Annotated in this window: 104 protein-coding genes and 3 pseudogenes (2 of these 107 running past the window's edge); 47 read left to right on the top strand and 60 right to left on the bottom strand. The window is 67.6% G+C overall.

The window, feature by feature from the left end; genetic code table 11:
• Positions 1–1,409 carry the 3' portion of a sensor histidine kinase gene (locus tag WG922_RS10110; protein ID WP_340282634.1) on the top strand. 40 nt of this gene lie to the left of the window's left edge, so 1,409 of the gene's 1,449 nt are visible here — the last part of the coding sequence; its start codon lies beyond the left edge, outside the window; its stop codon occupies positions 1,407–1,409.
• An 87-nt stretch (positions 1,410–1,496) separates the two neighbouring features.
• On the opposite strand, the gene WG922_RS10105 is transcribed toward WG922_RS10110, so the two are convergent.
• From WG922_RS10105 to WG922_RS10090, 4 genes are read right to left on the bottom strand one after another with little or no spacing between them, the layout of a single operon-like run.
• On the bottom strand, positions 1,497–2,159 hold the full coding sequence (locus WG922_RS10105) for a glutathione S-transferase family protein (RefSeq protein ID WP_340282440.1): 663 nt from the start codon (positions 2,157–2,159) through the stop codon (positions 1,497–1,499).
• A 25-nt stretch (positions 2,160–2,184) separates the two neighbouring features.
• Positions 2,185–2,862: an SPOR domain-containing protein gene (locus WG922_RS10100; protein ID WP_340282439.1), complete on the bottom strand. Its 678-nt coding sequence runs from the start codon at positions 2,860–2,862 to the stop codon at positions 2,185–2,187.
• Between the two features lie 15 nt (positions 2,863–2,877).
• The gene (locus WG922_RS10095) at positions 2,878–3,657 is read right to left on the bottom strand and encodes a biotin--[acetyl-CoA-carboxylase] ligase (protein WP_340282438.1); all 780 of its coding nucleotides are present in this window, start codon (positions 3,655–3,657) and stop codon (positions 2,878–2,880) included.
• Positions 3,654–4,127 carry an SET domain-containing protein gene (locus WG922_RS10090; RefSeq protein WP_340282437.1) on the bottom strand — a complete coding sequence of 158 codons (474 nt, stop codon included), beginning with the start codon at positions 4,125–4,127 and terminating at the stop codon, positions 3,654–3,656. The genes WG922_RS10095 and WG922_RS10090 overlap by 4 nt, the downstream gene beginning before the upstream one ends.
• A 129-nt stretch (positions 4,128–4,256) precedes the next feature.
• Between WG922_RS10090 and WG922_RS10085 the strand changes: the two genes are divergently transcribed.
• Complete coding sequence (locus WG922_RS10085) at positions 4,257–7,241, top strand: DNA topoisomerase III (RefSeq protein ID WP_340282436.1); 2,985 nt, start codon at positions 4,257–4,259, stop codon at positions 7,239–7,241.
• 60 nt (positions 7,242–7,301) lie between these two features.
• On the opposite strand, the pseudogene WG922_RS10080 reads toward WG922_RS10085, so the two are convergent.
• From WG922_RS10080 to WG922_RS10070, 3 genes and pseudogenes are all read right to left on the bottom strand, one after another.
• Positions 7,302–8,155 (bottom strand): annotated as a pseudogene (locus tag WG922_RS10080) (gamma-glutamyl-gamma-aminobutyrate hydrolase family protein); the annotation flags it as partial.
• 237 nt (positions 8,156–8,392) lie between these two features.
• Positions 8,393–9,037, bottom strand: a complete 645-nt coding sequence (locus WG922_RS10075; protein WP_340282435.1) for a hemerythrin domain-containing protein — start codon at positions 9,035–9,037, stop codon at positions 8,393–8,395.
• Between the two features lie 188 nt (positions 9,038–9,225).
• A complete protein-coding gene (locus WG922_RS10070; RefSeq protein ID WP_340282433.1) occupies positions 9,226–9,867 on the bottom strand; it encodes a ProQ/FinO family protein in 642 nt (213 codons plus the stop codon).
• Between the two features lie 41 nt (positions 9,868–9,908).
• On the opposite strand from WG922_RS10070, the gene WG922_RS10065 reads away from it, so the two are divergent.
• Complete coding sequence (locus tag WG922_RS10065; RefSeq protein WP_340282432.1) at positions 9,909–10,385, top strand: FKBP-type peptidyl-prolyl cis-trans isomerase; 477 nt, start codon at positions 9,909–9,911, stop codon at positions 10,383–10,385.
• Between the two features lie 161 nt (positions 10,386–10,546).
• Here the strand turns inward: WG922_RS10065 and gap are convergent, their stop codons facing one another.
• Together gap and tkt are read right to left on the bottom strand one after the other, a co-directional pair.
• Entirely contained in the window at positions 10,547–11,548 is a 1,002-nt protein-coding gene (gap, locus tag WG922_RS10060; protein ID WP_340282431.1) for a type I glyceraldehyde-3-phosphate dehydrogenase, read from the bottom strand.
• 32 nt (positions 11,549–11,580) lie between these two features.
• On the bottom strand, positions 11,581–13,611 hold the full coding sequence (tkt, locus tag WG922_RS10055) for a transketolase (RefSeq protein ID WP_340282430.1): 2,031 nt from the start codon (positions 13,609–13,611) through the stop codon (positions 11,581–11,583).
• A 129-nt stretch (positions 13,612–13,740) separates the two neighbouring features.
• On the opposite strand from tkt, the gene WG922_RS10050 reads away from it, so the two are divergent.
• The 7 genes from WG922_RS10050 (at position 13,741) to WG922_RS10020 (ending at position 20,165) form a co-directional block, all read left to right on the top strand.
• A complete protein-coding gene (locus WG922_RS10050) occupies positions 13,741–14,103 on the top strand; it encodes an S-adenosylmethionine decarboxylase family protein (RefSeq protein ID WP_340282429.1) in 363 nt (120 codons plus the stop codon).
• A gap of 35 nt (positions 14,104–14,138) precedes the next feature.
• Positions 14,139–14,891, top strand: coding sequence for a nucleotidyltransferase family protein (locus tag WG922_RS10045; protein WP_340282632.1), 753 nt, complete (start codon positions 14,139–14,141; stop codon positions 14,889–14,891).
• Complete coding sequence (locus WG922_RS10040; protein WP_340282428.1) at positions 14,888–16,273, top strand: aminopeptidase P N-terminal domain-containing protein; 1,386 nt, start codon at positions 14,888–14,890, stop codon at positions 16,271–16,273. The genes WG922_RS10045 and WG922_RS10040 overlap by 4 nt, the downstream gene beginning before the upstream one ends.
• A gap of 134 nt (positions 16,274–16,407) precedes the next feature.
• The gene (locus WG922_RS10035; RefSeq protein WP_340282427.1) at positions 16,408–16,638 is read left to right on the top strand and encodes a DUF2061 domain-containing protein; all 231 of its coding nucleotides are present in this window, start codon (positions 16,408–16,410) and stop codon (positions 16,636–16,638) included.
• Between the two features lie 172 nt (positions 16,639–16,810).
• The gene (locus tag WG922_RS10030) at positions 16,811–19,123 is read left to right on the top strand and encodes an NADP-dependent malic enzyme (RefSeq protein ID WP_340282425.1); all 2,313 of its coding nucleotides are present in this window, start codon (positions 16,811–16,813) and stop codon (positions 19,121–19,123) included.
• Positions 19,124–19,298: 175 nt separating this feature from the next.
• Positions 19,299–19,688: a ribonuclease gene (locus WG922_RS10025; protein ID WP_340282424.1), complete on the top strand. Its 390-nt coding sequence runs from the start codon at positions 19,299–19,301 to the stop codon at positions 19,686–19,688.
• 48 nt (positions 19,689–19,736) lie between these two features.
• Entirely contained in the window at positions 19,737–20,165 is a 429-nt protein-coding gene (locus WG922_RS10020; protein ID WP_340282423.1) for a barstar family protein, read from the top strand.
• A 412-nt stretch (positions 20,166–20,577) separates the two neighbouring features.
• Here WG922_RS10020 and rsmA read toward each other — a convergent pair whose 3' ends face one another.
• Genes rsmA through WG922_RS10005 form a run of 3 tightly spaced genes read right to left on the bottom strand, consistent with a single transcriptional unit; the run spans position 20,578 to position 25,140 of the window.
• Complete coding sequence (rsmA, locus tag WG922_RS10015) at positions 20,578–21,372, bottom strand: 16S rRNA (adenine(1518)-N(6)/adenine(1519)-N(6))-dimethyltransferase RsmA (RefSeq protein ID WP_340282422.1); 795 nt, start codon at positions 21,370–21,372, stop codon at positions 20,578–20,580.
• Between the two features lie 10 nt (positions 21,373–21,382).
• Positions 21,383–22,804, bottom strand: coding sequence for a peptidylprolyl isomerase (locus WG922_RS10010; RefSeq protein WP_340282421.1), 1,422 nt, complete (start codon positions 22,802–22,804; stop codon positions 21,383–21,385).
• A 2-nt stretch (positions 22,805–22,806) separates the two neighbouring features.
• Positions 22,807–25,140 carry an LPS-assembly protein LptD gene (locus WG922_RS10005; protein ID WP_340282420.1) on the bottom strand — a complete coding sequence of 778 codons (2,334 nt, stop codon included), beginning with the start codon at positions 25,138–25,140 and terminating at the stop codon, positions 22,807–22,809.
• Positions 25,141–25,202: 62 nt separating this feature from the next.
• Between WG922_RS10005 and WG922_RS10000 the strand changes: the two genes are divergently transcribed.
• Genes WG922_RS10000 through WG922_RS09990 form a run of 3 tightly spaced genes read left to right on the top strand, consistent with a single transcriptional unit; the run spans position 25,203 to position 28,249 of the window.
• The gene (locus tag WG922_RS10000; protein ID WP_340282419.1) at positions 25,203–26,339 is read left to right on the top strand and encodes an aminoglycoside phosphotransferase family protein; all 1,137 of its coding nucleotides are present in this window, start codon (positions 25,203–25,205) and stop codon (positions 26,337–26,339) included.
• Positions 26,326–27,057 (top strand): 16S rRNA (uracil(1498)-N(3))-methyltransferase, encoded by a 732-nt coding sequence (locus WG922_RS09995; RefSeq protein ID WP_340282418.1) that lies wholly within the window; start codon positions 26,326–26,328, stop codon positions 27,055–27,057. Before WG922_RS10000 ends, WG922_RS09995 begins: the two co-directional genes overlap by 14 nt.
• Before the next feature lie 10 nt (positions 27,058–27,067).
• Positions 27,068–28,249: an MFS transporter gene (locus WG922_RS09990; RefSeq protein ID WP_340282417.1), complete on the top strand. Its 1,182-nt coding sequence runs from the start codon at positions 27,068–27,070 to the stop codon at positions 28,247–28,249.
• 1 nt (position 28,250) lies between these two features.
• Here the strand turns inward: WG922_RS09990 and WG922_RS09985 are convergent.
• Both WG922_RS09985 and WG922_RS09980 read right to left on the bottom strand, forming a co-directional pair.
• Positions 28,251–29,096, bottom strand: a pseudogene (locus tag WG922_RS09985) (lysophospholipase); the annotation flags it as partial.
• A 14-nt stretch (positions 29,097–29,110) separates the two neighbouring features.
• On the bottom strand, positions 29,111–30,592 hold the full coding sequence (locus WG922_RS09980; RefSeq protein ID WP_340282415.1) for a M20 family metallopeptidase: 1,482 nt from the start codon (positions 30,590–30,592) through the stop codon (positions 29,111–29,113).
• A gap of 174 nt (positions 30,593–30,766) precedes the next feature.
• Here WG922_RS09980 and WG922_RS09975 point away from each other — a divergent pair, with 174 nt between their 5' ends.
• Entirely contained in the window at positions 30,767–30,961 is a 195-nt protein-coding gene (locus WG922_RS09975) for a DUF3606 domain-containing protein (protein ID WP_340282414.1), read from the top strand.
• A gap of 40 nt (positions 30,962–31,001) precedes the next feature.
• Here WG922_RS09975 and WG922_RS09970 read toward each other — a convergent pair whose 3' ends face one another.
• The 6 genes from WG922_RS09970 to WG922_RS09945 all read right to left on the bottom strand — a co-directional run bounded on the left by WG922_RS09970 (position 31,002) and on the right by WG922_RS09945 (position 36,609).
• Positions 31,002–31,508, bottom strand: coding sequence for a hypothetical protein (locus WG922_RS09970; protein WP_340282413.1), 507 nt, complete (start codon positions 31,506–31,508; stop codon positions 31,002–31,004).
• A 467-nt stretch (positions 31,509–31,975) separates the two neighbouring features.
• Complete coding sequence (gene denD, locus WG922_RS09965) at positions 31,976–32,989, bottom strand: D-erythronate dehydrogenase (RefSeq protein WP_340282412.1); 1,014 nt, start codon at positions 32,987–32,989, stop codon at positions 31,976–31,978.
• Positions 32,990–33,034: 45 nt separating this feature from the next.
• Positions 33,035–33,619 carry a methionine biosynthesis protein MetW gene (gene metW, locus WG922_RS09960; RefSeq protein WP_340282410.1) on the bottom strand — a complete coding sequence of 195 codons (585 nt, stop codon included), beginning with the start codon at positions 33,617–33,619 and terminating at the stop codon, positions 33,035–33,037.
• A gap of 163 nt (positions 33,620–33,782) precedes the next feature.
• Positions 33,783–34,931, bottom strand: a complete 1,149-nt coding sequence (metX, locus tag WG922_RS09955; RefSeq protein ID WP_340282409.1) for a homoserine O-succinyltransferase MetX — start codon at positions 34,929–34,931, stop codon at positions 33,783–33,785.
• A gap of 149 nt (positions 34,932–35,080) precedes the next feature.
• Positions 35,081–35,581: a hypothetical protein gene (locus WG922_RS09950; protein ID WP_340282407.1), complete on the bottom strand. Its 501-nt coding sequence runs from the start codon at positions 35,579–35,581 to the stop codon at positions 35,081–35,083.
• The gene (locus WG922_RS09945; RefSeq protein ID WP_340282406.1) at positions 35,578–36,609 is read right to left on the bottom strand and encodes a hypothetical protein; all 1,032 of its coding nucleotides are present in this window, start codon (positions 36,607–36,609) and stop codon (positions 35,578–35,580) included. The genes WG922_RS09950 and WG922_RS09945 overlap by 4 nt, the downstream gene beginning before the upstream one ends.
• Positions 36,610–37,720: 1,111 nt before the next feature.
• Between WG922_RS09945 and WG922_RS09940 the strand changes: the two genes are divergently transcribed.
• Positions 37,721–38,221: an RNA recognition motif domain-containing protein gene (locus tag WG922_RS09940; RefSeq protein WP_340282405.1), complete on the top strand. Its 501-nt coding sequence runs from the start codon at positions 37,721–37,723 to the stop codon at positions 38,219–38,221.
• 118 nt (positions 38,222–38,339) lie between these two features.
• Here the strand turns inward: WG922_RS09940 and WG922_RS09935 are convergent, their stop codons facing one another.
• The 9 genes from WG922_RS09935 to rpmH all read right to left on the bottom strand — a co-directional run bounded on the left by WG922_RS09935 (position 38,340) and on the right by rpmH (position 45,625).
• Positions 38,340–39,116 carry an SDR family oxidoreductase gene (locus tag WG922_RS09935; protein ID WP_340282403.1) on the bottom strand — a complete coding sequence of 259 codons (777 nt, stop codon included), beginning with the start codon at positions 39,114–39,116 and terminating at the stop codon, positions 38,340–38,342.
• Positions 39,113–39,757 (bottom strand): LPS export ABC transporter periplasmic protein LptC, encoded by a 645-nt coding sequence (gene lptC / locus WG922_RS09930; protein ID WP_340282401.1) that lies wholly within the window; start codon positions 39,755–39,757, stop codon positions 39,113–39,115. The genes WG922_RS09935 and lptC overlap by 4 nt, the downstream gene beginning before the upstream one ends.
• Entirely contained in the window at positions 39,754–40,296 is a 543-nt protein-coding gene (locus tag WG922_RS09925; RefSeq protein WP_340282399.1) for a KdsC family phosphatase, read from the bottom strand. Before WG922_RS09925 ends, lptC begins: the two co-directional genes overlap by 4 nt.
• A 3-nt stretch (positions 40,297–40,299) precedes the next feature.
• Positions 40,300–41,316, bottom strand: a complete 1,017-nt coding sequence (locus WG922_RS09920; RefSeq protein ID WP_340282397.1) for a KpsF/GutQ family sugar-phosphate isomerase — start codon at positions 41,314–41,316, stop codon at positions 40,300–40,302.
• A gap of 288 nt (positions 41,317–41,604) precedes the next feature.
• Positions 41,605–42,996: a tRNA uridine-5-carboxymethylaminomethyl(34) synthesis GTPase MnmE gene (mnmE, locus tag WG922_RS09915; RefSeq protein WP_340282396.1), complete on the bottom strand. Its 1,392-nt coding sequence runs from the start codon at positions 42,994–42,996 to the stop codon at positions 41,605–41,607.
• Between the two features lie 89 nt (positions 42,997–43,085).
• Positions 43,086–44,780, bottom strand: a complete 1,695-nt coding sequence (gene yidC / locus WG922_RS09910) for a membrane protein insertase YidC (RefSeq protein ID WP_340282395.1) — start codon at positions 44,778–44,780, stop codon at positions 43,086–43,088.
• Between the two features lie 5 nt (positions 44,781–44,785).
• Positions 44,786–45,040 carry a membrane protein insertion efficiency factor YidD gene (gene yidD / locus WG922_RS09905; protein ID WP_340282394.1) on the bottom strand — a complete coding sequence of 85 codons (255 nt, stop codon included), beginning with the start codon at positions 45,038–45,040 and terminating at the stop codon, positions 44,786–44,788.
• A 2-nt stretch (positions 45,041–45,042) separates the two neighbouring features.
• Positions 45,043–45,477 (bottom strand): ribonuclease P protein component, encoded by a 435-nt coding sequence (locus WG922_RS09900; protein WP_340282393.1) that lies wholly within the window; start codon positions 45,475–45,477, stop codon positions 45,043–45,045.
• A 13-nt stretch (positions 45,478–45,490) separates the two neighbouring features.
• Positions 45,491–45,625: a 50S ribosomal protein L34 gene (gene rpmH / locus WG922_RS09895; protein ID WP_027101598.1), complete on the bottom strand. Its 135-nt coding sequence runs from the start codon at positions 45,623–45,625 to the stop codon at positions 45,491–45,493.
• A 181-nt stretch (positions 45,626–45,806) separates the two neighbouring features.
• On the opposite strand from rpmH, the gene dnaA reads away from it, so the two are divergent.
• The 4 genes from dnaA to WG922_RS09875 all read left to right on the top strand — a co-directional run bounded on the left by dnaA (position 45,807) and on the right by WG922_RS09875 (position 52,850).
• A complete protein-coding gene (dnaA, locus tag WG922_RS09890) occupies positions 45,807–47,207 on the top strand; it encodes a chromosomal replication initiator protein DnaA (protein ID WP_340282388.1) in 1,401 nt (466 codons plus the stop codon).
• A 633-nt stretch (positions 47,208–47,840) separates the two neighbouring features.
• Entirely contained in the window at positions 47,841–48,947 is a 1,107-nt protein-coding gene (gene dnaN, locus WG922_RS09885; protein ID WP_340282387.1) for a DNA polymerase III subunit beta, read from the top strand.
• Between the two features lie 112 nt (positions 48,948–49,059).
• Entirely contained in the window at positions 49,060–51,672 is a 2,613-nt protein-coding gene (gene gyrB, locus WG922_RS09880; protein ID WP_340282386.1) for a DNA topoisomerase (ATP-hydrolyzing) subunit B, read from the top strand.
• 671 nt (positions 51,673–52,343) lie between these two features.
• Positions 52,344–52,850: a YbhB/YbcL family Raf kinase inhibitor-like protein gene (locus tag WG922_RS09875; RefSeq protein WP_340282385.1), complete on the top strand. Its 507-nt coding sequence runs from the start codon at positions 52,344–52,346 to the stop codon at positions 52,848–52,850.
• A 166-nt stretch (positions 52,851–53,016) separates the two neighbouring features.
• Here the strand turns inward: WG922_RS09875 and WG922_RS09870 are convergent, their stop codons facing one another.
• On the bottom strand, positions 53,017–53,919 hold the full coding sequence (locus tag WG922_RS09870) for a DUF4407 domain-containing protein (protein WP_340282384.1): 903 nt from the start codon (positions 53,917–53,919) through the stop codon (positions 53,017–53,019).
• A gap of 31 nt (positions 53,920–53,950) precedes the next feature.
• Positions 53,951–54,673 (bottom strand): hypothetical protein, encoded by a 723-nt coding sequence (locus WG922_RS09865; protein WP_340282383.1) that lies wholly within the window; start codon positions 54,671–54,673, stop codon positions 53,951–53,953.
• A 244-nt stretch (positions 54,674–54,917) separates the two neighbouring features.
• On the opposite strand from WG922_RS09865, the gene WG922_RS09860 reads away from it, so the two are divergent.
• Positions 54,918–57,077, top strand: a complete 2,160-nt coding sequence (locus tag WG922_RS09860; RefSeq protein WP_340282382.1) for an ATP-binding protein — start codon at positions 54,918–54,920, stop codon at positions 57,075–57,077.
• Positions 57,078–57,110: 33 nt separating this feature from the next.
• Here WG922_RS09860 and WG922_RS09855 read toward each other — a convergent pair whose 3' ends face one another.
• The 3 genes from WG922_RS09855 to hisC all read right to left on the bottom strand — a co-directional run bounded on the left by WG922_RS09855 (position 57,111) and on the right by hisC (position 61,149).
• On the bottom strand, positions 57,111–58,661 hold the full coding sequence (locus tag WG922_RS09855; RefSeq protein ID WP_340282381.1) for a potassium/proton antiporter: 1,551 nt from the start codon (positions 58,659–58,661) through the stop codon (positions 57,111–57,113).
• Between the two features lie 333 nt (positions 58,662–58,994).
• Entirely contained in the window at positions 58,995–59,948 is a 954-nt protein-coding gene (locus tag WG922_RS09850; RefSeq protein WP_340282380.1) for a Bug family tripartite tricarboxylate transporter substrate binding protein, read from the bottom strand.
• Positions 59,949–60,063: 115 nt separating this feature from the next.
• Entirely contained in the window at positions 60,064–61,149 is a 1,086-nt protein-coding gene (gene hisC, locus WG922_RS09845) for a histidinol-phosphate transaminase (RefSeq protein WP_340282379.1), read from the bottom strand.
• Between the two features lie 325 nt (positions 61,150–61,474).
• On the opposite strand from hisC, the gene WG922_RS09840 reads away from it, so the two are divergent.
• Entirely contained in the window at positions 61,475–62,056 is a 582-nt protein-coding gene (locus WG922_RS09840; RefSeq protein WP_340282378.1) for an NnrU family protein, read from the top strand.
• A gap of 85 nt (positions 62,057–62,141) precedes the next feature.
• Here WG922_RS09840 and WG922_RS09835 read toward each other — a convergent pair whose 3' ends face one another.
• Positions 62,142–62,525, bottom strand: a complete 384-nt coding sequence (locus WG922_RS09835) for a DUF3072 domain-containing protein (RefSeq protein WP_340282376.1) — start codon at positions 62,523–62,525, stop codon at positions 62,142–62,144.
• Between the two features lie 179 nt (positions 62,526–62,704).
• Here WG922_RS09835 and WG922_RS09830 point away from each other — a divergent pair, with 179 nt between their 5' ends.
• Complete coding sequence (locus tag WG922_RS09830; protein WP_340282375.1) at positions 62,705–63,052, top strand: hypothetical protein; 348 nt, start codon at positions 62,705–62,707, stop codon at positions 63,050–63,052.
• 64 nt (positions 63,053–63,116) lie between these two features.
• Here the strand turns inward: WG922_RS09830 and minE are convergent, their stop codons facing one another.
• The 6 genes from minE to WG922_RS09800 all read right to left on the bottom strand — a co-directional run bounded on the left by minE (position 63,117) and on the right by WG922_RS09800 (position 68,317).
• Complete coding sequence (gene minE / locus WG922_RS09825) at positions 63,117–63,380, bottom strand: cell division topological specificity factor MinE (RefSeq protein WP_340282374.1); 264 nt, start codon at positions 63,378–63,380, stop codon at positions 63,117–63,119.
• 3 nt (positions 63,381–63,383) lie between these two features.
• Positions 63,384–64,199 carry a septum site-determining protein MinD gene (minD, locus tag WG922_RS09820; RefSeq protein ID WP_340282373.1) on the bottom strand — a complete coding sequence of 272 codons (816 nt, stop codon included), beginning with the start codon at positions 64,197–64,199 and terminating at the stop codon, positions 63,384–63,386.
• Between the two features lie 40 nt (positions 64,200–64,239).
• Positions 64,240–64,992: a septum site-determining protein MinC gene (minC, locus tag WG922_RS09815; protein ID WP_340282372.1), complete on the bottom strand. Its 753-nt coding sequence runs from the start codon at positions 64,990–64,992 to the stop codon at positions 64,240–64,242.
• Positions 64,993–65,248: 256 nt separating this feature from the next.
• Positions 65,249–66,241 (bottom strand): lysylphosphatidylglycerol synthase transmembrane domain-containing protein, encoded by a 993-nt coding sequence (locus WG922_RS09810; RefSeq protein ID WP_340282371.1) that lies wholly within the window; start codon positions 66,239–66,241, stop codon positions 65,249–65,251.
• Between the two features lie 58 nt (positions 66,242–66,299).
• On the bottom strand, positions 66,300–67,553 hold the full coding sequence (clsB, locus tag WG922_RS09805; RefSeq protein WP_340282369.1) for a cardiolipin synthase ClsB: 1,254 nt from the start codon (positions 67,551–67,553) through the stop codon (positions 66,300–66,302).
• A complete protein-coding gene (locus WG922_RS09800) occupies positions 67,550–68,317 on the bottom strand; it encodes an endonuclease/exonuclease/phosphatase family protein (RefSeq protein WP_340282367.1) in 768 nt (255 codons plus the stop codon). Before WG922_RS09800 ends, clsB begins: the two co-directional genes overlap by 4 nt.
• Positions 68,318–68,570: 253 nt before the next feature.
• Here WG922_RS09800 and WG922_RS09795 point away from each other — a divergent pair, with 253 nt between their 5' ends.
• A complete protein-coding gene (locus WG922_RS09795; protein ID WP_340282366.1) occupies positions 68,571–69,188 on the top strand; it encodes an acyloxyacyl hydrolase in 618 nt (205 codons plus the stop codon).
• 37 nt (positions 69,189–69,225) lie between these two features.
• On the opposite strand, the gene WG922_RS09790 is transcribed toward WG922_RS09795, so the two are convergent.
• The 4 genes from WG922_RS09790 to WG922_RS09775 all read right to left on the bottom strand — a co-directional run bounded on the left by WG922_RS09790 (position 69,226) and on the right by WG922_RS09775 (position 71,420).
• Positions 69,226–69,759, bottom strand: a complete 534-nt coding sequence (locus WG922_RS09790) for a Spy/CpxP family protein refolding chaperone (RefSeq protein WP_340282365.1) — start codon at positions 69,757–69,759, stop codon at positions 69,226–69,228.
• Positions 69,760–69,870: 111 nt separating this feature from the next.
• A complete protein-coding gene (locus WG922_RS09785) occupies positions 69,871–70,740 on the bottom strand; it encodes a pirin family protein (protein ID WP_340282364.1) in 870 nt (289 codons plus the stop codon).
• An 84-nt stretch (positions 70,741–70,824) separates the two neighbouring features.
• On the bottom strand, positions 70,825–71,229 hold the full coding sequence (gene cueR / locus WG922_RS09780; protein WP_340282363.1) for a Cu(I)-responsive transcriptional regulator: 405 nt from the start codon (positions 71,227–71,229) through the stop codon (positions 70,825–70,827).
• Positions 71,226–71,420, bottom strand: coding sequence for a heavy-metal-associated domain-containing protein (locus WG922_RS09775; protein ID WP_340282361.1), 195 nt, complete (start codon positions 71,418–71,420; stop codon positions 71,226–71,228). Before WG922_RS09775 ends, cueR begins: the two co-directional genes overlap by 4 nt.
• A gap of 276 nt (positions 71,421–71,696) precedes the next feature.
• Between WG922_RS09775 and WG922_RS09770 the strand changes: the two genes are divergently transcribed.
• On the top strand, positions 71,697–73,895 hold the full coding sequence (locus tag WG922_RS09770; RefSeq protein WP_340282631.1) for a heavy metal translocating P-type ATPase: 2,199 nt from the start codon (positions 71,697–71,699) through the stop codon (positions 73,893–73,895).
• 126 nt (positions 73,896–74,021) lie between these two features.
• Positions 74,022–74,612: a hemerythrin domain-containing protein gene (locus WG922_RS09765; protein ID WP_340282360.1), complete on the top strand. Its 591-nt coding sequence runs from the start codon at positions 74,022–74,024 to the stop codon at positions 74,610–74,612.
• Positions 74,613–74,867: 255 nt separating this feature from the next.
• Here the strand turns inward: WG922_RS09765 and WG922_RS09760 are convergent, their stop codons facing one another.
• Positions 74,868–75,842 carry a DUF4382 domain-containing protein gene (locus WG922_RS09760; protein WP_340282358.1) on the bottom strand — a complete coding sequence of 325 codons (975 nt, stop codon included), beginning with the start codon at positions 75,840–75,842 and terminating at the stop codon, positions 74,868–74,870.
• Between the two features lie 89 nt (positions 75,843–75,931).
• A complete protein-coding gene (locus tag WG922_RS09755) occupies positions 75,932–76,198 on the bottom strand; it encodes a YkgJ family cysteine cluster protein (RefSeq protein WP_340282356.1) in 267 nt (88 codons plus the stop codon).
• A gap of 744 nt (positions 76,199–76,942) precedes the next feature.
• Between WG922_RS09755 and WG922_RS09750 the strand changes: the two genes are divergently transcribed.
• The 8 genes from WG922_RS09750 to WG922_RS09715 are packed head-to-tail and all read left to right on the top strand — an operon-like array spanning position 76,943 to position 83,262.
• Positions 76,943–77,191: a type II toxin-antitoxin system Phd/YefM family antitoxin gene (locus WG922_RS09750; RefSeq protein ID WP_340282354.1), complete on the top strand. Its 249-nt coding sequence runs from the start codon at positions 76,943–76,945 to the stop codon at positions 77,189–77,191.
• Entirely contained in the window at positions 77,188–77,604 is a 417-nt protein-coding gene (locus WG922_RS09745) for a type II toxin-antitoxin system VapC family toxin (protein ID WP_340282353.1), read from the top strand. Before WG922_RS09750 ends, WG922_RS09745 begins: the two co-directional genes overlap by 4 nt.
• Positions 77,601–79,553, top strand: a complete 1,953-nt coding sequence (gene mnmG, locus WG922_RS09740; RefSeq protein ID WP_340282352.1) for a tRNA uridine-5-carboxymethylaminomethyl(34) synthesis enzyme MnmG — start codon at positions 77,601–77,603, stop codon at positions 79,551–79,553. Before WG922_RS09745 ends, mnmG begins: the two co-directional genes overlap by 4 nt.
• Positions 79,550–80,242, top strand: coding sequence for a 16S rRNA (guanine(527)-N(7))-methyltransferase RsmG (rsmG, locus tag WG922_RS09735; RefSeq protein ID WP_340282351.1), 693 nt, complete (start codon positions 79,550–79,552; stop codon positions 80,240–80,242). The genes mnmG and rsmG overlap by 4 nt, the downstream gene beginning before the upstream one ends.
• 54 nt (positions 80,243–80,296) lie before the next feature.
• The gene (locus WG922_RS09730; protein ID WP_340282350.1) at positions 80,297–80,911 is read left to right on the top strand and encodes a LysE family translocator; all 615 of its coding nucleotides are present in this window, start codon (positions 80,297–80,299) and stop codon (positions 80,909–80,911) included.
• Positions 80,912–80,964: 53 nt separating this feature from the next.
• The gene (locus WG922_RS09725; protein ID WP_340282349.1) at positions 80,965–81,741 is read left to right on the top strand and encodes a ParA family protein; all 777 of its coding nucleotides are present in this window, start codon (positions 80,965–80,967) and stop codon (positions 81,739–81,741) included.
• Positions 81,742–81,772: 31 nt separating this feature from the next.
• Positions 81,773–82,312, top strand: a complete 540-nt coding sequence (locus WG922_RS09720) for an RBBP9/YdeN family alpha/beta hydrolase (RefSeq protein WP_340282348.1) — start codon at positions 81,773–81,775, stop codon at positions 82,310–82,312.
• Between the two features lie 29 nt (positions 82,313–82,341).
• Positions 82,342–83,262 (top strand): ParB/RepB/Spo0J family partition protein, encoded by a 921-nt coding sequence (locus WG922_RS09715; protein ID WP_340282347.1) that lies wholly within the window; start codon positions 82,342–82,344, stop codon positions 83,260–83,262.
• Between the two features lie 55 nt (positions 83,263–83,317).
• Here the strand turns inward: WG922_RS09715 and alr are convergent, their stop codons facing one another.
• On the bottom strand, positions 83,318–84,433 hold the full coding sequence (gene alr / locus WG922_RS09710) for an alanine racemase (protein ID WP_340282345.1): 1,116 nt from the start codon (positions 84,431–84,433) through the stop codon (positions 83,318–83,320).
• Between the two features lie 140 nt (positions 84,434–84,573).
• Between alr and lplT the strand changes: the two genes are divergently transcribed.
• From lplT to WG922_RS09695, 3 genes are all read left to right on the top strand, one after another.
• Positions 84,574–85,857: a lysophospholipid transporter LplT gene (lplT, locus tag WG922_RS09705; protein ID WP_340282343.1), complete on the top strand. Its 1,284-nt coding sequence runs from the start codon at positions 84,574–84,576 to the stop codon at positions 85,855–85,857.
• A complete protein-coding gene (locus WG922_RS09700) occupies positions 85,850–86,827 on the top strand; it encodes a DMT family transporter (protein WP_340282342.1) in 978 nt (325 codons plus the stop codon). The genes lplT and WG922_RS09700 overlap by 8 nt, the downstream gene beginning before the upstream one ends.
• A gap of 82 nt (positions 86,828–86,909) precedes the next feature.
• Positions 86,910–87,713 carry a CPBP family intramembrane glutamic endopeptidase gene (locus tag WG922_RS09695; RefSeq protein ID WP_340282341.1) on the top strand — a complete coding sequence of 268 codons (804 nt, stop codon included), beginning with the start codon at positions 86,910–86,912 and terminating at the stop codon, positions 87,711–87,713.
• Here the strand turns inward: WG922_RS09695 and glcF are convergent.
• From glcF to WG922_RS09680, 3 genes are all read right to left on the bottom strand, one after another.
• Positions 87,710–88,957 (bottom strand): glycolate oxidase subunit GlcF, encoded by a 1,248-nt coding sequence (gene glcF, locus WG922_RS09690; protein ID WP_340282340.1) that lies wholly within the window; start codon positions 88,955–88,957, stop codon positions 87,710–87,712. The two genes, WG922_RS09695 and glcF, sit on opposite strands and share 4 nt — an antisense overlap.
• Positions 88,958–88,962: 5 nt before the next feature.
• The gene (gene glcE, locus WG922_RS09685) at positions 88,963–90,057 is read right to left on the bottom strand and encodes a glycolate oxidase subunit GlcE (protein ID WP_340282338.1); all 1,095 of its coding nucleotides are present in this window, start codon (positions 90,055–90,057) and stop codon (positions 88,963–88,965) included.
• A gap of 65 nt (positions 90,058–90,122) precedes the next feature.
• Positions 90,123–91,049 (bottom strand): SMP-30/gluconolactonase/LRE family protein, encoded by a 927-nt coding sequence (locus WG922_RS09680; RefSeq protein WP_340282337.1) that lies wholly within the window; start codon positions 91,047–91,049, stop codon positions 90,123–90,125.
• Positions 91,050–91,122: 73 nt separating this feature from the next.
• On the opposite strand from WG922_RS09680, the gene WG922_RS09675 reads away from it, so the two are divergent.
• Entirely contained in the window at positions 91,123–91,821 is a 699-nt protein-coding gene (locus tag WG922_RS09675; protein WP_340282336.1) for a hypothetical protein, read from the top strand.
• A 46-nt stretch (positions 91,822–91,867) separates the two neighbouring features.
• On the opposite strand, the gene WG922_RS09670 is transcribed toward WG922_RS09675, so the two are convergent.
• The gene (locus tag WG922_RS09670; RefSeq protein ID WP_340282335.1) at positions 91,868–92,176 is read right to left on the bottom strand and encodes a hypothetical protein; all 309 of its coding nucleotides are present in this window, start codon (positions 92,174–92,176) and stop codon (positions 91,868–91,870) included.
• A gap of 243 nt (positions 92,177–92,419) precedes the next feature.
• Here WG922_RS09670 and WG922_RS09665 point away from each other — a divergent pair, with 243 nt between their 5' ends.
• Complete coding sequence (locus tag WG922_RS09665; protein ID WP_340282334.1) at positions 92,420–92,830, top strand: Ohr family peroxiredoxin; 411 nt, start codon at positions 92,420–92,422, stop codon at positions 92,828–92,830.
• A 110-nt stretch (positions 92,831–92,940) separates the two neighbouring features.
• Here WG922_RS09665 and WG922_RS09660 read toward each other — a convergent pair whose 3' ends face one another.
• Genes WG922_RS09660 through WG922_RS09650 form a run of 3 tightly spaced genes read right to left on the bottom strand, consistent with a single transcriptional unit; the run spans position 92,941 to position 95,606 of the window.
• Positions 92,941–94,443 (bottom strand): ammonium transporter, encoded by a 1,503-nt coding sequence (locus tag WG922_RS09660; RefSeq protein WP_340282333.1) that lies wholly within the window; start codon positions 94,441–94,443, stop codon positions 92,941–92,943.
• A 24-nt stretch (positions 94,444–94,467) separates the two neighbouring features.
• Positions 94,468–94,806: a P-II family nitrogen regulator gene (gene glnK, locus WG922_RS09655; protein WP_340282332.1), complete on the bottom strand. Its 339-nt coding sequence runs from the start codon at positions 94,804–94,806 to the stop codon at positions 94,468–94,470.
• Between the two features lie 35 nt (positions 94,807–94,841).
• Complete coding sequence (locus WG922_RS09650) at positions 94,842–95,606, bottom strand: TorF family putative porin (RefSeq protein ID WP_340282331.1); 765 nt, start codon at positions 95,604–95,606, stop codon at positions 94,842–94,844.
• Positions 95,607–95,847: 241 nt separating this feature from the next.
• On the opposite strand from WG922_RS09650, the pseudogene WG922_RS09645 reads away from it, so the two are divergent.
• Positions 95,848–95,985 (top strand): annotated as a pseudogene (locus WG922_RS09645) (ATP-binding protein); the annotation flags it as partial.
• A gap of 646 nt (positions 95,986–96,631) precedes the next feature.
• Here WG922_RS09645 and WG922_RS09640 read toward each other — a convergent pair.
• Entirely contained in the window at positions 96,632–97,789 is a 1,158-nt protein-coding gene (locus WG922_RS09640; protein WP_340282330.1) for a TniQ family protein, read from the bottom strand.
• Here WG922_RS09640 and WG922_RS21980 point away from each other — a divergent pair.
• On the top strand, positions 97,684–99,003 hold the full coding sequence (locus WG922_RS21980; RefSeq protein WP_445322812.1) for a TniQ family protein: 1,320 nt from the start codon (positions 97,684–97,686) through the stop codon (positions 99,001–99,003). The genes WG922_RS09640 and WG922_RS21980 overlap by 106 nt on opposite strands.
• A 14-nt stretch (positions 99,004–99,017) precedes the next feature.
• Here the strand turns inward: WG922_RS21980 and WG922_RS09635 are convergent, their stop codons facing one another.
• The 4 genes from WG922_RS09635 to WG922_RS09620 all read right to left on the bottom strand — a co-directional run bounded on the left by WG922_RS09635 (position 99,018) and on the right by WG922_RS09620 (position 104,959).
• Entirely contained in the window at positions 99,018–100,175 is a 1,158-nt protein-coding gene (locus WG922_RS09635) for an ATP-binding protein (protein ID WP_340282329.1), read from the bottom strand.
• Between the two features lie 68 nt (positions 100,176–100,243).
• On the bottom strand, positions 100,244–102,433 hold the full coding sequence (locus tag WG922_RS09630; protein WP_340282327.1) for a hypothetical protein: 2,190 nt from the start codon (positions 102,431–102,433) through the stop codon (positions 100,244–100,246).
• The gene (locus WG922_RS09625) at positions 102,430–103,326 is read right to left on the bottom strand and encodes a TnsA endonuclease N-terminal domain-containing protein (protein ID WP_340282325.1); all 897 of its coding nucleotides are present in this window, start codon (positions 103,324–103,326) and stop codon (positions 102,430–102,432) included. Before WG922_RS09625 ends, WG922_RS09630 begins: the two co-directional genes overlap by 4 nt.
• A gap of 1,387 nt (positions 103,327–104,713) precedes the next feature.
• The gene (locus tag WG922_RS09620) at positions 104,714–104,959 is read right to left on the bottom strand and encodes a hypothetical protein (protein ID WP_340282324.1); all 246 of its coding nucleotides are present in this window, start codon (positions 104,957–104,959) and stop codon (positions 104,714–104,716) included.
• Positions 104,960–105,221: 262 nt separating this feature from the next.
• On the opposite strand from WG922_RS09620, the gene WG922_RS09615 reads away from it, so the two are divergent.
• From WG922_RS09615 to WG922_RS09585, 7 genes are all read left to right on the top strand, one after another.
• Positions 105,222–107,576, top strand: a complete 2,355-nt coding sequence (locus WG922_RS09615; protein ID WP_340282323.1) for a heavy metal translocating P-type ATPase — start codon at positions 105,222–105,224, stop codon at positions 107,574–107,576.
• 19 nt (positions 107,577–107,595) lie between these two features.
• Positions 107,596–107,826: a hypothetical protein gene (locus WG922_RS09610; RefSeq protein WP_340282322.1), complete on the top strand. Its 231-nt coding sequence runs from the start codon at positions 107,596–107,598 to the stop codon at positions 107,824–107,826.
• Positions 107,823–108,104 carry a DUF2933 domain-containing protein gene (locus tag WG922_RS09605; protein WP_340282321.1) on the top strand — a complete coding sequence of 94 codons (282 nt, stop codon included), beginning with the start codon at positions 107,823–107,825 and terminating at the stop codon, positions 108,102–108,104. The genes WG922_RS09610 and WG922_RS09605 overlap by 4 nt, the downstream gene beginning before the upstream one ends.
• A 1-nt stretch (position 108,105) precedes the next feature.
• Positions 108,106–108,750, top strand: coding sequence for a methyltransferase family protein (locus WG922_RS09600; protein ID WP_340282320.1), 645 nt, complete (start codon positions 108,106–108,108; stop codon positions 108,748–108,750).
• Between the two features lie 11 nt (positions 108,751–108,761).
• Positions 108,762–110,663, top strand: a complete 1,902-nt coding sequence (gene ftsH / locus WG922_RS09595) for an ATP-dependent zinc metalloprotease FtsH (protein WP_340282319.1) — start codon at positions 108,762–108,764, stop codon at positions 110,661–110,663.
• A gap of 119 nt (positions 110,664–110,782) precedes the next feature.
• Positions 110,783–111,436, top strand: coding sequence for an outer membrane lipoprotein-sorting protein (locus WG922_RS09590; protein ID WP_340282318.1), 654 nt, complete (start codon positions 110,783–110,785; stop codon positions 111,434–111,436).
• Positions 111,437–111,457: 21 nt separating this feature from the next.
• Positions 111,458–111,675, top strand: partial view of a xylulose 5-phosphate 3-epimerase gene (locus tag WG922_RS09585; RefSeq protein ID WP_340282317.1) — the start only. It continues 2,215 nt past the right edge of the window; only the first 218 of its 2,433 coding nucleotides appear in the window; the start codon lies at positions 111,458–111,460; its stop codon lies beyond the right edge, outside the window.

Below are 111,675 nucleotides of genomic sequence, written 5' to 3'. Positions count from 1 at the left end.
AGATCCTCGACTGGATGCTCACGCCGCTGCTGCTGCTGTGGCCGATCAGCCTGGCCCTGACCTGGGTGGTCGCCCAGAGCATCGCGGGCAAGCCCTTCGATCGAGCTCTGGAACACAGCGTGCAGGTGCTCGCGCAGCGGGTGCGCACCCACGACCGGCAATCGACCACGCCTCTGGCTACCGCAGGCGACGTCCTGCTGCGCACGGACGACAGCGACCAGGTCTGGCACCAGGTGCTCGGTCCGGGCCGCACGCTCCTGAGCGGAGACCGCGACCTGCCTGCCCCGCAGCGCGAGCAGCCGGCCGTGTTCGGCGAGGTGCTGCTGCGCGACGACCACATGCGCGATGAGTCGGTGCGCGTGGCCTACACCTGGCTGCTGCTGCAAAGCGGGGAGTCCGTTCTGGTGCAGGTCGCAGAAACGCGCGGCAAGCGCTCGGTGCTGGCCACCGAGATCATCAAGGGCGTCATGCTGCCGCAGTTCATCATCCTGCCGCTGGCCGTGCTGCTGGTCTGGCTGGCGCTGGTGCGGGGCATCAAGCCGCTGTCGCAGCTCGAGGAGCGCATCCGCGCCCGCAGTCCTGACGACCTGTCGCCGCTGGACGAGAAGGCGGTGCCGCAGGAGGTGGCACCCCTGGTGTCCTCGGTCAACGACCTGCTGACGCGCCTGAAGGACTCCATCGCCACCCAGAAGCGCTTTCTGGCGGGCGCCGCCCACCAGCTCAAGACGCCCTTGGCGGGGCTGCGCATGCAGGCCGACCTGGCGCAGCGCGAGGACACCAACGCCGAGGCCCTGAAGCAGTCCCTCAAGCAGATCGGCCGCGCCAGCATGCGGGCCACCCACACGGTCAACCAGCTGCTGGCGCTGGCGCGCGCGGAAGCGAGCGGCCAGTCGATGGCCGTGCAAACCTGCGACCTGGCCGAGCTCACGCGCAACGCGGTGCAGGAGTGCCTGCCCCGTGCGCTGGAGCGGCGCATCGATCTCGGCTACGACGGGCCAGGTCCGGGCGCAACCGGCGTGCGGCTGCAGGGGAACCCGACCCTGATCAAGGAAATCATCGCCAACCTGCTGGACAACGCCCTCAACTACACGCCGTCGAGCGCAGCCCAACCCGGGGTGATCACCGCGCGGGTGGTCCCCTACCCTGCGGCCGGGATGGTGCTGCTGCAGGTCGAGGACAGCGGCCCCGGCATTGCCGAGGCCGATCGGGAGCTGGTGTTCCAGCCGTTCTACCGCGTGCTCGGCTCCAATGTCGATGGCTCGGGCCTGGGCCTGTCCATCGTGCGCGAGATCGCGCGCCAGCACGGCGCCGAGATCCGCATCGATGAAGCGCGTCCGGGCGCCTCACCACCGGGCACGCGCATCAGCGTGCGCTTCCCTTTGCGAGAAGCCGCTCTGCTGCCCGCCTGAGCGCCGCCGAAGACCACAGCCAAAGACGGGCTTCGGCGCGAGGCAGGTGGCGACCGCCCGCCACGCCGAGCTGCGCGTCGGCCCGCCTCAGGCCGCCGCGCGGTACAGGTTCAGCTGGAGCCGCTCGCGCTCGATCACGCGCGCCACCGCCGGCAGCTGCGCGAGCTTCTGTGCCTGTGCCCAGAGCGTCGGCAGGCTGGTCGGATCGATGCCGGCGATGCCGCCCCAGCGCAGCACCGTGAGGGCATAGGCGTCGAGCGGCCCGACGCGCTCGCCTGCCAGCCACGGTTGCCCCTGCACGACCGCGGTCGAAGCGAAAGCCTCCAGCTCCTGCAGCAGCGTGCGATAGCTTGCGACCGCGAACTGCTTCACGGCCGCCTGCGCCTGCGGGTCCGAGGTGAACTTCTCGGGCATGAAGACATGCGTGAAGGTCGGGTGAACGGTGTTGTTCACCCACGCGAGCCGCTCCATCACCCGCGCGCGGGCCAGGGCGTCGGTCGGCAGGAAGCCTTGCTCGGGAAAGCGGTCGTGCAGGTAGCCCACGATCGCAACGATCTGCGTGATCACCGCGTCGCCATCGACCAGCACCGGAACCTGTCCGCGCGGGTTGATCGCGCGGTAGGCCTCGCCGTGCTGCTCGCCCTTGTGCAGCTTCACCATCACCGGCTCGAAGCTCGCGCCGGCGAGTTCGAGCAGCACGTGCGGCACGAAGGAACAGGCGCCCGGGGCGAAATACAACTTCATCGTCATCTTCTGGTCTCCAAGGAAGTAAACATCAACCGCAGGGCCGCAGCGCGTGGCCCGCCAACGCCGCGCGCAGCGGCTCGATGCGGCCCTGCAGCGCAGCGTCGGCCGCCAGCAGACGCAAGGCCGGCCCGCTGCGTCCCGCGCGCTCCTGCACGACGGTAGCGGTGCGCACCCCCCGCAGCGCCAGCGCTTCCAGCCGCTCGCGCGCCTCGGCTTCGCTCGCAAAGCCGCCGAGCGAGAGCCCCGGCTCGAGTGCCGCACTTGCCAGCGCCTCGAACGGAACGCCGCGCTGGCGCAACTCGGCGCGTTTGCGTTGCAGGTGTTCGACGCTCGCATAGCGCCCCATGTAGACGATCCAGCGCGGCGGCTCCGTCGCGTCCTCCAGCTGCCAGCTGCCGGCGGGCCAGTGCACCAGCAGCTCGCCCAAACGGACGGCGGTGTCCGCATCGAGGACGTCCGATGCGAGGCAGCTCACCGTGGCCGCGGGGGCTGCGGAGTGGGCGACGCGCAAGGGCCCCGCCGCCGTGGCGCTGCCGACGCCTTCGCGGCGCGGCACGACCTGCAGCAGCTCGGGCCGGAGCTGGCGCTCCAGGCGTTGCGGCTCGGATTGCGGCGTCGGTCCGGCGCCCCAGGCGCGCAAGAGGCCCTGAGCCCAGGCGAACCAGGCCACATTGGCCAGAAGCAGCAAGAGGACCACGACGCGCATGTGAGAAGGCCGGAATCAGGCCGCCGGCGCGGGGCGCACGCTCACTTCGGAACTGGTGACGGAGATCATGCCCGCCGCAGTATGCACCAGCAGGGCGCCCTGTCCGGTCACCCCGCAGGCCGTGCCCACCGTGCCGTCGCTGAGCACCACCGGGCGGCCGCGCAGCAGGTCGCGCGTTGCGAAACGCGCGGCAAACGCGTCGAATCCTGCCCTCTCGAACTCCAGCAGCGCCTGCAGCAGCGCCGGGCCGACGCGCGCGAGGACGGCTCCAGCGTCTGCATCGGGCCAGAGCTCGCGCAGTGCCGCCGCTGCGGTGGACAGTCCCTGCGCGGAGCGCGCAGCGATGTTGATGCCGACGCCGATCACGGCATGGCGGCGCAGGGCGCCGCCGCCGGAGGCCGTGGCCGTCTCGACCAGGATGCCGCCCAGCTTGCGCCCACCGATCCACAAATCGTTCGGCCACTTCAATTCGACGGCCGCGTGCAGCGCCTCGGCCACCGCCACGCCTGCCGCCAGGGACAGGCCCGACCAGTCCTGCGGCGCAAGCGGCAACCCGAGCGAGCAGGTGAGCGAGTCGCCCACCGCGCTTTGCCAGCTGCGCCCCAGACGGCCGCGGCCGGCCGTCTGCTGCTCGGCCACCAGCAGGACGGCGTCGCAGTGCCCGGCACGGGCGCGGCGCATCAGCTCGGAATTGGTGGAGTCGATGGTCGGCGCGATCTCCAGGCGCGCTCCGGGCAGCAGCGCCGCGAGCCGCTCGCCCACGACCTGCGCTGGCCAGTCGATGGCGCCGTTCACCGCCGGCGCTTGGGCGCCAGCAGGGTGCCCCGGCAGTTCGGCGCGCCGCACCAGCAGGGGTACTCCGCCTTCAGTTTCTTCGTGTACGGCTCGTCGATGATCAGGCCGTAGTCGTAGTTCAACTCCTCACCGGCGCGGATGTTGCGCAGCGCCTTGATGAAGATGCGGCCTTCTTCTTCGTCGGCTTCGCAGTTGGGGTCGCAGGAGTGGTTGATCCAGCGCGAGGTGTTGCCGCCGCGCAGCGCGTCGATGACGCGATCTTCGTCCACGTGGAAATAGAAGGTGTGGTTCGGGTCTTCGGGGTCGTGCGGGTGGCGGCGCTGCGCCTCTTTCCAGCTGATGATCTCGCCGACGTACTCGATGATGGTCTCGCCTTCGGCGATGTCCTGCACCGCGAACACCCCGCGCCCGTGAATGCCTGACCGGCGCGCCTGGATCTTGCGGCCCCGCCCACCCTGTGCTGCTGCCATCTGCGGAAACTCTGGTAAGTTGAATGTGTGCACATGCGCGTGTACGCGTACGCGCGAGAGCCGAGATTGTAGGAACAACCCGTTGCCCGGACGTCTCTGACCCCGGGGACCAACCCATCCAGCCGAAACATGAGCAAGACACTCGTCATTGCCGAGAAACCATCCGTCGCGCAGGACATCGTGCGCGCGCTCACGCCGGTCGCGGGCAAGTTCGACAAGCACGACGACCACTTCGAGAACGACCGGTACGTGGTCACCAGCGCCGTCGGCCACCTGGTGGAGATCCAGGCGCCCGAGGAGTTCGACGTCAAGCGCGGCAAGTGGAGCTTCGCGCACCTGCCGGTGATTCCGCCGTACTTCGACCTCAAGCCCGTCGATAAGACCAAGAGCCGGCTCAATGCGGTGGTCCGGCTGGCCAAGCGCAAGGACATCACCGAGCTGGTGAACGCTTGCGACGCGGGACGCGAGGGCGAGTTGATCTTCCGCCTGATCGAGCAGTACGCCGGCGGCGCCAAGCCGCTGGGCAAGCCGGTGCGGCGCCTGTGGCTGCAGTCGATGACGCCGCAGGCGATCCGCGACGGCTTCGACAAGCTGCGCACCGACCGGCAGATGGAGGGCCTGGCCCACGCGGCGCGCTCGCGCTCCGAGGCCGACTGGCTGGTCGGCATCAACGGCACGCGCGCGATGACGGCTTTCAACTCGCGCGACGGCGGCTTCTTCCTCACGACCGTGGGCCGGGTGCAGACACCCACGCTGGCCGTGGTGGTCGAGCGCGAAGAGCAGATCCGCAAGTTCGTCAGCCGCGACTACTGGGAAGTGCACGCCAGTTTCGCCGCCGAAGCGGGCGAGTACGCGGGCAAGTGGTTCGACCCCAGGTGGCGCAAGCATCCCGAGGATGCCGAGCTCAAGGCCGACCGGGTGTGGACGCAGCGCGAGGCGCAGGCCATCGCAGATGCCGTGCGCGGCAAGCGCGCCACGGTCACCGAAGAGTCCAAGCCGACCACGCAGGCCTCGCCCCTGCTGTTCGACCTCACCTCCTTGCAGCGCGAGGCGAACGGCCGCTTCGGCTTCTCGGCCAAGACGACGCTGGCGCTGGCCCAGAGCCTGTACGAGCGCCACAAGGCGCTGACCTACCCGCGAACCGATTCACGCGCGCTTCCCGAGGACTACCTGGCGACGGTCAAGCAGACCATGCAGGTGCTGGCCGAGAGCGGCATGGGGCACCTGGCCCCGTTCGCGCGCCAGGCCCTGGACCAGGGCTACGTCAAGCCGACCAAGCGCGTGTTCGACAACACCAAGGTCAGCGACCACTTCGCCATCATCCCAACGCTGCAGGCACCCAGCGGCCTGTCCGACGCCGAGCAGAAGCTCTACGACCTGGTGGTGCGGCGCTTCCTGTCGGTGTTCTTCCCGAGCGCCGAGTACCTGGTGACCACCCGCATCAGCCAGGTCGAGCAGCACAGCTTCCGCACCGACGGCAAGGTGCTCGTGCGCCCGGGCTGGCTCGCCATCTGGGGCAAGGAGGCCGACGTCGAGGGCGACGAGAACAGCAAGGTGCTGGTCGCCGTCCAACCCGGCGAGAAGGTGCTGGCGCAGTCGGTGGAGGCCAAAGGCCTGAAGACCCGGCCGCCGGCACGCTACAGCGAGGCGACGCTGCTGGGCGCGATGGAGACCGCAGGCAAGAACATCGAAGATGAAGAGCTGCGCGAAGCGATGCAGGAGAAGGGGCTGGGCACGCCAGCCACCCGCGCCGCCATCATCGAAGGCCTGATCAACGAGAAGTACATGCTGCGCGAGGGCCGCGAGCTCATTCCCACGGCCAAGGCCTTCCAGCTGATGACGCTGCTGCGCGGCCTCGGCGTGGAGGAATTGTCTCGGCCCGAGCTCACCGGCGAATGGGAGTACAAGCTCGCGCAGATGGAGCGCGGCCAGCTCAGTCGGGATGCATTCATGCAGCAGATCGCCGAGATGACGCAGCGCATCGTGCAGAAGGCCAAGGAGTACGACCGCGACACCGTGCCCGGCGACTACGCCACCCTGCAGACGCCCTGCCCCAACTGCGGCGGCCAGGTGAAGGAAAACTACCGGCGCTACAGCTGCGTCGGCCGCAGCGGCACGGGCGAGGACGCCTGCGGCTTCTCGTTCACCAAGATGCCGGCGGGGCGGGCCTTCGAACTGGGCGAGGTGGAGCAGTTCCTGCGCGACAAGCGCATCGGTCCGCTCGAGGGCTTCCGCTCCAAGGCCGGTTGGCCGTTCACCGCCGAGATCGCGCTGCGCTACGACGAAGAAGAACGCAACTGGAAGCTCGAGTTCGACTTCGGCGACGAGACCGACCCGTCGGAGACCGGCGAGCTGATCGACTTCAGCGGACAGGAAGCGCTGGGGCCCTGTCCCAAGTGCGGCGCGCAGGTGTTCGAATTCGGCAAGAACTACGTGTGCGAGCGCAGCGTGCCGACACCGCAACAGGCGGTTCCCAGCTGCGATTTCAAGAGCGGCCAGATCATTCTGCAGCAGCCCATCGAGCGCGCGCAGATGCACAAGCTGCTCACGCAGGGCAAGACCGATCTGCTGGACAAGTTCGTCTCCACGCGCACCCGACGCGCCTTCAAGGCGTTCCTGGCCTGGGACGCGGAGGCCGGCAAGGTGAACTTCGAGTTCGAACCGCGGGCCAGCAAGTTCCCTCCGCGCAAGACCGCGGGGCGCACGGGCGCTTCGGCGCCGGCAGCGAAGGTCGCGCCGGTCGCCAAGGCCGCGCGGGCCGCAGCCACGGGCGGCGCCGCCAAGCCGGCGAGCCGGAAAGCCGCGGCACCCGCGAAGTCCGCGGCAGGCAAGAGCGCGGCTGCGAAGAAGTCCGCTCCGAAAGCCCCGCGCAAGACCGCCGGAACGCTGATGCCGAGCCCTGCACTCGCAGCCGTAGTGGGCAGCGAGCCGGTGGCGCGCACCGAGGTCATCAAGAAGCTGTGGGACTACATCAAGGCGAACGGCCTGCAGGACGCGACCAACAAGCGCGCGATCAACGCAGACGACAAGCTTCGGGCGGTGTTCGGCAAACCCCAGGTCACGATGTTCGAACTCGCCGGATTGGTCGGCAAGCACCTGCAGGCGCAGGGCTGAGTGAGCGCTGCGGGCCGCAGGCGTCCTGCCATCGGCGCCGCCGGCCTCGGCCCAGGACCTGCGGCGCGCAAGAGCCGCCCTTAGCGCCCCCGTACGGCGCGGCGCCGCGCAGGGTGCGCGTCCCACTCGGGCAGTCCGGCCGACTCGCCCGCTTCCTTCACATCGGCCACCGCATCGAGGAAGTCCTGCAGCAGGGCGCTGTCGTCGATGGTTCCACTGGCGCCCGGCTGGTGCCACTCGGGGTGCCACTGCACGGCGGCGATGTAGCTGCCGCGCGGGTCCTTGCGCCGGATCGCTTCCACCACGCCGTCGCTGTGGCTCACGGCCTCCACGACGAACTCGTCGGCCAGTCGCTTGACGCCCTGATGGTGGATGCTGTTCACGCGCACCCGCTCGACACCCGGGTACAGCGAGGCGAGCCGGGTGTCCGGGACGATGTCGATGCTGTGGAAGTTGTGGTCGTAGATGCTGGCGTCGCGGTGCACCAGCGCGTCGGGGACCTGCGTGTCGATGTCCTGCCAGAGCGTGCCGCCGAACGCGACGTTCAGCAGCTGCAAGCCGCGGCAGATGCCGAATACCGGCTTGCCGTGCGCCACGAACGCCTCGACCAGCGCCTTGTCGTACTCGTCGCGGATGCGGTCCCCCGACCAGCGCTCCTCGAGTGGCGCCTCGCCGTAGCTGCCGGGCCAGACATCGGCGCCGCCATGCAGCACCAGCCCGTCGAGCCACTGCGCGTAATGCTCGTAGGTGACGCCGCCGCGCGCCGTGCTGCCGGTGGGACACGGCACCATGACCACCATCGCGCCGGTGGACATCAGCCAGTGCGCCACGGTCTGCTCGACGTACTGCAGCGTCTTGCCGGTGAAGAGCGAGCGCGCGGGGTCGGCATGGGAGAAGCACGCCGACAGCGCGATCTTGAGCCGGCTGTGGACGCGCTGGGGGCGCGTCGATCGCGCGGCACCGCTTGTGCTGCGCGGTGCCTGGGCCGACGCCGCGCCGCCGCCCGCCTGTGCATCCGCTACCTCCGAACGCACGCCATCCGATGGGTCAGCCCGATCCCTGTCCATACGCGCCACCTTACGTCGGCAGCACCCACTGCGGCGTAGGACGAACGGCAGCGCAGGGCCGCAGCCTCGCCCGTCGTGCTGCGCCTACAACAAGCCTGTGCGCCGGCCGGCCCGCCGCCCGGCATCGGCCAAGCTTTGCGAGACGCGCTGATGCCGCTGCGACCCCAGCAGGCGGTTGCCGAGCAAGACGCCGCCGGCCATGAGCCCGGCTGCCAGGGCAATCGACGAAGCCGGCATGGCACGCACCATGTTGGTCGTCATCGCGCCCGTGCGCGGCGCCATGAGCGCCAGGCGCCGTCGGGCCATCTTGGCGCCCAACTCCGCCAGCCGTTCGGGCATGACGCGCTCGGCTTCGGGCAGTGCGATGGTTTCCTCGTCCGCGACGTGGTGCATGACGTCTCGCATGAGCTCCATGACGCACTCGTCGTACCGCGTATCGGTCGGCTCCATCGAGCGCAGCTGGGTAATGAGGCGGCGCATCTCGTTGTGCTCGGGCACGGCCTTGTGCAGGAATTCGCTGTCGCTGACCGAACGCAGGGCGGGATAGAAGATCTCCTCCTCGAGCTGCGCGTGTACTTCGAGGGAGAGGCAGATGGTGTTGACCAGACCCTGCTTCACGCGCGCCGGGCTCGAGATCTGGTACTGGTGAAAGGTGGTCAGCACGTGGGCATGGTCGGTGCGGATCATGCTGGTCGCGAAGGGCGACACGCGCTCGAGGAGGGCATTCATGGCGTCGGGACTCCTGTCATTCGGAGCCCCGGTTGTAGATGCCCGAAGGCAGGGCCGGTGTAGGTCGGCTGCGCATGCGACACCACGGCGGGGACGACGCCGCGCACGTGTTACGAACGACATCCGTCGCGCCACGTGGGCACGCGCACGGCTGCCCCGTCACCCCAGGGGGTGTGGCACCTGCCAGCTCAGGTGGAAGCCGCCTCGGCGCGGGCCAGCACCTCGCGCACCACCGCCGGGTCGAGCCCGTACATGTCGGCGAAGGCATCGACCTCCTGGCCGCTGGCGCGAAATGCGCGCACCAGGGCTTCGTGCCGCGCCGTGGCCTCGGCCCGCTGCGCGAAAGCTTCGTCGAGCAGCGCGAGCGCCGCAGGATCCTGGGTGCGCACGCGCTCGAGATAGCCTTCTCGGTCGAGGCCCGAGGCCTCGACGGCGCCGACCAGCCGCGCCACTGCCCAGGCTCGCGCCTTGTCGGCGTCGCGGACCTGCCGGCGCCGCCAGATTTCCATGATGGCGTGGTGCACATGCTCGGGGGCGACGGGCTCGACCGGATTTCCGTCGAGGTCGTGGCGGGCTTCGCCCTGCGCCACGGCCTCGAGGTAGCGCGACGATCGCACATGCTGGCCGAGCGCCTGCTTCAGATCCTCTTTCGCGAAGGCATCCGGGTGGCGGGCCATCAGGTCTTCGAAGATGCCGAGCTTCAGCGGCAGGAAGCGGGCACCGAACAGCCGCGGGTGCAGCTCCCACAGGCGCTGCAGCAGCGGGTGCGTCTGGCGCTGCGGGCGCGCCGTCTGCCGGGCCACCTTGTTCTTTGGCTTGGTTTCACTCATGAGGGTGCGACTGTAGCCGCCCCGGCGGCACAATCGCCCGCATGAAAATCGAAAAAGACACGGTCGTCACGATGCGTTGCCGCATCGCGGACGAGAAGGGCCAGCTGATCCAGGACGGCAAGCAGCCGATGACCTATCTGCACGGTGGCTACGACAACACCTTCCCGAAAATCGAGCAGGCGCTCGCGGGGCGCGGCGCCGGCGAGCAGGTGTCGCTCACGCTGGCGCCCACGGACGGCTTCGGCGAGCGCGACGAATCGCTGCTGCGCACGCTGCCCAGGAGCGAGTTCCCGCCGGGGGTGAAGGTGGGCGGCCAGCTCGAACTGCCCGGGCCGCAGGGCGAGCCCCACCCGTTCACGGTGACCAAGATCAAGGGTGACACGGTGCTGCTGGACGGCAACCATCCGCTCGCCGGGCGCACGCTCAAGCTGTCCATCACGGTGGGGTCGGTGCGTGCCGCGAGCGCCGAGGAAATCGCCCATCGCCACGTGCATGGAGAGGGCGGGCACCACCACTGAGCAGGGCACACGGCGGCATGCGTGCCGGCGCATCCTTCAGCCCGCCGGGACCCGCGCCCCGAGCGCTTCGGCCCCGGCCTTGCGATGCCCTGCACCAAGCGAAGGAACAATGAAAAAGCGCCCTGCCGGGCGCTTTTTCGTGGTCGGGTCGGTCTGCCGGTTCAGCGGCCTGCCACCACCCGCACCATCTCGAGCACCTTGTTGGAGTAGCCCCACTCGTTGTCGTACCAGCTCACCAGCTTGACGAAGGTGCCGTCCAGGGCGATGCCGGCGTCGGCGTCGAAGATCGAGGTGCGCGGATCGCCGCGGAAGTCGGTCGCCACCACCTTGTCTTCGGTGTAGCCCAGGACACCCTTGAGCGGCCCTTCGGACTGCGCCTTGAACTCCGCGCAGATCTCCTTGTAGCTGGCCTCCTTGTTCAGCTCGACCGTCAGATCGACGACCGACACATCGGAGGTCGGCACGCGGAAGGCCATGCCGGTGAGCTTCTTGTTCAGCTCGGGGATCACCACGCCCACGGCCTTCGCCGCTCCGGTGCTGGAGGGAATGATGTTCTCCAGGATGCCGCGGCCGCCGCGCCAGTCCTTGTTGCTCGGGCCGTCCACCGTCTTCTGCGTGGCCGTGGCCGCGTGCACGGTGGTCATGAGGCCACGCTTGATGCCCCACTTGTCGTTGAGCACCTTGGCCAGCGGTGCCAGGCAGTTGGTAGTGCACGAGGCATTGGAGATGATGGCTTCGCCGCGGTAGGTCTTGTCGTTCACGCCGAAGACGAACATGGGCGTGTCGTCCTTGGAGGGCGCCGACATGATTACCTTCTTGGCGCCCGCGTCGATGTGCTTCTGGCCGCCTTCCTTGGTCAGGAAGATGCCGGTCGATTCGACCACCACCTCGGCGCCGATCTCGTTCCACTTCAGCTCCGCCGGGTCCTTGACGGCGGTCAGCCGGATGCGCTTGCCGTTGACCACGAGCGTGTTGCCATCGACGCTCACCTCGCCGTCGAAGCGGCCGTGCACGCTGTCGTAGCGCAGCATGTAGGCAAGGTAGTCGGGCTCGAGCAGGTCGTTGATGCCGACCACTTCGATGTCCTCGAAGTTCTGGACCGCGGCGCGAAACACCATGCGGCCGATCCGGCCGAAACCGTTGATACCGATCTTGAGCGTCATGAACTTGTCCCGTTCTGGAGTGGATAAACCGTTCAGTGTCCGAGCACCGCGCGGACGGTCTCGGCCACGTTCTCGGGCGTGAAGCCGAAATGTTTGAAGAGTACGCTGGCGGGCGCCGATTCGCCGTAGGTGTCGATGCCAACAACCGCTGAGCAACCGTACTTCCACCAGAAGTCGGTCACGCCGGCCTCGACCGCGACACGCGGCACGCCCTGCGGCAGCACGCTTTCCTTGTACGCACGATCCTGCCGGTCGAAGGCGGTGGTGCTGGGCATGGACACCACACGCACGGCGACGCCCTGCGCCGCCAGCTGCTCCTGGGCCTTGAGCGCCAGCTGCACCTCGGAGCCGGTGGCGATCAGCACCGCCTGCGGCTTGCGCGACAGCCCCACCTCGGCCGCCTCGGCCAGCACGTAGCCGCCGCGGCGGATGTCCTCGAGCGTGGCCTTGGGGGCATAGGGCAGGTTCTGGCGCGACAGCAGCAGCGCGGTGGGACGCTGCGCGTTCTGCAGTGCCACCGCCCAGGCCACTGCGGTCTCGGCGGTGTCGCACGGACGCCAGACGTCCAGCCCCGGAATCAGGCGCAGGCTCGCGGCATGCTCGATCGACTGGTGGGTGGGCCCGTCCTCACCCAGGCCGATGGAATCGTGCGTGAAGACGTGCACCACCCGCTGCTTCATCAGCGCCGCCATGCGGATGGCGTTGCGGCTGTAGTCGCTGAAGGTGAGGAAGGTGCCGGCATAGGGGATGAAGCCGCCGTGCAGCGCGATGCCGTTCATCACCGAGGCCATGCCGAACTCGCGCACGCCGTAGTTGATGTGGCGCCCGATGCGGCCCTGCTCGTCGCGCTGTGGCGCGCCAGTCGCGTCGAAGCGCAGCGGCGGCGTGCTCTTGGTGTTGGTGAGGTTGGAGCCGGTCAGGTCGGCGCTGCCCCCCAGCAGCTCGGGCAGGGCAGCGGTGAGGGCCTCGAGCGCCAGCTGCGAAGCCTTGCGCGAGGCGACCGTTTCGCTCTTGGCGTCGGCCGCGATGGCGATTTCGTGCGCGATGCGGGCGAAATCCTGCGGCAGTTCGCCGCGCACACGCCGCTGGAATTCGGCGGCGAGTTCGGGGAAGGCCTGCTGGTAGGCCGCGAAGCGCCCGCTCCAGTCGTTCTGCAGCGCCTGGCCCTGCTCGCGCGCGTCCCAGTCGGCATAGACCTCCTGCGGCACCGTAAAGGCTTCGTGGGGCCATCCGAGGTGCTCGCGCGTCAGGCGGATCTCGTCGTGGCCGAGCGGCTCGCCGTGGCATTTGGCGGTGTTGGCGCGGTTGGGGGAGCCCTTGCCGATGTGCGTCTTGGCGACGATCAGCGTCGGCGCATCCTGCTGGTCGCGCGCAGCGGCGATCGCCCGATCGACCGCATCGACGTCGTGGCCGTCGATGGGCCCGACCACGTTCCAGCCGTAGGCGCGAAAACGCGCCGGCGTGTCGTCGCCGAACCAGGGCGTGACCTGGCCATCGATGGAGATGCCGTTGTCGTCGTAGACCACGATCAGCTTGTTGAGCTTCCACACGGCCGCGAGCGCGCACACCTCGTGGCTGATGCCCTCCATCAGGCAGCCGTCGCCCGCGAAGACATAGGTGTGGTGATCGACGATGGTGTGGCCTTGGCGGTTGAATTCCGCCGCCATCAGCTTCTCGGCAAGCGCGAAGCCGACGGCGTTGCCCAGACCCTGGCCGAGCGGCCCGGTGGTGGTCTCGACGCCAGGCGTGATGCCGACTTCCGGATGTCCCGGCGTCTTGCTGTGCATCTGGCGGAAGTTCTTCAGCTCCTCGATCGGGAGCGCGTAACCGGTCAGGTGCAGCAGCGAATACACCAGCATCGAGCCATGGCCGTTGGACAGCACGAAGCGATCGCGGTCGCACCACGCAGGATCGGCCGGGTTGTGGCGCAGATGGCGGCCCCACAAGGCGACCGCGATGTCGGCCATGCCCATGGGCGCACCCGGGTGTCCCGAATTGGCGTGTTGAACAGCATCCATGGACAGGGCGCGGATCGCGCTCGCCATCTGAAGGGGGTTGGCCATCGGGGGCAGCTCCGGAAAAGGCGGAAAAGAGGCGGGGATGAGATCGGGGGAAACCCGGCATTTTAGCGGTGAGGCCCGGCGGGCCCGGCCGACGCCGCCGCTGCCTGGCCATGGTCTAAAGTCGCCGCGATGCGCGCTCTCCACCTCACTGCCGACCTGTACCGCTGCCGCTGCGACCCCCGCTTGCTTCGCGAGCCCGAGCGGCTGCGGGCGGTCTGCCTGCAGCTGCTGGAGGCGGCGGCCGCCCGCCCGGAAGGCGATTTGTTCCACGCCGCGGCGGGCGGCGGACTCGCCGGCTGCGTGCTCCTCGCGCAGGGACAGATCGGTGTGCGCACCGATCCCGCGAGCCGCACCGCGGCGCTGGACGTGGTGCACGCGCTCGGCACCGACGGTGACGCGGGCCCGGCGCGCGCGCTCATGGACGCCTTGATCGCCTCGCTGGCACCGGAGTGGAGCGAGCAGCGTTCGCTGGACCGGGGAGAGGACACGTGAGCGCCGCCGTCCTGACCGCGGCACCTGCCCAGGCGATGGTGCTGGCCGCCGGCCGCGGCGAGCGCATGCGTCCCCTGACCGACACCTGCCCCAAGCCGCTGCTTCCGGTGCGCGGCAAGCCGCTCCTGCGGTGGCACCTGGAGGCGCTGGCCGCGGGCGGCGTGCAGCAGGTGGTCGTGAACACGGCCTGGCTGGGCGAGCAGATCGAAGCGGCTTTCGGCTCCATGCTGGCGCCACCTCCCGACACCGCGGCGCCGGAACACGCCTGTCACGGCACGCCGCCGGACATCGCCCGCCCCGGCGCGGCGCTGCGCATCGCCTACTCGCACGAGGGCCGCGATTTCGGCTGCGCCCTGGAGACGGCCGGTGGCATCGTCCGTGCCCTGCACTTGCTCGACGAGGTGTTCTGGGTGGCTGCCGGCGACGTGTTCATGCCGGGGTTCGGCTTCGCGCGCGCCGACCGTGAACGCTTCGCAGCGGGCACGGCTTTGGCCCACCTCTGGCTGGTGCCGAACCCGCCGCAGCATCCCCGCGGCGATTTCGGCCTCTCCGACGACGGCCGCGCCCTCAACGAAGCCACGCAGCGCTATACCTTTTCGACCGTCGCCCTGTATCGCAAGGCCTTCTTCGCGCAGCTTGCGCCCGGCAACCCGCAGGGGTTGAAGTTGCCGCTCGCCCCGATGCTGCGCGCCGCCATGGACAATGGCCAGGTGACGGCCGAACTCTGGAACGGCCCCTGGACCGATGTCGGAACGCCCGAACGATGGGCCCAACTGAACGCATCATGAGCACCACCCTGTACGCAGAACGTCGCGCCCGCGTGGCCCGCGCCCTCGGGCCCGACGGCATCGCGCTCATCCCCACCGCCCCGGAGCGTCCGCGCAACCGCGACAGCGACTTCCTCTACCGGCACGACAGCTACTTCTACTACCTGAGCGGCTTCACCGAACCCAACGCCTGGCTGGTGATCACCGGCGACGGCCGGAGCACGCTGTTCTGCGCACCCAAGGACCTCGAGCGCGAGATCTGGGACGGCTATCGGCTCGGTCCGCAGGCCGCGCCCGCGGCTCTCGGCGTGGATGCGGCGCACGCGATCGGCGAGCTCGACGATCGCATGCCGCGGCTGCTGGAAAACCGCGATGCCGTGTGGTTTCCGTTCGCCATCCACGACGGACTGGAGGCGCAGGTGGCCGGCTGGCTGGCGCGGGTGCGTGCGCGCGTGCGCTTCGGTGCGCTGTGCCCGCAGCAGCAGCGCGACCTGTGCGGCGTGCTCGACGAGATGCGGCTGGTCAAGGATGCCCACGAGCAGGACCTCATGCGGCGAGCCGCCGCCATCAGCGCGCGCGCCCATGTGCGGGCCATGCGCACCAGCGCGCGCATGCTGCGCGATGGGCTCGACGTGCGCGAGTACCACCTCGACGCCGAACTGCTGCACGAGTTCCGCCTCGGCGGCTCGCAATACCCGGCCTACGGCTCGATCGTGGCTGCCGGTGCGAACGCCTGCGTGCTGCACTACCGCGCCGATGCCGCACCCGTGCGCCCGGGCGAACTGGTGCTCATCGACGCCGGCTGCGAGCTCGACGGCTATGCCAGCGACATCACGCGCACCTTCCCCGCCGACGGGCGCTTCACGGGAGCGCAGCGCGCCCTCTATGAACTCGTGCTGGCGTCGCAGGACGCCGCCGTAGCCGCCACGCGTTCCGGGGCGCGCTTCACCGATCCGCACGACGCCACCGTGGCGGTGCTCGCCCAGGGGCTGCTCGACCTCGGCCTGCTCGATCCGGACAAGGTGGGCAGCGCGCAGGACGTCATCGAGCGCCGCGCGTACTTCCAGTTCTACATGCACCGCACCGGCCACTGGCTGGGGATGGACGTGCACGACTGCGGCAGCTACGTCGAACCGGGCGAGGCGGCAGAGGCGAGCGAGCGCAAGGACCCGCTGTCGGGCGAAACGATCCGCAACCGGCCGAGCCGCATCCTGCGCCCGGGCATGGTGCTGACCATCGAGCCCGGCCTGTACGTGCGGCCCGGCGAGGGCGTGCCCGAAGCGTTCCACAACCTGGGCATCCGCATTGAGGACGATGCGATCGTGACCGAGGGGGGGTGCGAGCTCATCACGCGAGACGTGCCGGTGCGCCCGGACGAGATCGAAGCGCTGATGCGCGGCTAGCGCCACATGTGAGCTGCGCCAGAGCCGCGGCCTGGAGGCATGAACGCTATCGATAGCCAAGGGAAATTCAATTCGCGTTGGCCATTGCGAATGCCTATCATTTGCGCAGTCTCCAACGCTGCACGAACGACACCATGGCCCGCATCGCCCTCGCCCAACTGCCTACGCTCCGCAAGACGGCCAGCTACCTGCTCCTGCACATGATGGTCGCGATCCTCGTGGCCTATGCGGTAACCGGCAACCTCATGGTCTCGCTGACCTTGAGCCTGATCGAGCCTGCGGTGCAGGCCGTCGCGTTCTTCTTTCACGAGAAGGCGTGGGAACGGCGTGCAGACCGAGGTGCCGCGCCGCCGGTGCCCGCCTGAAGCTGGAGTGCTCCTGAGCTCCTGAGCTCTTGATGTCCTCAGCCGCCGCAGCAGCCCCGAAGGCCAGCCCCGGGGCCGCGAAGAGGCCGCGCAAGGCGGGGTCTACAATCCGCGACCACAGAACAGCACGGCCGCAGCCGCGTGGCGCCCGTGCCTGCCGGAGACGTCTCACATGACCGCCACCCCGCCGGCTCCGCCGGAAGACAAACGCGCACTGCTGCGCCAGGCCGCCCTCGAATACCACGAGTTTCCGACGCCCGGCAAGGTCGCCATCCAGGCCACCAAGCAGCTGATCAACCAGCACGACCTTGCGCTCGCCTATTCACCCGGAGTCGCTGCGCCCTGCGAGGAGATCGTCAAGGATCCGGCCAACGCCTTCCGCTACACCAGCCGCGGCAATCTGGTGGCGGTGATCACCAACGGCACGGCCGTCCTGGGTCTGGGCGATATCGGGCCGCTCGCCGCCAAGCCGGTGATGGAAGGCAAGGGCGTCCTCTTCAAGAAGTTCGCCGGCATCGATGTCTTCGACATCGAGATCAACGAGAAGCACGACCTGGACAAGCTGGTCGATGTCATCGCCGCACTCGAGCCGACTTTCGGCGGCATCAACCTCGAGGACATCAAGGCGCCGGACTGCTTCTATGTCGAGCGCAAGCTGCGCGAGCGCATGAAGATCCCGGTTTTCCACGACGACCAGCACGGCACCGCGATCGTGGTCGGCGCGGCCATCATCAATGGCCTGAAGGTGGTGGGCAAGAAGATCGGGGAGGTGAAGCTGGTCACCTCGGGCGCCGGCGCCGCGGCGCTTGCCTGCCTGCAGCTGCTGGTGAAGCTCGGCCTGCCGCGCGAGAACATCTTCGCCACCGACCTCGCCGGTGTGGTTTACGAAGGTCGTACCGAGCTGATGGACGAGGACAAGATCCAGTTCGCGCAGAAGACCTCGGCACGTACGCTGGCCGAGGTCATCGAAGGCGCCGACATCTTTCTCGGCCTGTCGGCGGGCGGCGTGCTCAAGCCCGACATGGTGCGTTCGATGGGGCCGAAGCCGCTGATCCTGGCCCTGGCCAACCCGAACCCGGAGATCGCCCCTGACGAAGCGGTCGCCGTGCGCCCCGACGCCATCCTCGCGACCGGCCGCACCGATTACCCGAATCAGGTCAACAACGTCCTGTGCTTCCCCTACATCTTCCGCGGCGCGCTCGATTCGGGCGCCACCACGATCACCGTGGAGATGGAAATCGCAGCCGTGCACGCGATTGCCGAGCTGGCTCAGGCCGAGCAGAGCGAGGTGGTCGCTGCTGCCTATTCCGGCCAGCAGCTCGCCTTCGGGCCCGAGTACCTGATCCCCAAGCCCTTCGATCCGCGGCTGATGATCAAGATCGCGCCGGCCGTCGCCCGCGCCGCCGCCGAGAGCGGCGTGGCGCTGCGCCCGATCGCGGACATGGACGCCTACCGCGAACGCCTGCAGAGCTTTGTCTACGCCTCCGGCACCACGATGAAACCCATCATCGCGGCCGCCCGGACGGCCGCGAAGAAGCGCGTCGCCTACTGCGAAGGCGAGGAAGAGCGTGTGCTGCGCGCCGCGCAGATCGTGGTGGACGAGCGCATTGCCCGGCCCACGCTCATCGGCCGGCCCGCGGTCATTGCCGCCCGCGTGGAGAAGTTCGGGCTGCGCCTGCGCGAGCAGATCGACTACGACGTCGTCAACGTCGAGCAGGACGCACGCTACCGGGACTTCTGGCAGACCTACCACCGCATGACCGAGCGCAAGGGCGTGACGGTGCAGATGGCCAAGATCGAGATGCGTCGCAGGCTCACGCTGATCGGCGCGATGCTGCTGCACAAGGGCGAGGTCGATGGAATGATCTGCGGCACCTGGGGCGTGACCCAGCTGCACCTGAGCTACATCGACCAGGTGATCGGCCGCCGCGCCGGCTGCCACACCTACGCCTGCATGAACGGGCTGATGCTGCCGGGGCGGCAGATCTTCCTGGTGGACACCCACGTCAATTACGACCCGAGCGCCGAGCAGTTGGCCGAAATCACCGTCATGGCGGCCGAGGAGATGATGCGTTTCGGCATCAAGCCGAAGGCGGCCCTGCTGTCCCACTCCAACTTCGGCAGCAGCAACCAGCCCAGCGCCGCCAAGATGCGGCAGGTGCTGGACCTGCTGCGCCTGCAGGCGCCCTGGCTCGAAGCCGATGGCGAGATGCATGGCGACGTGGCGCTCGATGGCGCGGCCCGCATGCGCCTGATGCCCAACAGCAGCCTCGCCGGGGATGCTAACCTGCTGGTGCTGCCCAACATCGACGCCGCCAACATCTCCTACAACCTGCTCAAGACGGCTGCCGGCGGCAACATCGCCATCGGCCCGGTGCTGCTCGGAGCAGCTCAGCCTGTGCATATCCTCACGGCCAGCACCACGGTGCGCCGGATCGTCAACATGACAGCCCTGACAGTGGCGGATGCGAACGCGAGCAGGTAACGCATCGAGCGATAGCTGGCGCTAACTCAGAGCGCCGTGCAAAGGCCATGCTGCCTGCCCAAATTTTGGGCATCGGCTTGCGTTTTGCCACCGGATCGTTCACACTCGCGCACTTGATTTTTCGGGTTTTCCCGGAGAGTTTTGCGTCCCAAGGTCACCCCAGAAGGTCCTGTTCATGCGCGGTGTCGCAGCCAAGTTTGCACTTACTAGCATCTTGTTTGTGGCGGCCCTCACCGGCCCGACGAACGCCAGGACCCCGGTGGAGCCGGCAGGCACCCCGGACAGCATCTCGCTGATCGAGTTGCCGCGCCAGGGGCGTGAAACCTACGAGTTGATTCGACAGGGCGGGCCGTTCCCGTATTCCAAGGACGGCACGGTGTTCGGAAACCGCGAAAGGCTGCTGCCGCGAGGCACGCGTGGCTACTACCGGGAGTACACCGTGAAGACGCCAGGATCACGCGACCGGGGAGCCCGGCGCATCGTATGTGGAGGCCCGGTGCGCACGCCCCATGCCTGCTACTACACCGCCGACCATTACGCCAGTTTTCGCAAAATTGTGGAGTGAACCCGAATGAAGCGGGACTTGTTCTTGAACATGGAAAGAAACGCGGAGATGGATAAATCCCTTCGCCCCGACGTCAGCGAAACCCCCCTCAAGGGCGTTCGCAGCAACATCGTGCAGTCCATTCGCGCCTACCGCGTGCAGGATCTGCAGGATGCGGCCAGCGCCCTGGGGCACCACTTCCTGTATGCCAACCTGGCAGCGGCCCAGAGCAAGCAGGACGTGCTGGACCTCATCGCGCAGCAGTTCATGCTGCCCACCCATTTCGGCAAGAATTTCGACGCGCTGTACGACTGCATGACCGACCCGGTGCACAAGTCGGGCCCGCAGCCAGGCTTCGTCGTCGTGCTGGAGCAGATTCCCGCGAACGCGAAGTTCGACAAGGAAGCCCGCGAGCAGCTGCTCGACATCTTCCGCGACACGGCCGACTACTGGTCCGACCGGAAGATACCGTTCAGGTGCTTCTATTCTTTTCTGTAGCCCGTTCTGCACACACCAGCCAAGCAGAACGGGCGAATGAGGCTCAGAGCGAAACCGGCCCGGCCCCCGCGGCCGTCGCCGACAACGGCGAGAAGATGCCGACCGACAAACTGGTCGATGTCTCGCCCCTGGCGCTGCGAATGAGCAGCCCCTTCAACGCCGGCTACTGGCTGGCGGCGGCCTGATCGGCGAGAGCCGACAGCGCATTGAACGAAAGCCCGGGCTCCCCGGGCTTTTTTTCATGCCGCCTCATATCGCTGGCCCGCGCGCGAACGGGCGCTGCACACGAGGGGGTCGATCTCGATTCGTCGAGCTGCGGTCGCTGGGCTGCCATTCAGGGACGGGGCAGTTTTTCGACCAGGAGTGCGGGCCCGACAGGCGGGCTCTGCCGGCTCTACGCCCACCCTGCCGTTCACCCCGGTGGCGGCTGCCCGGTACCGCCAGCCGCACCGGCCGCGGCCGCGAGGGCGACATATTCCTGCCACGGCACCTCCTCGGCCCGCCGCTGGGTATCGAACGCACCGGCCATCCCGCGCTGCGCGAGCCAGTGCCCGAGTGTGTGCCGCAGCAGCTTGCGACGCTGGCTGAACGCCACCTGGACCATCTCGGACAGGAGCGCCGCATCGACGGCCGCCGGCTGCGGGCGCGGCACCATGCGCACGACCGCGCTGTCCACCCGCGGCGGAGGATCGAAGGCCGACGGCGGCACGAACAGCACGTCTTCCATGTCATAGCGCCACTGCAGCATCACCGACAGGCGCCCGTAGGCCGCGGTCGAAGGCCGGGCCACCATGCGATCGATCACTTCCTTCTGCAGCATGAAGTGCTGGTCCTGGATGCGGTCGGCCCAGGGCAGCAGGTGAAAGAGGATGGGCGACGAGATGTTGTAGGGCAAGTTGCCTACCACCCGCAGCAGCTGTCCGTCCGCGCCGGCGTGCAGCGCGCCGAAATCGACCCGCAGCACGTCGGACTCGACCACCTCGAGCTGCGGATGCCGGCGCAGGCGCTGCGCCAGGTCGCGGTCCAGCTCGATCACCGTCAGACGGCCCGCGCGCTCGACCAGGGGTTGGGTGAGCGCCGCCAGCCCCGGCCCGATCTCGACCAGGCTTTGTCCCGGCTGCGGATCGATTGCCCGGACGATGGCGTCGATGACGCCGGCATCCGACAGGAAATGCTGGCCGAAGCGCTTGCGGGCAATGTGCTTCACGCGCGCCCGGTCACTGCAGCGGCTCGCGCATCTCGACGTAGGCGCGGCCCCGCACGTCCTGGACCCAACGCGCGTACTCCTCGCGCAGCCGCTTCTCGCGCAGGAGGTTGCGCGCCAGATCGCGTTGCTCGCGCTCGCTGAGGGTCTTCTGCCGGCGCTCGGTGAGCTGGATCAGGTGCAGCCCGAAGCGCGACTCGATCGGCTCGGCGATCTGCCCTGGCGACAAGGCCTCGAGCGCCTCCTCGAACTCGGGCACGAACGCACCGGGTCCAGCCCATCCGAGATCGCCGCCCTGGCGTGCGCTGCCGTCCTGCGAATGCTCACGCGCGAGCTGCGCGAAGTCGGCCTGGCCGGACTCGATGCGCCGCTTGTAGTCTTCGAGGCGGCGGCGCGCCTCTTCGGCGCTGAGCTGTGGCCCCGGGCGCAGCAGGATGTGGCGGGCGCGGTGCTCGGTCACGGTAGCGCCTGCCAGCGCACCCTGGCGTTTGTCCAGCACCTTCACCACGTGAAAGCCGGCACCTGAGCGCACCACGTCGCTGATCTGGCCGGGCTGCAGCGCACGCGTCGCCTCGACGAACAGCGGCGGATAGCGGTCGGCCGTGCGCGCGCCGATGACGCCGCCGTTGGTGGAGGCACCCGGCGCGTCGGAGACCTCGCGCGCCAGCGCGGTGAAATCTTCGCCCGCGCGCGCCCGGTCCCGCACCTGCAGCGCCTTTTCGCGCAGCTCCTGCACCAGCGCCGGGGGCGCGTTCTCCGGAACGGCGACCAGCACGTGCGCCAGATTCAGCTCGAGGGCGCTCAGGTCGGTAGAACTGCGCTGTTCGCGCATGAACTGCTCGACCTCGACGTCGCTTACCTTCACGCGCGGCTCGATCTCGCGCTGGCGCAGCCGCGACAGCAGAACCTGGTTGCGAAGGTCCTGGCGAAACGCCTCGGGGGAAATGCCATCGGCCGCCAGACGCCGGCGCAGTTCCGCCACGTCCATCGCGTTTTGCCGCGCGATGTTCTGCTCGGCCTGATCGACCGTGGCGTCGTCCGCCCGAATGCCCATCTCTCGCGCGAGCTGCAACTGCGCCCGCTCGGTGATCAGTTGCTCCAGCACCTGGCGCGCGAGCACGTCGCGCGGCGGCAGGGCCCCGCCCTGCTGCGCAAGCTCCTGCTCGGTCTGGGCGAGCCGGGTTCGGACCTCGTTGAACGTGATCGGTTCGGAGTTGACCACCGCCACGATGAAGTCGGCCGGGCGCGGCGCACCGGCAGGGCCGGTGTTGGCGGTCAGCCCGCCACCAGGGGCCGGCGCCGGGGCACTGCCCCCGGTGAGCGGCCCCAGGCGCAGCTGCGCGTGGGCCGGCAGCGTCGCGGCGCCAAAGGCGGCTCCCGCTGCCAGGCACAAGGCCACCAGCGAACGCGGGCGAAGAAGAGGGCTTGCGGTCATGGCTAGTCGTATCGGGTGAAGCGGCTCGGTTCGGTGGTCTGCTGGCGCAGCATCTGGTAGCGCGGGATGTTGTTCCTGAGCGCGCCGACGGCATCGGAGCCGAGGCGGCCCAGCCCCAGCAATTCGATCTGGAACAGGATCCGCTTGTTGGACTCTCCGGTGCCCGCCTGTAGTCGTTCGAAGACGACGCGGCCGATCCAGCAGCAGCCGTTGTACTCCAGACCGACGATGGTATCGACCACCCGATTGTCCTTCAGGCTGACATTGACCCGCCCGACGCTGAACAAGCGGCCTTCGCCCGGAGCGCGGCCGCCCCAGAGGTCCTGCACCGGCCATTGCCAGCCGATATCGACCTGCTCGCTCAAGACGCGCTGCGTACGGTACGCGGCGTTGACCACCCGGTACGGGCCGGGGTTGTAGCGCACGCCCAGCGTGGCGCGTTCGGAGCGGCTGGTCTTGGGGTTGAACTGCACCGTGGTGTCGACCGCCCAGCGCGGCGTCCAGTTCAGGGAGGCGCCGAGCAGCACGTCGGACAGGCGGTCCGCGACCGGGGTGCCGCCGGGCAGCGTCACGCGCTGATCGGCAAAGCGCAGGCGCTGCGCAATGCCGACCCTCGCCAGCTCGGCGCCCGTGTCCTGGTCTTGCAGACGGCTGGTCAGGCCCAGCGTGAGCAGGCGGCTGTCGGCGATGCGGTCGTGCCCGACATAGGGGTTCTCCGTGAAGATCGTCGCGAAGTTGAAGTCGAGCAGGCCCGAGTCGTAGTTGGGCAGGAAATTCTGTTCGCGAAACGGTGTGTAGACGTAGAACGCCCGCGGCTCGAGCGTCTGCACGATGCTGCGACCCCAGAACGTGGTGGCGCGCTCGAACACGAGGCCGCCGTCCAGGCTGAACGTAGGCAGCGCCCGGTCGGCCTGCGTGCGACCGTCGGCGAGCGGCCGGTCGAACTCGTACTGGGTGGCGTGCAGCTGCAGCCGCGGCGTGAAGAACCAGCCAGGCGCCTGCCAGGGCCGCGCCAGCTGGGCCAGGACATAGGCGCGCTGGGCATCGGGCTGTCCGGTGCGCCGGTCGTCGGCCTGGAAGTAGGTGTAGTCGGCCTCGACGTAGCTGGTGAGGCCCAGCGGCAGCAGCGGCCGGGTGTAGCGACCCTGCAGCTGCGGCAGCCGGTCGTAGGGCGGCACGATCGGCGCGTTCACGTCCTGCAGCGTCTGCCAGCGCAGCGCCCGCGCCTGCGCCCAGTAGTCGCCGCGGGCCCAGGTCAGATAGCCTTCGCTGGCGAGCAGGCGCTGCGTGAGCGAGGTCAGCGCGCTCGAGCGCGTGAAATCGCGCCAGTAGTCGTCGTCGCTGACGCGGTTCAGGTTGAGGTTGAGGCCGAGGTAGCTGGTGCCGGGTGCGAACTGCTGGCTGTGCTGGACGCTGTAGGCCCAGCGGTCGCGGTCGCGCAGGCGGTCCTGCGGCATGTAGCTCAGGTCGGTCACGCCGGAGTAGCTCGGCTCGAGATAGCGGAACTCGCCACCCAGCTGCACGCCGCGGCGCGACATCACCGTGGGCAGCAGCGTGGCATCGCGGTTGGGAGCGATGTCCCAGTAGTAGGGCAGCGTGAGTTCCAGGCCGCTGCGGTTGTTCAGACCCACGGTGGGCGCCAGCACGCCCGACTTGCGCTTGTCCGACAGCGGAAAGCTCAGCACCGGGATCGGAAGCAGCGGCACGCCGAACAGGCGCACCGTCGCGCCCAAGGCGACGCCGGTGTCGTCCTCGTTGTCGATATAGATCCGATCGGCCGTGAGCAGCCAATCGGGCCACCCCTGCCCGGGCTCGCGTCCGCAGGTGGTGTAGGTGGCGCGGCGTATCACCGTACGCTGCTCGTCGATGAACTCGATGCGGTCGGCCTCGCCATACGCGCCGGTGTCGAGGAAGCGGTAGCTCGGCTCCAGGAAGAAGCCCTCGAAGGCATCGACGTTCATCTCCAGCAGCGGCCCCTCGAACACGTCGCCGGCGCGGTTCACGCGCACGTCGCCACGCGCGCGCGCAAGGTCGTCGGGCTGGTCGTACTCGATACGGTCGGCGCGAATGAACGTATCGCCACGCCGCAGCGTCGCGTCGCCCTCGATCACCGTCTCCAGCTCGGTACGGCCGCTGATGCGGCTTCCTTCCACGAAGGTGGGCAGCGCCGGGCGCGCGGCATCGGGGATGCGCTCGCCGAGCTGCGGACTGGCGCGCAGCGACACAGGGGGCTCGTCCTGTGCGCGAGCCGCCGCCACGGCCATGGCCGCACCGAGCGCCGCCAGCGTCGCCAGGGCGGCGCGGCGAAGTCGCAGAGGGGGGCGGGAGGAGGACATCGGGGCAAGGGGCCGACCGGCGGCGAGTGCCAGGCTGGTCGCGTTTGTAGAATCGATTATCCATGAGCGATCACGCGCCCTCCCCCTCTGTCGCAGCCGCGCCGACCACCCCGCCTGAGGCTGCGCCAGCCGAACAGGAGGGCACCCAGGTGCACTGGCCCGATCCGCAACGCAAGGCCGCCTTCGACGCCTGGTTGGGCGGGCTCGCCGCGGTGCACGCGCTGCGTCCGGAGACGGTGCGCCCGGCATCGGCCGACGCGAGTTTCCGCCGCTACCTGCGGGTGGACGATCAACACGGCGGCAGCCTGGTGGTGATGGACGCGCCGCCCGAGCGAGAGGACTGCCGTCCCTTTGTGCAGGTGGCGCAGCTCATGGCCGAGGCCGGGCTGCACGTGCCGCGGGTGCTCGCCTGGGACCCGCCGCACGGCTTCATGCTGCTGGACGACCTGGGCAGCCACACCATGATCGAGCGTGTCGATGCCGCCGATCCGGCAGCCAGCCATGCGCTGTACCTGCGGGCCGTCGATGCGCTGGTCGCGTGGCAGCTCGCCTCGCGGCCAGGCGTGCTTCCGGCGTACGACCAGGCGCTGCTCACGCGCGAGCTGCAGCTCTTCCCCGACTGGTACCTGGCGCGCCACCGAGGCGTCGCCATCGAGGGCACGCTGCGCGAGACGCTGGAGCAGCAGTTCCAGCTGATCGTCGCGCGCAACCTCGCCTCGCCGTCGGTGTACGTGCACCGCGACTTCATGCCGCGCAATCTGATGATTCCGCGCGCGCCCGGTGAGACGCGCCTGGGTGTGCTCGATTTCCAGGACGCGGTGTACGGCCCGATCACCTACGACATCGCCAGCCTGATGCGCGATGCCTTCCTGAGCTGGGACGAGGAGTTCGTGCTCGACATCACGATCCGCTACTGGCAGAAGGCGCAAAAGGCCGGGCTGCCGGTCGAGGCCGACTTCGGCGAGTTCTGGCGTGCGGTCGAGTGGATGGGACTGCAGCGCCACCTCAAGGTCGCCGGCATCTTTGCGCGCCTGACCCTGCGCGACGGCAAGCCCCGCTACCTGGCCGACGCACCCCGCTTCATCGGCTACATACGCGCCACGGCCTCGCGCTATCGCGAACTCGCGCCGCTGCTCGCCCTGATCGATCGGGTCGAGGGCACGCAAGCCGCCACCGGCTACGCCTTTGGCCGCGTCTAGCCCGCGCTTCTTCTGTCCAACGCCGCTGGTCGCAGGCCAGAGTCTGGAGCTGCCGCCCGGCGCCGCACGCCACGCGCAGGTGCTGCGACTGCAGCCCGGCGCGCCGCTCACGCTCTTCGACGGCCATGGCGGTGAATGGTCGGCTGCCGTCGAGCGCATGGGCCGCAGCGCGGTCGCCGTGCGGGTGGTGGCGCACAGCCCGATCGAGCGCGAAAGCGCGCGCAGCGTGCACCTCGCCCTGGGCATGCCGGCCAACGAGCGCATGGACTGGCTGGTCGAGAAGGCGACCGAGCTCGGCGCGACCGGGTTCCAGCCCCTGCTCACCGAGCGCAGCGTGCTGCGCCTGTCCGGCGAACGGGCCGACAGGAAACGGGCCCACTGGCAGGGCATCGCCGCCGCCGCCGCGGAGCAATGCGGCCGCAACCGCGTGCCGACGGTCGCACCGGTGCAGGAGTTGCAGGCCTGGTGCGCCACGCTCGCGCACAGCCCGGCGCGCCGCCTGGTGCTCTCGCTCGAGCCGGACGCGACTGCGCTTGCAAGCCGGCTCGGCGAGGGCGCGCCGGTGCTGCTGCTTTCCGGGCCCGAAGGCGGACTGGCTCCGGCCGAACTGCGCCGCGCCCGTGAGCACGGCTTCGAGCCCGTCTCCCTCGGCCCGCGCGTGCTGCGCGCCGATACCGCGCCCCTGGCGGCGCTCGCCCTGCTGACGCTCACCGCATGAAGGAAAGGCCATGAACCGCAATCTGTGGCTGCTGTCCGCCTGCCAGGGCCTTTTTCTCACCAACAACGTCGCCTTCATCGCCATGAACGGTCTGGTGGGCCTGGCGCTGGCGCCTTTCGGGTGGATGGCCACGCTGCCCGTGATGGCCTATGTGGTGGGCGGCGCGCTTTCCACTCCCCTCGTCGCACGCACGCAGCGCCTCCTGGGCCGGCAGGGCGCGTTCCAGGTGGGCCTGGCCGTGGCGGTGCTGGCTGCCCTCGCGTGCGCCTGGGCCGTCGTCGCGCGCGAGTTCTGGTTGCTCTGCGCGGCGACGCTGGTGGCCGGCTACTACAACGCCAACGCGGGGCTGTACCGCTTCGCTGCCGCGGAGCTGACCGGCTCCGAGAGCCGCGAGAAGGCCGTATCGCTGGTGATGGCCGGTGGCCTGATCGGCGCGGTGGTGGGTCCCAACCTGGCCGCAGGCACCCGCGAGGTGCTGTCGGTGCCGTTCGCCGGCGCCTACCTGGCGCTCGCCGGTGTGGCGCTGCTGGGCATGGCGCTGATGGCCCTGGTGCGCTTCCCGCCAGTCGCCGCGCGCGAGAGCGAATCGGCCGGGCGGCCGCTGCGCGACATCATGCGGCAGCCGGTATTCGTCGTGGCCGCCGCCACTGGCGCGCTGAGCTACGGCGTGATGAACCTGCTGATGGCGGCGACGCCGCTGGCCATGCAGCAGTGCGGGCTGCCTTTCTCCGACGCGGCGTGGGTGCTCGAATGGCACGTCATCGGCATGTTCGCGCCGGGCTTCTTCACCGGGCACCTGATTCGCCGCTTCGGGCCGGTGCCGGTGATGGCGGTGGGCGTGCTGCTGATGCTGGCGTGCATCGCAGTGGCGCTCTCCGGCATCGAACTGCGGCAGTTCCTGGTGGCGCTGTTCCTGCTGGGAGTCGGCTGGAACTTCCTCTTCACCGGCAGCACGACGCTGTCGCTGTCGGCCTATGCCCCGCAGGAAAAGGATCGGGCGCAGGGCGCCCTCAATTTCTTCGTGTTCGCCACTTTGGCCGTGAGCTCGTTCGCGTCGGGGGTGCTGGTCACGACCCAGGGCTGGTCGCTGCTGAACTGGGGCTCGCTGGCGCCGGTGACGGCGTGTGGCCTGGCGCTGGCCTGGCTCGCGCGGCACCAGCGCCGGACAACCCCTGCGGCCCTGGCGGGCTGAACGGAAACCGGCGGTCCAGCCAGGCGTCGAGAGCTGCGAACACGGGCTCGTTGTCCAGCTCGTTGAAGACCTCGTGGAACAGGTGCTCGAAGCCGTGCGCCGTGACCAGCCCGGACGGCGCGGCCGCGGCAAACGCACGGCAGGCAGCGGGATCGACCACGCAGTCGCTGGTGCCGTACAGCAGCAGGGTGGGCAGCTTCCAGCGCCCTGCGCGCGCCAGCACACGCGGGGCTGATTGCGCGATGAAGTTCGCCAGCCGCGCCGACACGCGGTCGTGCACCAGCGGATCGGCACGGTAGGCCGCCACCACGTCCTCGTCGTGCGACAAGGCCTCTGGCGGGATGCGGTTGCGCACCGTGAGGTTGGGAGCGAGCCGGGGCAGCACGGCCAGCAGCAGTTTCTGCAGCGCTCCCAGCCTGGGGCGGAACGCGGGCGACGACAGCACGAGGCCATCGACCGGCACCTCGCGCAGCAGCACCAGGCAGGACACCACCAGCGCCCCCATGCTGTGGCCGAGCAGGATGAGCGGCTTGCCTGGGGGGACGCGCCGCCGCACGCTGGCGACGATGTCGTTCAGGTCCTCGATCAGGCGCATGGTGTTGGGCAGGCAGCCACGCGCGCCATCCGATTCGCCGTGCCCGCACTGGTCGTAGCCGTGGACCGCGAAGCCGGCCGCCGTGAGGTGCCGTGCCAGCGCCTCGTAGCGCCCCGCATGCTCGCCCAGCCCGTGCACCAGCACCACCGCGCCGCGAAACGGCGTCTCGGCCGGCAGCGGCCAGTGCTGCACGGCGAGGTTGTCGCCGTCGCCGGCGGTGAAGGTGGACAGGGTGGAGTCGCTGCGCGCCATGCAGATGGTCGTGCTCAGGGCATGCGCGCGATGACCTCGGCCACCGCGGCGGTAAGGCGCTTGGCGTAGGGCACGTGCAGGAACTCGTTGGGGCCGTGGGCGTTGCTGCGCGGCCCCAGCACTCCGCAGACCATCATCTGCGCCTTCGGAAAGCCCGCACTCAGCATGTTCATCAGGGGAATGGTGCCGCCCTGGCCGATGTGGCCGCAGGGCGCGCCGAAGTGGGCCTGCGAAGCCTGCTGAAGGGCCTGCTCGAACCACGCCTCGGCCGCGGGAGCGTTCCAGCCGGTCGCGGCTCCCGAGGGCTCGAAGGTGACGCGGGCCTGGTAGGGCGCGTTGTCCTCGAGCAGCGTCTTGAGTTCATCGACGGCGCGCGCCGCATCGACCAGCGGCGGCAGGCGCAGCGACAGCTTGAAGGCCGTGTAGGGGCGCAGCACGTTCCCCGCGTCCTGCAGCGAGGGGAAGCCCTCGGCGCCGGTGACCGAGAGCGTCGGCGTCCAGGTGCGATTGACCAGCGCCTGCACCGGGTCGGTTGTGGTGGGTAGCGCGAAGGCGGTCGATCCGCCACAGTCGTAGTGAGCCCAGGGGAAGCGCCGATATACCTCGTCCCCGAGGATGGTTGCCGTGGCGCGGGCCTGCGCGAGGCGGTCGGGGGGCACCTCGCAGTGGAAGCTCTGGGGCAGCAGCCGCCCGGTGGTGCTGTCCTCGAGGCGGTCGAGCACCTGGCGCATGATCCGGAAGCTCGAGGGCACCAGGCCGGAGGCGTCGCCGGAGTGCACGCCCTCGGTGAGGATCTGCACCTTGAGCGTGCCGCTGGCCATGCCGCGCAGCGAGGTGGTGAGCCAGAGCTGGTCGTAGTTGCCGGCTCCCGAGTCCAGGCAGATCACCAGGCCGACATCGCCCAGGCGCGGGCGCAGGGCTTCCACGTAGGGCAGCAGGTCGTGCGAGCCCGATTCCTCGCAAGTCTCGATGAGCCCGACGATGCGCGGGTGGGCGACGTTCTGCGCCTTGAGCGCCTGCACCGCCGCGATGCTGGCGTAGACCGCATAGCCGTCGTCGGCGCCGCCCCGGCCGTAAAGCTTGCCGTCCTCGTACTTGGGGGTCCAGGGGCCCAGGTCGGCGCGCCAGCCGGAGAATTCCGGCTGTTTGTCCAGGTGGCCGTACATCAGCACGGTCTGCTGCGCGTGGGCGTCGGCCGCGCGCGTTGCTGCGATCTCGAAGAACAGCACGGGGGTGCGGCCGGGCAGGCGCACCACTTCCAGGGACAGCCCGGCAACCTTCTGGTCCTCGACCCAGCGCGCGGCGTTGCGCAGCACCGTGTCGATGTGGCCGTGCTCCGCCCATTGCGGATCGAAGCCGGGAGACTTGGCGGGAATGGCAATGTAGTCGGTCAGCTGGCGCAGGATGTCGCCGTCCCATTGGCGACTGACCTGGTCCAGGGCACGGGCCGCGTCAAGGTGCGCGGGGGGCATTTCACGGTGCAGCGGGGCGTTCATGGGCTGGCACTGTACGCCCCGCACGCGCGCCGCGCCAGCATCTCGGCCGGGCCACCGAAGGCGTAAAGCCTTCGGGTTAGGAGCGGGCCCACGAACGGTTGCGCCACCGGTCGACACAGCGCTGCAAGCGGCCGCGCTTCAATCGGCGAAAACAGATTCCGGGAGTACAACCAAATGGCTTTTGTCTTCGAAACGATTCCCGCGCAACGCAACATCATAGAACTCGACAATCCGAGGGAGGTCAGCTGGTGGACCAAGCGCTTCGGCTGCAGTGAGCAGCAGTTGCGCGCCGCGGTGGCGGAGGTCGGCCCGTCCGCGGCCAAGGTCGAACAGCTGCTCGATGGCAGCGACGTCATCGTGACGGTCTAGCCCATCGGCGCTCCGGGGCTCCGCTTTCTGGGCGGCGCCTTCAGTCCTCGACGATGAAGGTACGGTTGGCCCGCAACTCGCGCGAGATGCGGGTGAGCATGCCGATCGCGTTCAGGCAGGCCTCGTCATCGGCGACCAGCAGCATGTGCATGGCGGTGGTGGCTACCAGACGGCTCGATTCGGGGTGCACGCCGAAGGTCACCCCAGGATGGCTGCGGCAGAGGTTCATCTCCAAGGCGGCGCGGTAGGCATCGTCGCGGGTGTGCGGCAGCGGCATGCCGATGTCGCAGAAGAACTCCAGGTGGTCGGTGTCCGGGTTCAGACGCATCACCACGGTGGTGTCGTCGAGCACGAAACCACCCGATTCCAGCGCTTCCTTTTCCGCCGCGGGATCGGGGCCGACGATCCGGGCGGCAACCCGTGGAAGCAGCCGTGCGTAGCGTTCCGCGCAGTCGCCGGCCAGGCGCTCGACCTCGTCGTGGAGGTCGTCTCCATCGTGCATCGACACCCGGTGCCGCGGCTCCTCGAACGATTGAACGATGTTCATTCGGCGCCTCCAGGTCGGCCGGCGGCCGAGGGTGCGACGCGCTGGGTGGCGGCGCTGCTGGCTGCCGTGCCGCGGATCGCGGAGGACTCCTCCCCGGACTGGGCGCGCTGGCCCCAGGCAGCCAGCCCGGGTTCGCTTCCATGTACCCCGGGCGCCTGCCCGCTCAGGCACCTCTCGGCCACCCGCAGGCGCATGGCGGCGGCGCGAGGGGAGTAGGTCGAAGGCAGGGCGAGAAACTGGGGCGCCACGGCTGAAGGGGACCGGGCAGCGACGCGTGCGACCGGGGGCGTGGCACTTGGCGGCAAGCCACCCCCGGGGGGAGGAAGGTAGGCCGCGGGTGTTCTGATCGGACCGGGCATTGAGAGCTTTCCATTAACGGATGGGCTGTCAGTATAGATTTCGCATCAACTCATCCACAAGCCCCATCGGCGACTGGGGGAACGCCGTTGCGCGACGCCCCGCCAGGCTCAGCGAACCGGAAGCCGCACCGCCTGCGGGTTCTCGCGGATGTACGCGCGGATGGCGGTGTCGAAATCGTCATCGGCGCGCAGCCCCATCTCGCGCGCGCGCCTCCACTCGAACCGGCCGGGCCAGGTGCGCACCAGCGCTTCGACCTTCGGGTCGATGACCCAATCCAGCAAGGCAGTGGCCTCGCGACCCGCCACGCGCTCGAGCGCCTCGGCCATGCCGCCCACGGTCGTGTGCAGCGACGGCAGGTTCAGCGCGATGGCAGGCCCCCACGACGCGTCGCTCGCCGCCGCCGCGTGCATCAGTCCCTCGATGGTGCGCGCCGGCGACGACACGGCCACCGGGGTCTCCGGATGGACCGGCACCTGCGCGCGCAGGCCCGCCAGCGGCTCGCGAACCATGCCAGAGAAGAAGCCGGAGGCGGCGCCGTTGGGTCGCCCCGGCCGCACGCTCACGGTCATCAGGCGCGCGCTGCGCCCGGCGACGAAGCCCTTGCGGCTGCAGTCGGCCACCAGCTGCTCGCACATGAACTTCTGGACGCCGTAGCTGCCCTGCGGCGTCGGCAGGGTCAGGTCCTCGACCGGATCGGGCACGCACTGGCCGGGAAGGCTGCCGAACACCGCCAGCGAGCTGGCGAAGACGAACACCGGTTGCGCCCCCGTTGCGCGGCAGGCCTGCAGCAGCGCCTGCGTGGCGTGCAGGTTGCTGCGCAGGCCCAGATCGAAATCGGTCTCGCACTCGGCACTCACCGCCGCTGCCAGGTGAAAGACGGCATCGACCCCACGCAGGCTGAAGGCCTCGCCGCCTTCGAGCAACGACAGCAGGTCGCCCGCCACGTGGTGCACGCGCGCGTCCCGCGACAGATCGAGGGGCAGCGGCACGCGGTCGGTGAGGGTGAGGCGCTCGACGCGGCGCGGCGCCGCACCACGCAAGGCGAATTGCTCTTGTGCGAGCAAGGTACGGGCGAGGCGCGCGCCCAGGAATCCGCTGCCGCCGGTGATGAGGATGTGCATGGGCGGCGAGCATAGCGGCCGCCCCGTCTCCGGCAGGCAGCGCTCTCAGCCGCGCTCGAAACGGAACACGGCCGTGGACGCGAGCGCGTTGGGCAGCAAGCGGACCTCGCGGCCGTCCTGCAGGCCGAAGGCGTCGAGGATGGCGAGGCGGTTGCGCGTGGCGAGCACCTCGAAATCCTTGAAGGTGCCGACCCGGATGTTGGGCGTGTCGTACCACTGGTACGGCAGGCGGCGCGTGACGGGCATGCGCCCGCGCAGGACCGCGAGCCGGTTGGGCCAGTGCGCGAAGTTGGGGAAAGCGACTATTCCCACCCGGCCGACCCGCGCCGTCTCCACCAGCATCGTCTCGGTGTTGCGCAGGTGCTGCAGCGTATCGATCTGCAGCACCACGTCGAAGCTGTCGTCGCCGAACATCGCGAGGCCTTCGTCGAGGTTCAGCTGGATCACATCGACGCCACGCCTGACGCAGGCCAGCACGTTGGCGTCGGCGATTTCCACCCCGTAGCCGCTGCATCCGCGCTCGCGCTGCAGCAGCTCCAGCAGCGCGCCGTCGCCGCACCCGAGGTCGAGCACGCGCGAGCCCGGCGGCACCAGACGCGCGATCGACTGCATCAGCGTGCGATCGCTCATCGTGCAAGCTCCGTGCATGGCAGCGACGCGAGCCCGTTCGCCCGCAATGCCTGCGTGCTGCGCACTGCGGCGCCATTCGCCTCGGGAGCGGCCCAGCGGCAAATACAGATGGCCTGCGTGCTGCGCACTGCGGCGCCATTCGCCTCGGGAGCGGCCCAGCGGCTCATGCCCCGAACTCCGCTGCGATGCGGTCGAACCAGGCCCGCACGAGCGACAGGTAGCGCGGATCCTCGAGCAGGAAGGCGTCGTGCCCGTGCGGCGCATCGATCTCGGCATAGCTCACCTGGCGGCGGTTTTCCAGCAGGGCCTTGACCATCTCGCGGCTGCGCGCGGGGGAAAAGCGCCAGTCGGTGCTGAAGCTCACCACCAGGAAGCGCGCGGCGGCGGCGGCCAGCGCGCGGGTGAGGTTGCCATCGACGCGCCGGGCCGGGTCGAAGTAGTCCAGCGCCCGCGTGATCAGCAGGTAGGTGTTGGCGTCGAAATACTCGCTGAACTTGTCGCCCTGGTAGCGCAGATAGCTCTCGATCTGGAACTCGATGTCCTGCGTGGTGTAGCGGTAGGCGCCGCCCGCGACCGTGCCGACGGCATTGCGCAACTCGCGGCCGAATTTGTCGTTCATCACGTTGTCCGAGAGGTACGTGATGTGGCCGATCATGCGGGCGATGCGCAGGCCGCGGCGGGGCACCACGCCATGGGCATAGAAATGGCCGCCATGGAAGTCGGGGTCGGTGACGATGGCGCGGCGCGCCACTTCGTTGAAGGCGATGTTCTCGGCGTTGAGGTTGGGCGCACTGGCGATCACCGCGGCGTGGCGCACGCGCTGCGGGTACTGCAGCGTCCATGAGAGCGCCTGCATGCCGCCGAGGCTGCCGCCCATCACCGCGGCCAGCGTGTCGATGCCCAGGGCATCGACCAGCCGCGCCTGCGCATCGACCCAGTCTTCCACCGTCACCACCGGAAAGTCGGCTCCGTAGGTGCGCCCGGTGTCGGGATTGCGGTGCATCGGCCCGGTGGAGCCGAAGCAGGAGCCGAGATTGTTGACACCGATCACGAAGAAGCGGTCCGTATCGACCGGCTTGCCGGGGCCGATCATGCTGTCCCACCAGCCTTCGGACCTGGCCTGGCCTTCGTACACGCCCGCGACGTGGTGCGAGGCGTTGAGCGCGTGGCACACCAGCACCGCATTGCTGCGCTCAGCGTTGAGCGTGCCGTAGGTCTCGTAGGCCAGGTCGTAGTCGCGGATCGATGCGCCGCTTTGCAGGGCAAGCGGCGCATCGAAGTGCATGGACTGCGGCTGGGCGACCAGGGTCATGAGGGCAAGAAAAAACCGGCGTCGCCAAGAGCGAGGCCGGTGTGCGCGGGCTTCGTCTTTAGCGGTACTTGGTAGAGCGCCCGCAAGCGAAAGCAAATCGGCGCTGGTGGCGGGCAGTATAGCGGCGGTGTGGGCCGCCTCCCGCGCGCTCAAGGTTCCAGGTCGAAGGTGCGTGCCGCCCGAAGGTCACCCACGAGGCGGGTGAGCGATCGAAGCACCGTGAGGCACGCCTCCTCGTCCGCGATCGCCAGCGCCGGCAGCGCGGTCGTGGCCACCAGCCGGCCGGACTCGGGATGGACGCCAAACACCACACCCTGGTGCGTGCGGCACAGGTTCATCTCCATGCCCGTGCGCAGGACAGCTTCGAGCGCGTGCGGATTCGGCTTGCCGATATCGACGAAGAACTCGATCAGGCTGGTCAGAGGATCCAGGCGCAGCACCACCGTGCAGTCGTCCACCACCAGTGCACCGGTGGAGCGGACTTCTTCCGCTGCAGCGCCGGTGCCGACCAGGCGATCGACGACCTTTGCCCAGATGGTGTCGAAGGCGGCGGCGGCATGCTTTCGCAAAGCGTCCGCGGTGTCGATCATGTCCTGCGAGCCGAACTCGAAAGCGCCATCCGGTTTGAGCTTGAACGTGGTTTCGGTCATGCCCAGTTCTCTTCCACGATATCTGGCTCCTGCACCGGCGCTACGGCCCTCGCCTGCGCCCTGTCGGCGGGTGCCGCCTGCAGCGGCGGCGGTGTCGCCGCTGCAACCCAGGCCTGGCCGCGTTGCAGCAAGCCCCAGCTGAAGGCAATGGCAGGCGCCCAAGCGATGTTCACCTTCCTTCGGTCGTCTTCGTCGTCCTGTACCGCGGCAATTGGCCGCAACGACAGTGCCAGCATCGCGCACGAGAAGACCATCAGCGCGTCCGCCATGGTCTGCGCCACCGGCCGGCTGAAGAGTCCCTTCGCGGTGTCCCGGATGCCTGCCCCGAGGCTTGCCGCGTAGTCGCCAATCGCGGTGCAACGGTTCTTCTTGAGCGCGCGGACCGTTCGCTGCAGATCGTCCGCCTTCTGCGGCGTACTCGCGTCGAGCCACGTAGGTCGCATGCCGTCGGGTGGCAGCAGGTGTTGCATGAGCGTGATGGAGGCGCCGGTGGCGCCTGCCGACAGCAGGCTGCTGGCGATGTAGGCCTGTCCATTGGTGTCGGGATTCGTGGAGAACACGCCACCTCCCACGAGCCCGTGCCCGAGCGCGAACGGCCAGAACTTAATGAAATCGGCGAACCAAGCGCGCTTGGTATCGACAAACGGTATGGACTTGCCGTCTCGAATGGTCGGTGCAGGTGCCCCGTACTTCATGCTCAGCGAGCCGCTGTTCACGATACGCTTGGCCACACCTGTACCGACCGCGATGGTCAGGCACGCACAAAAATAGGCAACCAACGCGATCTGTCGCTCCGCAAGCTTTATCGCCTGCGGATCTGCGTAGGCCGTCGGATCTTCAGGCGGGTAGCGCAGCACCCCCAGCCCGACCGTAGCGGCGGAGGCGAAGCTCAGGAGGGTGGTGAGGGTGGTGGCGCTGATCGAACGGAACACATCGCGCAGGTTTCCCTCCGTCACGAGCGCTTCGAGGTCGTCTCGCGTGAGCACCCCTTCATGCGCCAGAATGGTCAGAATGGCATCGACGCTCACGTCGTCCCGCACGCCGGGAGCAAGATGGCGGGTCAGCGCGTTTCTCAGCCTCTGGTCATCCGCTTCGTCTCGGATTTTGAGCGTCTGCTCCCTTCGTTGGCGTCTGACTGCCTTTATGTCCTGCTGTGGCCTCTCTTCAGCCTCTTGCACCCGGACAGGGCGGGCCTCCGGTACCAGCTGCTCCGATGTGCCTTCGTCGGTCGCCGCTGGAGCCTCGCCCCCCACAACAGACCCCGACCCCTGTCCGGCCGAAGGCGATTGCCCGGGTCCGTTCTTCTTATCCTGAAGTTGCGAGGAACTGGTCGCATGGGGGATTGATAGCTCCCGCAGGACTCCGGCTAAGGATGAGCTTGAGGAGCTTGGCCTCGGTTGCCTCGGTGCGGACAGCGGTGCTGTCTTCGGGTGGAAATTTACGGTTGATTCCGTGTCATCCGTTCGCGCTTTCGCGTCATTGGGGCTCCTGAAATCAGACGCCTGCACCGGTGGCATCTGCGCATCATCTCTGAAGCCGTCTTGCTCCGGCGCGAACACGGATAAGCTGACCCTCGGCCAGTTCTGCGACTCGGCGAGCGCCAAGGAGCTCAGGGAACTCGGGGAACTTGGGGCGTTCGGGAAGCTTGGGAAGCTCGACGAACTCAAAGACCGGCTCCTGGGGCTCGAAGCAGGTGGGGCAGGTGGGGCAACGCTTGAACCGGGGAAAGAGGACTGGGGGGCAGGAGCAGCAGCGGGGTCACGCTGCGGGGACTTCGAAACCATCCTGGTCCTCCTAGCATCGGGTCTAGCTGCACGGTCCATTCCTCGCCCCCAACAGATGAGTAGATGAAAACGAACTGTATTTTCTTTTCGGATGAGAACTACCGTGCTATCCCTGACGGGACGCGATGCGCGTGGCGCGGCGCGGCAAAGCACCGGAATAGCCGAGATCATGTGGAACCCGCGGGGTACGCCCCCTTGCGCCCCCCCGCGGCATGTGCTTCATAATGCCTTGGCGTGGGTTTCGCCCGCGCGCAGATTGCGGTGAACAGGTCACTTTCGCGTTGTTGCTCAGTTGAAGGCGCTTTCGGGACTCATCGCTCAGGTCAATTTCGTTATCTTTAGGAGTCCCAGACAGATGGGCAACAAACTTTATGTGGGCAACCTGCCCTACTCGGTGCGCGACAGCGACCTGGAGCAAGCCTTCGGCCAATTCGGCGCCGTCACCAGCGCCAAGGTCATGATGGAGCGCGACACGGGCCGTTCCAAGGGTTTCGGCTTTGTCGAGATGGGCAGCGACGCCGAGGCGCAAGCCGCCATCAACGGCATGAACGGGCAGCCCCTGGGCGGCCGCAGCGTCGTGGTCAACGAAGCCCGTCCGATGGAATCGCGTCCGCGCACCGGCGGCTTCGGCGGCGGTGGCGGCGGCTACGGCGGTGGTGGTAGCGGCGGTGGCGGTGGTGGCTACGGCGGCGGCGGTGGTGGCGGCTACGGCGGCGGCGGTGGCCGCAGCGGTGGTGGCGGCGGCTACGGCGGCGGTGGCCGCAGCGGCGGCGGCGGCGGTGACGGTGGCTTTCGCAGCCCGTACGGCTCCGGCCCGCGCGGCGGCGGTGGTGGCGGCAACCGCGGCGGATACTGATTCCGGACTGGCATCGCCAGACAAATGACGGGGCTTCGGCCCCGTTTTTCGTTTCGAGGCCGGCTGATGCGCCATCGCATCGCTCTGGCGAGCGCGTGCCGATGTTCCGCCGAGCGGCTCAGTTCTGCGTGTGCCGGTGCTTGCGCGGCCGCCCGACCAGCAGCCGGTCGAAGAGCGCGTTGGGCAGCACGCGCAGCAAACGTGCGGCGATGCCCATCTGCCAGGGAATCACGCGGTGGCTCACGCCGGAGGCGATCGCATGGACCGCCTGGTCGGCAAAGGTCGCCGGCTGCATGAGGAACGGCATGCCGTACCGGTTGCGCGCCGTGAGCGGCGTGGCGATGTAACCGGGGCTGAGCGTGACCACCCGCACCCCGGTGCCGCGCAGTTCTCCGCGCAGCGACTCGCAGTAGCTGATGGCGGCCGCCTTGCTGGCGCAGTAGGCGCCGTGGCCCGGCAAGCCGCGCACACCGGCGACGCTGGCGATGCCGACGAGGCGGCCGTGCCCGCGCTGTACCATGGGCCGCACGAAGGGATGGAAGGTGGCGGCGACGCCCACCACGTTGATGGCGAAGGTATGCGCCATCACGTCGAGGTCGTCCCGCTCGGCGGTGTCGATGCCCAGGCTGATGCCGGCATTGGCGATCACCACGTCCGGCACGCCTTGCCGCGCCAGGCACTGCCGGCCCGCCTGCACGGCGGCTTCGATGTCGGCCACGTCGGCGCCGTACACCTCCCATTGCTGGCGCGGCAGGCCCAGAGCCTGCGCCCAGGCCTGCATCTCGTGCGTACGGCGCGCGACCAGGGCCAGGCGCCAGCCATCGCGGGCATAGCGGGCGGCCAGCGCCTGGCCGATGCCGCTGGACGCGCCCGTGATGAACACGAGGCGGCTCACGGCGATGGGGGCCCGGCGCTGATGACGCCGCGCACGCGTCCTTCGAGCTGCAGCAGGCGGTCGAGGTTGTCGTAGTCCAGGCGGTCCGCGGTGAAGCGGTCGCTGCCACGCAGCAACTCGACCGGCTTGTGCGAGCTGAGGCGCTCGGTGTCGAGGAAGGCGTGCAGGAACTCGCCGCTGATCCGCATGCGAGGCCGCGGCTGCCCGTCCGGCGCGGTGCTGGCTTCGCGGGTAACGACCGCATCGCCGATCAGCTGGACCTCGGAGCCGTCGCCGTTGGAGATGCCGCGCTTTGCTGTGGCCACGGTCAGTTCGCCGCGCTCGTTGAAGGCGCGCACCCGCGGGTTGTCGATTTCAAGCGTGTCGGTGTCGGGGTAGTGGCGGCCTTCGGTGCCGAAGATTTCACTCTGGAGGCGGCCGGCGCCGTCGAAGTTGCGGATGGCGAAGTCGCGCATGAAGTAGTCGGGCTCATGGACCGGCGCCGGCGGCACGCGCGGCGGACCGAAGTCCGGCGTGTTCCGCGCGAGCCAATAGGTGCCCAGGGCCACCGCCGCCATCAGGATGACGGGCAGGTACACCGAAGCGCGGTCTGCGAGGGTGCGCCACCAGCGCCCGGGCCGGGTGGGCGCAGGGCCTGTCACCCGTACGCCTCCAGCAATTGCGCGTAGCGACCGCTCGCGACCAGCAGCACGTCACAGAATTCGCGCGCCGCACCGTGTCCGCCCGACGCGGCGGTGACGTGGTGCGCCACGGCGCGCACCTCTGCGTGGGCGTTCGATGGTGCGCAAGCGAAGGCGCAGCGCCGCAGCACCGGCAGGTCGGGCCAGTCGTCTCCGATGCCGGCCGCGTCGCTCCAGCCCAGCCCGAGCTCGTGCAACGTGCGCTCGGCCGCAGGCCGCTTGTCTTCGGTGCCGTAGTGCACCCGCGTGACCCCTAACGCGGCGAGCCGCGCCCGCAGCGGCGCCGAATCGCGCCCGGTGATGACGACGGGCACGATGCCCGCGCGCTGCAGCAGCTTCAGGCCCAGGCCGTCGAGAATGTTGAAGCGCTTGAGCATCTCGCCCTCCGCCGACAGGTAGACGCCGCCGTCGGTCAGCACCCCGTCGATGTCGAAGAACGCGACTTTGACGCCCTGGGCTGCCAGCAGGAGCTGCGCAGGCAATTGGAGGCTGGCTGGCATGCCTCAGATCACCTTCGCGCGCATCAGGTCGTTCGTGTTGACGGCGCCGCACAGCCGCTGCGATGCATCGACCACCAGCACGCTGGTGATTCGATGGGTCTCCATGAGCTCGGCCGCCTCGACGGCCAGCACGTCGTCGCGGATGGTGCGGGGGTTCGGATGCATCACGTCGCGCGCGCGCAGCCCACGCAGATCGGTGCCTTTTTCGACCAGGCGGCGCAGATCTCCGTCGGTGAAGATGCCGAGCACGCGCCCCTCGTCGTCGGTAACGGCCGAGGCACCCAGGCCCTTGCGGCTCATCTCGCGCATGAGGTCGGTAAAGCCGGTTTCGGCGCCGACCCGCGGCACCGCGTCACCCGAACGCATGACGTCGGCCAGCAGGGTCAGCAGCTTGCGCCCGAGGGCGCCGCCCGGATGCGAACGGGCGAAATCCTCGGGGCGGAATCCGCGCGCGTCGAGCAGGGCCACCGCCAGCGCATCGCCCAGGGCCAGCTGCGCGGTCGTGCTGGCCGTGGGCGCGAGGTTGAGTGGGCAGGCTTCCTTCTCCACCCCCGTGTCCAGCACGATGTCGGCGTGCCGCCCGAGGGTCGAGCGGGCCCGCCCGGTCATGGCGATCAAGGGTGCGCCGATGCGCTTGAGCAAGGGAAGAATGGCAGTGAGCTCGTCGCTTTCGCCGCCGTTTGAGATGGCGAGCACCAGGTCGTGCGGCTGCACCATGCCGAGGTCGCCATGGCTCGCCTCGGCCGGGTGCACGAACATCGCCGGCGTCCCGGTGGACGCCAGGGTGGCGGCAATCTTGCGGCCGATATGGCCACTCTTGCCCATGCCCATGACGACCACGCGGCCGGATAGCGCCAGGATGGCGGCTACCGCCTTGCCGAACGCATCGCCGGTGCGCAGCTTCAGGCCCTGGATGGCCGCCGCTTCGATGTCGAAGGTCTCGTGGGCCAGCTTCAGTGCGCGCGCAGGATCGAGCCTGGCGACGGACGAAGAAGAAGCTCCTGTGGGGGCTGCGCTCATGGCGGCCATTTTACTGACCGGCCCCACGCTGTCGCGCGCTTGCGGCAGCTGCGTGCAGCAGTATCTCCAACCTCTGCAGCCGTGCGCGCGGCGCCTTCGGGGTTCGCTTCAGGACGACTGTCATGAGGCCGGGGCGGCGGATGGCGCACCGAGGGGCCAGGGCGGCCGGTGTTCCGTATGCCGTGCCGCGATGCGCCCTGCCGTCGCCTCGCCGCCATGCGGGCCTTTCTGCTGCGGTTATGCGCGACGATGGCGATGCTGCGGAAGTGGCGCTACGGGCTACGCGGTCTACTTGCCGATGCAGAAGTTCGAGAAGATGACGCCCAACAGATCATCCGCGCTGAAGGCGCCCGTGATCTCCCCGAGTGCGTTCTGGGCCAGCCGCAGTTCCTCGGCGAGCAGATCGAGTGCAGGAGCCGCCGACCCGAGAAGCTCGTGCGCTTCGTGCAGGTGCTGCCCGACCTGTGCGAGGGCCTGCACATGCCGCTCGCGCGCAATCCAGACGCCTTCGGGAGCCGCCTGCCAGCCCGCCACTTCGAGCAGGCGGCGGCGCAGGCGGTCCAGTCCCTCGCCCGTACGTGCCGACAGCGCAATCGCATCGCCGTGCCGCGCGTGGTCGGGCAGCTGCGCGCCGGCCACGTCGAGCTTGTTCCACAGCTCCAGCACGGGCACGCCAGCCGGCACGCGCTGCCCGAGCAGGCTTCGGATCTGCGCGTCGGCCTGGGCGTAGTCCGGATCGCCACAGCGGTGCAGGTCGTGCAGGAACAGGACGGCATCGGCGCGTTCGATCTGGTCCCATGCGCGGGCGATGCCGATCTGCTCCACCGGATCCAGGCTTTCGCGCAGGCCGGCGGTGTCGATCACGTGCACGGGCACCCCTTCGATCTGGATCGCCTGGGACACGACGTCGCGCGTGGTGCCTGGAATGGGCGTGACGATGGCCAGCTCGGCGCCGGCGAGCGCATTGAGCAACGAGCTCTTTCCGGCGTTGGGCTGGCCCGCGATGACGACCTGGATGCCCTCGCGCAGCAGCGCGCCCTGGCGGGTGCGCCGCGCCACGCGCTGGAGCCGGTCGCGCAGTCGATCGAGCTGCCCCCGGGCATCGGCCTGCTGCAGAAAGTCGATCTCCTCCTCCGGAAAGTCGAGGGTGGCTTCGACGAGCATGCGCAGGTGGATCAGATCGTCACGCAAGGCATGGACCTCGCGCGAGAACTCGCCTGCCAGCGAGCGGCTGGCGCTGCGGGCTGCCGCTTCCGTGCTGGCGTCGATGAGGTCGGCGACGGCCTCGGCCTGCGCCAGGTCGATCTTGTCGTTCAGGAAGGCGCGCTGGGTGAATTCGCCCGGCGTCGCCAGGCGCAGGCCCTGCGCGGCTCCCGCAGCGAGACAGCGCGCCAGCAGCAGTTGCAGGACCACGGGACCACCGTGCGCCTGCAGCTCCAGGACATCTTCTCCGGTGTAGGAGTGCGGCGCCGGAAAATGCAGCGCCAGGCCGTGGTCGATCGGAGAGCCGTCTTCGGCGCGAAAGGGAAGGTATGTCGCCTCGCGCGGGCGCAGGGCGCGGCCGCAGACTGCGTCGATGACCGGCTGCACTGCGCCGCCGGAGACGCGCACGATGCCGACGGCACCACGGCCGGCGGCCGTGGTGATCGCGACGATGGGGTCGTGGTGGCGGGGCAGCATGGGGCGGATGGTACGCAGCCGCAGGTCATGCGCAGAGGGCCGCTGCGTGCGGCCCTCGTGCGTGCGGATGCGGTCTTGCGGCAGGCCGGCTAGCGGAACTTCGGCAGGTTGAACTCCGGCGGCACGCCCATGCGCGTGTTGATCAGCCACTGCTGCGCGATCGACAGCACGTTGTTGGTGATCCAGTACAGCACCAGGCCGGCCGGGAAGAAGAAAAACATCACCGAGAAGATCAGCGGCATGAACCACATCAGCTTGGCCTGCATGGGATCGGGCGGCTGCGGATTCAGCGCCGTCTGCAGCAGCGTGGTGAGCGCCATCACGAGCGGCAGGATGAAGAACGGATCGGGCGTGGACAGGTCCTGGATCCAGAGAATCCAGGGCGCATTCCGCATCTCGACACTCGACAGCAACACCCAGTACAGCGCGATGAAGACGGGAATCTGCACCACGATCGGCAGGCAACCGCCGAGCGGATTGACCTTCTCCTCGCGGTAGATGCGCATCATCTCCTGCTGCATCTGCTGCGGGTTGTCCTTGAAGCGCTCGCGCAACTGCATCACGCGCGGATTGATCGCCTTCATCTTGGCCATGCTCTGGTAGCCCTTGGCCTGCAACCAGTAGAAGGCGATCTTGATCACCAGCACCAGCGCCACGATGGACCAGCCCCAGTTGCCGATGAATCCGTGCAGCTTATCCAGCAGCCAGTACAACGGCTTGGCCAGGATGGTGAGCCAGCCGTAGTCCTTGACCAGGTCGAGTCCAGGAGCGACCTGCTCGAGCATCTTTTCTTCCTGGGGCCCGGCGAACAGAACCGGCGTCACGGCTTCGGTGCTTCCAGCGGCCACCGGCTGCAGCGGCGCGATCATGCCGGTCGCATACAGGTTGGTGTCCACCTTGCGCATGAAGATCTCGCGCTGCACGCCCTGCGGCAGGATCCAGGCGCTCGCGAAATAGTGCTGCACCATGGCCACATAGCCATCGGGCGACTGCTTCTGGAACTCGGCCTTGTTCTTCTCGATGTCGGAGAAGTCGATCTTCTGGAACTTGCCTTCGTCCGTGTACACGGCGGGGCCGGTGAAGGTCGAATAGAACGATGATTCGCCGGGCAGCTTGTTGCCGTCGCGCACCAGTTGCACGTACAGCTGCGGCGCGACCGGCTGCGCACCGACATTGACCACCTCGTGCCGCACCGGGATGTCATAGGAGCCGCGCTTGAGCGTGTAGGTCTTGATGAGTCTCACGCCGTTCTGCTCGGGCGATTCAAAGCGCAGGGTGAGGGCGTCAGCGCCCGGCTTGAGCTCACGCTCCCCGGTAAACGCCATGGGCGTCTTGTGATTGGGGAAGTCGCCACCGATCAGGCCGCTCTGGGCTACATAGAAGCGGTTGGCGCTTTCCTCCAGCAGCACGAAATTGCTGTCGGACTTCTGCGCGGGAGTTTCGGCTGCATGGTCGAGGAACTCGGTTCGCACCAGCGAGCCTCCTTCGGTATCGAAGGTCAGGCGCATCACGTCTGTGGTCACCGTGATGCGCTCGCGGGCCGGTGCGGGTGCCGCGTCGCCGGGAACACTGGAGGGCACGGCCGCGCCGGCAGTGGGCACGCTGCTGGTTGCAGGCACCGTAGCCGGAGCTGCCGCACCGCCGGCCGTCGGTGCGGGTGCGGTGGCGACCGGCTTCGGGAAAAACGTTGCCTGCCGCCCGTTGTGCAGCTGCCACTGGTCCCAAAGCATCACCAGAGAGAAACCAAACACCACCCACAGGATGGTTCGGCGAATGTCGTTCATGAGGACTATTTTTTGTGGAAGGGAAACACGCGGCGCGTGAACAGGCGGGGCGCCGTCGCGGGCACGTCATCGTGTCCGCCTGCGCACCAGGGATGGCAGCGCACCAGCCGCGCCGCCGTGAGGTAGCTGCCCGCCAGCGCGCCGTGCCGCTCGAGCGCCTCCAGCGAATACGCCGAACACGAGGGCGTGAAGCGGCAGCTCGAGCCCAGCCAGGGCGACAGCAGCAGGCGGTAGCCCCTGACCAGGCCGATCAAGAGCATGTTTATCCGGTACATCGGCGAGCCCCACTGAACAGTGTGAGCAACTCCTGCCGTACCGCGTTCCGCAGCGCATCGGAAGTAGCACTCGTGAACCGGGACCGCTCGAACCCGGCACGCAGGCGAACCACATGCGCTGCGAGGGGCAACTCCGCGGACATCTCCTGCGCCAGCGCATGAATCTGGCGTTTGATGGTGTTGCGGGTTACGGCCCGTTTGGCCCACCGCTTGGGAACCACCACGCCGATCCATGCGGTGTGGCCGGGAAAGAGCGCCTGCTTCGGCCCGGCAGAAGCGGGTTCGTGCGCGGCGGATCCGGCGTGCGGACCAGGCTGCAGCAGCTTCGGCGCCGCCCGGTGCAAGGCGAAATGCGCGGTGCGCGAGACGGTCTGCCCGGCGAGCACGGCCTCGAACTGGGCCCGGGTCTTCAGCCGCTCCACCCGCGCCGGGCGATCAGACGGCGAGGCGCTTGCGACCCTTGGCGCGGCGGGCGTTGATGACGGCGCGTCCACCGCGGGTCTTCATGCGAACCAGAAAGCCGTGCGTACGCGCGCGGCGCACTTTGGAGGGTTGGTAGGTGCGTTTCATGTTGGCATCTCGGGGAAACCCGCGAGTATCGCGCATTCACCGAAGCCCGGCAAGACGCAAGCCCTTGTCGCAGCAGGGCCGCGCGGCCCTCAAAGGCTGGGGCAAGCTTGTGGATAAGCACTTGATAATCTAGACTCGCGGGTTTGCGTCATGAACAATATCCACAAGGCGACAGCCGTTTATGAGTGAGGGGCAAGCGAGAACGCTGGCGTCCGGGGCCGCCGACAGTCTCTGGCAGGCATGCATCGAACAGCTGGCCCAGGAGCTGCCCGAGCAGCAGTTCAACACCTGGATCAAGCCGCTTGCTGCGCAGGTATCCGACGATTTCTCCAAGGTCACCGTACTGGTGGCCAACCGCTTCAAGCTGGATTGGGTGCGGGCCCAGTACGCCGGCCGCATCTCGGCTCTGCTCGAGCGCTTGTATGGCCAGCCCGTGCAGCTGGAGCTGGCCCTGGCGCACCGAGAGGCGCCCGCCAAAACGTATGTAGCGCCAACCCCGCCGGACGCCGAGGCACCCGCGGAGACGCCGGAGGCAGCGGACGACGGCAATGCCGGCCTGTTCAAGACCCGGCTCAACTCGGCGCTGACCTTCGATACCCTCGTCGAAGGAACTGCGAACCGCATGGCGCGGGCAGCGGCCATGCACGTGGCCGGCACGCCGGGCCACCTGTACAACCCGCTCTTCATCTACGGTGGCGTCGGCCTGGGCAAGACCCACCTGATGCATGCGGTAGGCAACAAGCTGCTGGCCGACCGGCCGCAGTCCAAGGTGCTCTACATCCACGCCGAGCAATTCGTCTCGGACGTGGTCAAGGCCTACCAGCGCAAGACCTTCGACCAGTTCAAGGAGCGCTACCACTCGCTGGACTTGCTGCTGATCGACGACGTGCAGTTCTTCGCCAACAAGGACCGCACGCAGGAAGAGTTCTTCAACGCCTTCGAGGCGCTGCTGGCCAAGAAGTCGCACATCGTGATGACCAGCGACACCTACCCGAAGGGTCTGGCCGACATCCACGAGCGCCTCGTTTCGCGCTTCGACTCCGGTCTGACGGTGGCGATCGAGCCGCCCGAGCTGGAAATGCGCGTCGCCATCCTGATCAACAAGGCGCGCGCCGAAAGCGCCGAGATGCCAGAGGAAGTGGCTTTCTTCGTGGCGAAAAACGTCCGCTCCAACGTTCGCGAGCTCGAAGGCGCGCTGCGCAAGATCCTGGCGTACTCGCGCTTCAACCAGAAAGAGATATCGATCCAGCTCGCGCGCGAGGCGCTGCGGGACCTGCTGTCCATCCAGAACCGTCAGATCAGCGTCGAGAACATCCAGAAGACCGTCGCCGACTACTACAAGATCAAGGTCGCCGACATGTACAGCAAGAAGCGCCCAGCCTCCATCGCGCGGCCCCGGCAGATCGCCATGTACCTGGCCAAGGAGCTCACGCAAAAGAGCCTGCCCGAGATCGGGGAGCTGTTCGGCGGGCGTGACCACACCACGGTGCTGCACGCCGTGCGCAAGATCGCCGGCGAACGCCAGCAGCTGTCCGACCTCAACCAGCAGCTGCACGTGCTGGAACAGACCCTCAAGGGCTGAACGTGGGCCGCAGCAACGCCGGCGCCGAACAAGCCTGGGGATAGAACTTGAACAAACCGGTGCTTGTCCACAGGCGCGACCGTTCCGTCCTAGTTGTCCAGTTTCGGGTGACACCACGAACGCACGCTATCCCACAGCCAGCCGCATGAGCCAAGTCCTTGCCACCAAAGGCTTTTGTGCGCTTGTCCACAGCGACGCGGCCCCTCTACTAGCTACTACTACCTTATATAAAGAAAACAATAGGAAGACAGAGAGGAAGGCGCGCCTGCGGTCGTTCTCGGGCGCGGCCACGCTTTTGTGCGTCGGGTTCGTATCCCGGAAGGTGGGTGCCGGGGTCGGCGTTCGTGCCTCGCATCTCTGCCGACAACCTGCTGCAAGCAGGGCAGGTGCCAAGGTGTCAAGGAACAACGGTGTGGAGCGTTTTTGGACAAGTGGCCGCTTGTCCACAGAGCGGCAGGGCAGCTCCGAGTTGTTCGCGCTGGCGCGACACCAACGAAGCACGGAAGTGCACAGCGACAGAAACCGATTAAGTGCTTGAAAAAACAGGGAAAATCGCAGTTGTCCACACCGGACTGCGCCCTTTACTAGCTACTACTAATTTCAATTAAGAGATCTATAAGAGAAGAGGCACAAATGATCGTCCTGAAGGCAACCCAAGACAAAGTGCTGTCGGTCCTGCAGTCGGTGGCCGGCATCGTGGAACGCAGACATACCCTGCCGGTGCTGGCGAACGTGCTGATTCGCAAGACGGCCGAAGGCGTTCAGTTCACCACCAGCGACCTGGAGATCCAGATCCGCACCACGGCGTCCTTCGATGGCGATGCCGGCAGCTTCACCACGACGGTCGGCGCGCGCAAGCTGATCGACATCCTGCGCACCATGCCGGCAGACCAGACGGTGAGCCTGGAGTCCAGCCAGAACAAGGTGGTCTTGAAGGGCGGCAAGAGCCGCTTCACGCTGCAGACGCTGCCCGCCGAGGACTTTCCGCTGGTGCAGGAGGCGCCGAGCTTCGGGCCTTCCTTCAGCGTTCCTCAGAAGACCTTGAAGGACCTGTTGAACCAGGTGTCTTTCGCGATGGCGGTGCACGACATCCGCTATTACCTCAACGGCATCCTGTTCGTCGCCGAGGGCAAGCAGCTGTCGCTGGTCGCCACCGACGGCCACCGCCTCGCGTTCGCCAGTGCCACCCTCGAAGTCGAGGTGCCGCGACAGGAGGTGATCCTTCCGCGCAAGACCGTCCTCGAGCTGCAACGTCTGCTGTCCGACGCCGAAGGCGCCATCGAAATGCAGTTCGCCAGCAATCAGGCCCGGTTTTCCTTCGGCGGAATGGAGTTCGTCACCAAGCTGGTCGAAGGCAAGTTCCCCGACTACAACCGCGTCATCCCCAAGAACCACCGCAACGAAGTGACCCTCGGGCGCGCGCCGCTGCTGGCCAGCCTCCAGCGCACGGCCATCCTGACCAGCGAGAAGTTCAAGGGCGTGCGCCTGAACATCGAACCCGGCTTGCTGCGCGTGGCGTCGAGCAACGCCGAGCAGGAAGAGGCGGTGGACGAGCTCGATATCGACTATGGCGGCGACACGATCGAGATCGGCTTCAACGTCAGCTACCTGATCGACGCGCTCGCCAACATGGACCAGGACATGGTCCGCATCGAACTGCAGGACGCCAACAGCTCGGCCCTGGTCACGAACCCCGAGAACAGCGCATTCAAGTACGTCGTGATGCCCATGCGCATCTGAGTTGGCCCCCCTGCCCCGGCTCGCCGGGGCCCAGCCTCGACTCGCGCGTGACCGCCTCGCCCCGAAAGGCGATCACGACCGCGATCGGTGAAGAGATTGAGAGAACACGCTTATGTCCGAAGAGAACAAAGAGCTGCCCGCGGCCGGCAACGGTGCTGCCGAGGGAAGCTCGAATTACCAGCCGCGTATCGACGCCCACCAGGCTGGGGCGAGTGAAGGCTACGGTGAAGGCGCCATTCAGATCCTCGAGGGCCTGGAGGCTGTGCGCAAGCGCCCAGGCATGTACATCGGCGACACGTCGGACGGCACCGGCCTGCACCACCTCGTGTTCGAGGTCGTCGACAACTCGATCGACGAGGCGCTGGCCGGCCACTGCGACGACATCGTGGTCACGATCCACACCGACAATTCGATCAGCGTGGTCGATAACGGTCGCGGCATTCCCACCGGCATCAAGATGGACGACAAGCACGAGCCCAAACGCTCGGCGGCCGAAATCGCGCTGACCGAACTGCACGCGGGCGGCAAGTTCAACCAGAACAGCTACAAGGTCTCCGGCGGCCTGCACGGCGTCGGCGTGAGCTGCGTGAACGCGCTCTCGCGCATGCTGCGCCTGACGGTGCGGCGCGAGGGCAAGGTGCACGTGCTCGAATTCAGCCGCGGCGTCGTGCAAAACCGCATCCTCAAGGAGGTGGACGGGGTCGAGGTCTCGCCGATGCATATCCTCGGCGACACCGACAAGCGCGGCACCGAGGTGCACTTCCTGCCGGACACCGAGATCTTTCGCGAGAACAACGACTTCCACTACGAGATCCTGTCCAAGCGCCTGCGTGAACTGAGCTTCCTGAACAACGGCGTCAACATCAAGCTGATCGACGAGCGCAACGGCAAGCACGACGACTTCTCGGGCGCCGGAGGTGTCCGGGGTTTCGTGGACTTCATCAACAAGGGCAAGACCGTCCTGCACCCGAACGTCTTTCACGCCATCGGCGATCGCCAGAGCGACCAGAACACCAACATCGGCGTCGAGGTGGCCATGCAGTGGAACAGCGGCTACAACGAGCAGGTGCTCTGTTTCACCAACAACATTCCACAGCGTGACGGCGGCACCCACCTGACCGGACTGCGTGCGGCCATGACCCGCGTGATCAACAAGTACATCGAGGAAAACGAGCTGGCCAAGAAGGCCAAGGTCGAGGTCTCCGGGGACGACATGCGCGAAGGACTGACCTGCGTGCTGAGCGTCAAGGTGCCCGAGCCCAAGTTTTCCAGCCAGACCAAGGACAAGCTGGTGTCCAGCGAAGTGCGCGGCCCGGTGGAAGACGTGGTCGCCCGCACGCTGAACGACTATCTCCAGGAGCGCCCCACCGACGCGAAGATCATCGTCGGCAAGATTCTCGAGGCCGCCAGGGCGCGCGAAGCCGCTCGCAAGGCGCGCGAGATGACCCGCCGCAAGGGTGTGCTCGATGGCATGGGTCTGCCCGGCAAGCTGGCCGATTGCCAGGAGAAAGACCCGGCGCTGTGCGAGATCTACATCGTCGAGGGCGACTCGGCGGGCGGCAGCGCCAAGCAGGGCCGCGACCGGAAATTCCAGGCCATCCTGCCCTTGCGCGGAAAAATCCTGAACGTGGAGAAGGCGCGCTACGAGAAGCTCCTCACCAGCAACGAGATCCTCACGCTCATCACCGCGCTGGGCACCGGCATCGGCAAGGCCGGCGGTGGCGGCAATGGCGGCGCGGACGACTTCAACGTCGCCAAGCTGCGCTACCACCGCATCATCATCATGACGGACGCGGACGTCGATGGCGCCCACATCCGCACGCTGCTGCTCACGTTCTTCTACCGCCAGATGGCGGAGCTGGTCGAGCGCGGCCACATCTACATCGCGCAGCCACCGCTGTACAAGGTCAAGGCCGGCAAGGAGGAGCTGTACCTGAAGGACGGCGGCGAACTGGACAGCTTTCTGCTGCGCATCGCGCTGAACGGCGCGAGCGTGCACACCGGCGGGGACAACCCGACGGTGATCACCGGCGACACCCTGGGCGAACTGGCGCGCAAGCACCAGGTCGCCGAGCAGGTGATCAACCGCCTGGCCGGCTTCATGGACGCCGAGGCGCTGCGCGCGATCGCCGATGGCGTGCGCCTGAACCTCGATACCGTCCCCGAAGCCGAGGCCTCGGCCCTCGCGCTGCAGGCCCGCCTGCACGAGATCGACCGCCTGACCAATGCTGCCCCGGCCGAAGTCGCCGGCGAGTTCGACGCGCGCACCGACAAGCCCATTCTGCGCATCAGCCGCCGCCACCACGGCAACGTCAAGAGCAGCGTCATCACCCAGGATTTCGTGCACGGCGCCGACTACATGGCGCTGGCCGATGCCGCCGATACCTTCCGGGGCCTGCTGCATGAAGGTGCCACCGTGCGGCGCGGCGAGGGCGAACGAGCCAAGGAGGAAAGCGTCTCCGACTTCCGTCAGGCCATGCGCTGGCTGATCGGCGAGGCCGAGCGCTCCACCAGCCGCCAGCGCTACAAGGGACTGGGCGAAATGAACCCCGGGCAGCTGTGGGAAACCACCATGGACCCGAGCGTGCGGCGCCTGCTGCGCGTGCAGATCGACGACGCCATCGAGGCCGACCGCGTCTTCACGATGCTCATGGGAGACGAGGTGGAGCCGCGCCGCGACTTCATCGAATCCAACGCACTGCGGGCGGCGAACATCGACGTGTGAGCGGGCCACAGGCTGCGAGCCAGGAGAGCCGTGCACCATCGATGGCCATGCCGGCGCTGGCATCGACGTCTTGGCAGCCGCCGGCTATCGTCAAAACGAAAGGCGCGCGGCTGGATTGCCAGACGGAGGAGGCGTATCGTTCTCGCAGCTGCAAGGGCCTCGATCGCGCACAGGTCAATGCGTAGGTTCGGGCGTGTGGCGCGGGTTCTGCGCAGCGCACGGTATGCCGCTGGAGGAGCCATGAATCTACGGATTGCCGGAATTCTCGGAGGCAGTGATGAACATGCAAATCACTTCCGGTTCGCTCGTACTCGCGTGCAGTGCGCTCGCCATCGCAGAACCGCCCGTGGCGACTTCGAAGAGCTCCACCGGTGGATCAACGACCATAAGTTGAAGATATTGGGTGCGAGGAGTTGGACGTCTGGCAGCGTTCCCCGCCACTGAACCGTGATTGGCCGCCCGCTTGCGGTGTTTAGCGTTGTCTCGCGGCAGGCGCAGACACCGCAACGGGCCGAAGAACAGAATGACGGTGGGAACTGCACCAGCGCTCGACGTCCGTCCTCAGCTCACTGCACGCAAGACCGCTCCTACATCTTCGTCGGTGCGCACCGACCCACCGGCCGCGTGCGCGCTCCCATGATGGGATGCATCGCACAGCACGGAGAAATGCAATGACCTACAAGACAGCGACGTCAGTGACCGACCTGCCCCACAGCGCGATCCAGATCACTTCGCCCAGCATTGCCGACGGGCGCATCCAGCAGGTGCATGCCAAGGAGAGCCACGGCGGCGAGAACCGGGCGCCGGGGTTGACGGTGCATGGGCTGCCCGAAAGTGCACGCTTCCTCAGCATCGTCGCCGACGACCCTGACGCACTGAAGCCCGCGGGCAAGGTGTGGGTGCACTGGAACGCCTTCAACATCCCGGCACGCGGCGAGCGGGTCGATATCGCGCCGGGCGCGCAGCTCGACGGCGACCTCGGAGCCACCTCGGGTGGCGGCCGCGGCTGGGAAGGGATGGCACCGCCCGACGGCGAGCACACCTACCGATTCGCGGTGTTCGCCTCCCGCGACCCGATCCAGGTCGATCTCACGCGCCCCTGGACCATCGAGGATTTCGAGCGTGCCTATGGCCACAAGACGCACCGCAAGGCGATGATCGAAGGCCGGTTCGGCTGAGAGCGTCGGAGGCGCGCCGGGCGGGTCCGCGCCCGGCCTTGGGCGCCGGTGCATCTCAGCGCGCGCAGGACCTCGGCTTGCCCGTCCCTCGGGTCGACTCGCGGACGTTCCACCGCGGCATCAGTGCCGCTCCAGCGCAGCACGGACGGCCCGAAGTTTTTCAGCCTCAGCGGAAAGCCGCCGCCAGCACCTCGTCCGCCGAGCGGCCGGGCCGGGTCATAGCGGCCTGGTAGTCGCGTGCCTTCTGCTCGGAGACGCGTTCGCGCACCAGCTCCAGCCGGTCATCGACGGTGTCGCCGAAGACGATCTTGGCCAGCACCACCAGCAGCTCGAGGCACAGGACGAGCACGAAGAAGAGCCCCCACGCCAGCAGCGCGGCCGGGCGTTCCTCCGTGTACTGGCGCAGCGCCTCCAGCCGTCCCAGCAGGCCGGCCTCGCGCACCGAGGCGGGCTGCACCTGGATGGCCGCCAGCCTGGTGCGCCGCTCCTCGCGCAGCGCCCGCAGGGCCGCATCGGCCTGCTTGTACTCCTGCTCCAGGCGCGAGGCGCGCTCGCGCAGTGCCTTCGCAATCGGGCCCACGCCCGCGGTGCCGCTGCCGCAGGCGCCGGTGGCCTCGCACACGGCCTCGTGCTCGGCGCGCAGCCAGATCTGGTGGCGCGCGTCCACCTGCGGCTGCAGCGTGGCGATGCGGGCGTCGAAGTCGGTCGTGGCCCGCGTGAGTTCCTGTGCCTTCAGGTGCTGCACGATCTCCTTTTCGAAAATGACCAGGTCGATCACCGACGCGCCGAGCAGGGCCACCACCAGGCCCAGGAAGAAGCGGCCCAGGCTGACCCAGGCGCTGCGCGGCGTCGCGATCACCAGCCGCTCCACCAGGTACACCAGCGCACCGGCGCAGCAGGCGACAGCCAGCGACGAGAGCGGGCCCTGCTCGAAGATTTCCCGGCAGATCAGGAAGGTGCTTGCGAACCAGAGCAGCACCGGAATGTGGATGGCCAGCCCGAAGGCGAGCGCCCGGTCCAACGTGGACTTGTGCAGGTGAGCGATGCGGCGGGGGTCTTCACCCGCCATGCGACAGAGGTAGTTGCGGGAGATCACGGCATCAGGAGCGCATCAGCGCATCGAAATCGGTGGCCTCGGCCAGGCCGCGCCGAAAGCCCATTTCATAGCGGGTCAGTGGTTCGCTCACCCAGCCTGCATGGCTTGCGGCGAGCTCGCCCTGCTGCTGGTAGGTGGCGATCTCCTGGCGCACGTAGTCGCAGGCGGCGCGCAGTCGCGCGCTGGTTGCATCGCACACCCCTTCGACCTCGAGCTGCTTGTCCTGCAGGCGCGCGAGCTTGGAACGGCTCTGTCGCACCAGCAGCTCCAGCAGGTTGCGAAAGCGCGAGACCAGCTCTGTCTTTCCGAGCTGCAAGGCGTCACGGGTGCGCAACTGCGCGCCGTGGTGGCGTCCGATGGCAAAGTGGTTCTCGTGCAGGAATGCCTCGAGTTGAGGCGGCTCCAGCGTGCCGCCCGTGCTGCTGGTCGTGCCTGTGGTGCCCGTGGAACCTGCGTGCGCCTGCGGCGCTGGTTGCCTGTCCCAGGCGGGAATGCCCTCGGGATAGATCACGTTGTCCGCAGCCTGCGGCTCGATGCGCGGGTCGGCCGCCTGCGCGGGCTCCGTTGGCTGCGGCCAGCCAGGCGCCTCCAGAACCGCTGCGGAATCGAGCGTCTGCGATGGGTGCGGCCGCACCGCGTCCATCGGCGGCCAGTCGGTTGTGAACGCGGGATTGCTCTCCGGCGACTGGCTCCACAGCTCCCACCACTTCTTCGCGACGTTCTGCATATGCGTGCACCTTTCACAACGCGCCCACCGGACGTCGGGGCACTTGCGGTGCTGCGAGAGTAGGTCAGCGGAGGGCCGCCGCCCATAGTCCGTCCGGACCATGCGAAGTTGCTGCTTCGCGCGGCCGTTCGCGAGGCCCGTGTCCCGCGGCTGCGCAAGCCTTTTGGCCCGCTGTGGAGCGCGTCTGTGGGAGACTCGCGCCATCCCCACCCCCATCCCCATCCGCTCCGAAAGGCACCGCGCGATGCCCATCGCCTGGAAACTCCCGCGCGTGCACGCGCCGACCGCCGAAGGATCCGTCGAGCCCAGCGGAGTCGGCTGGTTGCGACTGCTGCTGTTCCTGTCGATGGCGGTTCCGCTGGTGCTGCTGGCGGCGTTCGCAGCGTATCGCTACGAACAGATGCAGGACGAGGCGGAAATGCGCTTGAAGCGCGCCCTGAGCATCGCCCACGAGCACGCGCTCGGGGCGCTCTCGGTCAACCGGGCATTGCTGGAACACGTCCGCGCACTGGCCGAACCCGCACGGCAGCTCGATGCAAGCCGCCGCAACGAGCTCGCCAGCCAGTTGCAGCAGCTGGTGAGCGGTCAGGCGCAGGTCCATGCCATCCAGGTGCGCGACGAGACCGGCCGCGTGATTGCCGCGAGTACCGGGGCGGGCGAAGCGGCTGACGGGCTTGGTTCCGCGCACCCGCCGCCGCATGAGGGAGCGGGCGCAGGCGGCCCGCTCTTGTCCGAGCTCGGGCCGCCGGGACGCTCGGGTGAGCGCCTGTTCGACATGAGCCTGGCGCGCCAGGGCACGGGCGGTCGTGCCGCAGGGGTGGTCTTGGTGAGCGTGCCCTCCAACTATTTTTCGCAGTTCCACGCGACCTTGGCTGACGAGGAGCCGGGCGTGGCGGTGACGCTGTTCCGTGCAGACGGCGCCGTGCTCTCGCGCTGGCCACCCCTGGCCGGCGCGCCTGAGCGGATGTCTCCGCGCGGCGAAGTGCTCAGCCGCGTGCTGGCGGGGGAGAGAAGCGGCACGGTGCGCAATGTCTCCTCACTGGACCAGCAGCGACGCCTGATCCTGTTCAAGCGGCTGGGCGAATTCCCGGTGTACATCGGGGTCGGTCGCGAGTTCGGGGCGCTGAAGACCGAGCTGCGCCGCGAGCTGTTCCTGCTGGCGCTGGTCGGTGCCGTTCCGGTCCTTGGCATTGTGTTCACCGCCTGGCTCGCGATGAAGCGCACCCGGCAGGCTCTCGGCGCTGCCGCGCACCTGCGGTCCGAATCCGAAGCCCGCCGCCAGGCAGAAGAGGCGCTGTTCCAGTCCCAGAAAATGGAAGCCCTCGGGCGCTTGACCGGCGGCGTAGCCCACGACTTCAACAACGCTCTGATGGTCATCAGCGGCAACCTGCACCTGTTGCGCCGCACCGCGCCAGAGGCTGCGCGACGCTATCTCGACGCGATCGGCCGGGCCGTGGAATCGTCGGCGCAGCTCACCCGGCAGCTGCTCGCGTTTTCGCGCCGCCAGGCGCTGGCGCCGGAAACAGTCGCGTTGCAGGAGCGGCTTCCCCCCATGCGCGACCTGCTCGCGCCGACCCTCGGCGCCCGCGTGGCCTTGTCGATCCAGGTCGCGCCGGACACCCCTGCCATCCGGGTCGATCCGGCCGAGCTCGAGCTGGCCCTGATCAACCTCGCCGTGAACGCACGCGACGCCATGCCGCAAGGCGGGCGCTTCGAACTGCGCGCGGGCCCGGCGCCGGCATCCGAGGGCGGGACCGATGACTATGCGTGGGTGCTGCTGGAAGCGAGCGACACCGGCCTGGGCATGGACCCGGAGACCGCGCTCAAGGCCTTCGATCCCTTTTTCACCACCAAGCCCGCAGGCAAGGGAACCGGGCTGGGCCTGAGCCAGGTGTACGCCCTGTGCCAGCGTACCGGCGGCCACGCAGACATCCGCAGCACGCCCGGCCAGGGCACGACGGTGGCGATGCGCCTGCCCGCCAGCGGCGAGGCCTTGCCGCAGGCACAGCAGCCCCAGACTGCGCACGCGGCCCTGCGCCGGCGCGTGTTGCTGGTCGAGGACAACCCGGATGTCGCGCGCGTGGTGCAGCCGGTGCTGGAGCAGATGGGATGTTCGGTCGTGCATGTCACGGCCGGCGCCGCGGCGCTGCAGGCCCTCGAGAGAGGCGCCGAGCGCTTCGACACGCTGTTGTCCGACGTCGTGCTGCCCGGCGGACTGGACGGGCGCGCGCTGGCCGTGGCCGTGCGCCATCGCCATCCCGAAATCGCCATCCTGTTGATGACGGGGTATGCCGAGCAGATCCAGGACATCGACGCGCAAGGATTTCGTGTGCTGCCCAAGCCCTTCACCCCGGAGTCGCTGGCCGATGCGCTGGCAGGGCTGGGGGCTGCAAGCACGGCCTGAAGGCGCCGTGCGTAGCGGCGCGGAGGCAGGCGCTCAGTGGGCGTGCTGGTCCGCCTCGAGTTTCAAGCCCAGCATGCTGATGATCGGGCCGTCCATGGCGCGCACGATGAGCACGGCCGAGCCGAGCTGCACGGCGTCGCCGACCACCGCAGGCTTGCCCAGATGCTGCTGCAGCCAGTCGCCGGCCTGCAGGTGGGCATCGGGAGGCACGGGCAGTCCGTAGAACTCGCACACCGGCCCTATGGGCGCCTGCGCATCCAGCACGAAGTCGCCGAACACGGCGCGCCGCAGAGGCTCGTCCTCGCTGTCGGGCAGCGCCACGCCGAGCCGCCGTCCCGCCCAGGCGATGGAGGTGCCCTGCAGCGTGAGCGAGGCCAGCACCACCACGAAGGCGACGTTGAACAGCAGCATCGAGTCGGGCACGCCCGCCAGCAGCGGGAACACCGCCAGCACGATGGGCACCGCGCCGCGAAGCCCCACCCACGCGATGAACCAGACCTCGCGCGCCTGGTAGCGAAACGGCAGCAGGCAGGCCCACACGGCGACCGGGCGCGCCACCAGCATCAGCACCGCGGCAAGGCCCAGCGCCGGCAGGCCGGTGTCGAGCACGCGCGATGGCGTCACGAGCAGCCCCAGCAACAGGAACATGCCGGCCTGGGCCAGCCAGGCGTATCCGTCCATCGCCGAGAGTGCACCGCGCACACGCTCTGGCGCGCGATTGGCCAGCATCATTCCGAAGACATACACCGCGAGAAATCCCGAGCCGCCGAGCAGTCCGGTCGCGGCGAAGACGGTGAGTCCGGCCGACACGAGCATCAGTCCGATCACGCCGGGGTCCGCATGCGGCACGCGGTTCAGGACGACGGCCATCAGGTAGCCGGCGCCGACTCCGCCGAGCACCCCGAGTCCGAACTGCTGCACGAAGCTGCCGGCGATCGCCAGCGCATCGACCGTGGTCCCTGCCTGGGGCGCCACGATGATGGTGATGAACATCAGCGTGAGGAAAATCGCCATCGGATCGTTCATGCCGGATTCGATTTCCAGGGTGCTGCCCACCCGCTCGTTCAGCGTCACGCCCGAGCGCTTGAGCAGGGCGAACACCGCTGCGGCGTCGGTCGATCCCACGATGGCGCCGAGCAGCATGCCGTGCAGCAGCGGCAGCTTGAGCAGCGCCGCCGCCGCCACCCCCGTGAGGGCGGCGCACAACGCGACCCCGAGCGTCGCCAGCAGCAGGGAGGGCTTGAGGCCGACGCGGAAGGTGGAGAACGCGGTGCGCAGGCCGCCGTCGAGCAGGATCACCGCCAGCGCGACGTTGCCGACCCAGAAGCTCAGCACGAAATCGTTGAACTGCAGTCCGCCGAGACCCTGCTCGCCCGCGACCATGCCCGCCACCAGGAACACGAGCAGGAACGAGATGCCCCAGCGCGTGGAGAACAGTCCCAGGGACACGCTCACCAGCGTCAGTGCTGCGGCGATGGAAAGGGGGATGTTGACGAAGTCCAGTGCGGGGCCCCGGTGGTGGAAGAAGGCGAAGCGGCTGCCGAATGGAAGCCGGGCAATCGTATCCGAGAGCGGTCCGGCCACGGGCTGACCGGCCGGTGGTGGACGCCGCTGGATACCGCCGCACCATCACCGGGTAAGCCGTGCGGATCTCTTTGAGCCGGAGCTGAAGAGAGGCCACGCGCCGAAGGTCGTGGAAGGCTGCAGGAGCCGTTCTCCGCGCGGATGTACCGGGTGGCTGGCGTGCGCGCCGTACCGTGCACCTCGGTGCCGGGCTGCGGCGGCGCGCGCGGGACAGCTCCCCGACGCCCTCGCGTGAAGCTCGCTCGTGTCAGCTCGTGTCAGCTCGCGCAGCGGCGAGCGCGCGAGGAGGCGCGTGCTCGCCGCCGGCCGCCGACCTTGCGCGGGCGCGGCCCCTCACTCGGCCTTGAAGCCCGAAGCCTTGATGGGCGCTTCCCAGCGCTTGAGGTGCGCCGCCTGGGTGCGCGCGAGTTCGGCGCCGCTGGCGTGGCTGGCCACCAGGCCGAAGCCGGCGATGCGCTCCTGCACCTCCGGGGCGCGCAGCGCGTCGGCGACCGCGCGGTCCAGGCGCGCGACCAGCTCGGCCGGCATGCCGGGCGGGCCGTACAGCCCGAAGAAGGCGTCGGCCGCGACATCGATGCCCGCTTCCCTGAGCGTGGGCACGTCGGGCAGCGCACGCGAGCGCTGCTCGCCGGTGACGGCCAGGATGCGAACCCGGCCGGCCTTGTGGTGCTCCAGCGTTTCGGACGCGGTATCGACCATCAGCGGCACCTGCCCGCCGATCAGGTCCTGTGCGGCGGGAGCACCGCCGCGGTAGGGCACATGCGCCATCGGCACGCCGGCCGCCTGCCCGAGCAGCTGGCCGGCGAAGTGCGGCACCGTGCCGGCACCCGAGGTGGCGTAGTTCGCCTTGCCGGGGTTGGCCTTCATCCAGGCGAGCACGGACTTGAGGTCGCCGGCGGGGGCGCCGGGGCCGGCGGTGACGGCGAAGTCGAAGGTGGTGACGCGTGCCACCGGCGTGAAATCCTTGATCGGGTCGTAGCCCAGGTTCGAGTACAGCCAGGGCTGGATCACCAGCGCGCCGCTGGGCGAGAGCACCAGGGTATGGCCGTCCGGCGTGGCCCGCTTGACTTCGCCGAGCGCAACGCGCCCGCCCGCGCCGGGCTTGTTGTCGATGATCACGTTCTGCTGCAGCGACACGCGCAGCTTCTCGGCCAGCAGCCGGGCGATCACATCGACCGAGCCGCCCGGCGGGAAGCCCACCAGGATCTTGAGGGTGCGCTCTTGTGCGAGCAGCGCGGGCGCTGTGAGGCTGGCCACGGTCAGGGCGGCGAAGTGTCGGCGTTTCATCGGGAGGTCTCCTTGTGGGTGCTGGAAGTACTCGGGGTGCTCGGGGCGCATTGCGGCGGTGCAGTGGTCTGGTGCCGGAAATGCCTTGCGGCGGTGAAGGCCGCGGGCAGGGTTCTCAGGCGGGGTCGGTCCGTGCAGCGGCGGCTGGGCGAGCGGCGGCGAGGGCCGCCAGCACGCGCTCGTTCTGCTCGGGCAGGCCCACGCTCACGCGCAGCCAGCCGGGCAGTCCGTAGGCCTGCAGCGGCGACACGGCGATGCCCTGCTGCAGCATGGCTGCGTGTACGCGTGCGGCGTCGCCGACCTCTACCATCACGAAGTTGCCGGCGGACGGAGGACAACGCAGGCCCAGCGCCTGGCAACCGCGGGCGAGCTGGTCGCGCCCGGCCACATTCAGGGCATGGCTGCGCGCGAGGAAATCGGTGTCTTCCAGGGCTGCGGTGGCGGCGGCCAGCGCGGGGGTGGTCACGTTGAAGCGGGGCCGCAGCGCGTTCAGGCGCCCGCCGAGTGCCGGCTGCGCGACCCCGTAGCCCACGCGCAGCCCGGCCAGCCCGTAGGCCTTGGAGAAGGTGCGCGCGACGATGAGCCGGGGAAAGCGCCGCACCCAGTCGATGCTGTCGTAGCGCTGCTGCGGGGTGAGGTATTCGGTGTAGGCCTCGTCGAGCAGGACGCTCACCTGCGGCGGCAGGTGCGCGACGAAGTCGAGCAGCTGCGCCGGATCGATGAGGTTGCCGGTGGGGTTGTTCGGGTTGGCGATGTACACGAGCCGTGTCTGGCCGTCGATGGCGGCGCGCATGGCGGCGAGGTCGTGGCCGAAGTCGGCGCCAGCGGGGACCTGCACGTGGCGCGCGTGCACGAGGGTCGCGGCCTGGCCGTAGACGACGAAGCCGTACTGCGACGAGACGATGGCCTGACCCGGAGAAACGAGTGCCTGGGCGGTGAGGGTGAGGATTTCACTGGAGCCGCTGCCCAGCGTGAGCCAGTCGGGCGCGACCCCGAGCCGCTGCGCGAGCACTGCGCGCAGGCGTGCGCCCGTGGGATCGGGATAGCGGTCGGAGCCGGCCAGGGCGGCTGCGGCGGCTTCGCGCGCGCCGGAGGGCATGCCCAGCGGGTTCTCGTTGGCAGCAAGTTCGAGCAGCGGCCCGGTGGCCTGGTCGGCAGTGGAACGGGCGCCGTCTTGCGGGGTGGAGGAAGCGGTAATCATTTAAGAAGTTAAATATGCCGTGCTCCACGCGAGGGCGCGATGGGAACAACCCGGAGGAGGCGGGACCATCGCAGTCGCGGCGCGCTTGCCGCTGGCGACCCGTCGGCTCTCGTGCCGCGACTCTCAATCCTCGAGCCTCGACCCGCTCGACCTGCTCGACCCGCTCGACGCCCGCGACCCCACTCCGCGGCACGCGGACTCGTGATCCGTCGCCGGCCCGCAGCCTCCCTGTTCGGCCCGATGGCCCTGTCGCCGGACACGCCCGCGCTTCGTATCATCGCGCCGGGCGGCTGCATCGGCCGCCACGGCACGTCGCGGAGGTCGCATGGTGATTCTTGTTCTGGGCCTGGTCCTGTTCCTCGGGGCGCACTCCGTGCGCATGCTGGCCGACGGCTGGCGCTCGGGTGTCATTGCCCGGCGGGGAGAGGGCGCGTGGAAGGGCGTGTACTCGCTGGTGTCGATCGCGGGCCTGGCGCTGATCGTCTGGGGTTACGGGCTCGCGCGCCAACAGCCGGTCCTGCTGTGGAACCCGCCGCGCGGCATGAACCATCTCGCTGCGCTGCTGATGCTCGTCTCTTTCGTGCTGCTGGTGGCCGCCTACGTGCCGCGCAACGGCATCAAGGCGCGGCTGGGCCACCCCATGTTCGCCGGTGTGAAGGTCTGGGCCTTTGCGCACCTGCTGGCCAACGGCACGCTGGCCGACGTGGTGCTGTTCGGCAGTTTCCTGGTGTGGGCGGTGCTGGGCTTTCTGGCCGCGAAACGGCGGGACCGGGCAGCCGGCGTACAGCGTGCGCCCGGGAACGGTGGCGCGACGGCGGGAACCCTGCTGCTGGGGGTGGCATTCTGGGCGCTCTTCGCCTTCTGGGCACACGCCTGGCTGTTCGGCGTGCGCCCGCTCGGGGCCTGATGCGCGCCCGCGCCGAGCGCATGCAGGGATGCGTGCGCTGGCAGGCGCTGCGGCACGGGGAGAGTGGGAAAGCGCGGCGAACGCGTCAATCGCCGCCGGTTCGGCGCGAGCCGCGCCCCTCCCCTGCAGCGTCCGCGCCGCGGCGCGACGCGGACTGCTGCGGACGGGCGGCTTCGGTGTCCGCACCGTGCGCCGCCGGGCGGCCGCGCCCGGTGCGTGCCTGCAACTCGTCGATGCGCCGCGAGGCCTGGGCCTTGGAGAGGTTCGCGTCGAAGTCTGCGTGCGCCTCCTCGCTGAGTGTCTTCAGGTAGGAGCGCTGCGCCCCGGTCATCGGTTCGTCGCCGGTGACCCACTGCGAGGGATCCTTTTCCATGTTGGACTGTTCGGCCAAGGCCTGCGTCTGCTTGTCGGTCATGTGCTGCTCCTGCCATTGGTACGGGCTGTAGATATCCACAGTGTCTCGGGGCATGGGCTTGCCGGCTGTAGTCCGCCGCCGCATGTGCGCGCACCTCGTCGCAGCGGCTTGCATCTGCGAACGGGCGCCGCCCCGGCCCCGAACTTGTCCGACAGTCGTCGCAAGGGCCGCTTCCCAGAATGGACCGACACCCACTCGCATGGCGGCACTCCGTGTGCCGCGGAAAGGCAGACATGAGCAAGAAGCACGACTTTCTACGCAACGAGCAAAGCCGGGACAAGCATCCCGACTCCGAGATGGTCGGCAGCGCAGCCTCCGTCGAGGAGCAGGAGCGGCGCGCCAGTGTCCAGAACGTCAGCCCCCAGGATCGGCAGGAGCCGAACCAGGGCAAGTACGGCAACGATCACAACAAGATGGGCGAGCAGACGCCGACCCAGACGAACCAGGGGCAGCGCACGCCGCAAAGCCGGAACGACCGCGACAACGTCAACGGGGGGACGAACGTGGTCCAGGCCCGCACCGGCGGCAAGGGAGCGGGCCGCGGGTCCCGCGGCGGCAACGTGGGCGGCAGCCCCAGCTGAGGGGCGCGCGAGGACTGCCGGTGCGCCCGGCGCGGTCCAGGTTCGTGGACCGCTGCCGCAGCGGTTAGCGCGCGTCCGGCAGTTCGATCTTGACCTCGAGCACTTCCAGATTGTCCTGGCGCTCGAGCTGGACCTTGATGTCGTTGGGATCGATGCGGATGTACTTGCTGATCACCGCCACCAGGTCGCGCTGCAGGTCCGGCAGGTAGTCCGGCTCGGCCGCATTGCGGCCGCTGCGCTCGTGGGCCAGGATGATCTGCAGCCGCTCCTTGGCGACACTGGCCGTCTTCTTCTTTTCACCGAGCAGGAAGGAAAGGAACGACGCCACTGCTTACCTCCCTCCGAACAGACGCTTGAAGAAGCCCTGCTTCGTCGCATCGACGAAGCGCAGGGGGCGCTCTTCGCCCAGGAAGCGCGCGACGATGTCCTGGTAGGCCTCGGCTACGTCGGTCCCCTTGAGGTGGACGGCGGGCGTGCCCTGGTTGCTGGCCTGCAGCACCGACTCGCTTTCGGGCACGACGCCGATCAGCTTGATGCGCAGGATGTCCTGGATGTCCTCCAGCGAGAGCATCTGCCCCTGATCGACCCGGTTGGGGTTGTAGCGGGTGATCAGCAGGTGTTCCTTGATGGGCTCCTTGCCCTCGATGGCCCGCTTGGTCTTGCTCGAGAGCATGCCCAGGATGCGGTCCGAGTCGCGCACCGAGGAGACCTCGGGGTTGGTGACCACCAGCGCCTCGTCGGCGAAGTGCATGGCCATCAGTGCGCCGGTTTCGATGCCGGCGGGCGAGTCGCACACGATGAATTCGAAGCCCATGCCGGCCAGGTCGGCCAGGACCTTCTCGACGCCTTCCTTGGTGAGGGCTTCCTTGTCGCGCGTCTGCGAGGCGGCCAGCACGAACAGCGTGTCGCTGTTCTTGTCCTTGATGAGGGCCTGGTTGAGGGTGGCTTCGCCGTGGATCACGTTGACGAAGTCGTACACCACGCGGCGCTCGCAACCCATGATGAGGTCGAGGTTGCGCAGGCCCACGTCGAAGTCGATCACGCAGGTCTTGTGGCCGCGAAGAGCCAGGCCGGAGGCGAAACTGGCACTGGTGGTGGTCTTGCCCACCCCTCCCTTGCCGGATGTCACAACGATGATTTTTGCCATGTCGGGTGGCTCCTGATGTGGGTTGCGTGGTTGGCGGGGGTCAGGCAATGGGGTCCATCACCAGCTTGCCCTCGCTGCCGCCGACCAGGCGGACCTGCGTCGGGCGCGACAGTACTTCGGCGGGCAGCGCCACTTCGCTGGTGCGGTAGACGCCGGCGATCGAGATCAGCTCCGGCTCGAGGCACAGGGTGAAGATGCGCGCCTCGGTGTTGCCGCGGGCTCCGGCGATGGCCTTGCCCCGCAGCGGCGCGTACACGTGGATGTGCCCGTCCGCGATGACCTCGGCGCCGGGGTTGACCATGGACATGACGACCAGGTCGCGTCCGCGCGCGTACACCTGCTGGCCCGAACGCAGCGGCCGGTCGATGACCAGGGCATCGGCGGGGACCGCTTCCGGCGGCGGCGGTGCGGGCGCCGCCGCGGTCGGCGCCGGGGAACGCGAGGGCGCGGGGGTGAGCAGGTCCGCGGCACCGGCGAGGCCGGCGGCAAGTGCCGCCTGCATCTGTGCGGGGGTGCCGCCGCGCGCCGCGACCGGCAGCACCCGGTATTGGCGCAGCAGGGCAACCAGCGCTGCGAAATCGAGCGCCTCGGTGCTGCCGGCAGCCTGCAGGGGGGCGAGGTCGATGACCAGCGGGTCGTGGTCGAAGAAATCGGGGATGTCGCCGAAACGGGCCGCAAGTTCCTGCGACAGCAGCGCGAGGTCGCACGATTTCAGCAGCAGGGACACCAGAGGGAGCGTGGCGCTCTTGATCTCGAACGTGGCGGGGGAACGGCCAGCAAGGGCGACGGTCATCGATTCGGAACGAAGTGGGCGCGTGCCTCGGATCGGGCGGGGCGATCTTAACAGTGGCTTCCGGCGCGCTCCTACACGCTGTGTGGCCGAGGGTCCCCGATGTCGAATTCGACGAGGGACACCATTGATTTGTGCACATTCGTGCGGGAGGAACGCACCACGCGGTATCGCGGCAGGCGACCCCAGTGCCTGGTGGCGGCGTCGGCGGGCCTGGCGCCCCTGGGCGGCGGCGGCGTGGGCGCCGGCCGCGGCGCGCTCACCCCGCGGGGCTCCCGCGCGCGGAGCGGCCGCTCACCCGCACGCGCGCCTCGAACCACAGGTACAGCAGTGCCGCGACCAGCAGCGGGATCATGTAGTAAAGAGCCCGGTAGCTGAGCAGTGCGGCCAGCAGCTGCCACTCGGAGATGCGGTGCGACAGCAGCGCCACGAAGACGCCTTCGAGCACGCCGATGCCGGCGGGCACATGCGTGATCACGCCGGCGATGGCGGCCACCAGCAGCACGTTGAGCACGGCTGCATAGGGCAGCTCGCGGCGCAGCAGCAGGTAGACGACGCCGGCCATCATCATCCAGTTGGCGCAGGACATGGCCAGCTGCAGCGGCACCATGCGCCGCGGCGGCAGCAGCAGCTCGTGGCCGCGGATGGTGAAGCTGCGCCTGGGCGACCACAAGCACAGTGCGACGTACAGCGCCACCACCGCCAGCAGCGCGACGCCGAGCCAGCGCAGCTCGACCATGTCGAGCTTCCAGTGCGGCGGCAGCTGCAATGGCGCGATGACGAAGGCGCCGCCCGCCAGCAACAAATAGCCGAGCCAGTTGGTCACCAGGCTCAAGCTCACCACGCGCCCGATGGTCGCGTTGTCCAGGCCCAGCCGCGAATACAGCCGGAAGCGGAACGCCACCGCGCCCACGACGGCGCCGAGGTTCAGGTTGAAGGCATAGCTGATGAAGTTGATCTTCATCACCCGTCGCGTGGGCAGCGTGTGGCCGGTGTAGTGGCGCCCCAGCAGGTCGAAGCAGCTGTAGAGGGTGTAGCTCAGTGCGCTGAGGGCCGCCGCGCCCGAGAGCAGCTGCCAGGGCGTTTCGGCGATGGAGCTCCAGACCTCGGCCCATTCCACGTTGCGCGCATATCGCACGACGAAGACCGTGACGGCTGCGAAGAACGTGAAGGTGAGCAGCCGCTTGACCTTGGCCCACCATCCCCCCTGGGGCGCACCGCTGCTGCCGGAGGCCTCCGGCGTCGCGCTCACCGACCGTTCCCCTCAGGTCGCGCTGCGGCTCGCCTGGCCGCGGCGCCATGGCGGCGCTTCACTGGGCCACCTCGTCCAGCGGGTGGTCCTTTGCCGCGGCAGTGGCGAGGCGGACGTCGAGCTGGGTCTTGAGCAGCGGCGCATGGCGCGGCAGCCATTCGGCCCAGTTGGCGAACTTGCGCATCACGTGAAAGGCGATGTAGCTGCGCACCAGATCGAGGCCCCGCACCTTTCCCAGGGTCTCGCGCTCGATTTCACGGCAGCTGTCGCGCACCAGCCGCTGCAGCCGGGCATCGAGTTCCGCATTGAACGCGCGGTCACGGATGAACACGTTGGCCTCGAGGTTGAGCGCGAGGCTCAGCGGGTCGAGGTTGCTGGAGCCGACGGTGGACCATTCGTCATCGACCAGGGCCACCTTGCCGTGCAGCGGGCGGTCGCAGTACTCGAACACCCGCACGCCCGCCTTGAGCAGGTGGTGGTAGAGGGTGCTGGCGGCCGTCTTCACGATCGCCATGTCGGGCTGGCCCTGCAGGATCAGCTGCACCTGCACACCGCGTCGGGCGGCAAGTCTCAGCTCGCGCACGAGGCGGTAGCCGGGAAAGAAGTAGGCATTGGCGATCACCACCCGCCGGCGCGCCGAGCGGATCACGGTGCGGTAGTGGCGCTCGATGTCGTCCTTGTGCTCCACGTTGTCGCGCACCACGAACATCGCCTGCGCATCGCCTGCATGGGGCAGTTGGTCGGGCTCGACCCGCAGGTGCTTGCGCCAGCGCCACCAGCGGCGCCGCCGCTGATGGCGGAGTCCCTGCACCAGCGCGGTGTGGGTGAACCGGTGGATGGCCGCGACGATAGGGCCGTGGATCTCGACCGAGTAGTCCTGCTTGGCCTCGGGGCCGTAGTCGGCGAGGTGGTCGGCCGAGTAGTTGATGCCGCCGACGAAGGCCAGCTTGCCGTCGATCACCACGATCTTGCGGTGCATGCGGCGCAGGATCTTGAAGACCCGCAGGCGCAGCGAGCGCGGGCCCGGATCGAACACATGCACGCGCACACCGGCTGCCGTGAGCGAACCCAGGAACTCGTCCGACAGGTTGGGTGAACCCCATCCATCGATGGTGAGATCGACCTGCACGCCGCGCCGCGCGGCGGCGACCAGCACTTCGTGCAGCCGCAGGCCCACCTTGTCCTCGAACAGGATGAAGGTCTCGATGAGCACTTCGCGCTCGGCCTGCGCGATGCACTCGAAGACGCGCGGGAAGAACTCCTCGCCGTTCTCGAGCAGATGGAATCGGTTGCCGGGCATCCAGTCGGTCATAGGTGGATCTCCGCCGCCAGGGGCGCGTGGTCCGACAGGTGCGCCCAAGGCCTTCGCGGCAGCACCACCGGCAGGTGCACCGAAGCGTTGCGAACATAGATGCGGTCCAGGCACAGGAACGGAAACCGCGCGGGGAAGGTGCGCGCCGGCTCGCCGTAGGCCGTGACGAACACCTCGCGCAGGCCTGCGCCGGCCCACAGGATGGCGTCGGCGCGTCGGCGCCAGTCGTTGAAATCACCGGCCACGATGAGCGGCGCGTTCTCGGGCACTTCGTTGCGCACCACCTCGCACAGCAGCTGCATCTGCTGGTGGCGATGCGCCTCGGCCAGGCCGAGGTGCACGCAGATCGCGTGCACGTCCAGAGGCTGGCCCGGCACCCGCAACACGCAGTGCAGCAGGCCGCGCTTTTCCGGTCCGGCGATGGAGACGTCGTGGTTTTTCTCGAGCACGATGGGGAACTTGGACATGAGAGCGTTGCCGTGGTCCCCCTTGGGGTACACGACGTTGCGCCCGTAGGCGAACTGCGGCCAGATCTGGTCGGCCAGGAACTCGTAGTGCGGCGTCTCCGGCCAGCCGGTGACCTTGCTGCCGGGCTCCTCGTGGGTGCCCAGCACCTCCTGCAGGAACACGACGTCGGCGCCCACCTTGCGCACGGCATCGCGCAATTCCGGAAGCATGAACTTGCGGTTGAACACCGTGAAACCTTTGTGGATGTTGACCGTCATCACGGTCAGGATGGGCGCGGTGGCCGTGCTGTCGGTCATGGCCGATGCTTCTCTCGCTTTCTTCTCCGGCAGGAGCAGCCTTTGTACCGACGGGTCAGCGGCGCAACTGTAGGACGCAAAGCCAAAAGCGCGTCTGCGCGCCGCCGGCTCGCAAAGCGGCGGCGGCGCTGTAGGACGCTACGGGTAGCGGCTGCCGGCCGGTGCCGCGCACGACTGCCGGCCCCCATCCATTTCTGCTCTCCGAACCAGTGCGCGGACCCGCTTGCGGCGCCAGTCTGCAGACACTCCGCATATGGATCAGGCAACCCGTTCTGGCTGGCGAATCGCGCTCGCTGCGGCAGTCCTCGCATCTGCATCGACGAGTGCGGCTGCACAGGTCGCCGCGCCTGCCGCGGCGCCGCCGCTGGACGTGGCGCCCGCCGGCGGCGAGGCCGCGAGCGGCTGGCGACCGCAGGGCTATTTCATCGAATGGGGCCGCTCGCGGCGCGATACGGACATCGCCAGTCTGGGCGTGCGCTGGCCTTGGCGGTGGCAGACCACGGCATGGGGCGGGCGCTTCACCGCCGCGACCGAGCTGTCGCTCGGCCTCTGGCGTGCCGAGACGCCGGACGGGCGTGAGAGCCAGGGCCATGTCGCGCTGGTGCCGCTGCTGCGCTGGCGCGGCGCCGAGGGAGCATCGCCCTGGTTCGTCGAGGGCGGCATCGGACTGTCGCTGCACCAGCGCCGCTATCGCGCGCAGGACATCACCATGAGCACCCGCTGGAACTTCTACGACACCCTGGCGGTGGGGCGCACTTTCGCGTCGGGCGACGAACTGAGCTTGCGGGCCCTGCATGTCTCCAATGCGGGAATCCGCAAGCCCAACCCCGGCGCAGACATCGTGCTTCTGCGCTGGGCACGTCCGTTCTAGCCGGCACCGCGCAGGGGCCGGGCGCCTGCCGCGGCGCTCAGCTGCGCTGCTCGCCGCCGTGGTCGCGCTTGTGGTCCATGTGGCCCCTGTGGCCCGGATGTCCATGCCCCTTGCCGCCGCCGTGCATCCGCGCGGACAGCGTGTCGAAGGTCTTCTGTTGCTCGGGGTTCAGCACTGCGTAGAACGCGATTGCCGCGTTCTCGCGGCGGTCCATCGCGGCGAGGCGCTGGTCGCGCAGCGCGCGCATGCGCTCGATACGCTGCGGCGTGGTCATGCTGGCCAGCGCCTCGCGATCCAGCCGCTGCGGCGGCGTGCCCTGCGGGCGCAGCGCGCCGGTGAAGGTCACCCAGGCGTTTTCCTGCGCCGGCGTGATCTGCAGCTGCTGCTTGAGCTCGGTCATGCGGCGCTCGAAGCGCTCCTGCCGCTGCGCCGGGTCCATGCGCTTGTAACCGTGCGCGTGCGGCTGGGCCTGCGCGGGCTCCGCAGGAGCCGGGGCGGGCTGCGCGCCGGCGCCGCCGGTCAGTGCGGCGAGCACCGCGGCGAGAACGAGGGATGTGCGGATGCGGGTCATGCGGATCTCCTTGAAAGACTCGCTGCTCCGGTGTGGCAGCGTGCAGGCAGTGTCCGGGCGCGATGTGAATGGGCCGTCGGTCTCCCGTTGCGGCGGTGTAAAGCCGCGCAATCAGCCGAGGCGACCGTTCTGGAAGTCGTCCACCGCTTCGATGAGTTGCTCGCGCGTGTTCATCACGAAGGGTCCGTACTGCGCGATCGGCTCGCGCAGTGGGCGGCCGGCGATCAGCAGGGCGCGCGCGCCCACCGAGCCGCGCAGCGCGACACCATCTCCCTCGTTGGCCAGGATGGCCATGCGCTGGCGCGCCACCGAAGCACCGGCGCCCTGCGCGTCGAGCACCTCGACTTCGCCGCGGTAGACCGCAACGAACGCGTTATGGTCCCCGGGCAATGTCTGGTGGAAGGTCGCCGCGCGTCCGTCGGGGAACTGCAGGTCGAGATAGAGCGGTTCGGTGGCCTCGCGCTGTACCGCACCGGCAGTGCCGTGCGAGCTGCCCGCGATCACCCGCACGGTGACGCCGTCGTCGGTGGTGAACTCGGGAATCTGGCTGGACTGGATGTCGCGATACCAGGGCTCGCACATCTTGCGCACGCCGGGCAGGTTGAGCCAGAGCTGGAAGCCCTCCATGACGCCCTGTTCCTGCTCGGGCAGTTCGCTGTGCACCAGTCCACGCCCCGCGGTCATCCACTGCACGCCACCGTTTTGCAGCAGTCCTTCGTTGCCGGCGCTGTCGCGATGGCGCATGCGCCCGGCCACCATGTAGGTGATGGTCTCGAAGCCGCGGTGCGGATGGTTCGGAAAGCCGGCGCCGTAGTCGGCAGGGTCGTCGCTCGCGAAGTTGTCGAGCATGAGGAAGGGATCGAGCCGGCGCTGGAGGTCTTGCGTGAGCAGGCGCGTGAGCTTGACCCCGGCGCCGTCGCGCGTGGGCTGGCCGGTCACGATGCGTTCGATGGCGCGCGGGTGGGTGACGGTGGAAGTCATTCGGTGGTCCTTGCAGGTGGCGGGTGTGGCATGTGGGCGAGGCGAGGGGCGGGGCGGAGCGCGTACGGGACGCGGAAGGGGCGCTCAGGCCCGCAGCGGCGCCTGTCCCGCGAGGTCGTCCAGGATCGGGCAATCGGGCCGCTCGTCGCCGTGGCAGCAGTGGATCAGGTGCTGCAGCGTGCGCTGCATCTCGCGCATGGCCTCGATGCGGTGGGACAGCTCGTCGGCATGTTGCTGGGCGATGCGCCGCACGTTCGCGCTGCTGCGCCTGCGGTTGCGCCACAGGCCCACCAGTTCGGCAATCTCCGCCATGGAAAAGCCAAGTTCGCGCGCGCGCTTGATGAAGCGCAGCACGTGCACCTCGGTGTCGCCGTACTGCCGGTAGCCGCCCTCGGTGCGCTGCACGGCGGGCAGCAGCCCCAGCGATTCGTAGTGGCGCACCATCTTGGGCGAAACGCCCGACAGGCGCGCGGCCTCGCCGATGTTCATCGCACCGCGTAGCCTTCTGCGGTGATGGCCTGGGCCACCGACTCGCGCTCTGCCGCGGTGTCTACCTCGACCTTGCCGGCGGCACGGTCGATGCGGACCTCGGCCTTGGGGTCGAGGTCCTTGACCGCCTGCGTGACGGCGCGTTCGCAGTGTCCGCAGGTCATGCCCTGCACGTCGAAAGTCTGGTTCATGATGTGCTTTCCTGTTCCTGTGGTGAACGATCGATGCCCGAGCATGAAGCCTCCCACCGTGGGAAGGTCAAGCGGCGACGCGAAACCGTACTGCGGGCGGGGTTGATCTGCAGCAGGCATTGACCTTCCCATCATGGAAGGCTTCACGATTGCGACATGAACACTACCACCACCCCCTCCCGCATCGGCACGACGGGCACTCCTGCCGCCGATGAGGGGCTGGCCCGGCCAGGCCACGCGGCCGAGATCGCCACGCTCGACCTGGGCGTTGCGGGCATGACCTGCGCATCCTGCGTCGGCCGCGTCGAGCGGGCGCTGCGCAAGGTGCCGGGGGTGCACGACGCCGCGGTCAACCTCGCCACCGAGTCGGCCCGCATCCGCTACGCGCCGGGCGGCGAGATCGAGGCGCAGCTGCGGCGCGCCGTGCGCAAGGCTGGCTACGAGCCGCGTGCCCTGCAGGAGCAGGCGCAGCAGCAGCCCTCGTCCTGGTCCGGCTTCGCTCCGGTGGGGCTCGGGCTGCTGCTGTCCGCGCCCCTGGTGTTGCCGATGCTGGCCGATCTGCTGGGGCGTCACTGGATGCTCGCGCCGTGGCTGCAGTTCCTGCTGGCCACGCCGGTGCAGTTCATCCTGGGCGCGCGCTTCTACCGTGCCGGCTGGCACGCCTTGCGCGCGGGCACCGGCAACATGGACCTGCTGGTCGCCATCGGCACCTCGGCCGGCTGGGGGCTGTCGGTGTGGCTGTGGCTTACGCGCGAGTCGCCGCACCTGTACTTCGAGGCCTCGGCGGTGGTCATCACGCTGGTGCTGCTGGGCAAATGGCTGGAGGCGCGCGCCAAGCGGCAGACCACCGCCGCCATCCGGGCCTTGCAGGCACTGCGGCCGGACACCGCGCGCGTGCTGCAGCCGTCGGGCGAGGAGCTGGAGCTGCCGCTGGCCGAGGTGCTGCCGGGGGACCTGCTGGTGGTGCGGCCGGGTGAGCGCGTGCCCGCCGACGGCACCATCGAGCAGGGGACGACGCAGGTCGATGAATCGATGCTGACCGGCGAGCCGCTTCCGGTGGCCAAGGAGCCGGGTGCGGCGCTGACGGCCGGCAGCATCAATGGTGAGGCGCGGGTGGTGCTGCGTGCCGTGGCCGTGGGCGGCGAGACGGTGCTGGCCCGCATCATCCGCCTGGTGGAAGACGCCCAGGCCGCGAAAGCGCCGATCCAGCGCCTGGTCGATAAGGTATCGGCGGTCTTCGTGCCGGTGGTGCTGGCGATCGCGACCCTGACGGTCGCCGGCTGGCTGCTGGCCGGCGCGGACGCCGAAACCGCGCTGATCGCTGCCGTGACGGTGCTGGTGATCGCCTGCCCCTGCGCGCTGGGTCTGGCGACGCCCGCGGCCATCATGGCCGGCACCGGCGTCGCGGCACGCCAGGGCGTCCTGATCAAGGACGCGCAGGCGCTCGAGATCGCCAACCGCGTGGACACGGTGGCGTTCGACAAGACCGGCACCCTCACGGTGGGGCGGCCGCGGCTGGTGGGCTTCGAGCCGGCCGGAGACGAGGACGAGGCCACGCTGCTGGCGATGGCTGCCAGCCTGCAGGCCGGCAGCGAGCACCCGCTGGCCCGTGCCGTGCTGGTGCACGCGCGCGAGCGCGGCCTGCAGATTCCCCCGCCCGACGCCGTGCGGGCGGTGCCGGGGCGCGGCACCGAAGGGGAGGTGGGCGCGCGCAGCTTCCTCATCGCGAGCCTGTCCTGGGCCGCCGAGCTGGGCATTGACCTCGATGCATGGCGCCAGCGGCTGGGGCACTGGGAGGCCGAAGGCGCCACGCTCTCGCTGCTGCTGGAGCGGCGCACCGCGGGCGTGCTGCCAGTCGCGCTGATGGCCTTCGCCGACGAGCCCAAGCCCGAAGCCGCCGAGGCGCTGGCGGCGCTGCGTGCGCGCGGGCTGCGCCTGATGATGATCTCGGGCGACAACGAGGCCGCCGCGCAGGCCATGGCGAGCCGCCTGGGCCTGCGCCCCGGCGAAGTCATGGCGCAGGTGCTGCCGGGGGACAAGTCGGCGAAGGTGGCGCAGCTGCGTGCGGGCGGACATGTGGTCGCGATGGTGGGCGACGGCGTGAACGACGCTCCCGCGCTCGCGGCGGCGGACGTCGGCCTGGCAATGGCCACCGGCACCGATGTGGCGATGCACGCGGCGGGCATCACCCTCATGCGCGGCGACGTGCGGCTGGTCGCCGCAGCCCTCGATATCTCCGACCGCACGGTGCGCAAGATCCGCCAGAACCTGTTCTGGGCATTCGTCTACAACGTGGCGGGCATTCCCCTGGCGGCGCTGGGCTATCTCAGTCCCGTGGTCGCCGGGGCGGCGATGGCCCTCTCGAGCGTGAGCGTGATGGCCAATGCCTTGCTGCTCAAGCGTTGGCGGGCGCTGGGCACACAGGACGCGGGTGGGCCACGAAGCGCCCCGTCCCAGCCTGCGGCGTCGAGATAGCGAGGTGGGGGAGAGCGCTGGCCTGCCGGCCGCCGTCGCTGCAGCGACGGCCCGGGGCCTTGACCTGCGTCAACCGGCGCGGCGTGGCGGCGTGCGACCCTGCGCCGCCAGGAGACGACACACGCCATGCCGCAACGAGCTGCCCCCAATGCGTTCCAGATCATCCGCGACGAGCACGCCGCCGTGGCGGCCGTGCTGCGTTCTCTCGTGTCGCTGGTCGAGCAGGGCCCGAGCGAGGAGTCGCCCGAGCGATTCTTCGATGTGGTGCGGGCCATGCTGTTCTACATCGACGAGTTCCCGGAGCAGCGCCATCACCCGAAGGAGTCGGATCTGCTGTTTCCGCGCCTGGCGCGCGTGGCGCCGCAGCTGATGCCGGTCATCCGGCAGCTCGAAGCCGACCATGTGCAGGGCGAGAGCCGCGTGCGCGAGCTGCAGCACCTGCTGCTGGCCTGGGAACTCCTGGGCGAGCCGCGGCGCGCCGCCTTCGTCTCCGCCGCGCGCGACTACACCCGTTTCTATCTCGACCACATGCGCTGTGAGGAGGTGCAGTTGCTGCCGGTGGCCGAGCGCGAGCTGGCACCGCACGAGCGTGCCGAGCTCGACGCCGCGTTCCGCCAGCATCGCGACCCGCTGGCCAGTGGCGAGCGCGAGCCAGGGTATGAGCGCCTGTTCGCGCGCATCCTGCTCAAGACGCCCGCGCCGCTCGGCCTGGGGTGAGCGGGCCGCCCGCCCCCGCGTGCTCGGGCGGAGGGGCGCGGTGGATGATGCCGCCCGTCGGATGGGCAGGTGCGGGGCGGATGTGGGCGGCACGCTTGCTGAGTCGGAGACCCGGCCGTGCGCCGAGTTGGTGCCGTTGCGGCGGCTGCGGCCGCTGTTGCGAGAAGCAGCTCGGTGGTGGCATCGGCAGGGGCATGCGCCGGTGCCGCCGGTGCGCCGCCGGGGCGTCAGGGCAGGGCCCGCCGTCGCCCCGTTTCAGAAGTCCACCAGCGTCGTCGCGTCGGCCTGCACGGTGACGTTGCGGGCGCCGAAGAACGTGAGTGCTTCGCTGGTTTCCGGGTTGTCAAGCGCGCCCTGGCAGGTGAACGCAACGGTGTAGGGTCCCGGCGGCAGGAAGGCCGCGCGCCAGGACCAGGCGCCCAGGACGGTGGGCCCGACGGTGGCGGTGGTGACGGGCTCCGGTGCGGAGCGATCGATGTCGTCCGGCGCAACGTTCCAGCCGGCGAACACATACACCTGGTTGCTGTTGAGGGCGGGGTTGAGCGGGAAGGGGCAGCTGGCGTTCGTCAATGTGGCCGGCGTGACGGTGCCGGCCACGGCGCCGATGCGGGCGTTATCGACCAGCCGCAGGATGGGGCGCATCGGGAAAGGCCCGGCCGACGAGACCGGCGGCAGCACCGACTGGCGCAGGTCGAAGTCGATCGTGAACGCGCCGAGCCCGCCGGCGGGGACCGTGAAGCCCTGACCCAGGCGCAGCCCGGACGCTGCGGCAGCGGGCACATACAGGGGGCGCTGCGCACCGCCGGCAAGCACCAGGTGGCTGTCGAGGGAATCCGGGGCCGAGTCGATCAGCAGGCGCATCGACTCGTACGCGCCCGCCGGCACGCTGGTGGCGGGCAGCAAGGGAAGGGACTCGCCGGGGCGCAACGACAGCAGATCGATGCGCAGCGGGACGTCGAACGCGATCACGGTCTCGGGCTCGCCGAAGCGCTTGAGCGCGACACCGGCGAACTGGACCACTGCGCCGATGGCCGCGTCGATGGGTGCGTCGGTGATGTTGATGCTCAGGGTGCCGGTCGCGCCGGCCACCGGTGGTGGCCCGATGCTTCCGCTGTCGCCGCCACCGCCGCCACAGGCCGCAAGGAGCAGCGCCATCGCCAGCGTCGCGCCCGAGCGCCGCCCCGCGGAGCGCCGCGCAGTGCGGGAAAGGGCGGATCCGAGGTGACGCATGGACGTGTCGTGTGGTAGTTCACGATACCGGGCCGCTGCCGCCGCGCCTGAGCCTGCGTGGTGTCTCGATGTGAAGAGTGTGTCCGACTTCAACGCGCGCCGGTCGGCGCCGTGAGGGTCTCCAGCCGCGCCAGCCAGCGCAAGGCATGGCCGCGGCCGCAGCCGCACATGACGGCGGAAGGTTGCAGCCCGCTGCACACGGCGGGCCGCTCCGGCCGACCGAACAGCCGGCAGCCGAGCGCCTCGTCGAGCTGGACGCAGGGCACACCCGCGGGCTTGCCGCCTTCCATGCCCGGAATAGGGCTCGTGATGGAAGGCGCGATGCAGCAGGCGCCGCAGCTTGGCCGGCATTGCACGTCGTTCTCCTCGTTGCGCGCTACGCGGGAGGTGCCTAGTGAGGCGCTTCATGAACTGATCGAACATGGGCACGGTGAACGCCGTATCGCCGAAGTTCGGGCTCCAGATCATGCCTTCTACGATCACGAACTGCGCGCGTCGGTGCGAGCGAGGAGACTTTCTCTCCCATGCAGGTTGCGATGTTGCCGGATCGATGTGGTCCGGGGCCGAGCTCGACGTTGGAATTCCGCGTAGGACTTCGCGTTCCCCATCTGACCGCGCAACTGTGGCAACCCTGCGCCTACAAGCACCACAGGAAGCTGCCGCTGTTCGGTGCGATGCATGGCGGTGATGAGTGCGGCCAGCCTCTAGAACGTACTGGAGCTCGTCTACAAAGATGGGCGAGCGCAGTACCGGCTGCCTGTGCGGCGGTCCCACCTGTTCGATCAGAGCCTGAAGGTCGTGTTCCAGGTCGCCGTTGTCTGCGAGGCCCGCCTCAGCTTCATCGTCAAGGCCAACCTCGATGTCTCCATAGGGGACTTTCAATTTGCTCGCGAAGCCGGCCAGAAGCGCCCTCAGCCCCCCAATCGCACGGTCTTCAGCCGCCTTCGACCTGGCTCAGGCGCAGCAACGCGTGGCGCAGTTGAGGCGCGAGCAATGCCGGCAGAGAACGTCCTTCCGGCGCTTCAATGCGGATCGTATGGATGCCGGAGAGCGCACTGCACGCGCCAGATACAATGTACAAAACTACAGCGTTTGTACATATGCGCATCGTGTCCTTGAGTGAGTTCCGCGCCCATGCGTCGGAGATGCTCGATCTGGTCGAGCAGGGTGAAACCGTGCGCATCCTGCGCCACGGCAAGCCGGTGGCGGAGCTGGTGCCCGCCGTGGCGGCCGGGGCTGCCGAGCCACCGGCCTGGAAACGGCCTGTCGAGCCCATCCGCTATCTGCGGCGTCCGCAGCGCTCAGGCGCCGAGCTGATCGTGGAGCTTCGGCAGGAGGGTGCGACATGAGGGTGCTGTTCGACAGTTCGGCCCTTTTCGTGCGCTATGCGGGCGAGACCGGCGCGAGCCAGGTGGACGCGCTGCATGTGCGCGCCAGCGCCGTGGTGCTGGCGGCGCACTGCCAGGCCGAGCTGATGGCCGCGCTCACGCGCCAGTGGCGGGAAGGCGCCTTCGGCGACGACGAGTTCCGCCGGGTGCGGACACGCATGCGTGAGGATTTCGAGGCCTACCACGTGGAACCTTTGAGCCGCACGGTGGAAGACTTCGCGCTGGCGGCCATGGTGCTGGCACCTCTCGGAGCGGCGGACGCGCTCCATATCGGATCGGCGCAGGCGGCGCGGGTCCAGTTGTTCGTGACGGCCGACCCGCGCCAGTCCGTCGCCGCGCAGGCTGTGGGCCTGCGAACCGAGTGCATCGCATGAACTATCCAGAAGAATTCGACGTCATCGTGGTCGGCGGCGGCCATGCCGGCACGGAGGCTGCCTTGGCGTCTGCCCGGATGGGCTGCAAGACCTTGCTGCTGACGCACAACATCGAGACCCTCGGCCAGATGAGCTGCAATCCCTCCATAGGGGGTATCGGCAAGGGCCACCTGGTCAAAGAGGTCGATGCGCTGGGCGGCGCGATGGCGCTCGCCACCGACGAAGGGGGCATCCAGTTCCGCATCCTCAACGGCTCAAAGGGCCCGGCGGTGCGGGCTACGCGGGCGCAGGCAGACCGTGTGCTGTACAAGGCCGCGATCCGGCGCGTGCTGGAGAACCAGCCTAATCTGATGCTGTTTCAGCAGGCGGTGGACGATCTGCTGGTGGAGGGCGACCGGGTGGTCGGCGCCGTGACGCAGGTCGGCATCCGGTTTCGCAGCCGGGCCGTGGTGCTCACCGCTGGCACCTTTCTGGACGGCAAGATCCATGTGGGCTTGAACAACTACGCCGCCGGTCGCGCGGGCGATCCCCCGGCCGTCAGCCTGTCTGCCCGCCTCAAGGAGCTGCAGCTACCCCAGGGCCGCCTGAAAACGGGAACACCACCCCGGCTGGACGGACGCACGATCGATTTCAGCAAGTGCGAGGAGCAGCCCGGAGATCTCGACCCCGTGCCGGTGTTCAGCTTCATGGGGCGCGCGGACATGCATCCGCGGCAGGTGCCCTGCTGGATCACCCACACCAACGAACGCACGCACGAGATCATCCGCTCGGGTTTCGATCGCAGCCCCATGTTCACGGGGAAGATCGAGGGCGTAGGCCCGCGCTACTGTCCCAGCGTGGAGGACAAGATCAACCGTTTCGCGGGCAAGGATAGCCATCAGATTTTCCTGGAACCCGAGGGACTGAGCACCCACGAGGTCTACCCCAACGGCATCTCGACCAGCCTCCCATTTGATGTGCAGTACGCACTGGTGCGGTCCATGTCGGGGCTGGAGAACGCGCACATCCTGCGGCCCGGCTACGCCATCGAGTACGACTATTTCGACCCGCGGTCGTTGCGCAGCAGCTTCGAGACGCGCCAGGTGGCGGGGCTGTTCTTCGCCGGGCAGATCAACGGCACCACGGGCTATGAAGAGGCTGCGGCCCAGGGCCTGTTTGCCGGCGTCAATGCCGCGCTGTTGTGCCGGGGCGAGGCTGCCTGGGTGCCGGGGCGTGACGAGGCCTATCTAGGCGTTCTGGTCGATGACCTCATCACCAAGGGCGTCACGGAGCCCTACCGCATGTTCACCAGCCGAGCGGAGTTCCGCCTGCAACTGCGAGAAGACAACGCGGATATGCGACTCACCGAGGTCGGGCGCAGACTCGGCCTGGTAGACGATGCGCGCTGGGATGCCTTCAACCGCAAGCGGGACGCTGTTTCACGTGAAACAGAGCGCCTGAAGTCGGTGTGGGTCAACCCGCGCAACCTCCCTGTCGAGGACTCGGAGCGGGTTCTGGGCAAGGCGATCGAGCGCGAATACAACCTGGGGGACTTGTTGCGTCGACCGGGGGTGCGCTATGACGCGCTCGTCTCCATGGCTGGTGGGCGCCACGCAAATCCCGACGTTTCACGTGAAACACTCGGAGATCTATTTGAGCCGGTGGTCGAACAGATCGAGATTGCGGCGAAGTACTCGGGGTACATCGACCGGCAGCGCGACGAGGTAGAGAGAGCCGCCCACTATGAAAACCTGCGCCTGCCGCCAGAGCTCGACTACATGCAGGTGGCCGCCCTCAGCATCGAAGTGCGGCAGAAGCTGGCCAAGCATCGGCCCGAGACGCTCGGGCAGGCGTCCCGGCTGTCCGGGATCACTCCTGCCGCCATGTCGCTCTTGCTGGTGCATCTCAAGAGGAGCCGGTTCAAAGGTTTCGGTGAGCCGGCGCCTCTCGATGCGGCTGAATCGCCATGAGCACTTTTGGTGGGGCGCCCACACGTGCGGAGGGTGCGACGGAGCTGCTCGAAGCGCAGTTGAGGACCGGAGCAGGGCGCCTGGGGCTGGTGCTTGATGACGCGCAGGTGGGGCAGCTGCTCGACTACATGGCATTGATTGCGAAGTGGAATCGCGTCTACAACCTCACAGCGGTGCGTGACCCTGCGGACATGCTCACGCACCACCTGCTCGATAGCCTGGCTGTCGTGCCGCCGCTGGTGCGGCATGCGGGCGGGCGCGCGCTGAGGGTGCTGGACGTCGGCTCAGGCGCCGGTCTGCCCGGCGTGGTGCTGGCCATCTGCTTGCCGGGGCTACGGGTGGATTGCGTGGACACGGTGGCAAAGAAGGCTGCTTTCATCCAGCAGGCTGCGCTCGCACTGCGGCTTCCCGGACTGAGGGGTGTGCACGAGCGGGTGGAGCGGCTCGCCGGGCCGTTTGACGTGGTGTGCGCACGGGCGTTCGCCTCGCTGGCCGATCTGGTCGAACTGTCTTTCGGCGCGCTCCAGGATCACGGCGCATGGATGGCGCTCAAGGGCAGGCACCCTGCGGAGGAAATCGCCGCACTGCCACAGTCCGCGGAGGTGTTTCACGTGGAACAGTTGGAGGTTCCGGGGTTGAATGCCGAGCGCTGCATCGTGTGGATGAAAAAGCGCGGGGCCCTCACGTAAACTCAGCCATCGCTGCGGCCAGCGTTCTTTCGGCTCACGCACCCACACTCACCCATGTTCGGCGTTGCAGACTACGGCGCATTTGTCGCGGCCATCCTCTTGTTCCTTGCGATCCCGGGGCCGGGCAATCTGGCGCTGATCACCTCCACCGGGAAAGGCGGAATCCGCGGCGGACTGGCGGCAACCCTGGGTGTCATAGGGGGCGACCAGGTCCTGATGTGGGCCGCCGTGGCCGGCGTGGCTGCCTTGCTGATCGCGTACCCCGCGGCGTTCCACGCGGTGCAGTGGCTGGGCGCGGCGTACCTCGCCTGGCTGGGTGTGCGCATGCTGCGAAGCAGGAAGGGCGATGCGCCGGTGCTGGACATCAAGCCTCGACACTATTTCCGGCAGGCGGCGCTGATCACGCTCATGAACCCCAAGGCCATCGTGTTCTACATGGCTTTCTTCCCCCTGTTCGTCGATCCGGCACGTCACCAGGGGTTGCTGACTTTCGGGGCCATGGCGGCCACGATCGCTGCGCTGACTTTCGGCTACGGGCTCGTCGTGACGCTCCTTACCCACTATCTGGCCGAGCGCCTGCGGGCGCGCCCCTGGGTTGGTCGCGCCCTGGAAAAGACGGCCGGTGTCTTCCTCGTCGCTTTCGGCATCAAGTTGGCCATCGGCCGGTGACCCTGCGCCTGTTCCCCACCCATCACCCGGCCCGCGGAGGGGCCTGAACACCCATGGCAAAGATCTTTTGCGTCGCGAACCAGAAGGGCGGTGTGGGCAAGACCACCACCACGGTGAACCTGGCCGCGGGCCTCGCCAAGTTGGGCCAGCGTGTGCTGCTGGTCGATCTGGACCCGCAGGGCAATGCCACCATGGGCTCGGAGGTGGACAAGCGCCAACTGTCTCCTAGCGTCTACGACGTGCTGCTGGAACAGGCGAGCGTGGCCGAAGCCCGGGTGCGCGCGCAGAAATGCGGCTACGACGTGCTCGGCGCGAACCGCGACCTGGCGGGTGCCGAAGTGGAGCTGGTGGGGCTGGAGCGGCGTGAAAAGCGGCTCAAGCAGGCGCTCCAGGCGGTCGCCTCCGACTACGACTTCGTGCTGATCGACTGCCCGCCGTCCTTGTCGATGCTCACGCTCAACGGCTTGTGCGCCGCGCACGGCGTGGTGGTGCCGATGCAGTGCGAGTACTTTGCGCTGGAGGGCCTGTCCGATCTGGTGAACACCATCAAGCAGGTGCACGCCAACCTCAACCCCAAGCTGCAGGTGATCGGTCTGCTGCGGGTCATGTTCGACACGCGCATCACCTTGCAGCAGCAGGTCAGTGAACAGCTCAAGGCGCACTTCGGCGAGAAGGTGTTCAACACCGTCATTCCGCGCAATGTGCGCCTTGCCGAGGCGCCCAGTTATGGGCTCCCGGGCGTGGTGTTCGATCCGGGCGCGCGCGGCAGCCAGGCATTTCTGGAGTTCGCCCAGGAGATGGTGGCACGCACCAAGGCGCTGCCTACGTGAGTCCCCACTCTCCCAGTAAGGTCCACTCCGCTTGAAGTCCTCGAACGTGCTCATTTTGCCCGGGTGGCAGGGCAGCGGTCCCGGCCACTGGCAGAGCCTGTGGGAGCAGCGCCATGGCTACCGTCGCGTCGAGCAGCACGACTGGATGCAGGCGCTGCGCGGCGACTGGATCGCGCGGCTGGAAGACGTGCTGCTGGAGCGCGACGAGCCGGCGGTGCTGGTCGCCCACAGCCTGGGGTGCGTGCTGGCTGCGGCATGGGCCGCGCACACGCGGCACCCGACGCGGGTCAAGGCGGCCCTGCTGGTCGCCCCGGCTGACCCCGAGCTGCCGCAGCTGCGCGCCAGCCTGCACAGCTGGGCGCCGGTGCCGCTGCAGCGGTTGCCCTTTCCCGCGACGCTGGTGGCGAGCCGCGACGACCCCTATTGCGCCTTCGAGCGGGCGCGCCTGTTCGCCCACGCCTGGGGTGCGCAGTTCATGGACTACGGCGAGGCCGGACACATCAATGCCGAGTCCGGCCTGGGCAGCTGGCCGGAAGGCCACGTGCTGCTGCAGGCACTGGCGAACGACTGATTTCCATGCAAGCACAAGGAGCGCCATACATGGCCACGAAGAAACTCAAGGGACTGGGGCGCGGCCTCGAGGCACTGCTCGGGCCGCGGGTGGAGGAGGGCGCCGCCGCCGAGGCGCCGGTGAGCAACCCGGGGTTGCCCGCTTCGCTGCTGCTCGCCGACATGGTGCCGGGGGTGTATCAGCCGCGCACGCGGATGGACGAAGGCGCGCTGTACGAACTCGCCGAGAGCATCAAGTCGCAAGGCATCATGCAGCCGATCCTGGTGCGAAAGCTCGCCGGTGGCGCACACGAGGGCAAGTACGAGATCATCGCCGGCGAGCGGCGCTTCCGCGCGGCGCGACTTGCCGGTCTGGACAGCGTGCCGGTGCTGGTGCGGGACGTGGCGGACGAGGCTGCGGCCGCCATGGCGCTGATCGAGAACATCCAGCGCGAGGACCTCAACCCCCTCGAAGAAGCGCAGGGCCTGCAGCGTCTCGTGCGCGACTTCGGGCTCACGCACGAACAGGCGGCGCAGGCGGTGGGCCGTTCGCGCAGCGCCGCGTCCAACCTGCTGCGCCTGCTGAACCTGGCCGAGCCGGTGCAGACCATGCTCATGGCCGGTGACCTGGACATGGGCCATGCCCGTGCACTGCTGGCGCTGGAGCGTGCCGCGCAGATCACGGCGGCCAACCAGATCGCCGCCCGCAAGCTGTCGGTGCGCGAGGCCGAAGGCCTGGTCAAGAAGATCGGGGCCGAGTTCAACCTGGTCGCATCCAAGCCGAAGAAAGAGAAGTCGCGCGATCTGCGCCGCGTCGAAGAGGAGCTGTCCGATCTCCTCACCGCCGCCGTGGAAGTGCGGGTAAAAAAACGCGTCAAGCGCGCGGGCCGCACCGAGGAGATGGGCGAGCTCGCCATCCAGTTCGGCTCGCTCGAGGAACTCAACGGGCTGATCGACCGCTTGCGCGGCTGAAGCGGCGGCGGTGTGGGCCGCGGCGGCGCGGGAGGCGGCGGCGTCCCGGGCCGCGCTAGACCGTCGGTTCGTCCTGCGCCTGCGCCTGCACCGGCACGCGTGTCGTCACTGCGCACATCAACTCGTATCCGACGGTGCCGGCGGCCTGCGCCACTTCGTCGATGCCGAGGACCGCGCCGGTGGCGGCGCGGCCCCAGAGGGTGACCTCGCTGCCCATGCCGGCGCCCGCCACCGGCGACAGATCGATTGCGATCATGTCCATGCTCACGCGCCCCAGGGTGCGCGTGCGTTGGCCATCGACCAGCACCGGGGTGCCGGTGGCGCAATGGCGCGGATACCCGTCGGCATAGCCGCAGGCCACGATTCCCGCGCGCATGGGGCCCTGCGCCGTGAAGGTGGAGCCGTAGCCCACCGTGTCGCCGGCCGCGAGCTGCTGCACGCCGATGATGCGGCTGGACAGCGTCATCGCAGGCTGCAGGTCCCAGTGGGCACTGTCGTGCGCCGGATGGTCGGGCGCGCTGCCGTACACCGCGATGCCCGGGCGGATCCAGTCGGCGCGCACGGCAGTGTCGTGCCCGTAGCGCAGCACCGCGGCGCTGTTGGCGAGGCTGCGTTCACCCGGCAGGTCGTGCGTGGCTTCGTCGAACACCGCCAGCTGCCGCGCGATGCCACCCTCGGTGTCGGCATCGGCGAAGTGCGTCATCAGCGTGACCTCGTCCACCTGCGGCAGGGCCGCCAGCCGCGCCCACGCCGCGCGAAAGCGGTGCGGCGCGAAGCCCAGGCGATTCATGCCGCTGTTCATCTTCAGGTAGACGCGGTGCGGCGCGTGGGTCTTGTGCAGGGCCAGCATGTCGATCTGTTCCTGGCAGTGCACGGTGTGCCAGAGCGACAGGCGCGAACACAGCTCGAGGTCGCGCGCCTCGAACACACCCTCGAGCAGCAGGATGGGGCCGCGCCAGCCCAGCGCGCGCACACGCTCGGCCTCCTGCAGGTCCAGCAGCGCGAAGCCGTCGGCGGCGCGCAGTCCCTCGAACACGCGCTCGATGCCATGGCCGTAGGCATTGGCCTTGACGATGGCCCAGACCCGCGCGTCGGGTGCGCTCGCCCGCATGCGCGCCAGGTTGTGGCGCAGCGATTCGATATGGATGGTGGCCTGGATGGGACGCGGCATGGAAGGCGTGGTGCGGGTCGGCCGCGAGGGGGCCTGCGCCGCCGATTGTGGCAGCACCTGCGTGATATAACCGCGCGACCTTTGGAGACAAGCATCCCGCCACGCATCAGCCTGCCCGTGATGCGTGGCCGCTCCCACGAATGAAGCGCGGCTTTTACACCATCATGTCGGCGCAGTTCTTCTCCTCGCTGGCCGACAACGCGTTGTTCGTGACCGCCGTGGAACTGCTCAAGACCAGCGGCGCGGGAGAGTGGCAGCGGGCCGCCCTCGTGCCCATGTTCGCCCTGTTCTATGTCGTGCTCGCTCCGTTCGTCGGTGCATTCGCGGACGCGCTTCCCAAGGGGCGCGTGATGTTCACCAGCAATGCCATCAAGGTGGTGGGCTGCCTGATGATGCTGTTCGGCGCCCACCCCTTGCTGGCCTATGCGGTCGTGGGCCTGGGCGCCGCGGCCTACTCCCCGGCCAAGTACGGCATCCTCACCGAGTTGCTGCCTCCTTCGCAGCTGGTCAAGGCCAATGGCTGGATCGAGGGCCTGACCATCGCCTCCATCATCCTGGGCATCCTGCTGGGCGGGCTGCTGGTCAGCGAGCCGGTCGCCATGCGGGTGCTGGCCTTCGACTTCCCGCTGCTGGACACCGGAATCGACTCGGCGCCCGATGCGGCCATCGCTTTGCTGATCCTGGTCTACGCTCTCGCCGCCTGGTTCAACACCCGCATTCCCCACACCGGCGTGGAAATGCGGCCGCTGCCGCGCAATGTGCTCGAACTGGTACCGGATTTCTGGACCTGCAACGCCCGCCTCTGGCGCGACAAGCTGGGCCAGATCTCGCTGGCGACGACCACGCTGTTCTGGGGAGTCTCAGGCAACCTGCGCTACATCATCCTGGCCTGGAGCGCGGTGGCGCTCGGCTACGGCACCACGCAGGCCTCGGCGCTCACCGGCGTCGTGGCGCTGGGCACCGCCGTCGGAGCGATCGCCGCGTCGATGCGCATGCGCCTGGACATGGCGACGAGCGTCATGCCCCTGGGCATTGCCATGGGCGTGCTGGTCGTTCTCATGAACTTCATCGACAACGTCTGGCTGGCCGCGCCGTTCCTGATCCTGCTCGGCGCCTTGGGCGGCTTCCTGGTGGTGCCCATGAACGCGCTGCTGCAGCACCGCGGCCACAACCTCATGGGAGCCGGCCGCTCGATTGCCGTACAGAACTTCAACGAGCAGGCCTGCATCCTCGGCCTCGGGGCCCTCTACAGCCTGTCCACCGGCCTCGGCGTCTCGGCATTTGGCGCCATCACCGGTTTCGGGCTGATCGTGGCGAGCGTCATGTGGCTGATCCAGCGCTGGCACGCGCGCAACCTTGTGCGCCACAAGGACGAGGTCGATCACCTGCTCGACGTGGCCCGGCACGACAAGATCCATGGTTGACCGCGCCGGTGCCGCACCGGACCGCATCGACGGGCCGGTGGGCCCCGCGCTGGCCCTCGTCTTCAACGCCTTCGTCTGGGGCGTGTCCTGGTGGCCTTTTCGCCAGCTCCAGGTGCTTGGGCTGCACCCGCTCTGGGCCACGGCAGCGGTGTACCTGTTCTCGCTGGCGTGCCTGCTGGCCTTGCGGTCTGGAGCGCTGTCCAGCCTGCGAGGCCATCGCGGGCTCTGGCTGCTCGCGCTGGCCGCCGGGCTGACCAACGTGTGCTTCAACTGGGCCGTCACGGTCGGTGATGTCGTCCGCGTGGTGCTGCTGTTCTATCTCATGCCCGCCTGGTCCGTGCTGCTGGCCTGGCCACTGCTGGGCGAACGCCCGACGCCGCTCTCGCTGCTGCGCCTGCTGCTGGCCCTGGCCGGGGTGGTGGTGGTCCTCGGCTCCGATGGAGCGAGCTGGCCGCTGCCGCACAGCCTGGCCGACTGGCTGGCCCTCATCGGTGGCTTGAGCTTCGCGCTCACCAACATCCTGCTGAGGCGGCTGCGGGCGGTCGCTTCGCAGGGCCGCGTGCTCGCCATGTTCGCGGGCGGTGCGAGCCTGGCCGGCCTGCTGGCGCTGCTTGCCACCGCCCAGGGGCTCGCGCCGGCGCCGAGCTGGCAGCCGGGCGCCGCCGTGTACGGGCTGGGGCTGGCGGTCGCCTTCCTGCTCGGAAACGTGGCCCTGCAATACGGCGCGGCCCGGCTCGCGGCGCACACGACGGCCCTGGTGATGCTGTCGGAGGTGGTGTTCGCCAGCGCGTCCTCCGTGCTGCTCGGCGCATCGCACGCCGGCCTGCGCACCTGGATCGGCGGGGCACTGATCCTGGCTGCCGCCGCGTGGTCGGCGTGGCCGGCACGCCGGCCGCAGGGCGTGCGAGCCCAGTTGCGTGCGACGGCACGCGTCCGCCGCGGGTCCCCTGCACCGGATCTGGACGCCTGAAGCCGCACAAGCTGCGCAACGTCCCGCCGCCGTGGCGCGGTTCGCGACGCCCGGACGCCGCCGGCGCCTCTATGCTCCAGCCATGGACGAGAGAAAGCCGCTGCACCTGCCCACCTTCGGGCGCCGCTTCTGGCCTCCCGTGCTGCTGGGCCTCCTGGGCATCGGAAGCCTGGCGCTGCAGCTGCACCGGGAACTGCCCCGTCAACTGGCCGCAGGCGTCCTCCCGTCCGACCTCGCGGCGCTGCCGCCGGTGCAACTGCTGGCGCTGTCCCTGCTCAATCCGGCGCTGCTGTTGCTGCTGGCAGGGGTGCTCGGCGCGGCGTTGGCCCACCGGGTCGGGTTGGTGAGCTGGAGCGCCGGCACGGCGTCGCGTCCCACCGGCCGCGAGGTCGGCGCAGCGGTGCTTGCCGGCCTGCTGCTGTCGGCACTGCTGTGGGGACTCGATCTCGTATTCAGTGGCAGTGCGGGGCTGGATGCGCAGGCACTCGCACAGCGGGTTCCCGGGGCAGGCGCGCGCCTGATGGCCGGGGTGCTCTATGGCGGGCTCACCGAAGAGGTCATGAGCCGCTGGGGCGTGCTGAGCCTGCTCGCCTGGGCGCTGCACCGCGTCCTGCGCCGTGGCCCTGCACCGCCGGGTGCCGGCGTACTGTGGACCGCGAATGTCGCCGCAGCCCTGCTGTTCGCCGCGGGCCACCTGCCTGCCCTGGCGGCGGCCACCGAACCCACTGCCGCCTGGATCGCGCGCACCCTGCTGCTCAACGCCCTCGCGGGACTGGTGTACGGCTGGATCTTCCTGCGCGGACGGCTCGAATCCGCCATGGCGGCGCATGCCGCCACGCACCTGGGTTTCTGGCTGCTCGGGCTGGCCGCGGCGGCCGCCGCTTAGGCCGGGCGCGCCGCCGATTCGTCGGCCAGGGATTCGTCGAGCACTTCGATCCAGTGCCGCACCGGCAGCTGCGTGCCGCCTTGCAGGTGCGTGATGCAGCCGATGTTGGCCGACACGATCGCGCTGGGCGCAAGCGCGGCCAGGTTGACCAGCTTGCGGTCGCGCAGCTCTTCGGCCGCCTGCGGGTGCAGCACGGACCAGGTGCCGGCCGAGCCGCAGCACAGGTGCGATTCGACCGGCGCGACCTGCAGGCGCAAGCCCAGCTCCCCCAGGTACTGCTCGACCCCGCCGCGCAGCTTCTGTCCGTGCTGCAAGGTGCAGGGCGGATGCCAGGCCAGCAGGTCCTGTCGGGACCGCACGCGGCCCTTGAGCGCCGGCACCAGCGCCGGCAGCAGTTCGCTGAGGTCGCGCGTGCACGCGCTGATGCGGGCAGCGCGCTCCGCGTACGCAGGCTCATGGCGCAGCAGATGGCCGTACTCCTTCACCGTCACGCCGCAGCCGGAGGCGTTCATGACGATCGCCTCCACCTCGCCGCGTTCGACCAGCGGCCACCAGGCATCGACGTTGGCGCGCATCTGCGCCTTGCCGCCCTCCTGGTCGTTCAGGTGGAACTTCACCGCGCCGCAGCAGCCCGCGCCCCGTGCCACCACGGTCTGGACGCCCGCGGCATCGAGCACGCGCGCCGTCGCGCTGTTGATGTTGGGCGCCATCGCCGGCTGCACGCAGCCGGCGAGCAGCAGCACCTTGCGCGGATGCTCGCGACTCGGCCAGCGGCCGGCGTCGCGCACGGGCGGCACCTTCTTCTTCAGCATCGCCGGCAGAACCGCGCGCACCGACTGGCCCAGTTTCATGGCGGGGCCGAACAGCGGCGACGGCAGCCCCTCCTTCAGCGCCCAGCGCAGCGCCCGTGAGGAACCGCCCCGCGGCACCCGCTCATCGACCAGCTTGCGGCCGATGTCCACCAGGTGGCCGTATTGCACGCCGCTCGGGCAGGTGGTCTCGCAGTTGCGGCAGGTCAGGCAGCGGTCCAGGTGCAGCTGCGTCGAGCGGGTCGGCTGGCCACCTTCGAGCACCTGCTTGATCAGGTAGATGCGGCCGCGCGGCCCGTCGAGTTCGTCGCCGTACAACTGGTAGGTGGGGCAGGTGGCGGTGCAGAAGCCGCAGTGCACGCATTTGCGCAGGATGGCTTCGGCTTCCTCGCCGTCGGGAGTGCCCTGGAACTCGGGCGCAAGCTGGGTTTGCATGGAACTCAGAAATCCGGGTAGAGCCGGCCGGGGTTGAGGATGCCGGCGGGATCGAACTGCCGCTTGAGATCGCGGTGGATGCGGTCCAGCGGCGGCTGTGGCCGCTCGAAGCGGGGCTCTCCCGGCGCGGCGTCGCCGGCTGCGGCCATGAACAGCGTCGCACTGCCGCCCGCCGCCCGGGCGGTGCGGCGCAGGCGCTCGCCCTCGCCAGGCGCGGCGCGCACCCAGCGCTGAGCGCCGTGCCATTCCACATACGGCAACTCGGGCAGCTCCAGCGCCGGGGCGGTCTGCGGCACCGACAGGCGCCACAGGTCGCGTTCGCCGCGCTCGGCAAACCAGGGCAGGCGCAGGTCTCGGCTGGCGGCCCAGTCGGCTGCGGCATCGGGCTGCCGCTCGCCGCCGAGGGTGCGGCAGGCGGCTTCGACGGCGGCGGTCGCGCCGCGCAGGCGCAGGTACAGGCTGTGCAGGCCGCGGTCATCGACCCAGGCGCTGGCATTGAGCGGCAGCGGCTGGCCGCCCCAGGCATTGAGCCGGTCGAGGGCCTGCTGCTGCCCCATCTCGAAGCGCAGCGTGGCCTCGGCCGGCGGCAGCGCGAGCACCTTGAGGCTGACCTCCACCAACAGGCCCAGCGTACCCATCGCGCCGACCATCAGGCGGGACACGTCGTAGCCCGCGACGTTCTTCATCACCTGGCCGCCGAACACCAACACTTCGCCCCGGCCGTTCACGATGGTGGCGCCGAGCACGTAGTCGCGCACCGCGCCCACGCTGGCACGCGCGGGCCCCGACAGGCCGGCGGCCACCATGCCGCCCACCGTGCCCCCTGGCCCGAAATGTGGTGGCTCGAAAGGAAGGCACTGGCCCTGTGCGGCCAGAGTGGACTCCAGCACCGCCAGCGAGGTGCCGGCGCGTACGGTCACCACCAGTTCGCTCGGCTCGTAGGCCACGATGCCGTTGAGCGCCGTGGTGGACAGCCACTCGCCGCCGGCGGCAGGCTCGCCGTAGAAGTCCTTGGTGCCGCCGCCCCGGATGCGCAGGGGCAGACGGTCGGCCGCGCTCTGGCGGATGCGCTCGACCACGTAAGACAGGGCTGCGTCCATAGGGCTGCGATGGTACGCGCCTGCCCCTGGCACGAACGCCCGCTCGCGGCTTGATGTTTTTGCGATCAGTCGATGAAGAAATCGACAGGCCGGCCCGGCACGTCCACCCGCGTCCAGAGCACGTGGCCGGATTGCGGCAGCCCGGCCAGCTCGTCCGGCGGGCGGCCGTAACTGGCAGTGGTCACATAGAGCGTGCGCAGGTCGTCGCCGCCGAAGCAGGGCATCGTCGGGCAGCGCACCGGCAGGCGCAGCTCCTGCAACAGCGCTCCGGTGGGCGAGAGCTGCACCAGCCGTGCACCTTCGAACAGGGCACACCAGTAGTTGCCCTGCGCGTCGATGGCCGCGCCGTCCGGCCGGCCGCCGTAACCCGGCTGCCCCGGCTGCCATCCGGGCGGCTTGGGTGCGAACTGGTGGAACACGCGCTGCGCGCCGGGCACGCCGCTGTCGGCGTCGAACTCCCAGGCACGCACAAGGTGCTGCGTGGTGTCGGCCCAGTACAGCGTGCGCCCGTCGGGCGCGAAGGCGAGGCCGTTGGCATTGGTCACGCCGCCCAGCTGCCGCACCAGCGCGGGGTTGCCCTGCCTGCCTCGGGCGTCCAGGCAGTACAGCGCAGCATCGGCGCGGTCGCGCGGCTCGTAGATGGTGCCGGCCCAGAAGCGGCCCTGCGGGTCGGCCTTGCCGTCGTTGAAGCGCGTGCTGGCGGTGTCGTGCTGCGCCGCAGCGAGCCGGGTGAGGGCCGCGCCCCAGGTCTCGGCCCGGTAGATCCCGTCACGCAGGGCGATCACCAGGCCGCCGCGACGCGCAGGTGCGATGCATCCGGGCGCGCTCGGCATGTCCCAGCGCTCGGCCGATTCGCCGCCGCCGCCGGCCCGCCACAGACACTTCGCTTCGTTGTCGATCCAGTAGAGCCGGCGCTCCTGCGGGTGCCAGAAAGGGGATTCGCCCACCCGCATCGCGTGGGGCGTGAGACTGTGCCATTCGAGGGTATTCATGCCCGCTCCATTGTGCGACGACGCTTCTGCGCGCGGTGCCCAGCCGATAACATGCGTCGCAAGGACCCGTGCCATGAATTCACCGACGACCCATTCCGCTGCCGCCTCCGCCGCCGCTACCGCTGCCGCAGTCGAGGCCGCGCGCTACGCCTTGCTGCGGCGCCTCGCGTTTGCCATACGTCACGACATGATGGCGCACCTGCAGCCCATCACGATGGCCGGCGAGGTCCTCGAGCGGCGCCTGCGCGCACCTGAGCCCAAGCTCGACGATGTGCGTGAAGGGGCGGTGCGCATCACCGGCTTCTCGCGCACGGCGGTGCGTTCCTGCCTGGACGTCATCGCCTGGCTCGCGCCCGACCCGTCGCAGGTGGTGAGCGTGCGCGAAGCCGTCGCCGAGACGGTCGATCTGCTGTCCAGCAGCTTCGGATTCCGGGGTGTCGCGCTGCGCAACGAAGTGGAAGACGGCCCCTGGTGCGTCGCGCGCACGGGCTTGCGCCACCTGCTGCCCGCCTGCCTGCTGCTGCTGTCCGACGACGCGGGACCGCCGGCGGAAATCCACCTGCGCGCGCAGCCCGGGGACGATGCCACGGTACGCGTGCTGCTGGAGCTGGAGCCGGCGGACGGTCCCGAAGGGGACATGGGCGAGCCGCCGTACCGCCCGCTGCGCCAGGACGAGGTCGAAGCCATGGCGCGTGCCGAAGGCATCGCCTTCAGCCGCGAGGGCGACACCATCGTCCTGCGCGTGGCCGAGGTCCGGGAACGGTCGGCCTGAGCCGCAGCCCCGCGCGAAGGCAGGCTCTGCGCGGAGGCGGGCTCTATCAGTTGCGGTCCGCGCGCATGCGGCCGTCGGCGCCCATGCGATCGCCAGCGGCGCCCATGCGGCGGGTGTCGTCGTCGCCCGCATTGGTGCGCGGGTTACGCACGTCCACGTCCACGCCCGGAACGCCAGCGGAGCGGCCGCGGTCGCCGGTGCGCACGTCGGCGTCCACGCCCGGCACGCCGCGGCGCACTTCCTGGTCGCTGCTGACCGAGCCGGTCCCGGAGGGGCTGGTCGGGGTGTTCTGGGCAGAGGCGATGCCGGCCGCAGCGAAGAGGGCGACGGCGATGATCGACTTGGTTGCTTGCATGTGAATCTCCTGCGTTGGTTGGTGCCCGGATGGTCCGGGCGGCTCCGTTTGCGCTCGGTGGGAACGGGCGCTAAAGCGCCGTGGGACGCCGGCGCGAAGCCGCGCAAGCTCCTCCGGATGGGTGTATGCGGCGGTCGGCGCTCCCTGGTCGGCGCGCACCGACAGGGCGTCGAGCCGGCTTCCGGCATGCCAACCCGGCGGCCGCGCATGAAATGACCCGCTTTGCTTCTTGAGGAGCCGTCCATGGATCCGCTCTACCGCGCCCGAGCCACCTGTGCGGGGCCCCACCCTGGAGAAGTCCGCAGCTCGGACGGCGTCCTGCGCGCGCGCCTGGGCGTGCCGCACGAGCTTGGCGGCACGGGCGGCGGCACCAACCCCGAACAGTTGCTGGCCGCGGCCTACGCGGCGTGCTTCTACACCGCGCTCGAGCAGGCTGCGCGCGAGGCCGGCCAGCCGCTGCCGGCCGACCTCCAGGTGGACTGCGACGTGGGGCTGGGCCGGCGCGACGACGGCTTCGCGCTGGAGCTGCAGGTGCACGTCGCGCAGGCAGACGAGGCGATGCGGGAATGGGTCGAACGCGCCGCGCAGCTGTGGCCGCATGCCCCGGGCGTCGAACCGGTGGTCCGCGTGACGGGCGTACAAGGGCCCGGCTGAGCGGTCGGTTCGCCGCGCCCGAAAAAAAGCCCGCCGGGTGGCGGGCCAAGGTCTGAGGAGACTCCTTGCTTGCATGAAGCGGCCCGTTTGACGCGGGCCGGCGGGTCGCGTCAGCGGTGGTAGGCGGTCTCGCCGTGGCTGCTGATGTCCAGGCCTTCGCGCTCTTCCTCTTCGGTCACGCGCAGGCCGACCAGCAGATCGACGATCTTGTAGGCCACGAAGGCGACGACCGCGGACCAGACCATGGTGGTGACCACGCCCTGCAGTTGCACCCACACCTGGTTGGCGATCGAGTACTCGGTGCTCGCCGCGTTGGCGACGTAGTCGAAGACACCGGTGCCGCCCAGCGAAGGTGCGGCGAACACGCCGGTCAGCAGCGCGCCCACGATGCCGCCCACGCCGTGGACGCCGAACACATCGAGCGAATCGTCGGCGCCGAGCAGGCGCTTGAGGCCGTTCACGCCCCACAGGCAGACCAGGCCGGACACGAAGCCGATGACGATCGCGCCCATCGGGCCGACGAATCCGCAGGCCGGGGTGATCGCCACCAGGCCCGCCACCGCGCCGGAAGCCGCGCCGAGCATCGAGGCCTTGCCCTTGGACAGCGCCTCACCGGCGATCCACGACAGCGTCGCAGCGGCGGTGGCCACCAGGGTGTTGACGAAGGCGAGGGCGGCGATGCCGTTGGCCTCCAGGTTCGAGCCGGCGTTGAAGCCGAACCAGCCCACCCACAGCAGCGAGGCGCCGACCATGGTGAGGGTCAGGCTGTGCGGCGTGAGCGATTCCTTGCCGTAGCCGATGCGCTTGCCCACGAGGTAGGCGCCGACCAGGGCGGCCACCCCGGCGTTGATGTGCACCACGGTGCCGCCGGCGAAGTCGAGCGCGCCCTTGGCCCAGAGCCAGCCCGCGTTGGCCGTGACGGTCTCCAGCGAGGCGGCGTCGGTGATCGCATCGGGGCCATCCCAGTACCAGACCATGTGGGCGATCGGCAGGTAGGAGAAGGTGAACCAGATCACCACGAACAGCAGCACCGCCGAGAACTTGATGCGCTCGGCGAAGGCGCCGACGATCAGTGCGCAGGTGATGGCGGCGAAGGTGGCCTGGAACGCGACGAAGCTCAGTTCGGGGATCACGACGCCCTTGCTGAAGGTGGCGCCAACGGATTCAGGCGTGACACCGAGCAGGAACAGCTTGTCGAAGCCGCCGATGAACGGACTGCCGCCGGTGAACGCGAGGCTGTAGCCGTACAGCGCCCACAGCACGTAGATCAGCGAGCTGACCACGAACACCTGCATCAGCACCGACAGCATGTTCTTGCTGCGCACCAGGCCGCCGTAGAAGAGGGCCAGCCCGGGCAGGGTCATGAGGATCACGAGCAGCGTGGCCGTGGTCATGAAGGCCGTGTCGCCCTTGTTCGGCACGGGCGCGGCGGCAGCGCTTGTCTCCGCGCCGGCGGCGGGCGATGCCGCTGCGGCCGCAGGGGCGGCGGCCGGCGACTCGGCGGCTGTCGCGGCGGCAGCGGCCATGGGTGCGGCGGGGGCCTGCGCCAGTGCGGCGCCGCCTCCGCTCAGGAGACCCAGCCCCAGGGCCAGGCAGGCAAGAAGCTTTCGCATGGTTGCTCTCTCTTTGAAGGGGGGTTACAGGGCGTCTTTGCCGGTCTCGCCGGTGCGGATGCGAATGACCTGCTCGAGGTCGTAGACGAACACCTTGCCGTCGCCGATCTTGCCGGTGCGCGCGGCGGTCTCGACCGCTTCGATCACGCGCTCGACGAGGTCGTCCGAGACGGCCGCTTCGATCTTCACCTTGGGCAGGAAATCGACCACGTACTCCGCGCCGCGGTACAGCTCGGTGTGGCCCTTTTGCCGGCCGAAGCCCTTGACCTCGGTGACGGTGATGCCCTGCACGCCGATGGCCGAGAGCGCTTCACGCACTTCGTCGAGCTTGAAGGGCTTGATGATGGCGGTGACGAGTTTCATGTTGGCTCCTGGAAGGAGGGTGAGATGGAGGGAGGTCAGAAGGTCTTCTTGAGGCCGACCACGACACCGCTCTTGGCGAGGTCCCGGCTGCCGCTGCCCGGCAGCGTGTAGCTGGCGCCGAAGCGGTCGTCCCAGTTGGTGCCGACGACGGCAGCGGTGCCGGTGAAGCCCTCGCCGAAGTCCTTGGCGAGCGTGATCGCGTAGTCGCGGTAGGTGCCGAAGTTGCGGATGCGCTGCCAGCCGACGTGGGGCACGACGGAGAAACCGTTGCCGATGTCGAAGCTGGCGCTCAGGTCGAGATAGCCGCTGTTCTCGCTGTCGGGGGCGCCGAACAGGGTGGTGAGCGCGTGCGAATACTTCAGCGTCGCGGGGCCGGCGCTGAGGGCACCGTACAGCTCGAAGGTGTTGGCGTTCTCGCCCGTGAGGTTCTTCAGGTCGTTGTTCGGGTACCAGTAGTACAGGCCGCCCACGTCGTAGCCGACGCCCTCGGACAGGCTGCCCTTGAAGCCGCCGTACAGATCGACCTCGACCGGGCCACGCAGGTCGGCGCCGCTGTCCTCGATCCAGCGGATGGTCGAGGCCCACAGGCCGGCGTAGAGGCCGCTGGCGTGCGCCAGATCGACCCCGCCCTGCAGCGCGGGCCGCTTCGCCGTCTGCGAGATGCCCCGGTAGCGGTAGTCGCTGACGAGGCCGACGTTGTACGACAGCTCGTAGGGCGGCGCCGGCTGGGCCGTGGCCTGCGCCTGGGCGGCGCCGGTTGCTACGAGAAGGGTCAGGAGGGCACCGGCTTTCTTCGACATTGATCTACTCCGTCAGGATGGGTTTTGGTATGGGGGGCAGCCGCTGTCATGCACGAGCCGTGCCAGCTCCTGCTGCGAAGCCACGTGCACCCGGTCGGACGCCTGCTGCGGTTGGCTCCGGTGCGCGGCGCACCGGATGCGGGCAGGGCGGCGTGGCAGATGCACCAGGAGCGTGCGCCCTGGGCGCACCCCGATGGAATGAATACCAAGCTCTTACCATCGCGGGTTTGCGGGAGGAACGATGAGCTTGTCGCTGGTAAGAAGCCGGGCGCTGCTGGGACTCGGCGCTGCGCCGGTCACGGTCGAGGTGCACCTGGCCAACGGACTGCCCCTGTTCAACCTGGTCGGCCTGGCCGACGTGGAGGTGAAGGAGGCGCGTGTGTGGCTAAAAATGCCAGCTGAACATCCTGTCTATACAAATCAACAACTTTTTCGAGTTCGGATGACGCTTTGGATCCGGTAAACCACTGAACACGCGTGTTCAATCCCTTTTTTGGCGGCTAAGCTTGGAAACTCCCGCCATTGCAACCCTGCTCTGGCCACGCGGAATGCATGCGTGTGTGGCGGTGCCTTTTCGTTTGTCCTTCAGGAGATACCTGACGAGCGATGCAGGTTCATAGCGCCAGAACCCGCGGCCATGTGTTCATGGGTAGTTGGCAGTCAAGGTGTTGCCCCGAGAAGCTGGTCAGAGCGACACCGGGTGGCTGGCGACCAAGACCGGGTTCTTGCCTGAGGCATAGAAGCTCTCCAAACCGCGGCACCGCAATATGGTTCAAGCTTCCCACATCGAAGAGCCTGCAAATTGAACAGCAGCCGCTTCTGTATGGCGATGTCCTTGGCGAACTCGTTGCAAGCCGCCTTCGAACAGGCGCCCATGTCGCTGCTCGAAGCCTTGAACGAAGGCGCAGTCATGTCCGTATAGGCACGTGTAGCTCCCACGTGCGGCACTTCAGCTGCTTCAGTGCGCCGAGATGCGAGGCTGAGGGCTAGGGCTCGAGCCGGTGCGATGCCGAGGTGGTCCTCAGTCAGTTACCGCGTTGCGCTCTACGCATCTGAGCCCGCTGGATGGCTGCTTCGAACTCGCGTCGCCGCTCCCGTTCACGCTTACGCGCAGCATCATCCTTTCGCTTGCGCTCAAGGTCGGCAATTTTGAACTGGGGCACGTCGAACTCCTGCGCCCGCCTGATTAGCTCTTCGATGCCGCCCGGTAACAGAAACCTCGCAAGCAGAATCATGTAAATGGGGTTGAGCTCTTTCAGTGGCGAATCAAAAAGCTTGTCAAGCGGCATCTGCCAAGGGAGTCGCCGGTTGATACCCATTCCTGCCAAGAAGTCGTCACTGTAGTTGCTCGTAACGGCATCGGCTAGCTCGTCTCTGCGAGTGCGCCATTGGCCGCTTTTACAGAAGCTATCGAAGGCGCTCGCCAGCGCCAACTGCCATTGCTTGAAGGAGATAACAGGGTTGCCTGAGTAAAGGAGCCGAGCCGCCACACGTGCATACCAGAGCTCCTCTTCAGTCGCCTGCACCACGGGTGCGTTTGCTGCATCGTGAGGAACTACTTCAAGGGTGCCCAAGCAAAACGGTTGCTCTACTAATTTGACTTCGTGCAGGTGACATGCAGTGACTCCAGGCAAATGATGGGGTCTCAGCCACGCTCCACGACCAAGTTGCTGGCGATAAATTTCAGCGCAATGAGGGCAGTACTTCAGACGCTGCAGGCGCCATGGGGACCGTGTCAGCGCGATCGGCGGTCGATCGCGTCGCGACTCAACTCCGGGCTCAATAAAGCGGAAACAATTTTCTTGGCCCAGGAACATTCGCGCGAATGGAACAAGGGTCATTGTCTCCGTAACTTCCCAGTCGCTTGCGATAGCACCGCCGCGCCACTGCAATGCGGTGAATTGCTGTGCATTAAGTAGATGAAACGCGATATCTGCGCCGAAAGCCGCCCTCGAGAATATCGAGGCCGTCTTGTACCCGGCCAAAACAAACCATCTGCTCACATAACTGTAGAGCAATTCGTCGTTGACTGTTGGTGGCGCAAAGCTCAACATAGGCAAGTCGTTGATTTGGTCATGTGGTGAAATTACCGTTCTTTCCTGAGCCGACTGAGGGTGAAACGCTCTACAGCCTCTGTGCGCGCTTTCATCGCAGGTCGGGTTACGCGCGCCCAGAGTATTCATCGAACGTCATGTTGGGCCATCCCCGGGGCGGTTCGCGGCCGGACATATTGACTGGCTTGCGGCATCTGGAGGCGGCCTCCGGTAATCTGATCGAAGCCACCGAGTCCACTCTGAGGACGCGCACGGTTTTGAGGGCTTACCTTCCATTCATGAGCGCGCCGCGCCGGCGTGAGGTCTTTGCGGCCGTTGCAGCCTCCAACAGGACGACGTCCAGGTGTGCTGCGGGTCTCCCATGGAACGATGTCGTACTACGGCACGAATTGCGCTGTTGTCCAGAGTGCTCACTTGAGGACCGGAGTCGGTATGGAGTCGCATGTTGGAAAGTCGATCACCAGTTGCCGGGTGTATGGATCTGCAGCGATCATGGCTGGCCGCTGCTCGTACAAGCCAAACGGGGCGCGCGCAACTCTAACTGGGTCACAGTCCAAGACGCCAAGCTGATAGATCCTCTACCGCGGCCAACGCCTCAGATCCTAGCGCAGCTCAAATCTATAGCGAGTGCTGTTCTCTGGATCGGATCCCAAACCGCTCTTAATGTAGACGCCCTCTCATCGATGATGAGACTTCGGCTGCGCATGCAGTCGGCGATCGCTTGTGAGCTGAAGTGTACAAAAGCGGAGCTGGAGAGCATTCACTCTGACCGCGTGTCCCGAGTCGTAAACTCCGGCCTCAGTCATTTCCGCAGCTTTCAGGATTGGACGTGGCTTCGGCACACCCTATTCGACAGAAGGTATGCACACCCGCTTCGCTGGGCTTTGGCTTTAGCGATCTCCGGCTCGACCGAGCATTCGGACCTGTCGAGAGATTACTACGAGGCGCTTGGGCGCGAACCACAGTATTCCCTTTTCCCAGATACGCCCGAACCATTGCGAGCTTTGGCACCGAACGCGTTGTACCGGGCTTTGGACGGGCCGGTCTCGATTAAGGAAGCGGCCCGAGCCTGTGGTCTCAGGCAGGGCGAGATTGAGCGTTGGCTTCGTAGGGATGCAAGCCTGAGTACGGCGTGGAAGGCAAGCACGTACCAGGTCAAAAGGCGCGCAGCAGTAATGCTGGTTCAAGGCGTGCTTCTCGCACACCATGATGCGAGTCGAACCCTGCTACTTAAAAACGCTAGATGGGCATTCCGATGGCTGGAAAGAAATGAGCGTGATCTGCTTGATGCGTTGGCCCCGGCGCCGTACGGTCGACGGACACAGGGACTTCTTTGGTCTTAGCGCGCGTCCTTACTTCAGGTCGGATCGCCGGATCGCGAGGCGTTCTGTGGAAAGAGGTTCTCGTAGCTTGCCTCGGCTTCGGCGCCGCCGCGCCGGAGCGCCCGCAGCGCCGCGTGCATCGGACGCAAGGTTGTGTGATAGACCCGGCGAAAGTGCTCAGAGCTCAGCTGGGCATCGCCATTCTGCAGCGCTAGCCGCTGCGCCTCTTTGTACATGAGGAGCGTCACCGACGTGATGTCCTGGGTATACGTCCGAAGTCGTGCGATCTGCTCGTCTGTTGGTTGGACTGGCGTGTTGGTCCACTGGAACTTGAAAGCGGCCTTCAGCAACCGTTGCCCAAATTCCTTTGAGCGCTTCAGTTGGAAATACCCACCGCTGCACATCCTTCGAATTGCCTCAAATTCTTTGGCGTAGTCCTGCTCAATGTCTGGAGTGCCCGAGAAAATGACCGGGCACTTTACAGCGTTGGCAAGTTGGATGATGAACTGAAGTGCAGTGTATTTCTCTGAACGAAGGGACGAGATTCGCTGGAGGTCGTCGACATGTAGGACACCTAGGTGGTGGTTGGCGGCCGCCGTTCCGAAGGTACCAATCAGGCTATCAACTGAGTCTTTGTGGTGGAGTGGTCCATACGCTGCGGGGGTCCCTGATAGCCCGGCAGCTTCATCCAACGCGCTCAACATGCGCAGCATGAGCCCTTTCTGCGATCCTCGGATCGGAGCGTCGACGCTGAGCCAAGTAACTTGCGTCGCATTGAAGGATGTTCCAGCATACTTCGTGTGGACAATTCCTTGAGGCATTCGGCCGAGGACGGCTCGAACGAGGCGCGTCTTACCCATACCGCTATTCCCCACCAACAGAATCATCCCAGCCAGGGTGGCGCCATGCACTCCTTGGGCCTTCATCAACTCTCGCTTGTTGTACAGATCTGCCATCACTGCAGGTTCCAGAGGGTTCCTTCTGGCGTACGCGGCGCGAATCAGCATGTCCACCGACTCTGCGAAAGAGCCCGCAATCTCTGGTGGGTAATACAGTTCGTCGAAGGCGGTCATGTCCAGCAAGCGCATGCTGGTTGGAAGGTGGTGGATGTACTCATGATCGAAGTCCGGCCGGGACATCAGATCATTCACCGCGTCCTCTGGAGTTCCCATGGGGTCGAGCGCTTCGATCAACGGGTTTCCCAGCATGCGCCTCGGAAGGCCTTCAGTTTGGTATCGAGCGGTTCGCAGCATGCCTGCTCCTATTCGAAAAACTTGTCCAGGCTGGAACTCCAGCCAGGCGCTTGGTTGACGGAGGTTGAGTCGAAGACAGCAGGCGGCTTGGAGGTCGTCAGAGGAGCACCGAGCGCGCGTTCGGCGGACCGGTTGTCCCTGATGCCTGCTACTTGTGCTGCTTTGCTTCGGTTGTCCGACGCCTTGGCGTCTTTGGTTGCTTTTGCCTCATCGCGAACGACAGATCGGCGATATCCCCGTTCAGTTGCCGCTATGGTGTCCCGGTCCGATTTAGAGTCGCTCTGCTGCAGCGGCGCGTACTCCTCTATCATTCGGATGTCCTCGATGGTCACCTGATGGTCTGCATAGTCGCGAACATCGACGAGTTTGACGTCCCTCAGTTCGCCAGTACTTGAGTCGGGGAAGAATGCACCGAATGGAGAGTCCGGATCCAGAAACAGCTTGCTTCCCGACTGTCCTCGCAGCTCGAACAAACGAGCGTCTTCTTCCATCCAATCGGCGGTGAACCGAAGATCTTTCAGCACATGAATCCCCCGGCGATCGATCGTGGCGTCGAGCGACGGAAGAAGCTGTCGAATTGCATCGCTGCGGGCCAAGTAGCGCGGAGACCCATGAAGCTCGTCCAAACCGTACTTCCAGAACCCCATTGGCGTTGCTTCAATTTCGCGACGCAGCATCAGAGCGGAGATGTGCTTCGTCATGTCGTGCGTCAGGTTCCATTCCGCAGCTAGCGAGTTCATAAGCCGCTGCATCCCTTGTAGCGTGAGCACCCCGTCGTATCGGACGTCCCGATCCCCGCGTTCCTTCATTCGCTGGCGCACCCCTCCGGGAACCCAGTGCAGGCACAGCTCGTTAATGATTTTGAAATACCGCTCCACGAGAGACTTCCAACTCGCCATGTAAGGTGCGGCGATCTGTAGCTCGATCTTTAGCACTTCGGCCAGCTGACGTCCGGCCTCGCTCAGCACTTCGCCACGGTCGGCAAAGATGGAGTAGGGAACCACACCGGCGGGCAGGGCGTGGAGGAGCGAGGGCCGGCCGATGTTGTTAAGCAGTCTGTCTTTCGGTGTCAGCGCCCGGTACAGGGCCACCTTCGCTTGATCGCCATTCGCCGTTTCGAGGGTCACATGTACGGCAAGGATCATCGACGAGAATGCATCAATGACCACGTAAATGATCGGGCGGCCGATGAGCAGCTTACGATCAACCGCGGATACAAGATAAACATCCGCCATGGTCGCGTCGATGATATAGCACTGGCCTGGGTATTGAATTCCCTCTCTAGCAGTGCTGAGTAGCGTCTTACGATTATTCGTGAACTTTGTGAGGCCAACTTTTGATATTTCACGCTGCATCCTACTTTGCAGCTGATTCAGGTAGTAGCTAAATTGACCAGCAGAAATGTCTTGTTTGGGGTTGCGTTGCTTTATTGGGGTTCCGTCCTCGAGCGTTCCCATGACGCTGACGATATGTGCGTCTTCGTACCTTCGATAGAGTTCCGCCTTCGAGAGTCCGCCTGCTTCGGGTTCTGAGTTGAGGAACATCTTGACTTGACTGACGATCTCTTCAGTCACATTGATTCCCGCCCGCGGATCGTCCTCGGGAATGTGTCCGGCCTCCACCGCTTTCCTCTTTCGCCCGCGCTTTACTTTGGGAACGGTGGATCGGATCTTTTCCCTTCTGGTTCCGAGAACCTGCAGCAAGGCCGCTTTGTGCGCGTCCATGCCGACCTGGAAGTACGTTGATAGTTCGCGAGCAACGGTTTGCCGGCTCACGTTATCTTCGATGGCGATTTTTTCAAGTCGCGAATGGTAGGTGTGATGCAGAACACTCAGCATCAGTGCTTCGGGTTCCGTTACCCGCTGGAGGCGCTTGAGGACAGCCCGATAATTGAGAGCCTGTTCCGTCGAGAGCGTGCTTACCAGTACATTGGTACAGATAGGTAGCACTACTTCAACAGGAGTTTTCGCGTTTTCGTCTAGCTGTTCGAACCAGGTAAGTGGACGAACTATCGGCTTGCTGGCGGTGGTCCATCGGCCTAGCACCACTTGGCCTGCGGCAGCATGTGAAATCCTCAGCGGAAACAGAAATAGGTGGTCGCGGTCGCGGTGTCGCATGAGAACGCGGAAGTAGTTTTTGCCTTTCGAGTCGGGAAGGTGAAAGACCTGCCCGACCGCATCGCAGCCCGTGTTTATCACCGCGCACCCCCTTCCATCTCGAGTTGCATCAGGTCGGCTTCCTGTTCCACACATGGATGCACGGTCATGTTCGGCCAGATCTGGGACCACGAGAGATTTTTGATTGAGAGGTCGAGAATCAAACGCCCTGTGACCACCGCGTACTTAACGAGATCCACAAGATCTGGGTAGGTGCGTCCGTAAGGCGAACTGAGTTGCCGCAGCGCCTTATTCATGGGCAGGATCGAGCCAAGTTCCGCCACATCCCGGAGGAAGACCGAATCGAGAACTTGCGGCTGTCGCCTGTCGTAGCTTTGAAGCAGGATCAGGTTGTTCTTCGCCGTTCGCCCTATCTCCTTCTCGGTAAAGACGCAAATATCAAAGCCTCGTTGGCTCCAGTATTCAGCTTCGATCGCGCGGAGTTCGGCGCCTCTGCTGTCTTCCAGGTCCTTGACGTATTTGACGTGGACGGCGAGCCCCTTGCCAGAGCGCCGGCTTACGACGAAGTCGGTGCTCATGAACTTGAAGTCGCCTTCCCTGAACAGCGGATGCTTGACTCCCATCGCGCGCCCGATCTCGACAGTTCCCTGGGCGTCTGGGTGGTTCTCGCAAAATTCCTCCTCTACTCCGTAGAGCTGGAGCGGAAACTGCTCGCGAATGTCGTGCGGGTTCAGCAGCTGTAGGCAGTGGAGCGCGGTACGTTCTAGGGCACTCAGGAGTTCGTGATGACGCTCAAAGAGCGCAGACGGCGAATAGCTCGCGCGACCTCGGGATACGAAATCGCCGCGCCGCAGTTGGAACCACGGGAGATACGTCTCGCGTTCCCCTGTTCCTCGTCCTTGCCGCTGCGCCCTGAGTTGGCGGTGCTCGTCCGCGTGCAGCCTTGTGGGGCCCACTTTATTGCGAGCAGGCATGCCTCACCTCCCAGCTTTGCCGATGGCCATGCGCTCCCGAGCACTGATCTGCGCCTGTAGGGGACCTCTCTTGGAGAGGAGCCGGTCGCACCGTCGACGTTGCGTCCCGCTGGATGACCGCGCCGAAGGCTCGATATCGGTCGGCGAAGGTTTCGAGGAGACTTTGGAAAAGCGCAATTTCCTGGACGCCAGGCGCCGCGCTAGAGCGGGATTCCGTCGTAACGAGTATTCCGTGGGAGCTGCTTTGTACTGTCTGCTCGGACTCGGCGTCGGTGCCGAAGTCCAGAGCGAGTTGCAGTGCGGTCTGGCCTGCGCTCGGGTTGGGGCAGCGGCCGTCCGAGGTGATAATGCGGCCCCCTCGGCTGCTTTTTGGCATGACTTCTCCTTTGCGCTTTCATGCAAGCGCATCAACTTCGAAAAGACAAAGCGAGGCCTTGACCCTGGCTAGGAGAGCGGTTAACCTATAGTTGTCTAAACTGGAGCGGTTAACGCCCAACCGGGCAGAGAGCCAGCGAACTCGCGAGGGTTCGTTGGTTTTTTGTTTGTGCGTTAGTTGTCTTAATCTCCTGTTGCGAACGGATGAGACCGACTACGGTTGAGCGCGCGGCCGAGCCAGGTATGCCAGATTGAAGCACAATCTGGGGCCCTTATGCGCGATCGCGTATAACGTAGCCAATGCACCGTCAATAGGTGCAGTGTTCAAAACTGCCAGTCGTAGCTGGGCAAACGTTCTGCAACAAAAGATCGGGCCGAGAGGGCCCTGATGGTAGAAACCTAACTCATGCAGCCAGTCCCGATTTCAGCGGCTCGCTCTTCAACAATAAGAGTCATCTGATTTCGGCTACTTGGTCGTTGCACAGAAGGCAATACGGAGTTTCTCAGACGGCCGGGCTAGGCACCAAGTTTCGTAGCGGCCCTAGTCGCAGAAACGCAACACAAGACGGTGATGCCCGCGAGAAGACTCGGCTGCGTCATGGGGTCAACATTAAAGCTTGGCAGCCGCACATGGCCCTTGCCCAGATTGGCATGAGCTTGCAGATGGGTGGCCGACGCTCCTCGTCCGCTACATGGAAGCACAGGCTGCGGTGCGGGCGCTCGTCGAGCGGATGAGGATTTGAGCTTTGAGGCAGCTAGCTCACCGCTGTCGAGAGAGAACGCCTATGTCGCGTTCGACGACGTAGGCAAAAGGATCCCTTCCTCCAAGGTAGCCGCGAAGGGTGAAGGAACGGTACACAAACAGCATGTGCCGCACCGTAGCTAGAAAGAGATCACCACGCCCGCGGGAGTCAGCTTGGGGTCGACTATGTTCAAAAACTCGTTCTAACTCCCTGAGCGCATCTTTTGAGCGGGGAACTCGAACCCTTGCCGGCCTCGCGATTGCGCCCTGCTACGCGTTCTCTGAGGTCGACTTCCGCGCCTGCCGCCGTCGGCCCGTGGGCGGCAGCAGGGAACGGTGGCGTTTCAGTTCTGATAAGCCGGGTTTATCGGGAGCGACGCCGCGACCCGTCTGAAGTAGGTGGCCTGTGCTATCGCCCGTGAAGAAGGACATTGCACTTGCCGGCGCGAGCCAGTCGCCTGTTGCTGCAGGGACGACCAATGCCTCATCGTCGCCATCGAACAGGATGTCGACCATCAGATGGATGCGGCCGACGCCGAGATAGTCAAAAAATTATCTTGAGGTCCTTGCATGTAACTTATCGAGTGCCGCGAGCGCGGCCTGATGTGGAACCGATGGGAACTCCATCTGCTTTCGGAAGCTTGCGATCGAGATTACAGATTTGTCATCTTCCGAATGCCGGACCGCAGCACTTGATTGATATCAACCGGAGCAGGGGCCCGACCGCTTAATCTGGCCAGCAGGAGGCGTGCCTTGCCTCGACGATCCTGGAGTCATCATGAAGAACGAGTCCGCCTTCCTCGCAGTCGATCCGGTCTGCGGAATGCGCGTCAATCCGGGCGAGGCGGCTGCTCGCGAGGAATATGAGGGCAGGACCTATCACTTCTGTTCGGCGGCATGTCATCTCAAGTTCCAGGCCAGCCCGGCCTCGTTCGTCGGTTCCTCTACCCCGCAGGTGACCGGTGCGAAACATGTGCACAGTCATGACCACATGACCGCTGCGCCCTCGCGGGAACGCCATGCCAAGGACCTCGCCAAGGATCCCGTATGCGGGATGATGGTTGACAAGGCAACAGCCCTTTACACGGAGCGAGCCGGACGTCACTACTACTTCTGCAGCACCGGCTGCCAGCGGACCTTCGAGTCGCCGGAGCAGGAACTCAAGTCCATGCGCACGCGCGTGACCATTGCGCTTACCGGCGTGCTCGCGCTGGCCATCATGCGTGCCGGCGCATTCCTCGCATTGGCCGGCGGAGCGACGGTCCTGACGTGGGTGCCAATCCCCGCGCTGCCCTGGTTCACCTGGGGCGTCTGGCTATTCCTTCTGGTCACGCCGGTGCAGTTCATTGGCGGATGGAGCTTCTACAAGGGGGCCTGGAACGCCCTGCGCAATCAGGCAATCAACATGGACTTGTTGATCGCACTAGGCACGACGGTCGCGTATCTGTACAGCGTCGCGGTGCTGTTCTTCCCCCAGGTCCTCCCGGTCAAGGTGGATGAGAGAGATGTCTATTTCGAGGTGTCGGCCGTCATCATCGCCTTCGTGCTCCTCGGGAAATACATGGAGGAGATCATCAAGAAACACTCCTCGGCCGCCGTGCGCAAGCTTCTGGACCTGAAGCCCGCCACAGCGCACGTGGTGCGCGATGGCGTCGAGATGGAAGTGCCGGCGGAGAGCGTCATGGTCGGAGAGTCGGTCGTCGTTAAGCCCGGCGAGAAGGTTCCTACCGACGGCGAAGTGATCGAGGGCGCCTCGGCGGTGGACGAGTCCATGCTCACCGGGGAGTCCATGCCCGTCGAAAAGCGACCCGGCACCTCGGTCATCGGCGGCACGCTGAATCGCACGGGGATGTTCAAGTTCCGCGCAACCAAGGTCGGCGCCGAGACGGCATTGGCGCAGATCATCAAGATGGTGGAGGATGCCCAGGCGAGCACGGCGCCCATCCAGCGAATCGCCGACCAGGTCACGGCATACTTCGTTCCCGCCGTGGTTGGCACCGCCTTCCTGGCACTCTTCGGCTGGTGGCTGGCTGGAAGCTTCCCGCAGGGGTTGCTCGCGTTCATCGCCGTCTTGATCATTGCTTGCCCCTGCGCCCTGGGCATCGCCACGCCGGCGGCCCTGATGGTCGGCGTGGGCCGCGGCGCGCAGGCCGGCATCCTGATTCGGGGGGGCGAAATTCTCGAGAAGGCCGAGAACCTTACCGCAGTGGTTTTCGACAAGACCGGGACCCTGACCAAGGGTGAACCCAACGTCACGGACGTGCTTGCATTCGCCGGGCATGTGGAGGATGAAGTGCTACGCATTGCGGCGAGTCTGGAAATGGGCTCGGAGCATCCGCTCGGCGAAGCGATCGTGCGCGGTGCACAGCAGAAGGGCTTGCAGCTTGGCCTCATCGCGGGCTTTGAAGCGGTCCCAGGTCATGGTGTCAAGGGAACCATCGAACGACGCAGTGTCCTCCTGGGTAACCGGCGCTTCCTGCGGCGGGAAAACATCGACGCGCCCGGTGCGGAGGAGGCCATGGCGCGCATGGAGAGCGACGGGAAGACTGCCATGCTGCTGGCCGTCGATGGCCGCCTTGCGGGCGTCATTGCGGTTGCAGACACGCTGAAGCCGGAAGCGGCCGAGGCCGTCAGCCAGTTGAAGTCGCAGAAGGTGCAGGTGGTGATGCTCACCGGCGACAACCAGCGGACCGCCCAAGCCATCGCGCGCCAGCTCGGGATCGACACCGTCATTGCGGAAGTGCTGCCCTCCGACAAGGCCCGGCACATCAAGGAGTTGCAGGGGAAAGGCAAAGTCGTTGCGATGGTTGGCGATGGCGTGAACGACGCGCCCGCTCTCGCGACCGCCGACATCGGCATCGCCATCGGCTCCGGCTCCGACGTCGCGAAGGAAACCGGGGGGATCATCTTGGTCAGGAACGACGTTCGGGACGTCGTGACCGGCATCCGTCTCTCGGCAGCGACCATGCGCACCATCAAGCGCAACCTGTTCTGGGCCTTTGTCTACAACGCAGTCGGCGTTCCGGTTGCGGCACTGGGTTTCCTCAACCCGATCATCGCCGCGGCCGCGATGGCGCTCTCTTCCTTGTCAGTCATCGTGAACTCCGCGTTGCTCAAGCGCGCGCGGCTGTGAATCCGCAGGAGGCCTCCTCATGAGCACTTCTTCCACCCCGAACAGCCGGCGCGCCGCCAAGTGGACCTGCGGCTTGCTGATGACGGCGATCGCAGTGGTGCTGCCGCTGCTGTATGGCGTGAGCTGGTGGACCATGCTGCTGGCCTTGGTGTTACTGGCCTGTCCGGTCGGGCTGGTCTGGACCGCGCTGCGTTTCGGACGCGGCGACCCGTTTCCTCGAGTTCCTCCCAACGAAAGGCGCGAGCCATGAACCATCACAATCACGAGCACGGACAACACGCAGTAGGCGAGCCCGAGCGGCAACGCTCCTCGCGCGGGAAGCTCGCCTTCGCGGTATTCCTGGGGGTTGCCCTTTTCTTTCTGTTGACCGAGCATCGGGCGCACTTCTTCGGATATTTGCCGTTCCTGTTGCTGCTCGCCTGCCCCTTGATGCACCTGTTCCACCACGGCGGCCATGGTCATGGCGGCCACGGTCAAGACACACAGGCGCCAAAGAACGGCCGCACCTCCACCGGAAGGGAGAGCTGAGATGAACGAACCTGCTGCCTACGGGCTCTGGAGCCTGGCGGTCATCAACTCGGTGGTCTTCGTCATCTTCGCTCTGAGCTTTGCCAAGCCGCAGAGCAAGCGGGACTGGCGTTCCTTCGGCGCGTTCTCAGCCTTCATCGTGGCGCTGTTCACGGAGATGTACGGCTTTCCCCTGACCATCTATCTCTTGTCAGGGTGGCTGAGCGCGCGCTTTCCGGGTGTCGACTTCCTGTCCCATGACGCCGGCCACCTTCTGGAGATGATGTTCGGCTGGAAGGCGAACCCGCACTTCGGACCCTTTCACCTCCTGAGCAATGTCTTCATCATTGGCGGCTTCTTCCTGCTTGCGTCCGCGTGGAAGGTGCTCTACGAAGCCCAGCGATCTCACCACCTTGCCACGACTGGCATCTACGCGCGCATGCGCCATCCGCAGTACGTCGCGTTCGTGCTGATCATGTTCGGCTTCCTGTTGCAATGGCCGACGCTGCTGACGCTCGTGATGTTCCCGGTTCTGGTGTTCATGTACGCCTATCTCTCCCGCAGAGAGGAGGCAGACATGGAAGCACAGTTCGGTGAGGAGTACCGGAGGTATGCAGCGCGTACACCCCGCTTCCTTCCGAGATTCGGGGATACCCGCGCAGCCTGAGTCTTCCGCCCATGGACAAGAAGAACCAAATCTCCGTCTGGTATTTCGTCGGCACTTTCGTGATCCTGCTGCTGTTGCAAGATCTCTTCGATGCCCGGCACACGGAAACGCTCGCCTACAGCGACTTCAAGCAGGTCTTGCGCGCGGGCCAGTTGGAATCGGTCGAGCTACGGGATGGAATGGCTACCGGGGCAATCAAGATGGAGGGGCTGGAGGCGATCCTTCCCAGGGAGAAACTGGAAAAGCTGGCGAAGTCGTCCGGTGAACACCGTTTCGTCACCGTCCTCGTGGACGATCCAGGGCTGGTTGCCGAGATGGACCAAGCCAAGGTTCGCTACACAGCGGTGGCCCAGAACAAGTGGCTGTCGGCCATCCTTTCCTGGATCGCGCCGGCAGCCGTGTTCTTCCTGATCTGGATGTTCCTGATGAAGCGGATGGGCGGTGCCGCGCACGGCGGACTGCTGGAGATTGGCAAGAGCAAGGCCAAGGTCTACATGCAAACCGAAACGGGCGTCAGCTTTAAGGACGTTGCCGGGATCGACGAAGCCAAGGAGGAACTGATGGAAGTGGTGGACTTCCTCAAGACCCCTGATCGCTACAAGCGACTCGGAGGCAAGATCCCGAAGGGGGTGCTGATCGTCGGCGCGCCGGGGACCGGCAAGACCCTGCTGGCCAAAGCGGTCGCCGGCGAGGCGGGCGTGCCGTTCATGTCCCTGAGTGGCTCCGAGTTCGTGGAGATGTTCGTCGGCGTCGGTGCTGCCCGCGTCCGCGACCTGTTCGACCAGGCCGCGAAACAGGCGCCCTGCATCGTTTTCATCGACGAGCTCGATGCGCTCGGGAAGTCGCGCGGCTTGAACGTCATGGGCGGTGGGCACGACGAGCGTGAGCAAACGCTCAACCAGTTGCTGGTGGAGATGGACGGCTTCGACACCAACACGGGCGTCATCATCCTGGCGGCCACCAACCGGCCGGAGATCCTGGACCCGGCCCTGCTGCGCCCGGGACGTTTCGACCGGCAGATCGCGCTCGACCGGCCGGACCTGAAAGGTCGGCTGCAGATTCTGCAGGTGCACACGAAGAAGGTGACTCTCAGCCCGAAGGTTGACCTGGAATCGGTGGCCGCGCGGACCCCCGGCTTCGCCGGCGCCGATCTCGGGAACCTCGTCAACGAGGCAACGCTGCGCGCAGCCAAGCGCGGCAAGAAGTCGGTGGAAATGGTCGACTTCGAGGACGCGCTCGACCGAATCGTGGCTGGCTTGGAAAAAAAGAATCGCGTGATGAATCCGAAGGAAAAGCAGTTCGTCGCGGTCCACGAGGCGGGGCACGCACTGGTCGCGGAACACCGCGAGAACGTGGACCGTGTCGCGAAGGTTTCGATCATTCCGCGCGGTGTGGCGGCGCTGGGCTATACGCAACAGCAGCCCACGGAGGATCGCTATCTGCTGCGCCGTACCGAGATTCTGGATCGCATCGACGTGCTGCTGGCCGGCCGAGTGGCCGAGGAACTGGTGTTCCGCGACGTCAGCACGGGCGCCGAGAACGACCTGCAGCGAGCCACCGAGATGGCGCGGCACATGGTCACTCACTACGGCATGAGCGAGAAACTCGGGTTGGCGACCTACGACGCCCAGCCCATGCCGATGTTCCTCGGCGGCCCCGTCATGCCCGAGCAGCGCAACTGCAGCGAACGAACGGCGGAGATGATCGACACGGAGGTCGCAGAACTGCTCGCGCAGTCCAAGGAGCGGGTCCGGGACACGCTTACTCGGAACCGGGAGGACCTCGATGCACTCGCACGCCTGCTGCTCGAGGAGGAGGTCGTCGATCGGCCAATGCTCGACAGGCTGCTACGCAGAAGCGATGAGGCGCAGGCTGCGCCTTCGAGTGCCCAGCCCGCGGAGGTCGAGTCGTGACGACTGGTCCCGGCAGGCGCACCGTCTTGGCGGCGCTTGGTGGCTTGGCGCTGGGCGGACGCGGGCACGTATGGGCGCAGGCAACGCCCCCGCCCTCCGGGCGCGAAATCCTGCAGAAGATGGAAGCGCTCATCTGGGCCGACACCATGCGTGGCGAGTTCGAAATGCGCATCACGACGCCGCGTTGGGAGCGCACGCTCGGACTGCGCATCTGGATGGACCGTCCGAAGCGCTCGTTCGTCCGGGTGTTGTCTCCTGCGAAGGAGGCCGGGATCGGCTCGCTGCGCATCGGCAACGAGATGTGGAACTACCTGCCAGCCGTCGAGCGCACGATCAAGATACCGCCGTCCATGATGCTGCAGCCATGGATGGGATCCGACTTCACCAACGACGACCTGGTCAAGCAAAGCAGCGCGATCGATGACTATGTGCAGCAGGTCGCCGGGGAGGAAAGCCTCGAGGGTCGTCCGGTGTGGCTCATCGAGGCGCTGCCGAAGCCTGATGCTCCGGTCGTTTGGGGGCGGATCGTGTACTGGATCCGCAAGGATTCCATTCCGGTGAAGCAGGAGTACTACAGCGACCGTGGCGAGCTGACGCGCGTGATGGCCTTCAGCGAAGTCCGGCCGGTGGGCGGGCGCAGCATCCCGACGCGTTGGGAGATGAAGCCCCTCGGCAAGCCAGGGAACGTCACCGTCATCACCGTCAAGGACGCGGAGTTCAACACCGCCGTCGACGACGAAATCTTCACGCAGCGCTACCTGCAGCGGCGTTGAATACCACGCGCGATCACCAGCATGGAATTGCAAGACCACCAGCAACATCTCTTTGCGCACCGCGCGCGCCTCCACCGCGAAGCAGACGCCGCGTTTGCCAAATGGGCCGCCGGGCATGGCGTTATCAAGCACAAACCGCAGACGCAGCTGCGCGTTCTCGAGCTCGCGCAGCTGCTTGTCGCGCACGGCCGCGCAAGCTCCACTGACGACGTGTTCCGGCTCTTGGCTGCAGCCGACAC

It is taken from the genome of Ramlibacter sp. AN1015, from assembly GCF_037726105.1.
Taxonomy (GTDB): domain Bacteria; phylum Pseudomonadota; class Gammaproteobacteria; order Burkholderiales; family Burkholderiaceae_C; genus Ramlibacter.
Note: the sequence above shows the minus strand (reverse complement) of the source record. Positions and strands in the feature narration are given on the sequence as shown.

Excerpts from the sequence above, each read along its gene's own strand:
- WG922_RS09940 (WP_340282405.1), top strand. The coding sequence starts at position 37,721 with ATGGGCAACAAACTTTATGTGGGCAACCTGCCCTACTCGGTGCGCGAC.
- WG922_RS10040 (WP_340282428.1), top strand. The coding sequence starts at position 14,888 with ATGAGCACCACCCTGTACGCAGAACGTCGCGCCCGCGTGGCCCGCGCC.
- WG922_RS09745 (WP_340282353.1), top strand. The coding sequence starts at position 77,188 with ATGAGGGTGCTGTTCGACAGTTCGGCCCTTTTCGTGCGCTATGCGGGC.
- yidD (WP_340282394.1), bottom strand. The coding sequence starts at position 45,040 with ATGCTCTTGATCGGCCTGGTCAGGGGCTACCGCCTGCTGCTGTCGCCC.
- WG922_RS10100 (WP_340282439.1), bottom strand. The coding sequence starts at position 2,862 with ATGCGCGTCGTGGTCCTCTTGCTGCTTCTGGCCAATGTGGCCTGGTTC.
- WG922_RS09920 (WP_340282397.1), bottom strand. The coding sequence starts at position 41,316 with ATGAGCGCAGCCCCCACAGGAGCTTCTTCTTCGTCCGTCGCCAGGCTC.
- WG922_RS09850 (WP_340282380.1), bottom strand. The coding sequence starts at position 59,948 with ATGAAACGCCGACACTTCGCCGCCCTGACCGTGGCCAGCCTCACAGCG.
- lplT (WP_340282343.1), top strand. The coding sequence starts at position 84,574 with ATGAAGCGCGGCTTTTACACCATCATGTCGGCGCAGTTCTTCTCCTCG.
- WG922_RS09640 (WP_340282330.1), bottom strand. The coding sequence starts at position 97,789 with ATGAATACTCTGGGCGCGCGTAACCCGACCTGCGATGAAAGCGCGCAC.
- gyrB (WP_340282386.1), top strand. The coding sequence starts at position 49,060 with ATGTCCGAAGAGAACAAAGAGCTGCCCGCGGCCGGCAACGGTGCTGCC.
- WG922_RS09860 (WP_340282382.1), top strand. The coding sequence starts at position 54,918 with ATGCCCATCGCCTGGAAACTCCCGCGCGTGCACGCGCCGACCGCCGAA.
- WG922_RS09675 (WP_340282336.1), top strand. The coding sequence starts at position 91,123 with ATGAATTCACCGACGACCCATTCCGCTGCCGCCTCCGCCGCCGCTACC.
- WG922_RS09605 (WP_340282321.1), top strand. The coding sequence starts at position 107,823 with ATGAACCATCACAATCACGAGCACGGACAACACGCAGTAGGCGAGCCC.
- dnaN (WP_340282387.1), top strand. The coding sequence starts at position 47,841 with ATGATCGTCCTGAAGGCAACCCAAGACAAAGTGCTGTCGGTCCTGCAG.
- WG922_RS10075 (WP_340282435.1), bottom strand. The coding sequence starts at position 9,037 with ATGAATGCCCTCCTCGAGCGCGTGTCGCCCTTCGCGACCAGCATGATC.
- clsB (WP_340282369.1), bottom strand. The coding sequence starts at position 67,553 with ATGACCGACTGGATGCCCGGCAACCGATTCCATCTGCTCGAGAACGGC.
- WG922_RS09665 (WP_340282334.1), top strand. The coding sequence starts at position 92,420 with ATGGATCCGCTCTACCGCGCCCGAGCCACCTGTGCGGGGCCCCACCCT.
- WG922_RS09790 (WP_340282365.1), bottom strand. The coding sequence starts at position 69,759 with ATGACCCGCATCCGCACATCCCTCGTTCTCGCCGCGGTGCTCGCCGCA.
- WG922_RS09670 (WP_340282335.1), bottom strand. The coding sequence starts at position 92,176 with ATGCAAGCAACCAAGTCGATCATCGCCGTCGCCCTCTTCGCTGCGGCC.
- alr (WP_340282345.1), bottom strand. The coding sequence starts at position 84,433 with ATGCCGCGTCCCATCCAGGCCACCATCCATATCGAATCGCTGCGCCAC.
- gap (WP_340282431.1), bottom strand. The coding sequence starts at position 11,548 with ATGACGCTCAAGATCGGTATCAACGGTTTCGGCCGGATCGGCCGCATG.
- mnmE (WP_340282396.1), bottom strand. The coding sequence starts at position 42,996 with ATGCTGCCCCGCCACCACGACCCCATCGTCGCGATCACCACGGCCGCC.
- WG922_RS09725 (WP_340282349.1), top strand. The coding sequence starts at position 80,965 with ATGGCAAAGATCTTTTGCGTCGCGAACCAGAAGGGCGGTGTGGGCAAG.
- dnaA (WP_340282388.1), top strand. The coding sequence starts at position 45,807 with ATGAGTGAGGGGCAAGCGAGAACGCTGGCGTCCGGGGCCGCCGACAGT.
- WG922_RS09840 (WP_340282378.1), top strand. The coding sequence starts at position 61,475 with ATGGTGATTCTTGTTCTGGGCCTGGTCCTGTTCCTCGGGGCGCACTCC.
- denD (WP_340282412.1), bottom strand. The coding sequence starts at position 32,989 with ATGCACATCCTCATCACCGGCGGCAGCGGATTCCTGGGCGCGCGCCTC.
- tkt (WP_340282430.1), bottom strand. The coding sequence starts at position 13,611 with ATGGCCAACCCCCTTCAGATGGCGAGCGCGATCCGCGCCCTGTCCATG.
- WG922_RS09700 (WP_340282342.1), top strand. The coding sequence starts at position 85,850 with ATGGTTGACCGCGCCGGTGCCGCACCGGACCGCATCGACGGGCCGGTG.
- WG922_RS10010 (WP_340282421.1), bottom strand. The coding sequence starts at position 22,804 with ATGACCGCAAGCCCTCTTCTTCGCCCGCGTTCGCTGGTGGCCTTGTGC.
- WG922_RS09785 (WP_340282364.1), bottom strand. The coding sequence starts at position 70,740 with ATGACTTCCACCGTCACCCACCCGCGCGCCATCGAACGCATCGTGACC.
- WG922_RS09775 (WP_340282361.1), bottom strand. The coding sequence starts at position 71,420 with ATGAACCAGACTTTCGACGTGCAGGGCATGACCTGCGGACACTGCGAA.
- minC (WP_340282372.1), bottom strand. The coding sequence starts at position 64,992 with ATGACCGTCGCCCTTGCTGGCCGTTCCCCCGCCACGTTCGAGATCAAG.
- WG922_RS09760 (WP_340282358.1), bottom strand. The coding sequence starts at position 75,842 with ATGCGTCACCTCGGATCCGCCCTTTCCCGCACTGCGCGGCGCTCCGCG.
- metX (WP_340282409.1), bottom strand. The coding sequence starts at position 34,931 with ATGACCCTGGTCGCCCAGCCGCAGTCCATGCACTTCGATGCGCCGCTT.
- mnmG (WP_340282352.1), top strand. The coding sequence starts at position 77,601 with ATGAACTATCCAGAAGAATTCGACGTCATCGTGGTCGGCGGCGGCCAT.
- glcE (WP_340282338.1), bottom strand. The coding sequence starts at position 90,057 with ATGGACGCAGCCCTGTCTTACGTGGTCGAGCGCATCCGCCAGAGCGCG.
- hisC (WP_340282379.1), bottom strand. The coding sequence starts at position 61,149 with ATGATTACCGCTTCCTCCACCCCGCAAGACGGCGCCCGTTCCACTGCC.
- WG922_RS09870 (WP_340282384.1), bottom strand. The coding sequence starts at position 53,919 with ATGGCGGGTGAAGACCCCCGCCGCATCGCTCACCTGCACAAGTCCACG.
- WG922_RS09830 (WP_340282375.1), top strand. The coding sequence starts at position 62,705 with ATGAGCAAGAAGCACGACTTTCTACGCAACGAGCAAAGCCGGGACAAG.
- WG922_RS09975 (WP_340282414.1), top strand. The coding sequence starts at position 30,767 with ATGGCTTTTGTCTTCGAAACGATTCCCGCGCAACGCAACATCATAGAA.
- WG922_RS10065 (WP_340282432.1), top strand. The coding sequence starts at position 9,909 with ATGAAAATCGAAAAAGACACGGTCGTCACGATGCGTTGCCGCATCGCG.
- WG922_RS09660 (WP_340282333.1), bottom strand. The coding sequence starts at position 94,443 with ATGCGAAAGCTTCTTGCCTGCCTGGCCCTGGGGCTGGGTCTCCTGAGC.
- WG922_RS09800 (WP_340282367.1), bottom strand. The coding sequence starts at position 68,317 with ATGACCGACAGCACGGCCACCGCGCCCATCCTGACCGTGATGACGGTC.
- WG922_RS10045 (WP_340282632.1), top strand. The coding sequence starts at position 14,139 with ATGGTGCTGGCCGCCGGCCGCGGCGAGCGCATGCGTCCCCTGACCGAC.
- WG922_RS09835 (WP_340282376.1), bottom strand. The coding sequence starts at position 62,525 with ATGCCCCGAGACACTGTGGATATCTACAGCCCGTACCAATGGCAGGAG.
- rsmG (WP_340282351.1), top strand. The coding sequence starts at position 79,550 with ATGAGCACTTTTGGTGGGGCGCCCACACGTGCGGAGGGTGCGACGGAG.
- WG922_RS09795 (WP_340282366.1), top strand. The coding sequence starts at position 68,571 with ATGGATCAGGCAACCCGTTCTGGCTGGCGAATCGCGCTCGCTGCGGCA.
- WG922_RS10105 (WP_340282440.1), bottom strand. The coding sequence starts at position 2,159 with ATGACGATGAAGTTGTATTTCGCCCCGGGCGCCTGTTCCTTCGTGCCG.
- glnK (WP_340282332.1), bottom strand. The coding sequence starts at position 94,806 with ATGAAACTCGTCACCGCCATCATCAAGCCCTTCAAGCTCGACGAAGTG.
- minD (WP_340282373.1), bottom strand. The coding sequence starts at position 64,199 with ATGGCAAAAATCATCGTTGTGACATCCGGCAAGGGAGGGGTGGGCAAG.
- WG922_RS09730 (WP_340282350.1), top strand. The coding sequence starts at position 80,297 with ATGTTCGGCGTTGCAGACTACGGCGCATTTGTCGCGGCCATCCTCTTG.
- WG922_RS09990 (WP_340282417.1), top strand. The coding sequence starts at position 27,068 with ATGAACCGCAATCTGTGGCTGCTGTCCGCCTGCCAGGGCCTTTTTCTC.
- WG922_RS09680 (WP_340282337.1), bottom strand. The coding sequence starts at position 91,049 with ATGAATACCCTCGAATGGCACAGTCTCACGCCCCACGCGATGCGGGTG.
- WG922_RS09590 (WP_340282318.1), top strand. The coding sequence starts at position 110,783 with ATGGAAGCGCTCATCTGGGCCGACACCATGCGTGGCGAGTTCGAAATG.
- WG922_RS10050 (WP_340282429.1), top strand. The coding sequence starts at position 13,741 with ATGCGCGCTCTCCACCTCACTGCCGACCTGTACCGCTGCCGCTGCGAC.
- WG922_RS09600 (WP_340282320.1), top strand. The coding sequence starts at position 108,106 with ATGAACGAACCTGCTGCCTACGGGCTCTGGAGCCTGGCGGTCATCAAC.
- cueR (WP_340282363.1), bottom strand. The coding sequence starts at position 71,229 with ATGAACATCGGCGAGGCCGCGCGCCTGTCGGGCGTTTCGCCCAAGATG.
- WG922_RS09615 (WP_340282323.1), top strand. The coding sequence starts at position 105,222 with ATGAAGAACGAGTCCGCCTTCCTCGCAGTCGATCCGGTCTGCGGAATG.
- yidC (WP_340282395.1), bottom strand. The coding sequence starts at position 44,780 with ATGAACGACATTCGCCGAACCATCCTGTGGGTGGTGTTTGGTTTCTCT.
- glcF (WP_340282340.1), bottom strand. The coding sequence starts at position 88,957 with ATGCAAACCCAGCTTGCGCCCGAGTTCCAGGGCACTCCCGACGGCGAG.
- WG922_RS09925 (WP_340282399.1), bottom strand. The coding sequence starts at position 40,296 with ATGCCAGCCAGCCTCCAATTGCCTGCGCAGCTCCTGCTGGCAGCCCAG.
- WG922_RS09695 (WP_340282341.1), top strand. The coding sequence starts at position 86,910 with ATGGACGAGAGAAAGCCGCTGCACCTGCCCACCTTCGGGCGCCGCTTC.
- WG922_RS09610 (WP_340282322.1), top strand. The coding sequence starts at position 107,596 with ATGAGCACTTCTTCCACCCCGAACAGCCGGCGCGCCGCCAAGTGGACC.
- WG922_RS10070 (WP_340282433.1), bottom strand. The coding sequence starts at position 9,867 with ATGAGTGAAACCAAGCCAAAGAACAAGGTGGCCCGGCAGACGGCGCGC.
- WG922_RS10035 (WP_340282427.1), top strand. The coding sequence starts at position 16,408 with ATGGCCCGCATCGCCCTCGCCCAACTGCCTACGCTCCGCAAGACGGCC.
- WG922_RS10005 (WP_340282420.1), bottom strand. The coding sequence starts at position 25,140 with ATGTCCTCCTCCCGCCCCCCTCTGCGACTTCGCCGCGCCGCCCTGGCG.
- WG922_RS10030 (WP_340282425.1), top strand. The coding sequence starts at position 16,811 with ATGACCGCCACCCCGCCGGCTCCGCCGGAAGACAAACGCGCACTGCTG.
- WG922_RS09875 (WP_340282385.1), top strand. The coding sequence starts at position 52,344 with ATGACCTACAAGACAGCGACGTCAGTGACCGACCTGCCCCACAGCGCG.
- WG922_RS09770 (WP_340282631.1), top strand. The coding sequence starts at position 71,697 with ATGACCTGCGCATCCTGCGTCGGCCGCGTCGAGCGGGCGCTGCGCAAG.
- WG922_RS10085 (WP_340282436.1), top strand. The coding sequence starts at position 4,257 with ATGAGCAAGACACTCGTCATTGCCGAGAAACCATCCGTCGCGCAGGAC.
- WG922_RS09950 (WP_340282407.1), bottom strand. The coding sequence starts at position 35,581 with ATGACCGAAACCACGTTCAAGCTCAAACCGGATGGCGCTTTCGAGTTC.
- rpmH (WP_027101598.1), bottom strand. The coding sequence starts at position 45,625 with ATGAAACGCACCTACCAACCCTCCAAAGTGCGCCGCGCGCGTACGCAC.
- WG922_RS09980 (WP_340282415.1), bottom strand. The coding sequence starts at position 30,592 with ATGAACGCCCCGCTGCACCGTGAAATGCCCCCCGCGCACCTTGACGCG.
- WG922_RS10000 (WP_340282419.1), top strand. The coding sequence starts at position 25,203 with ATGAGCGATCACGCGCCCTCCCCCTCTGTCGCAGCCGCGCCGACCACC.
- WG922_RS09750 (WP_340282354.1), top strand. The coding sequence starts at position 76,943 with ATGCGCATCGTGTCCTTGAGTGAGTTCCGCGCCCATGCGTCGGAGATG.
- WG922_RS10020 (WP_340282423.1), top strand. The coding sequence starts at position 19,737 with ATGGATAAATCCCTTCGCCCCGACGTCAGCGAAACCCCCCTCAAGGGC.
- metW (WP_340282410.1), bottom strand. The coding sequence starts at position 33,619 with ATGAGCGATCGCACGCTGATGCAGTCGATCGCGCGTCTGGTGCCGCCG.
- WG922_RS10090 (WP_340282437.1), bottom strand. The coding sequence starts at position 4,127 with ATGGCAGCAGCACAGGGTGGGCGGGGCCGCAAGATCCAGGCGCGCCGG.
- WG922_RS09765 (WP_340282360.1), top strand. The coding sequence starts at position 74,022 with ATGCCGCAACGAGCTGCCCCCAATGCGTTCCAGATCATCCGCGACGAG.
- WG922_RS09970 (WP_340282413.1), bottom strand. The coding sequence starts at position 31,508 with ATGAACATCGTTCAATCGTTCGAGGAGCCGCGGCACCGGGTGTCGATG.
- WG922_RS09865 (WP_340282383.1), bottom strand. The coding sequence starts at position 54,673 with ATGCAGAACGTCGCGAAGAAGTGGTGGGAGCTGTGGAGCCAGTCGCCG.
- ftsH (WP_340282319.1), top strand. The coding sequence starts at position 108,762 with ATGGACAAGAAGAACCAAATCTCCGTCTGGTATTTCGTCGGCACTTTC.
- WG922_RS09715 (WP_340282347.1), top strand. The coding sequence starts at position 82,342 with ATGGCCACGAAGAAACTCAAGGGACTGGGGCGCGGCCTCGAGGCACTG.
- WG922_RS09625 (WP_340282325.1), bottom strand. The coding sequence starts at position 103,326 with ATGCCTGCTCGCAATAAAGTGGGCCCCACAAGGCTGCACGCGGACGAG.
- WG922_RS10025 (WP_340282424.1), top strand. The coding sequence starts at position 19,299 with ATGCGCGGTGTCGCAGCCAAGTTTGCACTTACTAGCATCTTGTTTGTG.
- WG922_RS09650 (WP_340282331.1), bottom strand. The coding sequence starts at position 95,606 with ATGTCGAAGAAAGCCGGTGCCCTCCTGACCCTTCTCGTAGCAACCGGC.
- WG922_RS09620 (WP_340282324.1), bottom strand. The coding sequence starts at position 104,959 with ATGGTCGACATCCTGTTCGATGGCGACGATGAGGCATTGGTCGTCCCT.